The following is a 106,178-nucleotide window of genomic DNA, read 5'->3' as shown; positions in this document are numbered from 1 at the left end:
CAAAAGGAGCAACCCTACAACGAGGTGTATCAACTCCTAACTGCGTTGCTGTATCAATTTATAACTGCGCGCGACACGTGGTTACAGAGACGGAGTTCTGAATGGCGGGGGAAGTTCTGCCTGAAGTACTGGCTGTGCGACGTGTTGCCCGGATGCATTGCTAAGCTTGCCCAAAGAAGAGTTCGACCTACATTCGTGAAACGCACACGAGCCCCCACTATGGAGCAGTCAACTTTTGCCCTAGAGGACGTCCGGCGTGGCAGTAAGCGCGTGAGCAAAGTCGTTGACGGACGAACATTCAATGCGCCTTCCTCCGGTAGCCAACGCCGAGCCGGCGAGCGAGCGTGGCGAGCCGCTTGTCCAGTGTCCAGATCTGGGCGCCCGGGGTCATCAAGGTCGAGGCCAGCAGCGTCAGGTCGACGCCGCCACAACCCTGACCATACAGTTGCTCTCTTTCGATGAACTGCATGACCTCGCTCCATGTCGCCTGCTGGACATGCCGCAGCAGGCCGATGTCGTGAAGCGAGCGTGCCCGCGGCGCTGGCAGAGTACCGCAGGCCAGTTCAACGAGCACGAGCGGGTGGGTAAGCGCCTGATCGGTGGTGATCAGATCAACGAGAGTTTCGCTGCGTCGGCGGAAATGGTCTACCCACACAGACGTGTCGATCAGTACGTTGTTCACTCTCTGTCAGCCTTGGGGCGGCGCCGTGGGATGTCCGACATTTCAGGGACGGTTCCGCCGAGCGCGGCAAGGCGTTTAGCAGCCTGGACGCGGACGAAAGTCTGCATCGCCGACCGGAACAGGTCGGCCTTGTCCGTCCCCGGGTCGGCAAGTTCCAAAGCTTCCTGATAGAGCGCGTCGTCGATTGTAACGGTGGTTCGCATAGCATTGCTCCATTTTTGATGCGTTTATGCATCAATCCTAGCATCAATCCACACTTGATCAACCAGATTTGGTCAACCACGTTTCCTGCGGGCGCTCATAGGCCGGTGGCGTCTGTCGGCGCACGTTCGTGCAGCGCGCCGCGCTGGCAAACCGATAAGTCTGCGATGTGCGAGCTTCGAATTCAGGAAGGGGGCGTGCTCTCCGAGGGATACCGGCCCAACCACGGACGGCGCGTTGCTCACCGGTATCGGTGCTGGGCACGACTTCAGAAACGGGCGGCAGGCGGCAAGCTGGACAAGAGAGTGAGCTGGATGAGAAGCGCGACATGATTCAGGACCCGAGAGCGTGCTTGCTAGATACGCTTCACGGAACGATAAATAAGAAAAATCAACGTCAGGAATTATGCCGCTGGTGACTTTCAGCTCGGTATGACTTTGCATAGGGCGCCGGGGGAACCCGTGAGAAAGCCGTTGCGCAATCGATGCACTGAGAAACGCAATTCTGTTCTCCCAAGGAGATTTGCCCGACTCGATCCCATCCATTAAATTCGGAAAAACGCTTTACTGAGAGCAGTGTCGTGCGAATAGGGAGTTAAGGACAACAGACAGAAGGTGGAAACGACGATGAAAATCTGTTTGTCTCTGAAAGAAGTGGCCGAGGCGCTTTCCTTGTCGCCGGCGACTGTACAGAAGCTGGTTCGGGAGAAAAGCTTCCCTGAACCGCGGCTACTATCGGGCCGCAGAGTGGGATGGCTCGAACACGAGGTCCGGGAGTGGGCTGACGCTCGTCCGGTTTCTAACCTTCTGCCGCCGGAGAACACGGGCGCTGGAAAGCGGCAAATTCCCAAAGGCGAGCGGCCCGCTTCGTGAGCCATTCGCATTCTGGCATCGTAGCAGTAGACATCGTCGCGGCTCGGATCGGGACGATACGCAAACGCACCGATGCAAGACAAACCTGGAAAATGTAAGCGTTCCTGACGGCTGGTGGTGCTGAGGCCGACATGGGGCCGGCCAAAGTGCGATGTTGACGTCGAAATTGCAGCCGACCTCTACGAGATTGACCCCGGCGACAAGGGCGTTCAATCGCCATTCATCTGCCCAACCGGCAACACCGGCATGCGATTGTTTTTGATGCAGGGCGAAGCGCCCCGCATCGTGGGATGATGTTATTGCAGACATCCCCACCACTTTGGAATGCCTGCCCCGCACCTCCCAACGATCAGTTAAACCAGGAGCTCTGATGAAGCTTCGCGTCGGATATGAGCTGTCGTTCGAGTGTCCAGGACCGACGCCGATGATGCTGATGTTGAACACGCATTCTTCGCATGCGAAGGATATTCTTGTGGCGGACGTGCTTGTTACCGATCCGCCGGTGCCGATCAGGCAGTATCGCGATGGCTACGGCAACCTGTGCAGCCGGATCGTCGCGCCCGCCGGCCGGATTGGATTGAGCACGACGGCGCTGCTGAACGTGCCGGAGTCGATGGAAACGCGGCCTATCGACGGTCGGCGCGATCCGGTTGAACAGTTGCCCGACGAGACGCTGGTTTTCCTGCTGGGCAGCCGCTACTGCGAAACCGATCTGCTGGTCGATGTTGCGTGGAAAATCTTTGGGCAGTGTCCGCCGGGCCGCGAGACGGTTCTCGCAATCTGCGATTTCGTGCACCGGCATATCCGGTTTGACTACGGACACGCGCGAGCGACCAAAACCGCAGTCGATGTGTACCGCGAACGCACAGGCGTCTGCCGGGACTTTGCGCATCTCGGCGTCACGCTATGCCGTGCGATGAATATTCCGGCGCGCTACTGCACCGGCTATATCAGCGACATTGGCCTGCCGCCGGTAGAGGCGCCGATGGATTTCGCGGGCTGGTTTCAGGCCTACGTGGGAGGTAGCTGGCAGACGTTCGACCCTCGCAACAACGCACCGCGCATTGGGCGCATTCTGATGGCATATGGTCGTGATGCGGCCGATGTGGCCATCAGCAATGCGTTCGGGCCCGCCATGCTGAGACACTTCAAGGTGCATTGTCACCAGGAATAGGCGTGCAACGGCTGACCGCGGAGCCGACGGGCCGACGCCCCTACGGTCTGCCGCAATGACGCGTGCCGTCCGAATCCGAAGGGCGGCTTCGACTTTCTGGTGCTCGGGCCAGAGCCATCTTGCGTGCTCGCCGGCTGCAGGCGGCGGGCCACACCTCACGCTCACGCGGTAGCCATGCCGCCGTACCGGCTGTTGTTATTTCCGCCGGCAAACCCTTCGCCCTCCGGTGCACAACGACGTCGCGCCCATCGCCTCTGGCCCGCTTTTTATGCGTTGCGCCCTCCGGCAAACCCGCGTATAACCATCCCATTGGATGGTGTTCGGATGGAAAAATGAAAAAACAGTCTGCTGTCGTAACGCCGCGCCCGGCAGGCGGCGAGTCGGAAAAAATCACGATCAACCTCGGCCCCGTCGACCTCGGGCAGATCGATCTGCTCGTCGAGGAAGGCTTTTATTCGAACCGGACGGACCTGATCCGGACGGCAATCCGCAACCAGCTCGCGCAGCATGCGGGGGTCGTGCGGGAAACGGTTGCGCGTCGTTCGCTGGTGCTCGGGCTCCAGCGTTTTTCCAGACAAGATCTGGAGGCGATCCAGGCCGCGCACGAGCGTCTGAACATTCAGGTCCTTGGATTGGCCAGTATTGCTGCCGACGTTTCCCCGGAACTCGCGCTGGCGACTATCGAAAGCGTCGTCGTGCTGGGTGCCTTTCACGCTTCGCCTGCCGTCAAGGCGGCGCTCGCCGGCAGAATTCTCTAGCCGCCTGAGGCCGAAGCCAACATCAGAAAGTGGGAAATTAATGAAACTCAATGAAGGCTTTTTGAACTCGATGCACGATGCGATGACCCTGCTGCGTACACGCGGCGTTGCGGAAGCGACAGAAGCGATACAACGCGCGCTGCGAGGCGACATCGGCACACCGAATAACTCGGCACGACGAGAAAACGGCCCAGTGTCCGCGGATTTCGCTCCTGCAAACGTAAGTGAGACTGCGGCGCGTGGCGCACGAGAAGACTGCATTGACGTGGAAGACCGCGGATATTTCGGCACGCATGCGTATGCGAACGCCGCCGGTCGCCGTCAGTATCGGCTGTATGTGCCAGCGGGGGCCGTGGGCGAACCGTTGCCATTACTGGTGATGCTGCACGGATGCACGCAGGACGCCGACGACTTCGCAGCAGGCACACAAATGAATGCGCTTGCCGATCGGCATCGGTTTCTCGTTGCTTATCCGGTGCAACCGCCGCAGGCGAATCCGTCAAAGTGCTGGAACTGGTTCAAACCGGATGATCAGCAGCGCGATCGCGGGGAGCCGTCGTTGATTGCTGGCATCACGCGCGAAATCATCTCCACTCACAGCGTCGATCCCACGCGCGTGTATGTCGCGGGCATGTCTGCGGGGGGCGCAATGGCGGCGATCATGATCGCCGAATACCCCGAACTGTACGCCGCGGCCGGCGTTCATTCCGGTCTTCCGGCAGGGTGCGCGCACGATCTGCCCTCGGCGCTGGCGGCGATGAAAGGGGGCAAACGTCCGCGTGGGGCACGGCACGCGCCAGAAAATGAGCGCTTGTCGCCGAAACGGCCCGTCATCGTCTTTCACGGTGACGCCGATGCCACAGTCAACATCGCGAATGCGACCCGGCTTCTGCACGGCTTCGCTGCACGGCCTGACGACCCTAGCGAAGGGCACCGGACCTACCAGGGCCGGCGCGCCTGCACTGTCTGCCGACTGCATTCCGCCGATAGCATCGACGCAGAACTCTGGACCATTCATGGCGCCGGGCACGCATGGGCGGGTGGAAACGCAGGAGGCAGTTACACCGACCCTGCCGGGCCGGACGCAAGTGCCGAAATGCTTCGCTTCTTTCTTGACCATCCGCGACGCGGGTAAGCCGCGCTACTCGCAATCGGCAGTGCCGCAGCGACATGAAGGAGTCGAGCGCCTGGCTCGCTGACCGGCATCGAATACGCACTCGATGCCTGGCACTCCAATAACAAATTCACCAATCCTTATCGGCGATTCGCATTTCGGAATCGCGCATATTCATAGCTTGATTCGCTGGTTCTGTCTCGAAAGCTGCGCACCTATACTGCTGCGTCGAACCCACGTATACGGCGTGAATTCGTCAACGATGGTGGCGCGGCCTTCCGCCGTGGCCATCTCAAGATGTGTGCGGTAGCAAAAGGAAACCAGTCTATGCAGGCGTCTCAGGACACCATTAAACGCTCGAAACTCGAAAGTGCGCTTGCAGCGTTGCCTGCGCTCGCGCAGGCAATCGGAGAAGATGCGGCCGGGCGCGAACTGCGGCGCGAATTGCCGCTGGACCGCTTCGCGCTATTTCGTGCATCGGGGCTGGGTGTGCTGCGATTTCCAGTCGAGTGGGGCGGCCTTGGCGGATCGCTCGAAGATCTCTTTCATGTCGTGAGTACTTTGGCAGCTCACGAGTCGAACGTCGCGCACGCTCTACGGATTCACTACGATCAGACTGAGCAACTGTTGCTGTCGCCGCGTTCGTCGTTCAACGACACGCAGATCGAACGGGTAAGGCAAGGCGCGATTTTCGGCGGCGCATCGACGGAACTGGGCACATCGCGGCCCGGCGAAATTGTCACGAGGCTCGTGCGCGACGGCGAGCATTTCCGCGTGACCGGCAAGAAGTATTACTCGACCGGTACGGCGTTCGCGGACTATGCGCGTATCAACGTGCAGGATGAGAACGGCGAAAACGTATCGTTCATTGTGCCGGTATCGCGTGAAGGCCTTCAGGTCGTCGACGATTGGGATGGCATGGGACAGCGCATGACGGCGAGCGGCAGTCTTCTGCTCGACAATGTGCAGGTCTTTGCGCACGAGGTCTCCGCACGCGGTTACGGGACTCTCCCAGGTCGGCACGGTGGTGCGTTGCGCCAGTTGCATCTCGTTGCCGTCGCTGCGGGAATTGTGCGCAATATTCTCGCCGACGCGCGACGCTACGTCGTGCAGCATGGCCGTCCGGTGCTTCACAGTCCCGCTCCGTCTTCACGCGAAGATGGCTTCGTGCAGCAGGTGGTGGGCGACATTGCGGCGCACAGCCACTCGATCGACGCGCTCGTGCAGCAGAATGCACGCACGCTCGACCGCTCGGCGAATGCGATCCGCAACGGCGCGGCGAACGCCGAAGAACTGGTGCTAGAAGGCGCGCTTGCAACCGCGAAGACCCAGCTTGTCGTCAGCAAACTCGCGCTGCATACGGCCGAGCGGCTGTTCGAAATCGGTGGTGCGTCGGCGACTGCGCGCTCGCACAACTTCGATCGCCACTGGCGCAATCTACGCACCATATTCAGTCACAATCCGCTGCTTCACAAAGCGCGAGTGATCGGCGACTACGAATTGAACGGCGTGACAACGCATCTCACCGAAGGTCGCGTGTTCTAGCGCGGCCGTGCCTCGTTTTTATCCACTTGCCGTCACGGAGCACCATGAGCCGACGAGACTTGCTGCTATTGCTGGAACCGGGCTTCACCGACCCGAAGTACCCGGGCGAGCGCTTCATCTGTCCGGCGGGCGCGCCCATTGAAGGACTGCTCGCGAGCGATGCGCCGCGCAACGCGCGCCTCGACATTCGCAGGGTGGCGTTTGCGCGTCCGCGCGCTGAAGTGGTCGCAGCGCTCGACGCCGACCACCAGGGGCTGCCTGTGCTGATTTTCGGCGACGAACAACCCGCGCCTGCCGATGCACAGGTGCTGGGCGACAAGCGCTTCGTGACCGATACTCGCCGCATTCTGGACCTGCTCGCAGAACGTCACGGTTTTCCCAAGGTGCATTGAATACAACGGCGTTGAAATGCGGGCGCGGATGACCAGGTGGTCGCCGCGCCCGCCTTGCTTTGTGCGGTCGAAAAAAGGGGAAGCGTTAACGACAGAAGTCGCCGCGCAGATGAGCAAACTCCCGGAGGCGCGCCTGGTTCTATCGTCGGTGCCGTGCTTTGCTTATGCGCAACCGTTGGTTCTTTTGGCGCGGCAGCGGCTTTATCGTGTGCGTTGCTGCATGGCCGGCGATGGAATAGGCCCTCGAACCGGAGGCAGCGCATCGACAAAAAGGATCTGCATCAAATGGCGGGACTTAACCGACGCGAGTTTCTGATCTCGACGGCCGCAACGCTGTCAGCCGGCATGCCTGCATGGGCACTCGCGCAAAGCGGCAACGTCGCGCCGAGAAGGGGCGGCACGTTGAACATGCTGATCAACCCTGAGCCGCCGGTCCTCGTCTCGATCTTTCAGACGACCGGCCCCGCGCTCGTCGCCAGTTCGAAGGTACTCGAAGGCCTGCTGGCTTATGACTTCGATCTGCGACCGAAGCCGCAACTTGCGACTGCGTGGACAGTGAGTCGCGACGGTCTTCAATACAGCTTTACGTTGCGTCAGAACGTGAAATGGCACGACGGTCAGCCCTTTACGTCGGCAGACGTTGCGTTTTCAATCGAGCTGCTCAAGGCGGTGCACCCACGCGGTCGCAGCACCTTCGCCAATGTGACACGCGTCGTCACACCGGATGCCCGCACCGCGATCATCGAATTGTCGAAGCCCGCACCGTTCCTGCTGAAGGCGCTGTCCGCAGGCGAATCTCCCATCGTGCCCAGGCACCTGTATGCAAGCGGCGATCCGTTGACGAACCCGCACAACAGCGCGCCGATCGGCACAGGGCCGTTCCGCTTCAAGTCATGGACACGCGGCGCCAGCATCGTCTATGAACGCAATCCGGACTACTGGGACGCCGGCAAGCCGTATATCGACGCACTGGTGTTCAAGGTGATTCCGGACGCGGCGGCGCGCTCGGCGGCTTTCGAAACCGGCGCACTCGACCTGGGCGGCGAAAACCCCGTGCCGTTGACCGATCTGCCTCGCCTCTCGCAATTGCCGCAACTCGTCACCGAGACGCGCGGCTACCGGTTTCTCGAGCCATTGTCGGAGATCGACTTCAATCTCGATCATCCCATCCTCAGGGACCTCAAAGTTCGCCAGGCCATTGCCCATGCGATCAATCCGCAGGTCGTGCAGCGCACGATCGCGTATGGCTACGCGGACATCTCGCCGACGCCGATCACACCGGGATCGCCTTATCACGACGCAAAGCTCTCGCCCTATGCGTTCGACATTGCGAAGGCGGAGCAACTGCTCGACGCGGCGGGCTATCCGCGCAAGGACGGCGTGCGCTTCCGGCTGACGCACGACTTCCTGCCTTATGGCGATATGTATCGCCGTCAGGCTGACTACGTGAAGTCCGCATTGGCGCGCGTCGGTATCGATGTAACGGTGCGTTCTCAGGATCTTCCCGCGTTCCTGAAACGCGTTTATGCAGACCGTCAGTTCGATTTCACGAGTATCGGCGTGAATACGCTGTTCGATCCGAGCGTGGGTGTGCAGCGTCTGTACTGGTCGAAAAACATCCGCCCGGGCGTGCCGTTCTCCAATGCGCCGCATTACAGCAACGCTGAGGTGGACCGGCTGCTGGAAAGCGCGTCCGTCGAGACTGACGAAGGCAAGCGCGTCGCGCTCTATCAGGAGTTTCAGCAGATCGTGTATCGCGATCTGCCCATTCTGAACCTCGTGGCGCCGCGCATGATCACGCTGGCGAACCGGCGCGTGCGCAACCACACCGTTTCCGCGCAGGGCCTCGAGGGCAATCTTGCGGATGTCTTTCTCAGCGCGTGACAGGAGATCCAGCATGAGCCGGAGTGTGCGTTTCGGAGCGGTTGCGCGGCGGACAGCGTGGCAGGTGTTGCCGACCGTGATCGGCATCGTGATCTTCAACTTCTTCCTGCTGAAGCTGATGCCCGGCGACGCCGCCGATGTGCTCGCCGGCGAATCCGGCTCGGCGACGGCGGAGACGATGCAGGTACTGCGTGCGAAGTTTGGGCTCGACCAGCCGGTGCTGCATCAGTTGTGGTCGTATCTGACTCATCTTGCGCACTTCAGCCTCGGCTATTCGCCGCGCTACGACGCGCCTGTCATGCAGTTGATCCTGTCACGCCTGCCCAATACGTTGCTGCTGATGGGCGTGGCGTTGACGTTCGCGATCGCGGTCGGCGTCACGCTCGGCGCCGTCATGGCGCATTGGGTAGGCCGGTGGCCGGATCGTGTGCTGTCGGTGCTGGCATTACTGTTCTATTCGACGCCTGGATTCTGGATCGGGCTGCTCGCCATCGTGCTGTTTTCGGTGCACCTCGGCTGGCTGCCGAGCGGCGGGAATGTAACGCTCGGCGTCCAGTTGCATGGCTTTGCCTGGTTCGCCGATGCGGCAAAACACGTGTTGCTTCCTGCCGCGACGCTGTCGACGTTCTTCATTGCAATCTACGCGCGGCTCACGCGCGCGGCGATGCTCGAAGTGCAGCGCCAGGATTTCGTCCGCACCGCGCAGGCCAAGGGACTGCACCCGTGGCGTGTCACGGTGCGTCACGTGCTGCGCAATGCACTGATGCCGCTGACGACCATGGTCGGCATTCACTTCGGCACGTTGCTCGGTGGCGCGGCGGTCACTGAGACTGTGTTCAGTTGGCCAGGCCTTGGCCGTCTCGCCCTCGATGCGGTGATGGCGCGCGATTTCAGCGTGCTGCTCGGCGTATTGCTGCTGTCTTCGCTGCTGGTGATTATCGCTAACGTGCTGGTGGACCTGCTGCAGGCCTGGCTCGATCCGCGTATCGCCTAAGCAGTGTGCCTTTGAATCTGTTCGCTGTCGCTGAACCGTTATTCACCTGAGAGACGCAATGGCTTCCGAATCCTCCTCCAATGTTATTTCGACGACGCCGAAGCAGTCTGCCGGATCGTCTTCATGGCGGCGTCAACTGGCCGGTGCGCTGTTCGGCCAGCGCCGTGAGCGGATCGCTGCGGCCGGATTGTCACGGCGCAGCGGACGCGGCGTGCTGCGCACGCTCGCCGGCAATCCGTCGGCGTTGAGCGGTCTTGTCCTGCTCGCTGCCTTCATCGTGCTGGCGCTCGCCGCACCGCATCTGTTTCCCGGCGATCCGCTCGACATGGTCGCCGCGCCTTTCGAATGGCCGGGCAGCGATCCGCAATACTGGCTCGGCACCGATTCCCTTGGTCGCGACGTGGCGGCGGGCATTGCTCACGGTACGCGCGTGTCGCTTCTGATCGGAGCGTCGGCGGCTGGCATCGGGCTGCTCATCGGTACGCTGGTGGGCGCGGTGGGCGGCTTCTTCGGCGGTCTGGTCGACAACGTGCTGGTTCGTGTAACCGAGCTGTTCCAGACTATTCCTTCGTTCCTGCTGGTGATCGTGATCGTTGCGATTGGCCGGCCGAGTGTGGAGGTGATTGCGCTCGCTATCGGCGTCGCGTCGTGGCCTACTGTCGCGCGAATCGTGCGCGCCGAGTTTCGCACGCTGCGCGAGGCCGATTTCGTACTGGCGGCGCGCACTCAGGGCTTCGGCAACGCGCGCATCATATTCGGCGAGATTTTGCCCAATGCACTGCCGCCGGTGATCGTGACCGCTTCGGTGATGGTGGCGAGCGCGATCCTGATCGAGTCGTCGCTGTCGTTTCTCGGCATGGGCGATCCGAATGTCGTGAGCTGGGGCGCCATGATCGGCGCGGGGCGCGATTCGTTGCGAACGGCGTGGTATTTGACGGCGGTTCCGGGCACCGCGATCGTCGTCGCCGTGTTGGCGTTGAACCTCCTCGGGGACGGCCTGAACGACGCGTTGAATCCGCGTTTGCGGGAGCGTACCTGACCATGAACGCAAGGACGCAAGGCGTGAGCAAAGCCGACAATCTGCTCGAAGTGCGTGATTTGCGCGTCAGCTTCGGCGCGCACGAAGCGGTACGTGGAATCGGTTTTGAGGTTGCCCGGGGCGAGACGCTCGCGTTGGTGGGCGAGTCGGGTTGCGGCAAGTCGGCCACCGCGCTATCGCTGATGCGCCTCGTGCCCAGTCCGGGGCGTGTGAGCGGCAGCGTGCGGTTCGATGGCCGCGATCTGCTCGATCTGTCCGCCTCAGAGATACGCGCTGTGCGCGGCCAGCAGATCTCCATGATCTTTCAGGAGCCGATGACTTCGCTCAATCCGGTTCTGTCGATCGGCGCACAGATCGTCGAAACATTGCGTCAGCACGAGAACCTGTCTAAAACCGCGGCATGGAAGAGGGCCGTGGAGTTACTCGACCTTGTGCGCATTCCCGAGCCGCAACGGCGCGTGTTCGACTATCCGCACGAGCTTTCCGGCGGCCAACGGCAGCGCGTGATGATAGCAATGGCCGTGGCATGCCGGCCGCGCCTGCTGATTGCGGACGAACCGACTACCGCGCTCGACGTCACGATTCAGGCGCGCATTCTCGAACTGCTGGACGGCCTGAAACGCGAACTGTCCATGTCATTGCTGCTGATCACGCACGATCTGGGCGTGGTCGCACAACACGCCGATCGCGTCGCGGTCATGCTGGCGGGCCGGGTGGTGGAGCAGGCGGCCACTGTGCAACTCTTCGCGCGGCCCGAACATGCCTACACGCGCGGGCTGCTTGGCGCGTCGTTGAATCTCGTCGACGATCTGCACTATCGCGGCTGGAAATTGCCGGAAATCCGTCATGTTCGATCGGACGACGGCAGCGCAGCTTTTTCGGTGATCCCGCGCGCGCCGTACTCGAGCGAAGACGACGCGCGGCACGAAGCGGACAACGCCGCAAGCGTCGACGCGCCGTTGCTCTCGCTGCACGACGTCCGGATCGACTATCCGCAGCGTCATGGCAAGACGACGCTGCGTGCAGTGGACGGCGTGTCCCTCCAGATCGCACCCGGCGAAACGGTGGGTCTGGTCGGCGAGTCGGGTTGTGGAAAGTCGACGCTGTCGAAAGCCATTCTGCGGCTCGTTCCGGCCTCGGGCGGCCAGATCCGCTTACGGGGCACCGATCTCGTGCCGCTTCGCGAGCGCGAGTTGCGGCCTTTGCGCCGCCACGTGCAGATGGTGTTTCAGGACCCGTATGCGTCGCTCAATCCGCGGCGTACTGTCGGCGAAATCCTCGACACGGTTCTGGTGGTCAATGGTGTGAGCGATGCACGGCGACGCCGCACGCGCATTGCGGCAATACTCGACCGAGTGGGCTTGCCGGGCAGCGCGCAGCAGCGCTTTCCGCATGAGTTTTCCGGTGGCCAGCGGCAACGCATCGGCATTGCACGCGCGCTCGTGCTGGAGCCCGATCTTCTGATCTGCGACGAACCGGTGTCCGCGCTCGACGTATCGATTCAGGCGCAGATTCTGAACCTCCTCGTCGACCTGAAACGCGATCTCGGACTTGCGTATCTGTTCATCTCGCACGATCTGTCGGTGGTGCGCTATATCGCCGACCGGGTGCATGTGATGCAGGCCGGACGGATTGTCGAAAGCGGCGACCATCGCGAGATCTGGCGTGCGCCGCAGCATCCGTACACCCGCACGTTGCTCGACGCAGTACCGGGCCGCAAGTCCGAGGACGCTCGGGCCGCGTGAGGCGGGTGCCTCGAATCACTCGCGGCTGTGACGACTCCAACTGAACGAGTTCGATGCCGGCTTGACTGGCGATCGCGTCGTGCCCGGTCATGCCCACTCGAATCCGGTTGCCGTCTTACGTTGTGTCGCCATGACGAACGAGGCGCCCGAAGAACGGATGCCCCGGATCGTTGAAACCCGGCGTCGATGGATGGCCCGTGGTAACGAGCGAATCGACGAATGCTTCGTCTTCCGCGCTTAAGCGGTAGCCGAGCGCGGGTAAATAGTCCTGCCACTGCGCCTCGGTGCGCGGTCCGGCAATCGTCGAGCTGATGTAGCGGCTATTGAGCACCCACGCAAGCGCGAATTGACCCGCCGACAGTCCGCGCGCCTGCGCATGCTCACCGACTCGCCGGGCCAGTTCGATGGATTCGGGCCGCCACTCCGTCTGATGCAGACGCCTGTCGCTGCGGCCCGCGCGCGTGTCGGCGCGAGGGGCCGCGCCGGGTTCGTACTTACCGGTCAGCACGCCACGGGCGAGCGGACTGTACGAAATCACGCCGAGACCGTAGCGGTGCGCCGCCGTCAGCTGTTCTGCTTCGGCCTGGCGGTTGGCGATGTTGTAGAGCGGCTGACTCGCGACAGGCGCGTCGAGCCCGAGGGCCTGCGCCGTATGCGCGAATTCCGCGATCTTCCACGCCCGATGATTCGACAGCCCGTAGTAGCGCAGCTTGCCGGCGCGGATCAGATCGTTGAGCGCACGCACGGATTCTTCCACGGGCGTCCAATGATCCTCGCGATGCAGGTACAGCACGTCGATATAGTCGGTGCCGAGGCGCGTGAGGCTCGCTTCGACCGCGCGTTGGATGTGTTTGCGCGACGCGCCTCGGGCGTTCACGTCGCGTTCGTCGAGCGGGTTGGCGAATTTGGTGGCGAGCACCCAGCGCTCGCGCTGCGCGGCGATCGCGCGGCCCACTACGCGCTCCGATTCTCCCTTGCCGTAGACGTCCGCGGTGTCGATCGAATTGACGCCTTGCTCCAGCGCCTCGTCGATGATGCGCGCGGAGGTCGCTTCGTCGGTCGGGCCGCCGAACATCATCGTGCCGAGCGTGAGTGCGGAAACCTTGATGCCGCTGCGGCCGAGTTGTCTATATTCCATGTGAGTACAGTTCCGTCAGAGTGAGTGGGGATCGTTTCAACGTTGCAGCCAGACGTCGGCGAAGCTTGCCGAGACCCCGTCCGGGCCAGTCGTATGGTTGTGAACCGCGCGTGAATACACGGTGAGATATCGCGGAGCGACGAGATTCAGGTCGGGCAGGTCGCGCTCCAGAATCTGCTGGATCTGCGAGAACAGTTGCTTGCGCTTCGCCTCGTCCGTTTCTTCGGCCGCCTGTGCGAACAGTCGATCGATCTGCGGATTGCTGTAGTGCGAGCCGTTCGTGAACGGCACGCCGCGCCGGAAGTTGCCGGTCGTGTACAGGCGCGCGACGCCGACCACCGGATCGAACAGATTGCTCATGCCGTTGATCGAAAAATCGAAGTCGCGGTCGGTGTAGATCCGCTTCAGATACGCGGGCAGGTCCTGGCTGCGCACGGTGACCGCAATGCCGACTCTGGCGAGCGCCGACTTCACGTAGGCAGCGGTGCGAGCGGGCAACTCGCCGATCGGCAACGGATCGACCGTCAGCGCGAAGCGTGTGCCGTCCGCCTTGCGTGGAAAACCGGCTGCATCGAGGAGCGCGTTGGCGCGCTCCACGTCATACGGATACGGCGCGGGCGCGGGATCGTAGTAAGGACTCGACGGAATGATCGGGCTGGCAAGCGGCGTGGCGTAGCCGTAGAAAATCACTTTGCGGATCACTTCACGGTCGATTGCCGATGCAATTGCCTGGCGAACCCGCAGGTTCTTCACTACCGGATTGTCCAGGTTGAATTCGATGCGGGTGACGCCGGCCTGGAACTCGTAGCCGCGCGAGTCGAGTGCGAGCTTCGGGCTGTTCTTCAGCCGCGCGAGGTCGGACAGCGGCACCGGCGTGTCGCCGCTCAGATCGATCGAGCCGTCTTCGAAGGCGACGGTGCGCGCCGCAGGATCGGTAATGATCTTGACGACAATCTTGTCCAGGAACGGCTTGCCTTTGTCCCAGTAGTCGTCGTTGCGCGCGTATTCGATGTAGCTGCCGCGCACCCATTTGACGAAGCGGAATGGCCCCGTGCCGATCGGCGCGTTGTTGGCGGGATTCGTCAGCGGGTCGCTGCCTTCGTACAGATGCCTCGGCACGATCGGCGTCTCGGACGAAGAGAACGCCTTGATCAGATACGGCGCCGGCTTCGACAGCGTGATGACGACCGTGTACGGATCGGGCGTCGTAATGGCGGTCACATTCGCGAAGGTGGTCTTGGCGCGCGGATGCACCTGCCGCAGTGTCTGCAGCGAATAGGCGACGTCGGCGGATGTGAACGGCTGGCCGTCATGCCATTTCACGCCGTGCCGCAGATGGAACACATACTTGCGGCTGTCGTCGCTGATGTCCCATGAAGTTGCGAGCGACGGCTTCGGCTGCAACGAGAAGTCGTATTCGAGCAGTCCTTCGACGACTTTCGCGCTGACCTTCAGCACGTTGGTCGCGGTCGTGGCGAGATCCACCAGCGCGGTCGGCTCGGGCGTGACGACGAAGTTCAGGGTGCCGCCGCGCACAGGCGTCTGCGCGCTTGCGTATGAAGACGAGAGCGAGATCAGCAGGGCGGTGCCGAGTCCTAGCGCGCTGAGCAACAACGAGGTGCCGCGACGACGCGGCGCCGCCTGCGAGATGAGAGCAAGCATCTTACGGTTCGATAGAAAGAGGAGATGAATAGCAGCGCAATGGCAGCGGAGTGGCGACGCCTCAGACGGAAGCCGAAGCCGTTGCATCTCGTCGCGCCAGAGCACCACGCCAGCCCTTCTGTACGGCGATGCCAAATGGAGTCGGAGCGGGGCAGCGGGTGTACCAGAGTCGGCTCATGCGTCTCGCCATGAAGTAAAGAGAAAGTGGGGGATGGGTCCGGGATCAGTAGCGCAGACCGGCTTCGCGCAATAACGGCAACACGTGTGCGCCAAAGAATTCGAGGTCCGGCTGAAAATCGAAAAAGCTCAATTGCACGCCGTCGATACCGGCCCGGTGAAGCCGCACGATGTAATCGGCGATTTGCTGCGGCGAGCCGACTATCGAAATGTTGCCGCCCACCGCGCGCGCGTCTGCCTGATTGCGCTGTTCGGAATTGCCACGCCAGGCGTGCGCGTCGCTCTCGAAGCGATGGAAGCTGCCTTCGTCGCCATGCGCGGCGATCGCGTCGCGATAGGCCAGCGCTTCGGCAGCCGTTTCGCGGCAAATCACCATGGGATTGATCAGCGTGCGGATCTTGCGGCCATACTTCGCCGCAGTGGCCTTCACACGCGCCGTGTGCGCGGGCAAGGCGGCGAGCGCCGCTTCGATCTCCGAGCCCGCGGGACTCGTGATGAACACCACGTCGGAATAGCGGGCGGCGAACTCGATCCCCGCATCGGAGCCGGTCGCATTGACGAGCAACGGGCGGCCGTATTGCGGCTTCGGCGTGACGAACGCCTTGTCGAGCCTCCAGCTCGACAAAGGCGGCGCAAAGCTGAAGTTATCGGGCTGTGCCCATAGCTGTTGCACGGCGTCGAGGAACTCGCTCGCCAGCTCATAGCGGCGATCGTGCTCGATGCGATGCCAGCCGAACATCTCGTGTTCGATCGCCCGATGCCCGGTGACCACATTGATGCCCCAGCGTCCCTTCGAAATGTGATCGAGCGTCGCGCAAAACTTCGCGAAATGCAGCGGATGCCACGGCCCGTACAGCACATGGCTGGTTGCGACCAGGATGATTTTTTCGGTGCACGCGGTCATGGCCGCGAGCGACATGAAGGAGTCGAGCGCCTCGCCGTTGAACACGCCGCCGTAACCGCCTTTCGGGAGCCACTGCGAGAGTGCGAAGACGAGATCGAAACCGAGGCTCTCGGCTCTCTGCACCAGTGCGAGGTTGTAGTCGAAGTTCCAGTCGGTGGTGCGCGGCAGCGTCGACGCGCTCCAGCCGCCCGCCTGAATTGGCAGGAAGAGCCCGAGCAGCAGCGGCTGTTCGAGCGCGCGTGCAACGGGACTGGCAGGAAACTCGGCGGGCGAGCGCACCGTCACGAAAGACGTGGCGTCCGGCGCTTGTCCTAATGCTTGCGGTGCGGCGGCGAGAAGGGTGTCGGTCATGGCGATAATCGGTGTAGAGAACGTGGCGGTTCGGTTCGGCGTGGCGCGTGTCAGGTCTCGCTCTTCGGCCGGATGGCTGCGCGATCAACGGCGATGCAGCCTAAGCGCATGCCTGGGCGCAGCGCGTCAGGTTTTGCCGGTCGCGGGCGGCCGCACACCATTCGGATAGAAGTCGCCGATCGCCGCGCACTTCCAGCGCACCGGGTCATGCACCGTGTGGACCCGGTCGGTGTTGCGGATGAGCGCCAATGGCGCGAAAAAACCGGTCATGACGGATATATCCGATGCTGTGACAGACGAAGTTCAGGGTCGGGCGTCGCATTCGGGCAGGCGCACCGGAGCCGTCAAAACTTACCGGCAACTCAACACATCGGACAACGAACAATAATTTCTATCCTTATCTGCTCGCGCAATTGGGCAGCGCCGGAAATAACGCAAAAGCGTAAGCAAAGAAGAATCGCTTGGTTCGCTCATGTGGAGTGGCTGGCTATGCTGTGCAGCGTATTAGCCTTGTCCAGTCACCCATCATTTCAACCGCTCACACATGACGACGCTCAACGAGTATCTCGTGCAAAAGCGCGCTGCCTGGCTTGCGAAACGCGAAGCCGCGCGCAACGATCCGGATCTCAAGTCCAACCGGCTCAAGGCGCGAGAGTCGCACCCAATAGCGCCGCAGCACGCAGCCGCGCCAGCCCAATGAAACGACAACAAAACGACTACGAGAACAAGAAGAGGGCAACAATGAAACCGACACACAGTGCACGCGCGATCCGGCTTGTCGCGCTACTGGCGAGCGCATTCATCGGGATCGTGCCTGCGGGCGCGAGCGCCGCGCCCGACCACGGTGGAACGCTGACCTGGCTCGTGACGCCCGAGCCGGCTTCCATTGTTCCTCTCACTACGACGGCCGGGGGCAATGCGGAGATCGGCCCCAAGGTGGTGGAGGGCCTTCTGACGTATGACAGGAACCTCAACCCGAAGCCGCTGCTCGCCACTTCCTGGGTAGTCAGCACGGACGGACTGCAATACCGGTTCAATCTGCGTCGCGGTGTGAAGTGGCATGACGGCAAGCCCTTCACGTCCGCCGACGTTGCCTTTTCGATCCTGACGTTAAAGCAGGTGCATCCGCGGGGGCGAAGCACGTTTGCCAACGTGACCGACGTGAAAACGCCGGACCCTTACACCGCAATCATCGAGCTTTCCAGGCCCGCGCCGTTTCTGTTGACGGCGCTCGCGGGCACCGAGTCGCCGATCATTCCGAGGCACCTGTACGAGGGCACCGACATCGCGGCGAGCCCATACAACAGCGCCCCGGTCGGCACGGGTCCGTTTGTATTCAAGTCGTTCGTGCACGGCAGCAACATCGTGCTCGAACGCAACCCCGACTATTGGGACAAGCCGAAGCCTTACGTCGACAGGATCGTCGTGCGGTTTTTGCCGGATGGCGCGGCGCGCGCCGCGGCGTTGGAGTCGGGCGCCGCCAATCTCGGCGACCAGGCCATCCCGCTATCGGATGTGAAGCGCTTTAGCGCGCTGTCGAACTTCAATGTCGATACGACGAACTGGGCGTACAACAGCAATCATCAGCAGTTGATTTTCAACCTGGATACGCCCGTTCTGAAAGACAAGGCGGTCCGCAAGGCGATCTCGCAGGCGCTCGACGTCAATGCGCTGAACCGTGTGGTCTGGTATGGATATGGTCAGGTGTCGGCCGCCGCGATCGGTACGGCGAACGCGAAGTATCACAACGCCGACATTCACTACTTTCCGTACGACGTCGCGCAGGCGAACGCGGCCCTCGATGCAGCGGGTTATAAGCGCGGACCCGATGGCAAGCGCTTCCGCTTGCGGCTGCTGTACAACCCGTTCCAGGACCCGCGTGCGGCGGATTTCGTCCGGCAATCGCTGGCGCGAATCGGGATCGACGGCGAGATCGAAAGTTACGACTTCGCCACGTACGTGAAGCGGGCGTACACCGATCGCGCATTCGACATCACGCTCGAAGCGCTTTCGAACACCTTCGATCCGACCGTCGGAGTTCAGCGAGTGTTCTGGTCGAAGAACTTCAAGATCGGTCTGCCGTTCTCGAACGCCGCGCACTACTCCAATCCGGAAGTAGACCGATTGCTCGAGGCAGCCTCCGTCGCTACCGACGATGCCCAGCGCCGCCAGCTCTTCATGCAGTTTCAGCAGATCGTGCACGACGATATTCCGTCCATCGAGTTCGGTGCAAATCCGAACATCACGATTTCGTCCAGGAAAGTGAAGAACTACGCGCCGGGCGGCGAGGGCATACGCGGCAATTTCGCCGACCTGTATATCGAACGCTGAATCGCCTGGCTGCCGATCCGAACTGAACGCGCCGTGCATGCCGGTCTCGCGCATCCCGCCAACGTGCAACGCTGGCGCACGCGACCGGCAGCATCGTGCATTCGCCATCCGAAGCACACTTCGCACACACCATGAGCCAACGAAAAGGACAACTGCACCTCGGCGCGTTTCTCTATCCGACCGGGCATCACATCGCCGCGTGGCGTCATCCGGGCAGTCGCGCGGATGCGGGACGCGACTTTCGGCATTACGTCCGGCTTGCGCAAGCCGCCGAAGCAGCAAGGTTCGATCTGGTCTTCCTCGCGGACGGCTCGGGAACGCGAGGCGACAACGTCGACTTCCTGAGCCGCACAGCGCACAGCTACGTCGCGCAGTTCGAGCCGCTCACCTTGCTCTCGGCATTGGCTGCGGTCACCGAGCGAATCGGCCTTGTCGGCACGGCGTCGACGACCTTCAACGAGCCGTATCACATTGCCCGCAAATTTGCGTCGCTCGATCACATTAGCGGCGGGCGAGCGGGCTGGAACCTCGTCACGTCGTCGAATGCACACGAGGCGAAGAATTTTGGCTTCGACGAACATCTCGCTCACGCGCGCCGCTATGAGCGCGCGGTGGAATTTGCGGAAGTGGTCGAGGGGCTGTGGGACAGCTGGGATGAAGGCGCGTTCGTGCGAGACAAAGCAGCCGGGCGTTATTTCGATCCGGCAAAGCGTCATGTGCTCGATCATCGCGGCGAATTCTTCAACGTGCGCGGGCCGCTGAATGTCGAACGCTCGCCTCAGGGCAGGCCGGTCGTCGTGCAGGCGGGTTCCTCGGAAGCAGGCAAGGCGCTCGCAGCGCGTACCGCCGAAGTGATCTTCACCGCGCAGCAAACGCTGGACGACGCCGTTGCGTTCTACGCGGACGTGAAGGGCCGCCTCGCGCAGTACGGACGCGACCCGGACGATCTGAAGATCATGCCCGGCGTGATGCCGATTGTCGGCGCGACCGAGCAGGAAGCGCAGGACAAGTTCGCCGCGCTACAGGCGCTGATCGATCCGGCGGTCGGTCTTGCATTGGTGTCCGGGCTCACGGGCGGCTTCGATCTGTCGGGCTATCCGCTCGACGGGCCGATTCCCGAATTGCCTGAGACCAATGCAAGCAAGAGCCGGCAGTCGTTGACGCTGGAACTGGCGCGGCGCGAGAAATTGACGATCCGCGATTTGTATCTGCGCGTCGCGGGCGCACGCGGGCATTGGCAACTAATCGGTACCCCGAAGCATATCGCCGATGCGCTCGAGGAACGCTTCGTCAACTATGGTGCCGACGGCTTCAACGTAATGCCGGCGCTGTTGCCGGACGGCCTCGACGACTTCATCCGACTGGTATTGCCGGAATTGCGGCGCAGAGGCCTCTTCCGCACGGAATACGAAGGTGCGACGTTGCGCGAGAACCTGGGCCTGCGGCGGCCGGTGTCGCGGTATCAGCGCGAAGCTACCGTAGCTTGAGGCGTTAGATGAAGCGCGGCGCTACAACTAGCCCGCTCACGACGCTGGTTTGCCTGCAACGATGTTGGTTGCACGGTTTGCCGCGACAATATCGGCGTGGGTGGGATTCGGGCCGAGGCTGGCGAAAACCTCCGGCAGCCGGTCGCGTATCCTGGGCGCAATTCCAGGAGCGGCCGCAGCCAGCGCCTTGCGCATGGCATCCGCATCGTAGTCGCAGCAATACGCAGGAGTTGATGGCTGCTGGCGCCAGGATTCTGCGAGCGAACCCGCATCGACCGGATCGAAGCCCGTCTGATTCACCAGCTCCATCACGATTTCCCTGGAGCGCAGGTCATCCCCCGCCACGGCGACGGCGAGGCGGCCAGGCGTCCCCTCCGGCTGGCCCAACTCGGCGAGCGTGTAGGCCAGCACGTTGTTGAATGCCTTGATGACAGGGCGCCCGATCTGTCTGGATACCCACACGCTTTCGGGCATTCCTTCGTCGATTTCCGGAATGTGCGGGTCGCGCATGTCCGGGTAGTAGTTGCCGGTGTCGACGACGATCGCGTCAGCCGCTACGGAACCAAACAGATCCGCAGGAAGCGCCTGTATGGCGGGCAGCGGAATCGACAGGATGATGACTTCCGCGCCATCGACCGCGCCGCGAACATCCACGGCTTGCGCGCCGATCTCGTCGGCGAACTGTCGAACACCATCCACGCCGCGAGAGTTCGCGACGCGGACTTCATGGCCTGCCGCGCTCAACTTGCGGGCGAGAGACGCGCCAATGTTTCCTGTTCCGACGATCCCGATTTTCATAGCTGTATCCTCGATATTGCACGTGGCGCCCACTTTAGCTGGCTTATGTTGTAATGGTAAGTACCGACTAAAAAGTAAGTAGCGTACCGAGGTGTTTGTGTCTGAAGAGCGTGAATGGAACTGCGAAGATCCCAAGAAGCGGCTTAAATGGGCCGAGGCGACGACAGAGGCCCTCCGGGTTCTGGAGGGCAAGTGGAAGATCGTCATCATTTGCCAGTTGTTTGCCGCAAAAGGCCCGCTGCGATTCTCCGATCTGGAGAAGCTGATTGACGGCATCAACCAGAAAATGCTGATTCAGCCGCTCAAGCAGCTTGAGAAAGACGGCATCGTGCGGCGAACGGTGTATCCACAAGTGCCGCCGAAGGTAGAGTACGAACTTTGCGATATGGGATATGCGCTCGGGCCGTCGATGCAGGCGTTAATCGAGTGGGCCGAGATGAGGCGCAGACGTGCCGGAGGTGACGGCTACTGAGAAAGAGGCCGGCGGCGGCTCGACCGCGCGACGCGGCGTGCGGCTCGCTGATACCTCGGGCAAAGTGCAAGGACTACGAGTCGCCGTTCCCGACGCAACTGATCCCGTCGCCGTCGGTAACCTGGGTCGGCAAGCAAGGGGTCCAGGACCAGTCACATACCGTTCCGCTTACCTTCTACGACCTGTCGGCGCGCTCCGGCATGACCTGAACGACAATGGGCCGGCTCTTCCAGAACATGTTGTGGACTCGGGCCTGCAGATTGCGCAACGCATCCGGCGACGTGCCGCTGAAGCTGAGCACGATCGCGGGCCGCGCTCCCGTTCCGTGATAGCGGTGGATCCGATCGAATGGCGGAAAGCCGTATTTGATAAGGAAATCATTGATTTCGTCATCCGAAGTATTGTCTTCAACGTTTCCCATCCAGAGATCAGCCATAAAGTGCTCCCTTAGTGGAATCGATACGGCGGTCAGCCCATGATATTGACGCCGCCGTCGATATACAGCGTCTCTCCGGACAGGCGCCGGGCGTAGGGCGTCGCCAGAAAGGCGCAGGTAAACCCAACATCCATGATGTCGACCAGCTCGCCCAGCGGCGCGCGTTGCGCAGCTTCCGTAAGTAGCAGATCGAAGTCTTTCAGGCCCGACGCGGCTCTCGTCTTGAGCGGCCCCGGTGAAATGGCGTGAACGCGGATTCCCTTCGGGCCGAGTTCATATGCAAGGTAACGGGCGCAGGCTTCCAGTGCGGCCTTGACGGGTCCCATCATGTTGTACGAAGGCACTACCTTGTTTGCGCCGTGATAGCTCATGGTGAGCATGGTGCCGCCGTTTTTCATCAAAGGCGCGGCAAGGCGGGCCATGCGCACGAACGAGTGGCACGAAATGTCCATTGCACTCGCGAAGCCTTCGCTCGAACTGTCGATCAACTGTCCTTGCAGATCATTTTTGGGCGCCCACGCGATCGAATGGACGAGAATATCGAGGTTGCCCCATTCCCTGTCGATTCGTTCGAACACGGCCGCAAGCTCGGCCGCGCTCGAAGCCTCGAGCGGCTCGAAGATCGATGCACCGAGGGCCGTTGCAAGCGGCTCTACATAGGGCCTTGTTTTCTCGTTGGCATAGGTAATCGCGAGGTCCGCGCCCAGCTCGCGAAACGCTTTCGCACATCCGTACGCGATCGAATATTCGTTGGCAATGCCTGTGACCAGCGCTTTCGCGCCACTCAGGATCGGCTGCGGCGGGGCGGATGTCATGGAGGTATCCTTCGGGTCCGGTCGGGCGTACGTTCGCTCTATGAGGCGGCGGCATGGATCGCCGCGAGTGTGTGTTGCCCTATCATGAGTTCTTCATTGGTCGGGATGACCCAGACAGATACCTTGCTCGACGCTGCGCTGATGCAGGGGCCGCCCGACTCGTTTGCCGCAGGGTCGAGTTCCAGTCCGAGCCATGCGGCGTCGCGCACAATGCGCTCGCGAATCGCGCTGGCGTTTTCCCCCACGCCGGCTGTGAGAACGAGCGCGTCGATGCCGTGCATCGCGGCCGCTAGCGAGCCGAGTTCACGGGCGATCCTGTACGTGTAGATATCGACTGCGAAACGGGCGCGTGGCGCATCGCTCGCGAGCAGTGCGCGCATGTCACTCGAAATACCGGACACGCCAAGCAGTCCCGACTGCCGGTAGATCAGATCTTCGATGTCCTGCTTGTCCATCTTCAGTGCATCGATCAGATAGAGAATTACGCCTGGGTCCAGATTGCCGCAGCGTGTGCCCATCGGGAGGCCATCGACGGCGGTGAAGCCCATCGTGCTCGCGACGCTCTTGCCGCCCACCATCGCGCACATGCTGGCGCCGTTGCCGAGATGGGCTACGACGCATCGGCCTGCTGCCGCGGCCGGTGCGATCCGAGGCAGCACGCTCGCAATGTACTCATAGGAGAGGCCGTGAAAGCCATAACGGCGCACGCCTCTTTCCGTGATCGCCGAGGGTAGCGCGTAAGCCTGCGCGACCTCGGGTGTCAAGCGATGAAACGCCGTATCGAAGCAGGCTACCTGCGGGATATCGGGCCGAGTTCGCGCGATGATGCGTATCGGACTCAGGTTGTGCGGCTGATGCAGCGGTGCGAGCGGCACCAGCTTGTCCAGTTCGTCGAGAACGGCGGGCGTCACCGTCACCGGGCCCGAGTACATCTGACCGCCGTGTACGACACGATGGCCGACGGCGATCAGACGATATCCTCCGCCGTAGCTTCGCAGGAAGCCGCCGATATGCTCGATTGCGCCCTCGTGTCCGAGCGTTGGATCGGCGTCCCAGTCGCGGGTTGTCGTGTTGCCGTCGCTGTCTACGGCGATAAAGCGTGGCGCCGTGCCAAGGCCGTCGACCTGACCGCGCAGCACGAGATGCATCGTCGCACCGTCTACGCCGAAGGCGCGGAACTTGATGCTGGACGAACCGGCGTTCAGTACCAGAATGACATCCGGCATGGCGTTACCTCAACACCTTGTCGCTCGTGCGCCTGGCGTCTGCCACGAGGGCCGCCACTGCGCATGAGGCGAGGCGCGTCAGCAAGCTGTCGGCGCGGCTGGTTAGCACGATCGGCACACGGGCGCCCAGCACGATACCCGCCGCATCCGCACCAGCGAGAAACGACAGGCTCTTCGCGAGCATGTTGCCGGCTTCCAGGTCGGGCACCATCAGCACGTTGGCGCGGCCCGCCACCTGCGAATCGATCTGCTTGATCCGGGCCGCTTCGACACTGATCGCGTTGTCCAGTGCAAGCGGACCGTCTACCAACGCTCCCGTCACCTGACGTCGATCGACCATTTTGCAGAGCGCGGCGGCTTCGATCGTGGAAGGCAGTTTCGGATTCACGGTTTCCATCGCTGACAGAATCGCCACGCGTACTTGCTCGAATTGCAACGCGTGACCCAGGTCGATCGCGTTCTGCAAGATGTCCATCTTCACGTCGAGTGTGGGCGCGATATTGATCGCGGCGTCGGTGACGATCAGCGCCTGCTCGAGCAGCGGGACGTCCATGACAAAGCAGTGGCTGATACGCCGTTCGGTACGCAGCCCCGACTCGCGGCTCACCACCGCGCCCATCAGTTCGTCCGTATGCAGGCTGCCTTTCATCAGGGCTTCTGCCTTGCCTTCGCGCACGAGTTGCACTGCGGCGGCTGCCGCGGCGTGGCTGTGCGGGGCATCGACGAGCGCAAAGCCGGCGATCGCAACGCCGGCCAGCGCGGCTGCGGCTTCGATACGCTCGACCGGCCCCACGAGTATCGGCGCGATGAGCCCCAGCCGCGCCGCTTCGACAGCGCCCTCGAGCGAGCTCGCATCGCACGGATGCGCGACCGCCGTTTTCATCGGCGGCAAGCTTTTGCAGTGCTCGATGAGTCGTTGGTACTTGCTGTGCTTCGCTTCCATTGAGGCTCCATGCAAAACAGGACCGTGTGCATCAGGCTGGCGGACTATGGCCGCGCGAGCGCAGCAACGGAGCGGCCCGGCGTGGGCTTCGCCGTGAGTGCCTGGCGAATGCGATCGAACATGGCCCGCTGCGCTTCAGTCGGACCGGTGCTTTGTACGCGTTCGTCTTTCAACAATTCGTCTAGCAGCGTGATGAAACGCGCCCGATCTTTCCTGTCGGCGACAAGTACCGGCAACGTGGCAATCGCCTCATCCTGCTCGAAGCTGACGATGATTTCCTGCTCACCGCGAATTCGCCGCCACTGATCGGCAGGCAGATCCGGAAGATAGCTCGCGTACGCCTGAGCCAGTTCCTTGCGCGTGACGAGCCGCGAAAGCGGCAATGGCTCGCCTTTGCGCGAGAGCAGGGCGCCCGCGCGAGCGATTGCTTCCGTGTAGCCCCCTTCGCGGATCGACGCGAGCGCTTCCTTGACGAACGGCAAATCGCGAGGATCACTGTCGGGCCCGGTCCCGCTTTTGGCCCCGCTTTCTGCCGCAGGTTTAGCGTCAGCGAGATAGAGCGAGAACAGGTTGCCGTAGATCGTGAAGAATGTTGCCTCCGTACCTGCATCGCGCATCTCCCGATAGTAATCGAGCGATGCGCTGATCATTTGCGAGCCGCTTTGCTCGATCGCGCGCCACGGGTTGTCTGCTTCCGCGGGCTGGCGATGATTCTTCACCGCGCTCGCCGCGGACGGCAGCCACGCGAGCCAGGGATTAAGATCCGAGAACGCCCAGCGCTGCAAACGCAACGGATGAAATTCGCGAAACAGCCGCGCGGTCGTTTCGTTCGACATGGCCTGCACGATCGGCTGGGCGAACAGTTCGTACGCACGCTGGTTGAACTCGGAAAGTTGTGCGACGGCTTCGAACGGCTTTTCGTCCTCGCGCTCGAAGCGGTTGAAATGCGCCGCGATTTCTTCGAGCCGATGTTCTCGAAACTCGACCTCGTATTCGGTTTCGCCGTTTGCGTCTTTTCGTTCGGTGATCGACATTCCGTAGAGGCCGGGCGCAAAAGATTCGATGGCTTCCAGCACTGAGACGATCTGCGTGTGTTCCTTCTTTGCCACTTTGCCCGATACAAAGATGCCGAGATGGCCGATGTCCTGATGCATGAGTCCGACGATCACCTGGCCGCGGGCCTTGATCTCCTCGGTGCTGCCGTACAGATCCGCCACCCAGTTAAATGCCTGTTGCGGCGGCGTGATGTTATCGCCAAGCGACGCAAACAGAATGATCGGCGAGCGTATCTCGCGCAGATCGAATGCCTTGCCGCTTGATCCTCTCACATCGCCAGACCAGAGCTTGTTTCCGATGAACAGGTTGTGCGTGATCCACTCGATTTCCTCGCGGTTCATCAGATAGTAATCGCCCCACCAGCGTTCGAAGTCGAGAAAGCGGGGCGGTTCGGTATCGACGTTATGAAAGAGGTGATAGTACTTGTCCCACAGCGTATTCGCCGGATTAAGGCTCTCGAAGTTCTGCACCAGATGAGCGCCGTCGAATTTTCCGGCTCCGAGATCCGCGGCAAATGACGCAAGCCACGAGCCTCCGAGTATGCCGCCGGCGTAGCGCATCGGGTTATCGCCCTGGCCTTCGCTCCACGCACCGCTCCAGTAGGACATCGGCGCGCCATTGATGACGATCGGGCCGGTGTCGTCCGGGTCTGACGCCGCGATCATCATCGCGGCCCACCCGCCCTGGCAATTACCGACGAGCGCGGGTTTCGGGCTGTCGGGGTGTAGCGTGCGCAACCGCTTCACGAACTGCTGCTCGGCGGCGCACACGTCGAGCAATGTCTGGCCCGGTTCTGGATCGGGAAAGAAGATGAGAAAGTACACCGGATGTCCCCCGCGCAGCGCGACACCGGCTTGTGAGTCGTCCTTGAAGCCTCCAATGCCCGGGCCATGGCCGGCGCGCGGATCGATGATGAGGTAAGGGCGTTTGCGCGGGTCCACGATCACGCCTTCGGGAGGCTTGATTTTTAGCAGCGCGTAGTTGACGGGTCTTTCGAACTGGCGACCGTCGAGAACAGACTCGTAGTCGAAGGTGCAACACGGGTTTCGGATCCTGCCGGGCCCGCTCGCGATACGCAGTCCCGCGCTCACGCAGCGTATCGAGAAACATGACCGACCGCTGAATGATGTCGAGCCCGTAAGACCATGTGTCCCAAGGCGTTGGCGCACGCGTGGTCGGCGCGGCTGCAGTGTCGCGATCGACACCTGACGCGGTGCGCACGCGTTCTGTCAGATGCTCGTGTGCGACCGCGCTGCGTTTCGTCAAAATGCGGGCAACCTTTGCATTGATGTCCCGACTGCGTGAAAACTGCTTTGCTCCGTCCATGAGATGGACCTCGACATTGAAAAGCGGGACCAACGAGGCGCGACTTGCCAACGGTTTGAATGCTGAAGGCAGCGCCCGACTGTGGCAATTGGACCATGGTCCTACACGCGAACCGCTGGTTGCTGCCGGCCCGGCGGCGGGCAGGCGGCCGACGGCGTAATGGAGCAGGTTGGCTGCCCGCCAACATCGGCCTAAGGTCCTATTGCCTGTCGCCTGTCCGGCGTTTATCTCTATTGTGTAGAGCCGCTCGCCTGTTTGTTGGGGCCGAGGCTGCACGCACAGGAGACACCAGCATGAGCAGCGATCGAGCATCGGACTCCTCGTACCCAACCGCGCTCTCCAACGACGAACTAAGGCGGATCGACGCCTGGTGGCGCGCGTGCAATTACCTCTCGGTCGGCATGATTTACCTCAAGGACAACCCGCTTTTGCGCGAACCCCTCAAAGTCGATCATGTAAAGCACCGTCTGCTTGGGCACTGGGGCGCAAGTCCCGCGCTTTCGTTCGTCTGGGCGCATCTGAATCGCGTGATCAAGCGCGACGACCTGGACATGATTTTCATGGCCGGGCCTGGGCACGGCGCGCCTGGCGTACTCGGCCCAGCCTATCTCGAAGGCACCTATTCGGAGGTCTACCCGGACAAAAGCGAGGACGCCGAAGGTATGCAGAAGTTCTTCAAGCAGTTCTCGTTTCCGGGACATATCGGCTCGCATGTGACGCCCGAAACGCCCGGCTCTATTCATGAGGGCGGTGAACTCGGTTACAGCCTGTCGCACGCTTATGGCGCTGCGCTCGACAACCCCGATCTGATCGTGGCCTGCGTGGTCGGCGATGGTGAGGCCGAGACAGGTCCGCTTGCGACCGCGTGGCATTCGAACAAGTTCATCAATCCCGCGCGCGACGGCACCGTACTGCCAATTCTGAACCTGAACGGCTACAAGATCGCCAATCCGACGATCCTCTCGCGCATCAGCCACGGAGAACTCGCGGCGTTACTCGAAGGCTACGGCTATATGCCGTATTTCGTCGAAGGGTCCGACCCGTCGCAGATGCATCAGACAATGGCCGGCACGCTCGATACTGTGATCGCCGACATCCGCTCGATTCACGAAAGAGCGCGCGCGGATGGCAATGCCGAGCGTCCACGCTGGCCGATGATCGTGTTGCGCACGCCCAAGGGCTGGACGGGGCCGAAGGAAATTAACGGCCATAAGGTCGAGGGGTCATGGCGTTCGCACCAGGTGCCGTTCTCGGATGTAAGGGGAAACCCCGCGAACCTCGACCTGCTCGAAAGCTGGATGCGCGGCTACAGGCCCGGCGAATTGTTCGATGACTCCGGAAGGTTGCTTACGGAACTGCGCGAGCTTGCGCCGCAAGGCCCGCGCCGCATGAGCGCGAACCCGCATGCAAACGGCGGATTGTTGCGCCGCGATCTGAAGCTGCCCGACTTTCGCGACTACGCGGTCGAAGTTTCACGCGCCGGCAATGTGCTGCGCGAAAACACGCAGCCGCTCGGCCAGTTTCTGCGTGACACCATGCGTTGCAACATGGACACCTTCCGCGTCTTCGGCCCCGACGAGACTGCGTCGAACCGGCTTCAGTCGATTTACGAAGTCAGCAAGAAAGCGTGGATGGCAGACATGCTGCCCGAAGACGACGACGGCGGCGAACTGTCGCGCGATGGCCGCGTGATGGAGATGCTCTCGGAGCACACGCTGATGGGGTGGCTCGAAGGCTATCTGCTTTCCGGCCGCCACGGCTTCTTCCACACGTATGAAGCGTTCGCGCACGTGGTGGACTCGATGTTCAACCAGCACGCGAAATGGCTGGACGTATGCAAGAACCATGTGCCGTGGCGGGCTTCGGTGGCCTCTGAAAATATCCTGCTTTCGTCGACGGTATGGCGTCAGGATCACAACGGCTTCTCGCATCAGGACCCCGGCTTCATCGACCTCGTGACTAACAAGAGTCCCTCGGTCACACGGGTTTATTTGCCGCCGGACGCCAATACGCTGCTCGTCGTGGCGGATCAGTGCCTGCGCTCGACCGACTGCATCAATGTCATCGTCGCCGACAAGCAGAAGCACCTGCAATTCACGACTATCGACGAAGCGGTCGTGCATTGCGCGAAAGGCATGGGTCTTTGGCGGCGCGCGAGCAATGACGAAGACATGGAGCCCGACGCGGTGATGGCTTCATGCGGCGACGTTGCCACGCAGGAAGCGCTCGCAGCAACGGCCATTTTGCGTGAGCGTCTGCCCGAGTTGAAACTGCGCTTCGTGAATGTAGTCGATCTGTTCAAAATGCAGCCGGTGACAGAGCATCCGCACGGCTCGACGGAGCGCGAATTCGACAGCCTGTTTACCGTCGATAAGCCCGTGATATTCAATTTTCACGGCTACCCGTGGCTGATTCACAAGCTTGCGTATCGATTCCGCAATCACGAGAATCTGCACGTTCGCGGCTACACGGAGAAGGGCAACATCAATACGCCGCTCGAACTGGCGATACTCAACAAGGTCGACCGCTTCAATCTGGTGCTGGACGTGCTCGATCGTGTGCCGCGCCTGCAGGGCAGAACCGCACATCTAAGAGAAGACATGAGGAACGCGATCATCCTCAACATGAATTACGCGCATGAGCACGGTACGGATAATCCGGAGTTGTCGGAATGGGTGTGGCCGTATTGACCGTCCGGAGCATAGAACCTGCGTTGCGCGATCCAACGGGAGCCGGGGCCGATCCCGCCCCGGCGTGAAATGCGAGGGCCGAGACCATGAACGAGGTTTCCGTAGCGGAAGCGGCTTTGAATACGCAAGGCGCCACTCACGACGTGAGCGGCTACGCGTTCCAGAACGACGTAGTCAGGAATCTGATTTGCCGGGTAGGACGCTATCCGGACATTGCAAGCCCGCACGACTGGTACATGGCGCTTGCCTTCAGTGTGCGCGATCGGATGCTCGCGCGCTGGGCCGAGTCGACGAAAGTCTACGCCGCACAAAACGTCAAGGTCGCCTGTTACCTGTCCGCAGAGTTTTTGATCGGCCCACAGCTTGGCAATAACCTGCTCAATCTCGACATGGGAGACGAAGCGCGCGAGGCGATGCATGCGCTGGGGCAGGATGTCGACGCGCTGCTTGCGATCGAGGAAGAACCCGGACTTGGCAACGGCGGCCTCGGACGCCTTGCCGCGTGCTACATGGACTCGCTTTCCACGCTGGAAATACCGGCGATCGGTTATGGCATCCACTACGAGTTCGGCATCTTCGATCAGGTTATCCGCGACGGCTGGCAGGTGGAGGTGACAGACAAGTGGCTGCAGAACGGCAATCCCTGGGAAATCGTACGGCCGGATGTGAGTTACTACATCGGCTTCGGCGGATACACGCAACAGCAGACCGACGCTGAAGGCCGCCTCCGCGTGAACTGGATACCGGCGCGGCAAGTGAAGGGCGTTGCCTGCGACCTGCCGGTGCAGGGCTATCGTGTCGATACCTGCAATGTACTTCGGCTGTGGAAGAGCGAAGCGGTCGAGTCGTTCGACTTCCAGGATTTCAACGCCGGCGAATACTACGAGGCTGTGCAGGAGAAAGTGGTTTCTGAAACCTTGTCCAAGGTTCTCTATCCGAACGACGAGCCCGAGGCGGGCAAGCGTCTGCGGCTTGCGCAGCAGTATTTTTTTGTTTCGTGTTCGCTGCAGGATATGTTGCGGCTAGCGGCATTGAAGAACACATCGATCGAACACTTTCCTGACCTGTTTGCCGCGCAACTCAACGATACACATCCATCAATCGCCGTTGCCGAGTTGATGCGTCTGCTGCTGGACGTGCACGGACTTTCCTGGGATGCGGCGTGGGATATCACCCAGCGCACTCTTGCATACACCAATCACACGCTGTTGCCCGAGGCGCTTGAAACGTGGAGTCTGCCGCTCTTTCAGAGCCTGCTGCCGCGCCAGCTCGAAATCATTTATGAAATCAATCACCGTTTTCTCGATAGCGTGCGGTGTGCTTTTCCCGCCGACGACGCGCGCGCGACGCGCATGTCGCTGATCGACGAACGCGGCGACAAGAAGGTGCGCATGGCGCATCTCGCCACGGTGGGCGCGCATGCGGTCAACGGGGTCGCGGCATTGCACTCCGATCTTTTGCGCCAGACGGTGCTGCGTGATTTTGCGGAGATGTATCCACAACGCTTTCTCAACGTGACGAACGGCGTGACGCCGCGCCGCTTTCTCATGTTGAGCAATCCGGGGCTCGCGGGTCTTCTCGACAGGACTATCGGCGCGAAGTGGCGAGCCGACCTGACCGAGCTCGACGCGCTTGCCGCGCATGCCGACGATGACGGCTTTCACGAGGCGTGGCGTGCAATGCGCTTCGACAACAAGGCGGCGCTGGCGGCGCGTATCGCTGATGCAACAGGTATCGACGTCGACCCGAACGCGCTATTCGACGTCCAGGTCAAGCGCATCCACGAGTACAAACGCCAACACCTGAACGCGTTATACATAATCAGTCTGTATCGGAGGCTATGCCGCGATCCGGGGCTCGACATCGCGCCGCGCTGCTTCATCTTTGGCGGCAAGGCGGCGCCGGGCTACGCGATGGCCAAGCTGATGATCCGCCTGATTACGGGCATTGCCGAAGTCGTCAATGATGATCCGGTAATCGACGGTCGGCTGAAAGTCGTGTTCTATCCTGACTTCAACGTGAAAAACGGGCATTGGGTGTATCCCGCCGCGGACCTCTCGGAGCAGATTTCAACCGCGGGCAAGGAGGCATCCGGCACGGGCAACATGAAGTTCATGATGAACGGCGCGCTGACCATCGGCACACTCGATGGCGCGAATGTGGAGATCCGCGAAGAAGCGGGCGCCGACAACTTCTTCCTGTTCGGCTTGACCGCGCAACAGGTCGAAGAGGCCAAGCGCGACGGCTATCGTCCTTCCGACTATGTGAAGTCTAACGACGAACTGAGCGATGTGTTTTCGCAGATCGCGCAAGGGCGCTTCTCGCGGGGCGACCCGAATGTATTCAGGCCACTTGTCGACAGTCTGCTGCAATTCGACCCGTTCCTCGTGCTGGCCGATTTCGCGGATTACGTCGCGTGTCAGCAACGTGTGAGCGACGCGTGGCAGGACGCAAGGCGGTGGACGCGAATGTCGATTATGAATACGGCGCGATCGGGCAAGTTCTCGTCCGATCGTGCGATAGGTGAGTATTGCGAGCGCATATGGAACGCTCGTGCAGTGAGGATCGACCTTGAGCAGCGCTAACGTCGATAGCCAGCGTATTTATGTAGCGCGGCCCGGCTCACGATTTCCGCCTGGTGCGTCGGTCGTGCCGGGCGGCGTGAATTTCTGTATTTTCTGCCGGCATGCGACTCGCCTGGAATTGCTGCTTTACGCTTCGCCGGATAGCATCGCACCGTTCCAGATCGTCGGACTAACGCCCGAAACAAACCGCACATTCTATTTCTGGCATGTGTTGATAGAAGACCTTCCGGAGCAATGCTGCTACACGTGGCGTGCATACGGCCGTCATGGTGTTCCGCAACTGGATGACGAATCCAGCAGCCGTTTTGAGCTGCTCGATCCCGGCGCGCGCGCGGTCAGCGATCGGCGATGGCGCCGCCAGCCCGCTGCCGCTGTACGGGAGCGAGAGCATGCTTCGCTGCGAGCCATCGTCACCGAACCGCTGGGCGAACGCGAAGACGTGAGCGTGCGCACACTCGATGACGCGATCATCTACGAGCTGCATGTAGGCGGATTCACGCGCGATTCGTCGAGCGGCGTTCAACACCCCGGAACGTTCTCGGGGCTGATCGAGAAAATCCCCTATCTGAAGGATTTGGGCATCACGCACGTGGAGTTGCTGCCGGTGATGGCTTTCGATGAGCAGGACGTGCCTGCACCGGCTGCAGCGATCGGCCTCGTCAATTACTGGGGCTACAGCACGCATAGCTTCTACTCTCCGCATCCTGGCTATAGCGTCGAACCTGGGCGCGCGCCGCAGGAGTTCCGTGCGTTCATTGATGCGATGCACGCGGCCGGGATCCAGGTGCTGCTGGACGTGGTGTTCAATCACACGGCGGAAGCGGGCGCGAGCGGCCCGGTGATCAATTTCAAGGTGCTCGCCAACGAAGTCTTCTATCACGTCGATCCGGCGCAAGGAGGACGTTATCTCGACTACACCGGCTGCGGCAATACGGTCAACTGCAATCATCCGCTGGTGTCGGCGTTCATCCTGCGTTGTCTCGAGTACTGGGTTCGGGAATTCGGCGTGGACGGTTTTCGTTTTGACCTCGCGAGCGTATTCACGCGTGGCGAGGGCGGTGCATTGCTAGGTACGCCGCCGTTGCCGTGGGCAATGGAAGCTTCCCCGGTACTCGCGCGCGTGCCGCTGATCGCGGAGGCCTGGGACGCGGCGGGGCTGTATCACGTCGGCGCGTTTCCGGGCATGGCGTGGGCCGAGTGGAACGGGCGTTACCGTGACGTGATCCGGCGCTTCGTGCGCGGCGATCCTGGAATGATCGGCCAGATGTGCACGTGCCTCGCTGGGAGCGCTGATCTTTACCAGGCGGACGGCAGACTGCCAGTGAACAGCATCAACTTCGTCACCTGCCACGACGGCTTCACGCTGCGCGATCTCGTCAGCTACGACGCGAAGCGCAACGAGGCCAACGGCGACGACAACCGCGATGGCAGCAACGATAACCTCTCGTGGAATTGCGGCGAGGAAGGCGACACAAACGATCCGTCGATCGTCCGTCTGCGTTTGCGGCAGGGGCGCAACTTCATTGCGATCCTGCTGCTGAGCCAGGGTGTACCCATGCTTCTCGCCGGCGATGAAATCCTGCGTACCCAGCGCGGCAACAACAACGCTTACTGCCAGGACAACGAACTGTCGTGGACCGACTGGCGCTTCTCCGATGACTCCCTTGACATGCTGCGTTTCGTGCGCGAGATGATTGCGCTGCGCAAGCGTCACCCGAGCCTGCGTCGTCGCCGGTTCTTCACGGGCGGTACGGAGCATGGCCAAACGCATCCCGATGTGGCGTGGCACGGGGAACGGCTCGGAGCGCCCGCATGGGGAGACCCGCAGGCTCGCCTCGTCGCGTTCACGCTCGCGGCACAGGCGCTCGACGAGCCCATGTTGCACGTCATCTTCAACATGAACGCAGACGGGCGCGATGTTGAGCTTCCCGCGCTCGACGACGCGAGCTGGCGGCGGCTCGTCGATACGGCTGCGGAACTGCCGTCGAAAGTCGTTTCGAACATTGAAACGGCCCGCGTCGAGCGCGGTATCTGCCGCGTCGAATCGCGCAGTGTGGTCGTACTTGAATCGAGATGAATTGGTGCAGTGGTGCAAGACCGTCGGCGGCAAAGCGACTTCCATATCGATGTATTGCTGCATTGCCTTGTACAACCTGAGGGGGGCGTCATGGACGCAGTCAGAACCTTCGTCGAAGCTCAGCCGCTCTTTGCGCTGTTTTTGACGATCGCGGTTGGCTACCTGATCGGCGAAATCAATGTGAAAGGCGTGGCGCTGGGCTCCGGGGCAGTACTGTTCGTTGGACTGGCGCTTGGCGCGTTCGCGCCAAAAGCCACGCCGCCAGCGTTGCTGGGCACGCTGGGTCTGTTGATGTTTCTGTATGGCATCGGCATTCAGTACGGCGCACAGTTCTTTCGTGGACTGACGAGCCGCGAGGGCCTAAAGGCCAATCTCGCCGCATGTATCGGCGTCATTGCGTCAGGCCTCGCAGCGTGCGCGTTCATCCGCTTTGGCATTACGCTCGCCGACTCTCTCGGCATGTTCGCAGGGAGCGGCACGAGCACGGCGAGCCTTCAGGTTGCGATCGCATCGATGAACAGCAGCGATGCCGCCGTGGCCTATAGCGTTGCCTATCCGTTCGGCGTGGCCGGGCCGATTCTATTTATCTATGCGCTCAACGTGGCGCTCAAAGCCAGGATACGCAAGCCGCCCGCGAAGTTGCTCGAGACTGCGGAAATCGCGCTGCGCAATGAGCGTCTCTTTGGTCTGCGGTTGCCGGAACTTCTGACACGACTGCCTGCTGGCGTAGCCATCGCGGCCGTGCGGCGCGCGCATCGCAACCGGCTCCCCACCGACGATCTCATTCTGCGCGCCGACGACGTCCTTCTTGTCACGGCCACCGACGCGCGCCTGCTCGAGGAGGCGACGACGCTGTGCGGGGAGTTGCAGCCGGGACGCATCGCGAGTCACCGGGAAGACCTGGACTACATGCGCGTGTTCGCTTCGAATCCGTCGGTGGTCGGCATGCCGCTTGGCAGTCTGCGTTTCCCGGACGGTGTGAACTGCGCGGTTGCGCATGTGCGGCGCGGCGATACGGATCTGCTGTCCACGCCGGAGCTTGTTCTCGAAGCGGGTGATCGGGTCGGCCTGCTCGTGAACCGCGCGCATCAGGTGGCCGTGCGCGCATTCTTCGGCGATTCGATCAAGAGCACGGCCGATCTCAGTTTCATTTCCTTGGGCATAGGCGCGGCTGCGGGACTGCTGGTCGGCGCGATCCCGCTGCGCTTTCCGGGTCTCGGTGCGTTCAGTCTGGGTCTGGCGGCGTTGCTGCTGGTCGCGCTGTGCCTTGGCAAGGCGCGCCGCAACGGACCTTTCGTATGGACGATGCCGCTTTCCGCGAACCTTGTCCTTCGCAACCTCGGACTCACCATCTTCCTCGCGCAAGTGGGCATCGCTTGCGGACCCAAGTTCGTCACGACCGTCGGGACCGCGGGGCCGCTGCTGCTGCTTTATGGCGCGATAACTTTGCTCGTGCTCGTCGGCGTCACGGCGATATGCTGCCTGTGGGTTTTCAAGCTGTCTTTCGATACATCGGTGGGCGTGATTTGCGGTGCAACCGGCAACCCCGCGATTCTCGCCTTCGCGAACCGCGTTGCGCCGACGGATCAGCCCGACATCATGTACGCAATGATTTTCCCGTCGATGACCATCCTCAAGGTGCTTTTCGTGCAGCTTGCCATAGCGATTGCGGCCGCCTAGACAAAGCTGCGCCGCACGAGGACGGACGTTCAACCCGGACACTGAAGGAGTCGATCATGGAAGTAGCGGTATTTAGTTCGACGCGCTATGAACGCCGGTATCTCGACGGAGCGAATCGCAACGGTGCGCACAAGCTGCATTACTTCGACGTGTTGCTGGATACGGATACCGCCGGCCTCGCCGCCGGCTACGGCGCCGTCTGCATCTTCGTCAACGACAAGGCGGACGCGGAAGTACTCGGCGCGCTGCACAGGGGAGGGACGCGTCTGCTGGCTCTGCGCTGCACGGGCTTTAACAACGTCGATCTCGCCGCCGCCGCCGGGCTCGGCATGAAAGTGGTGCGCGTGGTGACGTATTCGCCGAACTCCGTGGCGGAACATGCCGTAGCGCTTCTGCTCGCAATCAACCGAAAGGTGCATCGTGCCTACAATCGCACGCGTGACTCGAATTTCTCGCTTGACGGGCTGACTGGCTTCGACCTTTGCGGCAAGACGGTTGCGGTGGTCGGCACCGGCAAGATCGGCTGCGTGTTCGCAAAGATCATGCTCGGCTTCGGCTGCAGGGTGATCGGTTTCGATCCGCAACCGTCGGCGGAATTTCAGGCGCTCGGCCTGAGCTATGCGAAGCCCGGCGAGATAGGGGAGCAGGCCGACGTTATTTCGCTGCATTGTCCGCTTACACCGGCGACACACCACGTGATCAACCCGCAGACGCTCGCACGCGCGAAGCGAGGCGCGATACTCATCAATACCAGCCGCGGGGGCCTGCTCGACACCGAGGCTGCCATCGACGCGTTGAAGACCGGGCAGCTCGGCGGCCTTGGAATAGACGTGTACGAACAGGAGAGCAATCTCTTCTTTCGCGATCTATCGAGCGAAATCATCACCGACGATGTCTTTCAGCGACTCGTGTCGTTCCCCAACGTAATTGTGACGGGGCATCAGGCCTATCTCACGCACGAGGCGTTGACGACCATTTGCGAAACCACGCTTGAAAGCGTCTCGGCATTCGAGAACAATCGGACTTTAGAGAACGAGGTGAAGATCCAGTAGCAGCGTGTGCTATTGACTACGCGAAGCGAGGCTAACGAGGTCGCGACGCATCGGACCAAGGTCCTATACCTGCCCGCGTGCGCGAGGCCTATCGTTCATGTGCGGTGTTGCCGCGTTACTCCGTCGCGTGGCGGATACGAATCGCAATCTCATCTGTTTCCAGGCGCAAATCTGGCGCACTTCAATAAGGGAACGCTCATGAACCGTCGCACTTTTTTTTCGGTTAGCGCAATCGCACTAGCCAGCTCGCTCGCCGCGTGTGGCACGACCTCGAATCCGACGGAAGCGGCCAATAAGCGCAATGAAATCGACGACGGCGTCGATGGCGCCCTCAAGAAGCTATACAGTTCGACGCCGGGTGCTCAGGCGCAGGCCGGCAACGCCAAGGGGATTCTTGTCTTTCCGTCCGTGTTCGCGGCAGGCGTGGTGGTCGGTGGCGAATACGGCGAAGGCGCGCTTCGCGAGCGAGGCACGTCCGTCGGGTATTACAAGACCAGTACCGCCTCATTTGGCTTGCAGATCGGCGCCCAGTCCAAGGCGGTGATACTCATGTTCATGACGCAGGATGCGCTCGACAAATTCCGCACCACCGACAAGGGCTGGACAGCCGGCGTGGATGGCTCCGTCGCGGTGGCCAAGACTGGCGCCAACGGTTCGCTCGACACTGCAACGACCAGTTCGCCGATCGTCGGTTTCGTGGTCACGAACTCCGGCTTGATGGCCAATCTCAGCTTTGAAGGCACGAAGGTCAGCAAGCTCGACATCTAGAAGCGGTGGCGGACCGGATGAATCTCCGCTGAATGTGGCGGTAACCAACCGGAAGCATCGCTCGTAAGACCCGCTAGACGCGATTCCGTACAATGGGCCTCTACGATCTTTGGACAGATCGCACTTGCCTGGTGCCCAGCGTAATGAGTCACGATACTGAACACATTCTCGCCGCCGCGCAGGCGAACTTGCAGGCCGGCCGGCTCGACGATGCGGCAAGCCTGCTTCACGGCATTCTGAAGACCGCTCCCGACCACGGCGAGGCGCTCGCAGGCCTTGGCTATATCGCCGCCCAGCAGGGCGATCATGCACGCGCCGCGGACTATCTGATCCAGGCATCGGAGCGTGCGTCACTCTCGTGGCATCAACTGAAGTTCGCCGCGCAGGTTTGTCGGCTGGCGCAGCGCCGCGATGCTGCTATAGCGCTGCTCGAACGCTGCCTGGCGCAGTGTCGCAACGATGCCGCCGCGTTGCATGGTGTGGCGGTGTCGCTGATAGAGCTTGGCGAATCGCAGCGGGCACTCGAGGTGTTCGTGCATCTTTGCAAGGTCCATCCGCAACTAGCCGAAGCACACTACAACCGGGGAACGCTGCTAGGCACGATGGGGCGCTATGACGACGAGCTCGATGCCTACCGGCAGGCCATCGCGCTCAAGCCGCGGTTCGTGCGCGCATACGTTAACCTCGGGGTCGCATTGCGAGATCTCCGGCGCTTTGATGAGGCGTTGCTTCAATTCAGGAAGGCGCTTTCGATCGATCCGAACGACGCCGGCGCACGCACGAATCGAGCACAGACCAATTTACTGCTGGGCGAATTCGAACACGGCTGGCGCGAGTATGAATGGCGCTGGCGCGATGGCACGGGCGACCACGGATTTCCGCAGCATTCGCTATGGACTGGCGCGCAACCGATAGGCGGCAAGACAGTGCTCGTTCATCATGAGCAAGGGTTCGGCGACACGCTGCAATTCGTACGCTTCGTGGATCAGCTAAGTGCGGCCGGCGCGCATGTCGTGCTGCGTGTCCAGGACGCGTTGTTACCGCTCCTCCGACATTATCCTGGCGCGGCGGAAGTTATCGGTGAGACCGACCAGGTAAAGCATTTTGACTATCACATTCCAACCATGAGTCTGCCGTTTGCGCTCAAGGTGGGGACACCCGGTCCCGCGCTATCCGGTCCCTATCTGCAGGCCGACGAAGAGCTTGTCCGTCAATGGGACGAGTTGTTGCCGGTCGCCAGGCGACGGCCGCGGATTGGGATTGTGTGGTCGGGAAGCCGTACGCATCTGAACGATCACAATCGATCGATTCCGCTTGAGCAACTAAAGCCGGTATTCGAAACCGACGCGGAATTCTTCGCGTTGCAACCGGATGTGCGCGATAGCGATCGCGCGTGCCTCGCACAACTTGAGCAAAGCGGGGCGCTACGCGATGTGTCAGGACGGCTAACCAGCTTTGCCGAAACCGCTGCGCTGATCGCCCGGCTCGACCTGGTAGTCAGCGCCGACACAGCCGTGGCGCACCTGGCCGGGGCGCTTGGAAAACCCGTCTGGATCGCTCTGCCGTTCATGCCGGACTGGAGATGGCAACTCGATAGGAACGATAGTCCGTGGTACGCAAACGCGCGGTTATTCCGGCAAACCACGAGAGGCGATTGGACGGGTGTTGTCGCTGCGCTTCGCGCAGAGATCGATGCATTGCCGGACGTCTAAACGGTGGCTTTCGTGCTGACATTCGAGAGTCAGCAGGACCCAAGCTATGCTCCACCGCCAGCCGTGCGAGAGGCGACCGCGATCAATATCCAGGCGGTGTCGGAACTTGTGTGTACACCACGCCGCCGCTGCCATACCCCGTCGCGAACCACGTCGCGCCGCACTTATAGTACGGCACCTCGTTAACGGCGATTGGTGCGACGTTGCACGGCGGCGCGACAGGCGCAGGCGCTGCGACGACCGCAGCGGTTGCGGGCGGCGGTGCGGTTGCGGCAGCGGTCGCACCAACCACCATTGCCCCGGCCACAAATCCGACTGCCGCAGAGCCGCCGTCCCAATCCGAGTTGGAGCAGTTGTTGCAATCGCCATGGTAGTTGTTCTGCACGTTGCTCACGGTGTTAGCCCGCGTGTTCTGCATCTCCTTAGCGGTGGATTGACGTGCACCCTGGTTCTGGCTCGACGCAGCCTGGCGCTGGGACTGGTTCTGGCTCGCGCTCTGCTGGCGGTTCGCCTGGTTCTGGCTGGAGGTTGCCTGCATCGAACTCGCTGAACTCTGACGCGCGCTCTGATTCGCACTTGATGTCGAGGTCGCTGTAGCCTGGCGAGAGGTCTGCCGTTGTTGGGCCGTTGCCTGCTGTCCGCCGGGAGATCGTGAACCGCCTTGCACAGCGGTCGAGCCGCCGGAAGAGAGGCCCCCAGCCGACGCTGCCCCGCCACGCGAAAAGCCACCTTCGCCGCCGCCGCCACGGGCGCCACCACCTCGCTCGCCTCGTGCATCGACCTGGTTGATCAGCGCCAACGTGAGCACTGCGGCGAACAACGCCGCAATGGCACGGTCCCACGGTCCTGTTTTCATTATTTGGCTCCCTTCTTCGCCGACGACTGGCGAGCCGTGTGCGACGCACGCGGAAGTCGCGCTGCGAACGCGACTTTCTGCAGGCCCTCGGGGACCTGTGCCGAGAAGGTCGCATCGTTAAGTTGGGGCGCGAGATTCCAGTCGATAAAATCCGCCCAGAACTGGGGCTGGCCTACAGCCTTCTTGTAAGTCAGTACGATCCGCTGCAGCAGGGGCTTGTCGCCATCGGCTACCCACACCTGAAAATCCACCGTGTCGGTACGCGCGGCCAGATGATGGGACGCAGTTCCGTAGATACTCGTCTTCTCGACATAGTCCACCGAACCTACCCTGGTTTGCAATTCTTCTGGCAACCGGTTCAACAGCAGCGCAGCGAGCGGCAGGCGCATGCCGAGATCCTTGACGAAATACACGATGCTCTGGTCCAGCGCACCTGGTTGCGGCGCAGTCGCATAGACTTTGCTGGCGAGATCGACCAGAACGATCTCTTTTCCAGTCAGGACAACTAGTGTTTTTGCGCCATCGCTGCGCTCGGTTTCTACTCGCATGCGATCCGGCCGGCTCAACGTAACGGTGCGGTATTCGCCGAATTCGATTTTTTGCCCAGACGGCTGCTCCGCGTCGTAGCCGCTGCGCACACCGACACGAAAGTTCTGCGTCCCGCCAAGGAACTGCGCCATTTTCATGAGAATCGCGCGAGCCTCGGCTTGCGAGGCGGTTTCAGGCTGAGCTCGCGCGGCACGCACCGGCGGTTCTTTTTGCCCGGAGGCAGGATAGGCGTGAGGAGCGCTGCTCAATAGCAGAACTAATAGCAAGCTCGCCCACGATGAGCGGCGCAATAAGTTAGTGATCAATTTATTAACTCCTCAGCTGGAACAGCCCTGAGAGCTGTCGGTCCGCCCATATAAAGAATAGTGGATTACAAAGTTTTTACCATGCAAGGATGCGCATCTTAGCCAGCTAACGCGCAGCCAGGGTCTGATCAGGTGTGGTCATGGTTGCTCGATTTCGAGCCACGTGAAGTGTATTTCCGCCGGGCGTCTAGGCGTCTTGCCGGTACCGAAGGATTGGCTTATGGATTTAAAGCCCATCGGACTACGAATGATTTGCGAAGGGATGGTCTCAAGCCACGCGGGCGTTGCTCTAAACGGGTGCTCGAACCTGAGCCGGCACCAACGACTAGCGCCCCACCATTGCATCGCCACAAGCAAGCGCACCGTCTATCTGCCACTCGCATTGCGCTCAGTCTCGTTGCGATAGCTCACCCTTCACAGGCAGTGAAAAGCACGAGAAAACTCGAAAGCCTTAGAACGATACATCTAATGACAGGTGCGGTGCAAGTTTGAAACAACGGCATCAAAAAAAGTTTGACGACCGATTTTGATTTGTTATTGTCCCTGTCCATTGAGCGCTTTGGTAACACGCAGCGCGCGGCCGTGAGATCCGTGAGTTTCTATCTCCACGCTTTTCCCGCCTGAGCAAAAGTCAGCGTTCCGGTATTCGGACGCCGCTTTCGCTCGCGCTCGAAAGTCGTGGCCGGGTTCGCGTCGTATGGGACACGTCGGACGAGACACTGTGCGGCGTCCATACACCAGACGAAGCCTGGCCAAAAAGGCATCAAACAAGATTTGTATATATCAAACAAATTTTGACTCTGCGTTTCTGGCTTGCTATGTTTCATCCCACCGAAGGCAAGGGCCGCCATGCGCATGCAGGCGTTCCTGGCTGCGCAACGAAGATAGTAGCCAGGTGTCCGCAAACCTTTCGATAGGCTGACGAACCCACCGGCAAGCCGCGGCGCGCGAACCGGGGGGCGAGTCCTGCTGACCGGAGGCGGGGAGAGGCAAACTTAGGCATCCGTACTAGTTACCGGCTGCGCAAGTGATACAGGCGATGCGAAAAAGTCGAATGCCCAACGCTTCGAATTTTTATCGAACCTGAAATGTTCCAGAAAGAAAATACCTTTCATTTTGTTATTTAGTTAGGCATCCATATTTAAAGCCATTGAATAGATGGCTGATCTCTGATTTAACAAAAGTGCACCTGATTAGATTTATCCGTTTTGGACGTATTTGCACACATGCGGGGCATATCCGGTAAAGCGTGGTGCGTGGGCGTTGTAAAAAAGGCGGAGAAGTCCATAAGACTTTTCTTTGCACAACAGGTGTGGTCTTACTGACAAGTGAGAAGGGGAAAATGAAACAAAGGGCATTGGCGTTGGCCATCAGAAAAATGCTTTGGGCAGAACTTGCGCTGTCAGCGGCGATTGCCGCACCCGCGTTTGCACAAAGCCAACCGGCCCCGACCGGTAGTACCGCAGCCGCGACGACGTCGGAAGCCGCGCCGGCCGCGACGGACACGGGTAACGTCACGAAGATGCAGCGCGTGGAAGTCACCGGTTCGCTGATTCGCACGTCGGACAAGGTCGGCAACACGGAAGTGCAGACCATCACGCCCAAGGAAATCGAGCAAAGCGGTTATACGACGGTGGCCGATTTCCTGCGCGGCACGTCGGCGAATTCGGGCAGCAGCTGGGGCCAAACGACCATGAACAGCTCGGCGCAAGGTGGCGGCGGCATCGCGCTGCGCGGCTTGAGTGAGAAGTACACACTGGTCCTGGTCGACGGCCAGCGCGTCGCGAATTACGGCAAGGCGGTCAACTTCACGGACACGTTCTTCGACGTCAATTCGATTCCGCTCAACATGGTGGATCACATCGATATCGTGAAGACCGGCGCCGTGTCTGTGTACGGCTCCGACGCGATTGCGGGCGTGGTCAACATCATCACGAAGAAGAACTTCCAGGGCCTGCAGATAGACGGCCAGCTCGGCAAGGCGCAGCATCCTGGCGATGCCCAGGGCAACTTCGGCGTGCTCGGCGGCTTCGGCGATCTGAACGCGGATCGCTTCAACGTGACCGCCGCGGCAAGCTACTACCGCGACAGCGGATCGTCGCTGGCGGACCGGTCGATGACGGCCAATCAGGACTTCAGCCAGTTCCCCGGCGGCCTGGCAGGCCCGCTCGGCCCCAATCAGCAGTCTTACTGGACAGCACCCGACGGCACCCAGACCGCGCTCAGCCCATGCCCGCCCGGCAGCGTCTCGGCAAACGGCGGCGCGACGTGCAAGAGCAACCCCGCCAGCGCGACATCGCTGGTGCCGTCCACCACGCGTCTGAATGCGAAGGTGCACGGCACGTTCAAAATTAACGACGACGTGCAGGCCTACGCGGACTTGTGGGTGAGCCGCAATGAAACGGTGCAGAACGAAGGCCCGGCCGTGCTTGCAAGCACGACCAACGCGTTCAATTCGGCGACCGGCTCCGCGTTGCCGCTGTCGCGAACCGTCCCGGGAAGCAATCCGTACAACCCGTTCGGCGCGCCGGCGCAAATCAATTACACGTTCCCGAATACGGTTTCAGCCGATACGGTGTCCACATTCTGGCGCGCGACGACCGGCGTGAAGGGCTCGTTCACCACACAGAAGTTCGGCGACTGGGACTGGTCCGCGGACTACGGCCATTCGCAAAGCACGGTCGACACGACGTACAGGAATGCCCTGAACGTGGCGGGTGTCGAGAACATCTTGCAGAACGGCGTTTATGATTTCTCGAATCCGTCGGCCACGCCTAACGGATTGAACGGCGTGTTCCAGAACGACTACGAGCAGGCCATCTCCAAACTCGATAGCGTGACGGCCAAAACCTCCACGGGCAATCTGTTCAACTTGCCGGGCGGGCCTGTGGGTGTCGGCTTCGGCACGGAGTTCCGTCATGAGAGCTCGCTGATCAATTCGCGCACGTACAGCGCGCTCGGCATCACCGCGCCGGCCAACGTGCAGACGGTCGACGGCGAGCGCAACGTGGCCGCGGTCTACTACCAGATTGACATCCCGATCATCCGCAACCTGACGTTCACGCAGGCCGGCCGTTACGACCACTACAGCGACTTTGGCGGCGCGTTTTCGCCGAGCTTCGCGCTGCGCTTTCAGCCGGTGCAGGCGCTCACGACATTCGCGTCGTACAGCCGTGGTTTCCGTGCGCCGACGCTCGTCGAAAATTCGCAGGCGACCTATCTCGCGCACCAGAATCTGGTGGACCCGAACGACCCGAGCGGCGTGCCGACCAAGCACTTCACGACCGAACAGGTGAACGGCAATCCGAACCTCGGACCCGAGCGGACCAAGAACTACAACATCGGCTTCCAGCTATCGCCGGACTCGTCGACGGATATCGGCGCGGCGTTCTACAAGATCCATATCGACGGAGTGATCGGCACCAACGACCCGAACGCGGTGATCAACGCGAACGATCCGTCGACGGTGATTCGCAATGCGGACGGCACGGTAGCGTACATCAAGGAACAGTTCGTCAATCTTGGCTCGCTCGACACCGACGGCTTCGACATGAACTTCCGCAAGTCGGTCGGCACGAAGTACGGCACCTTCACGCTCGCGGGCGACTGGGCCTATGTATGGCACTTCAAGCTCAATAGTCCGGGCGCGCCCACTCAGGATTTCGCCGGCAACAATCTCGCGCTGCTGCAACCGTTCGGTGCGAGCAATCCGCGCTGGAAGGGCAATACGAGCCTGAGTTGGGACTACCGCAAGTTCACGACGACGCTCACCTGGCAATACACCGGCCCGTACACCAACGCGGTGGCGGACGAGTTCGGCGACGGCGGCACCTTGTCTGTCGCTTCGTATAGCCAGTTCAACCTGATGGCCACGTATCGCGGCTTCAAGCACTGGACCATCTACGGCGGCATCAACAACATCTTCGATCGCAAGCCGCCGTTCGACGTGGAGTGGCAGGCCACGCCGGATATCACCGGCTACGACCAGTCGCTTTACACCAACATTGGCCGCTTCTTCCAGGTCGGCGCGACGTATCGCTTCTAGGCCGCGCGATGTCTGTTTTAGAAACGCAGTCTGTCTAGTCTGGTCGGTCGCCGCCTCGGCTCAGGTCTTCGGACCGAGGCGGCCCAACTTTGTTAAAGACGTAACCGGAGTTCTTCGTGCTCAATACCCTTATCAACTATTCGGTTCAATCGATGGGCCTGATTCCGCTTCTGGCCTTCATCTTCCTGCTGGGCATCTCGATCATCGTCGAGCGCTTCATGTTTTTCTCGCGAGCGGTCAAGGCGGGCAAGACGCTCGAACACGATCTGAAGATGGTCGAGCCGGCCAACCTGTCCGACGCGCAAAAAGTCGCCGAACATTACGGACAGACCGTGCAAGGGGAACTCGTCAAAAGCGCGCTGAAAGTGCGGGGCAAACCGGAAGCGGTGGTCGAGCGCGAACTCGAGGAAACCATCATGTTCCAGATGCCGCGGCTCGACCGCAACCTGTGGATTCTCGACACGGCGGTCACGCTCGGCCCGCTGCTCGGTCTGCTGGGCACGATCATCGGCATGGTGGAGTCGTTCAACGTGCTCGGCACGAGCGGCACCGCGAACCCCAACGGCGTGACGGGCGGCATCGGCCATGCGCTGACGGCCACCGCCTGCGGCCTGACCATCGCGATTGTCTGCGTGATCTTTCTGAACTACTTCAACAAGCGCATTCGCATGACGGTGAATCAGTTCGATCTGATCAAGTCGCTGCTCGTGTCGCGGTTCGCCGCCTGAATGCGCGCTTCCAAGGAGAAGGATCATGCGTAACCATCGCAGCCATTACCTGGGCGCGGAAGAGAAGGCGCGCATCGAGATCATTCCGATGATCGACATCATGATGTTCCTGCTGGTGTTCTTCATGCTGGCCACGCTGAAGATGATCCAGGGCGCGGGCATCAAACTCGACCTGCCGCAATCGAGCACGGCGGAGCAGTTGCAGCAGACGGTGAAGGTGTCCATCGGCGTCACCAAGACCGACGAAATCTATCTCGACGCAAAGCCGGTCACGCCGACAGAACTGACCGCGCACCTGCAAGGGCTCGTGCACGATTCGAAGAAGGTCGACGTGGCGATCGCGGGCGACGAAGGCACGAGCTACAAAAACATCGTCAAGGTCATGGATCTGGTGCGCGCGGCGGGCATCAGCTCCGTTGCACTGGCAACGAACCCGACGACATGAGCTCTCCGGTACTCGACATGAAAGACCCGCAAAGCCGTCTGAACGGCGCGCTATGGGCGTCGTCCAATCCGGCGCATCATGGCCGCATGTCCATGAAGACAGCGCTCGCGATCGCGCTCGTTGTCGAACTGCTGATCGTCGCGGGGCTCTCGCACGTGAGCTTCAAACAGGAGCCGCCGCCCGCGCGCGAAGTCATGCAGGTGACTATGGCGCCGCCACCGCCGCCGCCTCCGCCCGAGGTGAAGAAGCTCGAACCGCCGCCTGCGCCGACGCCGGTGAAGCCGCCGCCCAAACCGCAGCAGCCCAGGCCGTTGCCGGTGGCGAAGCCGCCGCCTGCGTTGCCGTCGGCGACGCCTAAGCCCGCCAACATCGCGCCCGCCGCGAATCCGAGCGCGAATGCGCCTGCCCTCGCCACCGCCAATGCGACGCCAGGTCCCGCTACGGCGCCCGCGGCTCCGCCCGCGCCGGTGGCGCCGCCCGCGTTGCATGGTGTGGTCGACGGACGCGGTCACTGTCAGGCGGTGCAGCCGCAGATTCCGCGCCGCGCGCTGCAGGACGGTATCTCGGCGACCGTGATCGCGCATCTGTCGATTAGCCCGGACGGCAGCGTGAGCGACGTCAAGATCGTGCGCGTGACGCCGCCGACCTCGGTATTCAACGACGCGGTCGTCACTGCGGCGAAGGCATATCGGTGCGAGAAGAATGCCGAGCCGTACGTCGGCGAAGTGGCGTTCTCGTTCAAGACCACGCCGGCCGACGACGAGTAACGCGGCATCAGCATTGAAGCAGCGGCGCGCGCGATGAGCATCATCATCGTCGCGCCGGTTCGATGTATCGCGCGCCGGCTCGCAAGCGGCGCGCGACCTCTGGCATTTGAAACAGATGACACCTGTGAAGTTTCGCTGGCCGCGCGCTGTCGGCCTGAGCCTTGCGTTCGGTGTGCTGTGCGCGGGCGCGCACGCGAAGCCCTCCATATCGCAATACGACGAGCCGAAATACGCCGCGAATTTCACGCATTTCGACTACGCCGATCCCACGGCGCGCACGGACGGCACACTGAATTTTCAGAACTACAACGAATTGCAAAGCTACGATTCGATGAATCCGTTCCTCGTGCGCGGCGCGCCCGCGCCGGACGTGCTGCATCTGATGTTCGACACGCTGATGCAGCGAAGCTGGGACGAACTCGCGTCGGAGTATCCGTTGATCGCGAACGATGTCGAAGTCGCGCCCGACCTCTCGTCCGCGACGTTTCACATCGACCCGGCCGCGCGCTTTTCGAACGGCGATCCGATCACGGCAGCCGATGTCAAATATTCGTTCGACACGTTGACGAGCCCGCGCGCCTCGCCGATGTTCAACGCGCAGTTCGCGGTGATCAGGCGCGCGGTGGTAATCGACCGCGCGACGGTGCGCTTCGACTTCCGGCACGCCGAACGCGACGCGCCGCTGATCGCCGGCGACTTGCCGGTGTTCTCGCCGAAATGGGGGATGCGCGCTGACGGCACGCGTCCGCCGTTCGATCAGATCGCGAACGAGCCGCCGATATCGAGCGGCCCGTATCTCGTCGAGTCGCGCAAGAACGACAAGGAAATCACCTACCGGCGCAACCCTGCCTACTGGGCGGCGGACCTGCCGTCGCGGCGCGGCATGTACCGCTTCGCGCACATCACGTTCAAGCTGTATCGAGACCATTACACGCAACTGGAGGCGTTCAAGGCGGGCGACGCCGACGCCATCGTCGAATACAGCGCGACGCAATGGGCGCGCAAGTACGTGGGCAAGAACTTCGCGAACGGCCTGCTGAAAAAAGGCAATTTCGCGGACGGCCCCGCGCAGATGCAGGGCATGCTGATGAATCTGCGCAAGCCGATGTTCCAGGACGTGCGCGTGCGCCACGCGCTGACGCTCGCGTTCGACTACGACTGGATGAACCGCATGATGTTTTACGGCCAGTACAGGCGCACGAAAAGCTATTTCGACGCGAGTCCGTTTGGCGCGACCGGCATGCCGGGACCGAAGGAACTCGCGCTGCTCGAACCGTTCCGCGCGAGTCTGCCGCCCGAAGTGTTCGGGTCCATGCTGCCGCCGCCCAACACGTTGCCGCCGAACTCGCTGCGCGGCAATCTGCGCGTCGCCCGCGATCTGCTTGCTCAAGCCGGCTGGCACTATCGCGACGGCGCGCTGCGCGATCAGCACGGCACGCCGATGACGATCGAAATCATCGACGATCAGCCGGGCATGGACCGTCTGATTCTGCCGTACATGCAGGCGCTCGCGAATCTCGGCATCGACGCGCATTTGCGCGAGATCGACAGTGCGTTGTATCAGAAGCGGATCGACAACTTCCAGTTCGATATGACCACGTACATCTATCCGCCGGTGACGATTCCGGGCGTGGAACTGGAACGGCGCTTCGGCAGCGCGGCGGCTTCGCAGGTGGGCTCGGAAAACTATTCTGGCATTCGCTCGCCCGCGGTCGATTCGCTGATTCGCGCGGCGCTCGCCGCAACCACGCTCGACGATCTGCAGGCGGCGACCCGCGCGCTGGACCGTGTGCTGATCAACTCGTATTACCTCGTGCCCGAGTACTACGCGCCGGGGGCGCGCATCGGCTACAAGACGACGCTCGGGTTCCCCGACGTCGTGCCGGCGTCGTATGGATACGAGGACTGGGTGATCAGCTACTGGTTCGCAAAGCGTCCAGACGGCGAGGCGGCTACGGCGACCGTCACATCCGCGGCTCACTAGCCGTTATCGAGGGATCGAGGAATCGAGGAGCAGCATGCTTGCCTACATTCTCAGACGATTGTTGTTGATGGTGCCGACGCTCCTTGGCGTCGTCACGCTCACGTTCGTCGTCACGCAGTTCGTGCCGGGTGGGCCGGTCGAGCAGGTGATGACGCAACTCCGCCACGGCGCCGGCCGTGGCGGAGAGGCGGGCGCGGGCGGCGGCGGATATCACGGCAGTCAGGGCGTCGACCCGCAGCAGATCGCGCAGATCAGGAAAGAGTTCGGCTTCGACAAGCCGCCGCTCGAACGCTATGGGCTGATGCTCGAACACTATGCGAGCTTCGATCTCGGACAGTCGTACTACCAGCATGCGCGAGTATGGGACGTGATCCGCTCGAAGCTGCCCGTGTCGATCACGCTCGGGCTATGGACGGTGCTTCTCACGTACATGGTCTCGGTGCCGCTCGGCATCGCCAAGGCCGTGCGCAACGGCTCGCGGTTCGACACGGCGACGAGCGTGCTCGTGCTCGCGGGCTATGCGATCCCCGGCTTCGTGCTCGGCGTTCTGCTGCTGATGCTGTTCGGCGGCGGCACTTTCTGGCAGGTGTTTCCGATGCGCGGACTCACATCGGACGACTTCGGCGAACTCAGCCTGTTCGGCAAGCTGCTCGACTATCTGTGGCATATCGTGCTGCCGGTCACGGCATCGGTGGTCGGCAATTTTGCAATCGTCACGATCCTCACGAAGAACACGTTCCTCGAGGAGATCGGCCGGCAGTACGTGCTAACCGCGCGCGCGAAGGGCGCCTCGGAGCGCGACGTGCTGTGGAAACACGTGCTGCGCAACGCCGCCATCCCGCTGTTGACCGGTTTGCCCGCGGCCTTCGTCGGCGCATTTCTGAACGGCAACCTGCTGATCGAAACATTGTTCTCGCTCGACGGCATGGGCCAGCTTTCCTACGACTCCGTGATTCGCCGCGATTATCCGGTCGTGCTGGGTTCGCTGTTCCTCTTCACGCTGATCGCTCTCGTAACCAAACTCATTGCTGACGTCTGCTATGTCCTCGTCGACCCGCGCATCCAGTTCAACCGGCTGGACCGATGATGTACCCGGCGCGACGCGCCGAGCCGTGACTTCTCCGTGGCGGCGGACATGGCTGCGCTTCAGGCGGCAGCGTCTGGGCTACTGGAGCCTCGTGATCTTCATGTCGCTGTTTGTCGTGAGCCTTCTGGGCGAAGTGCTGTCGAACGACCGGCCGCTCGTGGTGCGCTACGACGGCCATTACTATTTTCCGATCGTGAAGGACTATCCGGAGACGCTCTTCGGCGGCGACTTTCCGGCGCGCGCCAATTACCTCGATCCGTATATCCGCTCGCGGCTTCAGTCGAACGGCAACTTCGCGATCTATCCGCCGAACCATTTCCGCTACGACACCATCGACTATTTCGCCGCGCATCCGTATCCCGCGCCGCCCACCGCGTCGAACTGGCTAGGCACCGATCAATACGGACGCGACGTGCTTGCGCGTCTGCTATACGGCTTCAGGCTCTCGGTGCTGATGGCGCTCGCGCTGACGGTCTCGGGCGTGCTGATCGGCGTCGCAGCGGGCGCGATACAGGGCTTCTACGGCGGCCGCACCGATCTGATCGGCCAGCGCCTGATCGAGATCTGGAGCTCGATGCCCGACCTCTATCTGCTCATCATCTTCGCGTCGATCTTCGAGCCGACGCTGTGGCTGCTGTTCATTCTTCTGTCGATGTTCGGCTGGCTCGTGCTGTCCGATTATGTGCGCGCGGAATTCCTGCGCAACCGTTCGCTCGACTACGTGAAAGCCGCTCGCACGATGGGGCTGTCGAACTCGCAGATCATCTGGCGTCACGTGTTGCCGAACAGTCTCACGCCGGTTATCACGTTTCTGCCGTTCCGCATGAGCGCCGCGATCCTGTCGCTCACGAGTCTCGATTTCCTCGGGCTCGGTGTGCCGCCACCGACGCCGAGCCTCGGCGAGTTGTTGCAGGAGGGCAAGAACAATCTCGACGCATGGTGGATTTCGGTGTCGGCATTTGCCGCGCTGGTTGTCACGCTGCTGCTGCTGACGTTTATCGGCGACGCGTTGCGCAATGCGCTCGACACGCGTTCGCGCGGCTCGGCATTCGGTGGAGCGCCCCGATGAACCGCACTGCAAACGAGCGGCCCTTGCTCGAAATCGAGGGCTTTTCGGCGCGTTTCGGCGACAGGCTAGCGGTTCGCGATCTGAGCCTGTCTATCGCGCGCGGCGAGCGCGTCGCGCTGGTCGGCGAATCGGGTTCGGGCAAGAGCGTCACCGCGCTGTCCATCCTGCGGCTCGTCGATCATGCGGAACTCGGCGGGCGCATTCTGCTCGACGGCGACGACCTGTTGCGCAAGACCGAGCAGGAGATGCGCGGCGTGCGCGGCGCGGACGTGGCGATGGTGTTTCAGGAACCGATGACCGCGCTCAATCCGCTCTTCACGATCGGCAAGCAGATTGCCGAAAGCGTGCGTCTGCACGAGGGCGTGCGGCCCAACGCGGCGCGGGCACGCGGCATCGAACTGCTCAGACGCACGGGCATTCCCGAGCCCGAGCGGCGCATCGACAGTTTTCCGCATCAGTTGTCGGGCGGCCAGCGTCAGCGCGCGATGATCGCGATGGCGCTCGCATGCCGTCCGCGTCTGCTTCTCGCCGACGAGCCCACGACCGCGCTCGACGTGACCGTGCGCCAGCAGATCGTCGATCTGCTGATCGAGCTTCAGGAACAGGAAGCCGCCGAGCGCGGCATGGCCGTGCTGCTGATCACACACGATCTGAATCTCGTCAGACGCTTTGCGCAGCGCGTCGCGGTCATGGAGAAGGGCGTGCTCGTCGAAACCAATACGACGGAGGCACTGTTCGGCGATCCGCAGCATCCCTACACCAGACGCCTGCTCGACAGCGAGCCGCGCCGTTCGATTGCGCCGCTCGCCAAAGGCGCGCGCCGTCTGCTAGAAGTGCAAGGCTTGTGCGTCGACTACAGCACGCCCCCGAAGGGCTGGCGCTCGCTGGTCCGACGCTCGACATTTCGCGCGGTGCATGACGTCGATCTCAGCTTGCGGCGCGGTGAAACGCTCGGCATTGCCGGCGAATCGGGCTCGGGCAAGTCGACGCTTGCGGCGACCGTGCTGGGCTTGCAGCGCGCGGCCGCGGGTCATGTTCATATCGACGGCATGCCGCTGTCCACGCTGAGCTCCGCAAGTTCGCGGCGGGCCTTGTATTCGCGCATGCAGGTCGTCTTTCAGGACCCGTTCGGTTCGCTGTCGCCGCGCATGACGGTCGAGCAGATCGTCGGTGAGGGGCTCGCCGTGCATCGCCCGGAGATCGACGCGAAAGCGCGGCGCGCGCGAGTCGCCAGTCTGCTGGACGAAGTGGGGCTCCCCGCCGATGCCATGCCGCGCTACCCGCATGAATTTTCGGGCGGGCAGCGTCAGCGGATCGCCATCGCGCGCGCACTTGCAGTCGAGCCGGAACTGCTGGTGCTCGATGAACCGACGAGCGCGCTCGACGTGTCGATCCAGCAACAGGTGCTCGCGCTGCTGGTACATTTACAGAACACGCGCAAGCTGAGCTACCTTCTCATCACGCACGACCTGGCGGTTATGCGGGCCGTCGCGCATCGCGTGATTGTGATGAAGTCGGGGCGCGTCGTGGAGAGCGGCGACACGCTCGACGTGCTGCGCGCGCCGTCGCATCCCTACACGCGCTCGCTGCTGGCCTCGTCGCTGCTGTCGCCACTGCCTGAGCCCACGCCAAACCTACGGAGCCTGAATGATTGACGAACGCTGGGTGCAAGCCGCCCGTTCACTGACGAGCCGCGCCGGGTTCTGGTCGCTGCGCATTGTCGATGAGCGGATCGACGATCACGAAGTTCGCAACGACGTCGCGCAGCCGCTGCGCACCGTGCGCGATCGGGGTGCGATGCTGATCGCGTGGGTCGGGGCGGGGGCCGGTTATGCGGCGACGGCCAACCTGTCGGCGGCCGGCCTTCAGCATGCGCTCGATCTCGCAAGCGCGCGTGCCGAGGCGAGCGCGGCATTGTCGTTGATCGATCATCGCGAGGTGGCGCGGCCGTCGGTGAGCGGCGAATATCTGTCGCCGAATGCGCAGCACGCGCTGCCGGGCCGCGCGGAATGGATCGACCGCCTGAGCGCGGAATGCGCGGCCGCGAAGCTGGATTCGCGCATCGTCGAACGCGTGGCGGCGGTGCAGATCACGCATACCGATCAGTTCTATATGACCGGCGACGGCGTGCGGATCGATCAGCGCTTTCGCTTCGTGATGCCGCAACTCAGCGTGGCCGCGCATGCGGACGGCGACACGCAGGTTCGCACGCTCGGCGGCAATTACGGCACGCTTGCGCAGGGCGGCATGGACGTGCTGGCGCGTTTCGGCTTCGACGGCGCAGGTCCGCGCGTCGCCACGGAAGCATTGCAATTGCTGGCCGCGCCCAACTGCCCATCGGGCAAGCGCGATCTGCTGCTGATGCCCGACCAGATGATGTTGCAGATTCACGAGTCGATTGGGCATCCGCTGGAACTCGACCGCATTCTCGGCGACGAGCGCAACTTCGCGGGCTGGAGTTTCGTCAAGCCGGACATGTTCGGCTCGTATCGCTACGGCTCCGAACTGCTGAACGTGACCTTCGATCCTGAACTGCGCGAGGAAGCCGCGGCCTATGCATTCGACGACGACGGCACCGAAGCGCGCAAGGAATATCTGATCCGCAACGGCGTGCTGGAGCGGCCGCTCGGCGGCGCGCTGTCGCAGCAACGCGCGGGCATGCCGGGCGTCGCGAATTCGCGTGCGTCGAACTGGAACCGGCCGCCCATCGACCGCATGGCGAACCTGAATATCGAACCCGGCGACAGTTCGCTCGACGAGATGATCGGCAACATTGAACACGGCATTCTGATGCGAACGAACACCTCATGGTCGATCGACGACCATCGCAACAAGTTCCAGTTCGGCTGCGAATTCGGGCAGTTGATCGAGAACGGCAAGCTCACGCAGATCGTCAAGCAGCCGAACTATCGCGGCATCTCCGCGAATTTCTGGCGCAGCCTGAGCGCCGTGGGCAACGCCGACACGCGCGAGGTGTTTGGCACGCCGATGTGCGGCAAGGGCGAGCCGGCGCAGGTCATTCGCGTGGGGCATGCGTCGCCGGCTTGCGTGTTCAGCAACGTCGACGTGTTCGGAGGCGCATGATGAACCACTTCATGTCGACGCGCGCCGGGCAACTGGTCGACTGGCAGGGGCACTTCACGTCGCTTGCCGACGCTATCGAGCGCCTTCAGCAAGGCGGCGAAACCACGCTGAGCTCGTTCGCCGGCGAGCAGTCGGACTTCATCCGCTTCAACGCGGGCAAGGTGCGCCAGAGCGGCACCGTGTCGCAAGGCAAGCTGACTTTGCGGCTGATCGACGGCGCGCGCCAGGCGTATTCCACGTTGACGGTCTGCGGCGATCTCCAGCAGGACATCGACGAAGTGAGCGCCGCGCTGGCGATGTTGCGGCAAGCGCTGCGCGATGCCGCCGACGATCCGCATCTGCTCGTCGATACGTCCGCATGGCAGCGCACGACGCGGCGTTCGGGCAAATTGCCCGACCCGCACGGCTTGTCGCGCATCGTCGGAGAATGTGCGTGCGGCCTCGATTTCGTGGGCTTCTACGCGGGCGGCACGATCGTGCGCGGCTTTGCATCGACGCACGGCAGCCGCGGCTGGTACGAAGTGGACAACTTCAATTTTAGCTGGTCGCTGTACGACCCGAGCGGCCGCGCGATCAAAACCACTTATGCCGGCGACGACTGGAGCGATGCCGTTTTTGCGGCGAAAGTGGAGCAGGCCGCCGGGCGGCTCGCGGTGCTCGCTCGCGCACCGCGTGTGCTCGCGCCGGGCGCGTATCGCGCGTGGCTCGCGCCGGCCGCGCTCGCGGAGCTGCTTGGTGTAACGGCATGGCGCGGCTTCTCGGCGCGCGCGCAGGCCAGTTCGCGCAGCGAGTTGTACAAGCTGCACGTGGGCGAAGTCGCGCTGGACCCGCGCGTCTCGATAGCCGAGGAACTGGAGCTGGGCATCGCGCCGGCCTTCAACGAAGACGGTTATCTGCGTGAGCGGGTCGCGCTCATCGACGCAGGCCGCAGCGCCGGCACGCTGACGAACGCGAGAAGCGCCCGTGAATACGGCTTGACGCCGAACGGCGCGCTTGCTGAAGAAGCGCCAACGTCGCTTGCAATGCAGGCCGGCGGTCTCGCGGATCACGACGTTCTCGCCCGGATCGGCACGGGTCTCTATGTCGGCAACTTGTGGTACGTGAACTTTTCGGACCGCATGAATTGCCGCCTCACCGGCATGACGCGATTCGCGACGTTCTGGGTCGAGGACGGGCAGATCGTCGCGCCGCTCGACGCGATGCGTTTTGACGACAGCCTGTATCGGCTGCTCGGCAGCGAGCTCGAGGAGCTTGGCGCGCAAGCGGAATTGCTGCTTGCCGACGGTACTTGGGGCGAGCGGGCGACGGGCGGCATGCAATTGCCGGGCATTCTTACGCGTTCGTTCCAGTTGACGTTGTGAAGTCTCTGCCGCGATGAGCGGTCCGTACTTCGCGGCTTGCGCGTGGCGGGCGCGATATGGCAGAGCGCCGCCCCATCGCTGATTTCTGTTCGTTCCACTACGGTTCTGCCCGCGCGGAAACCGGCCCCGCCTGAGCCGCCGAACGGAGAACTGCCATTCGTCGCCGGCGGGCCGCGCGCTTCCTAATGTGCATTTGCGTCTTCAGGTCTGTGCTGCGGCATTGCCGCATCTCGCTCGGGATTGACTAATACCGCGATGGCAATGCCGCCGACCACGATCGCCAATCCAAACATCTGGTAAGCGAACGAGTAGCCCGCCAACGGATGAGAGGCGCGGTCGACGAGGACGCCCACCAACGTCGGCGTGATGAGCCCTGACAGATTCTGGACGGCAAGAAAAATTCCGAGCGTGCTGGCGAGCTGCTGAGGTGGAGTGATCTGCGACACGACGGCAGTCATCATCGGCAACGCTACGCTTGCGCAGCCATAACCGATAATCAGGAAGGCCACGACGACTATCGGCTTGCCGACGTACGGCACGGCTCCCAGCGTCAAGCCTCCGATAACAAGGAACACCGTCGTGATCGATACACGGGTAGCTCGTGTCGGGCGCTTCCTAGACGACAGTCGGTCCGCGACAAACGTTGAGCCGAACATGGTCACGAGTGATGCAATACTTGGCAGGCCGAACATCAGGCCAGACTCGAGTCGGGAAAAACCAAGTCCTTTTTCGAAGTAGGACGGGAACCAGGTGATTGAGGCCGAAACCAGGCCGTACACCATAAACGTTCCGATCAGTGCACCGAGGAACGAGCGCGTGAACAGGATCGAACGCAGCGGCACCCGTTGCGTTTGCTCCGGCGTGCGCAAACCAGCGTCAGTTGCGGCGGGCTTGCGCGCGCCTGCGCGGCGGCCGTAGGGACCTTCCTTGCCTACCGCCAGCCACACCAGGCACCAAATCAGGCCAACAAGCCCCATGGTGATGAAGCAGGCACGCCATCCCCAGGCGGCCAGCACGAGTGCCAGCAATGGTGCTACCGCAATTTTCGCGAACGACGCGCCCGCTGCAACCAGCGCGGAGGGAAAGCTCCGTTTGTCTGCTGGAAACCACTGAAACACGGCCGTATTGGCCATGGCTGTTGCTGGCCCCTCCGCGACCCCAAGTGCGATGCGGGTGATTACAAGCACGGCAAAGCTGCCCGTCACCAGCATAGGTAACTGGATGACGCTCCAGAGCGCGGCAAGCACAAGGAGGATCCAGCGGATCTGGATTTTGTCACCAAGGAAGCTCAGTGCAGCGCCGCTGACGCTGAACAGAAAGAAAAATGCGCTGCCGGCGAAGCCGATCTGCGTCGACGTGAATCCGAGCTCTTCCTTAAGCGCTTGCGCGACGATGCCAAAGATCGCCTTGTCTGCCCAGTTGATGGTCGCAAACACGACAATGAGCGCTGTAATGGACCACGCGCGGGCGGTTGAGCGATCTGTCGGCGAGTCGCTTGCGGACACGGGGACTGACGGTCCAGTGGAAAGCTTCATAACGGTGTCTCCTCCAGTTGGAAATACGGCGGACCGCTTTCGGCGGCGTCTTATTTATCTACGCTTTGTGGCAAAGGCCGGATGCCGCAGGGCATACCCGCACCGATAGGAATACTTAGGAAATAATCCGCGCGTTTTGTGGCGGATCAAAGTTTCAGTTGCTTTGTGAAAGATGCTGGTTTCTGTTTGGCAAAGAAAAGTTCGATCGCCGCGCGATGATCGCCGGCAGTCCCCGTCTCGCGTGTAATTACTCCGGGCTTCGCCGGTTCACCGTCGCTACCTGTCCCTCAACGTCTAGCGCTACGTTTCCCTGTTAAAGGTCACAGTCCGGAGAAACTCGCCCGGGCGCCGCTCGATGAACGAGCGACGGCCTTCGGCCGCGTCATCGGAGTCGAGCAATGCCACCAGGTCCGGAACCGGCTTTGCCGCCGCAGCTACTTCGCCCTCGCGAGCCGCCCGCATGGCGGAGCGCAGTGCCGTCTGGACGCCAAGCGGCGCCTGCGCTGCGATCGATTGAGCAATTGCAACCGCACGTTGCAACTGGCTCCAGGTCGGCACGACTTCCTGGACCAGACCGATCCGCATCGCCTCCCGGACATCAAATGCTTCCCCCGTCAGAATCCAGCGCGATCTCGATACCCAGTGTCAGACACCACCCCTGCAGCGCACATACGACCGGTTTGCTGCGAGGAGCGGTAAAGAAGCCGCGCCAGTCAACGCCAGCTTTTCGTAGATGATGTCCTCGTAGCTCATTCTCGTCTCCTCCGTGGAGGTTATAGTTGGTTGACACAGGTGCTTGATGCACCCGAATCCTTTCGGCGATTAGATGCGCGAATTTGTTCACCGTCAAGATTGTTTTTCCTGGCATCCGCCTGTATCGTTGGATATGTGCGGTCGGAGGGGGGGCAACGGGTTCGTCACGCGTTTGCGACGGGAAGTGAGCGGAGGTTGGCGCAGCTTGCGAGGTGACTCATGCTTCTTCACGACGGGCTGAAGGCGGCCGCTGCCCCAGTCGGCACGCCGCCAGGACATCGTGCGCAAGGATCACATGCGTAGGGCGAGAACTTTTCTTTAGATGACAATTCACCTATGAGCGCAAGCGCAGCCAGGGGCAATCTGGCGCCCCCTTTATCGAGGAAAACCAAATCGGCTTACCACCACGGCAACCTGAGACCGGCGTTGATCGAAGGCGCTCTCAAGCTGCTTGAAGAGCACGGCGCTGCTGAGCTCAGTCTTCGTATGCTGGCGCGGCAACTAGGGGTCTCGCAGGCCGCTCCTTACCACCACTTCGAGGACAAAAACGCGCTACTGGCGGCGCTTGCAGCAGACGGTTTCCGGCGCGCTGGAGGGGTGCTGAGGACCACGTCAATAAAACACCACTCGCTTGAGAGGCGCGTTCGCGGCCTCTCGGCGGGGTACGTGCGGTTCGCAAAAGAGACGCCAAACCTCTTCCGTCTGATGTACGGCACACAGGTTCAACGCAAGGAAAGTTACCGGGAACTTGTCGATGCCTCCAACGAGGCGTTCGCGGCGCTCGCCGCGCACGTGGAGCAGATGATCGCCGACTTCGACATCCGGCACGTCGATGCCAAAGACGCCACGGCAACCCTTTTGGCACTCAACCATGGGCTCGCAAACCTGATCGTCGATCAGCGCACTTCGCCGGTTCTGGCGGAAGTGCTGGGCCGCGAGCGACACATCATTGAACAGGCCGCGCGACTGTTCGTAACCGGCTTCCGGCCGGATTCCGCGGTTCAGGAACCCTAGCGGCAGGTCGCGCAGCGGACCCGAAACTGAAAGCATAAAGGCACGGTCTCGTCACGCTGCTGCACGAAGGGCGCAAGGTCGAGGGCCAATGACCCACAATCACGGCACGCTCCTCCTTTCCAGACATCGGTCGACGAAACTTAGGATTGCCTTCGACTGATAGTCCTTCGCCAACTGGCAAAGGTGATCGGCGAACGGACGATATCGCTCGTCAAGCCCGGCAACCTGCGTGGCGTGTTGCGCGATGGCACGCATGTCGCCGAGTCGCGCCAGGTGGTGCAGCGCTTCAAGTTCCCCTGGCGGCGGCATGATGAAGCTTTCCATCGACGGAGCGGCGGCTTGCGTCCGCGGGACTTCGTAGATCCACTCGATCGAAAGAAGCATCTGGATCTGCGACAGCAGCGCGCTGAAGTCGATTGGCTTTGGCAGAAAAGCGTTTGCACCGGCCGCCAGACTTTTCGCGGCGTCGCTCCCCGAGGCGCCGGCGGATACCGCAATGATGGGCCGATCGGCGAACTCGGAAATCGAGCGAAGGTGCCGCGTCGCTTCAAGTCCGTCCATCTCTGGCATGACCACATCCATCAGGATCAGCGCCGGCTGCAGCGCTTGCGCTTTTTCCAATGCATCGAATCCGTTGATGGCCCCGACCGCGTCGAATCCGAGCTGACTGAGCATATCGATCGCGACAGCACGGTTTACCGCCACGTCATCCACGACGAGAATGAGCTTGCGCGGTCCCTTGTAGCCGCTTACCGCCCGCTCGGGCGGGATGGCAGTCGACTGATGCGCCACTACCTGCACGTTCAACTCGAAGGAAAACGCGCTGCCCGCGCCGTGGCGGCTGTCGACGCGGATTTCGCCGCCCATCAGGCGCAAGAGCTGCCGGCTGATGGTGAGGCCCAGCCCGGTGCCTCCTATCTGGTGCCGGGCATCGCTTACCTGCTCGAACGGCCGGAAGATTGCCCCCAGACGCGCTTCGTGTATACCAATGCCCGTGTCCCGCACTTCGAAAGACAACCGCGCGGGCGGCATCCACCCGACGCGCAGGCGCACGCTGCCCGTCTCCGTGAATTTGATTGCGTTCGAGAGGAGATTAAGCAGCACCTGGCGCAGCCGTTTTTCATCGACTCGCACAGCCGCAGGAAGATTGGGCGCCAGCTCGCACGCGAAGGCCAAGCCCTTTTCCATTGCCTTGACCCGAATCGTCTCGGCGATGAAGTAGATAAACCCCTCGAGCGGAACGTCGGACAAAGTGAGCTCCGCCTTTCCGGCCTCCATCTTTGCCATGTCCAGAATGTCGTTGATGATCGCAAGCAGATGTTCGCCGCTGCGCTGGATCACCGTGATTCCATCGATGTGGCGTCGGTCCAGGTTCTTGTCGCGCTTCAGTATCTGCGCGTAGCCCAGAATTCCGTTCAAGGGCGTACGCAGTTCATGGCTCATGTGCGCGAGAAAGGCGCCCTTTGCCTGATTGGCCGCATCGGCGCGCTCCTTGGCGACGGCCAGTTCGGCCGTTCGCTCGCGGATCATGTCCTCGAGGTGTTCGCGATAGCGCCGCAATTCCTCTTCGGCTCGCCGTTGCCCGGTTATGTCGCGCGAAATGCCGAGCAGAAACTGCGGCTCGCCGCGCTCGTCGACGATGGGGATCTTCATCGTGTGCAGCAGACGCTGCCCGTGAACGGTTTCGACCGGCTCCTCGGGCACGTCGACCATCTGATGCGACTTCAGCACGTCACGATCCTTCAGCGCGAAAAATTCTGCCTCTTGCGCCGGAAACATGTCATGCACGGACTTGCCGATGATCTGTTCGCGCCCGTAGCCGAGCAATTGCTCGCCTGCCTTGTTGATGCGCACGAAGCGCAGCGTCGCCGCATCCTTTACGAAAATCGTGTCGGGGATGTTCTCGACAATGCTGTCCAGGAAGTGTTCGCTCGCTCGCGCAACCTGCTCGGCACGCTGTCGTTCGACGATCTCCGCCGTCTGGCCCGCGAGCGCGGCACTGAGTTCGGCCGTGCGCTCCGCAACGCGCGCCTCGAGTCCGGCGTTGAGTTCCTTGAGCGCATCCTCGGCCTGCCGACGCTGGCGCCGATCCTTCAGGAACTGCTCGACGGCGCGCGCCATGTCGGCAATCTCGTCGCCGCCGTGAACGGGAACGCCTGCCTGGACGCCGCCGACATCACCGTGACGCAGGAAGTGGCTGACCCGGCGCAGCCGCGCCACGACGTGACGACCGAGGAATGCATGGGCGATCAGCCAGGTAAGCAGCAGGCTCACCGCCACCTCGCCGGCTACCCACATGCGGGTGCGGTTTACGTCGTCGGCGAGGCCTTGAACGGCTTTCCGATAATCTCGCGTGAAATAGTCAGACTGATCGCGGGCTGCGGCCGCTAAGGCGTCGGCCTGGCGGCGAAGATCGTCGTCGAGGCTGGCCAATGACGCGCCAGGCCGAGGCACGGCCTGCGACATCGTGTCGGCGCCGAGCGCGGTCTCGCGCAACTGGGCCTCGATATTGACCGTGTTGCGAAAACGCTGGCTCGACCGATGCAGCGTCAGCGCGTCGACGCCCAGGTTGTCGCTGGTGGTCGCGGAGGCGAGGCGGTCGACCGCACGATCGAACGACACCAGTTGTTCGAGCACACGCCGATGCGTCTCGCGCACCGCGTCGACGGTATCGTCACGCGAGAGCTGTAGCGCGAGGCGCTCGATGATCAGGGTTTGCTGCGCCAGGTCTTGTGCATCCTCCTGACGAGCCAGCCGCTCTTCGGCCAACTGACGAATCGCGTGGGCAGAGCCGGCCAACGAGTACAGGGTCGTGGCGCCGACCGCGACGACGAGCGCCGCGAGGCAGGAAACCACGAAGGTGAATTGCGCGGTGAGCGAGCGGGGCAGAGGAGCTTTCACGGGCGTTGCCAGATGCGGCGATAGACGTCACGATAACCGTTGGCCGGGTCATAGATCAGACGATCGCCGCCGTCCGCGGCGACATTGTTCGCCGTCACGAGGTGCACGGGGAAGACGTAACCCGTCACCCCTGCACCGGCGAACAGCCGGTTCATTTCGTCTACCAACTGCCAGCCATGCAGATTCAGTGGTTCGGCCACGGTGCCGGTCTGGAAACTTCCCGTCCGGATCCGCAGGAAGGCGGACTCGCTGCCGTCGCCGGCCGACAGCATGGCCATCGCGGTGGTTGGAATCCCGGCCTGCGTCAGTACGGGCGCGGCGTAGTCGAAATAGATGTCGTTGACGGCCAGCGCATACGTCCAGCGCTCGCCAAAACGCGCGAGCAACGCGCGTGTCGTGCGCGGCATCAGGTCCTGGCTGCGCGAGATCGCCACGTCGCGCACTTCAAGCAGGGTACAGCCGCTGCACGCACGCACAACCGCGGCCATTTCGTCTGCCTTGCTTCGCGCAATCCGGAAATTGGAGTCGGTGAAGATGACGACTTGCGCTTGCCCGCCGGACTGCACGATGGCCGCGAGCGCAGTCACGCGCGCGACCTCGAGTGGATCGGTCGCCACGTTCATCGCCACGGGCGTGCCCGGCACCGGTCCGGCCTGGGCGGCGACATGCCAGCCGACGATAGGAATGTCGCGCTCGGCAAACGGCTGCAGGCCGGACAGCAGGGCGCGTGCGTCGCTGCCGACGATGATGAGACCGTCCGGGCCACTTGCCAGCGCGTTCGCAAGCATCTTTAGCCGCAGGTCGGGCGTGCCGCCCGAGTCGAATATTCTTACGTTCCAGCCGATGACCTTGGCCGCCTCGAGCACACCGTCGACCACGCCAATGATGCCGCCGTTGCGCAAATCCTCGGCAACGATGGCGACGCGTCTGCCGGCTTGGGCGCGCGGACCGCTCCGCGGCCCGTTCCAGGGTGCGGCGGGTTGCGCCGCGGCATCGACGACGCGCTCCGCTGCGGCCAGATAGTCCCTGGCCGCGACAGTGGTCCCCGGCGCTGGCACGAGCGGCATACCTTGCGCTGCGGCAACCGACAGCGCACACACGCATTCCAATGCCACCAGCAAGCGCCTCATGCTGTTCCCCAAGGGCTTCATCGCGGTCGATCAACCGCTGTTGAACACGTGCCCAGACGCCGCACCGCATCTGCCCTGCGGATACGATAGTACACCGCGATGACCGCGTCTTCTATCGTGCGGCTGCCGCTTGCAAAGGGTGATTTCGCAGCGAAAACGATTAACAAACCGGCAGGTTCAATCCAGTTTGCCCTGTTCGGCCAGCTCTACAAAAGTGTCGACCACATGGCGGACTTTCGGCCGTAGGTGAGCCACCTTCGGCCAGACGGCGTGCACGTCGATGAACTCACTCGAAACGTCTTCGAGAACTGACATCAACTTGCCAGACTCCAGATGAGGTCGCAGCAGAGACATTGGCAGCAAAAGCAGGCTGGGACGGCATCGGCCTGATTCATTCGGATATCTATGCAACGGCCGACAAGATCGGCTTCCCGGAAATGCGCCGAATCCTCGAAGCCAACGGCATGAAGCACGTCGAGTTCGAGTTCCTGGTCGACTGGTATCAAACCGGCGAGCGCCGCCGCACGTCGGATAGCATGCGGTACTACTACCTGAAGGCTGCGGAAGAACTTCGTGCGCGCATCGTGAAGGTCGGTCCAGGCATTGGCGAAGAAACCGCAAACATTCCGCTGATGGTCGATGAATTCGGCAAGCTGGCTGACGATGCCCAGAAGCGCGGTACGCAAGTGATGCTGGAAATCATGCCGTTCAGCAACGTACGCACGATTGAAACCGGCAAGGCCATCGTCGAAGGCGCGAACAGGAAGAACGCGGGTCTGCTGCTCGACATCTGGCACCTGAGCCGCGGCAATGTGGACTTCAAGGAAATCGCCACAATCAAGCCGGAATTTATCAAGGGCATCGAACTCGACGACGCGGACCGTTACGCAATCGAGCCGCTGTGGATGGACACCTGCCACAAACGCCGTCTGCCGGGTGAAGGCGTACTCGACGTGCAGGGCTTCATCAAGGCAGTCCAGGCGACGGGCTTTGACGGGCCGTGGGGCGTGGAAATATTGTCGGAAGTCGAGCGCAAGCTGCCGCTCGAGGAGATGGCCACACGTGCGTACAACGCGACGATTCGGCAGTTCGAAAATTAAGCACGACGCCTGAACCGGGTAGGCGAACGGCCGCCGCCAGACGCTTGCGGCCGCTTTTTTGGAGGCTTCGACGTGCCGGTCGCTCGTTCACGACGAGCGACCTTCTCTCCCAAAAGAGAACTGCTTCCCGCTCAGCAGTTCCTTTGTCCGCAGGGTGATAGCCGACAGGCCTCTGTACGATTCTCGGGCGCTCGCGGTGCTCAAAGCAACGCGGCCGCTCGTTCCACCTTAGCGGCCGCACTATTCGCCCCCCAACCTACATGCCGATGCTGGCGCCGCCGCTCGAACTCGTGCCTGTACTCGTTCCCGTGGCGGAACCCGAGGTCGATGCCGGATTCAGATCGATTCTTCCATAGACGCCGTCCGCTTCGTCATTGGGCCCCGCGGCGAAGAAGAGGGTAGTGGCAGGCTGATTGTCGAGCCCGTTGCCGAACGCGATGCCCCACAAACCCGGCTCGACGATCGCCTTGCCGTTCGAACTCCTGATGGCGCCCATCGACTGGCCGCTCGATGCGTTGAACGCGTTGATCGTGCCGTCGCCGAAATTGCCGATCAGCACAGCGCCGCTCAATGAGCCGAAATTGCCCGGCGCTTGCGCAATACCCCACGGCGCATTCAGCGCGCCGCCCGTTGCAAAGTGCTGCTTGAGATTGCCCGCCGTGTCGAATACGTCGACCATGCCGAGTCCTGCTCCCGCGACGTCGTCATGTTTGTCGGAATCCTGCTTCGCATAGGTGACGAACAGATTCGATCCGATCAACTGGATGCCGAACGGCGCGAAGCCGGCAGGAATGGATGGATCCGCAAAGGCGCCGGGCATGGCGACTTTGGCAAAGTTGGTGTCGAAGACGTCGATTTTGCTGTTATGGAAATCGGTGGCGTAGAGAAAGTTGTTGCCGTTGTTCGGCGCGAGAGCGAGGCCCTTGTACACGGCGCCGCCGGTGCCGTCGTCGTACATGACAAACGCATTCGTCGGCCCAACGGCGGGCGCCCATGCGGTGACGGTGCCGCCTTCTCCCACGAAGATAAACGCGGCGACGCCCGTCTTGCCGTTTCGCGTCACGTTGAAGCTTTGCGTGCCGTTGAATACGATGCCGGTCGGCGACGCTGTTCCATTCGTACCATTGGGGATCGTGACGACCAGCGATTGCGGCACGCCGTTGCCGTCATAGAGTGTCGCGAGGTTGGTTCCGTTGTCGGCGACCCAGACGAAGCCTTTCGGATTGAAGGTCACGCCCCAGGCATTCTTCAGATTGGGGTCCGTGTGCGCCGCCGACACGGCGCCGTCCGAGACGAGCGCCGTTGCGGTGAACGACGACTGCAAAGGCGGCCCGGAACTGTTCGAGCTGGAACTGCCGCCGCATGACGCGAGTGTCGCGATAGCCGCGCCGCAGGCTACGACGGTGAACGCTGCGAGTAGAGACTTCATGGCCGCACTCCTTGTTCCGTCCAAAGGTCACAACGCTGAATGAACGGGAAGGCGAACGGGTTTATTCCAGTGGTGGGAAATTATTTGCGCGTGATTTCCATGGCTGAATTGACTATCCGCTGCGGATCGATTGAGTCATAGAACAGAACAGCGCACACGCCATGTCCGGCCGCTCAGTCGCTGTGCAGCGTATCGATAATCGCCTGTGTGATGCCGGGCCGGCCATATGACGCGCGCTGGATCATGCCGACTGTGCGCAGCACCGGCGGATCTGAAATCGGCAGCACGCGCAGTAACGGATCGTTTTGCCAGTTGCCGCGATGCAGAAGCGGCAGCACTGCGACGCCGACATTTTCGCGCACCAGCGCGACGATCGTCTCGATCGAATTGAGTTCGAGGTATTCGTTGACCGTCACGCCGGCTGTTTGCAGCGCATGCTCGACGACGCGCCCGGTGCGCACGCGCCGGTCGAAGCGCAAAAAGGGATAGCTGCGCAGAATCCGCCGCGGATCGTTGTCGCCGATTTCGCGGCTGACCACCAGCATCAGCGGCTCCGTGTAGAGCGTCGCCCACTTCAGCGTGTCGGGCAGGGTGGTGTCGGCATGCGCGACGACTGCCGCGATATCGACCTCACCCGCCTCGACTGTCCGCGCCAGTTCGTCGGAGCGCGACGACAGCAGCCGCACATCCAGTTGCGGATGCGCGGCCTTCAAACGCGCGATGACCAGCGAGAGCGCGCCGATCACCGACACCACCGCGCCGATGGTGACCGGCCCGACCATCGAATCCGCCGGCGTCGCCTCCAGTTCGGCCAGCAGGTCGAAAATCTGCTCGACCTTCGGCCAGATATCTTGCCCGTCGCGGCTCAATGCGATCTGCCGGCCGCTGCGGTCGAATAGCTGGCGGCCGAGCGCCTGTTCGAGCCCGCGCATCTGCAGGCTGACCGCCGCCTGGGTCAGCGCGACGCTGTCGGCCGCTGCCGCAAATGATCCGGTGCGCGCGACTGCCCGAAAGGTCCTCAGCATGCGCAGCGTGGGCATCGTTCATCCTCAAGAAAAAGTTAAGTACGGGTAAGAAATATTAATATTTTCTGTCGTAAAGCGCACCACATAATCGCCGCGAGACAGCCTTGAACAGGACTAGCAGCACGATATGGAGTTTCCCAGCGTGACCGATGCCGCCCGCCGACCGGTTCTCGAGGTTCGCGGCTTTTCGTTGAAGTTTTCGCGCGACGCCGACGCGCCCAACCTCGTCGACGACGTGTCGTTCTCGGTCGGCACTGGCGAGACGCTATGCATCGTCGGCGAATCGGGCTGCGGCAAGAGCGTCACGTCGCTCGCACTGATGGGGCTCCTCGCGAGTCCGCCTGCGCAACGCGTCGCCGGCACTGCGCACTTCGAAGGCAAGGACCTGTTCGCGCTGTCCGAGCGCGAACTGGCCGATATTCGCGGCAACCGGCTGTCGATGATCTTTCAGGAGCCGATGACGTCGCTGAATCCGGCGTTCACGGTCGGCGAGCAGATCGGCGAAAGTATCCGCCGGCATCGCAATGTGGAGCGCCGGCAGGCGCGCGAAGAGGCGCTCCAGATGCTGCGGCTGGTGCGGATTCCGGCGCCGGAAACCCGGCTCGATGCGTACCCGCATCAGCTTTCCGGCGGCATGCGCCAACGCGTGATGATCGCGATGGCGCTCGCGAATCGCCCGCGCCTGTTGATCGCCGACGAGCCGACAACCGCGCTCGACGTGACCATCCAGGCGCAGGTGCTGGCGCTCGTGAAGAATCTGCAAGCCGAGACCGGCACCGCGATGGTGTTGATCACGCACGACCTCGGCGTCGTCGCGGAAGTCGCCGACCACGTGGCGGTGATGTACGCGGGACGCATCGTCGAATACGGCACCGTCGCCGATCTGTTCGACGACCCGCAACATCCGTACACGATCGGCCTGATGGGCGCGATTCCTTCGGTCGGCAAGCGGGAAGGCGCGCTTGCGACGATCCGCGGTTCGGTGCCGTCGCCTGAGTTGATGCCGCACGGCTGCCGCTTCGCGCCGCGCTGCCCGTTCGCCGAACAACGCTGCATTGACGCCGCGCCGCCTGACAAGGTGATCGCCGGCGTGCATCGCGTTGCGTGCTGGCTCGCTCCGGTCGAACAGGTCGCCGCGCCGGTATTGCGTGAGGAAATGGCATGACGACGCCCACTAAACCGACGCCGCACGCACAGCCGGCCTCGCAGCCGGCTTCTCATTCGCCGGCGCCGATCATCGAGGCGCGCTCGCTGACGAAGCATTTTGGCGGTACGCGGCAGCTCTTCATGCGCACGCCAACGGTCTATGCAGTCAACGAGGTGTCGTTCGCGGTCCAGGCGGGCGAGACCTTTGCGATCGTCGGCGAATCGGGCTGCGGCAAGTCCACGCTCGGCCGCCTGCTGCTTCGTCTGATCGATTCGACGGACGGCCGCGTCTTCTATCAAGGCAAGGACATCACGCATGAGCAAGGCGCGCCGCTGCGCCGGTTGCGCCGCGAAATGCAGATCATCTTTCAGGACCCGTTTGCGTCGCTGAATCCGGGCATGACGATCGGCAAGATCGTCGGCGAGCCGATCGCGCTGCACGGCCTCGCGCCCGACAGCGCCGGGCACCGCGAGCGCGTCGCTCAACTGCTGCGCACGGTCGGCCTGCAACCGGCCTACGCGAACCGTTACCCGCACGAATTTTCTGGCGGTCAGCGGCAACGGATCGGCATCGCGCGCGCATTGGCCGGTGAGCCGAAGCTGATCGTCGGCGACGAGCCGGTGTCGGCGCTCGACGTCTCGGTGCAAGCGCAGGTGATCAATCTTCTGGAGACGCTCAAGCAGGACCTCGGCCTCACGCTGATCATGGTTGCGCACGACCTTGCGGTGATCCGCCATATGAGCGACCGCGTCGCCGTGATGTATCTCGGCGAGATCGTCGAGCTGGCCGATGTCGATGCGCTGTTCGACGCGCCGCTGCATCCGTACACGCAAGCACTGCTGCGCGCGATTCCGGCGAGCAGCCCGCACGAGCGGCGTGCGAAGCCCGCGTTATCCGGCGATCTGCCGAGTCCGACCGCGCCGCCTTCCGGTTGCCGTTTCCATACGCGCTGTCCGCATGCGAAGCCGCATTGCGCTGAAGTGCGGCCAGTCAGCGAACGACTCGATGACGGACGGCAGGTCGCGTGCCACTTCTGGCGCGAGATCCAGAACGCCGGCAGCGGCGCACCGCTGGCCACGAGCGTCAGTCCGAAATTGATCGAGCGGCTCGCGATCTACCGTGAGCGCCAGACGGCGCAAGCTTCCGCGGGCGACTGAGCCGGTGGCCGCGATGAAATTCGAGCGAACAAGCGGGACGCGCGCCGCGCCGCCAGGTTCTTCACCACACCGTTTGATGAATCGGAATACAAAGGGAAAATGCTCATGCGAAGAATGTTGATTGCCGCGGCGCTCGCACTTGGCGCCGGCGCCGCGATGGCCCAGACCGGTCAGACAATACGGATCGGCTTGCAGGACGACATCGGTTCGCTCGACCCCGCACGCAGCGTGCAGCTCGTCGACCGGATCGTGTTTGCGTCGCTGTGCAACGCGCTCGTCGATATCACGCCCGACCAGAAGATCGTACCGATGCTGGCAACCTCGTGGACGACGAGCGCCGACGGCAAGACGCTGACATTCAAGCTGCGTAAAGGCGTGAAGTTCCAGAACGACGAGCCGTTCAACGCGGCCGCCGTCAAGGCCAACCTCGATCGCGACCGCACGCTGCAGACGAGCAACCGCAAGAGCGAACTGGCGTCGGTCGATCACGTCGACGTCATCGACGACTACACGGTTGCCATCGTGCTGAAGCAGCCCGACGCCGCGCTGCTCGCGACGCTGACCGACCGCGCCGGCATGATGCTCGCGCCGAAGACGCTCGCCGATCCGGCCGGCGTCGCCGCGCATCCGGTGTGTTCGGGGCCGTACAAGTTCGTTCAGCGCGTGCAGAACGATCGCGTCGTGCTCGAGAAATTCGCCGGCTATTGGGACGCCGACAAATATCCGATCCAGCGCGTCGTATTCCTGCCGATTCCGGACAGCACCGTGCGCCTCGCCAATCTGCGCTCGGGTTCGCTCGACATGCTGGAGCGCCTCGCGCCCTCCGATGTCGCGTCGGCGAAGAGCGACACTAACTTCAGGTTCGCGCCTGTCAGCGGCTTCGGCTACTACTACGTGACGTTCAATATCGGCAACGGCAAGCGCAGCAACGCGGTGCTCAAAGACAAGCGCGTGCGGCAGGCATTCGAGCTCGCGATCGACCGCGACGCGATCAACCAGGTGATCGGCGCGGGCATCTTCGCGCCGGCGAATCAGGCGGTGCCGAAGTCGAGCCCGTACTACAACGCGTCGCTGCCGATGTCGCATCGCGACATCGCGAAGGCGAAGGCGTTGCTGAAGGCGGCGGGCCACGAGCATGTCGACATCGAGTTCACTTATCCGAACAACACGGTGTCGAGCCAGATCGTGCAGATGATGCAGGCGATGGTCAGCGAAGCCGGCTTCAATCTCAAGCTGCGGCCGACCGACTACGCGACCGAACTCAATGCCGCCCACAGCGGCGACTTCGAGGCGATGTACCTCGGCTGGTCGGGCCGCGTCGATCCGGACGGCAATCTGCATCAGTTCAACACGTGCTCCGGCAACCTCAATTACGCGCATTACTGCAACCCCGAAGTCGACCGCCTGCTCGACGCCGCGCGCGTGAAGCTGACCACCGCGGAACGCAAAACCGACTACGAAGCGGCGTCGAAGCTGCTCGCCGACGACGATCCGATCGTCTATGTCTATAACCAGCCGTGGCCGTTCGAGCTGTCGAAGAAAGTGCAAGGCTTCACGCCGTATCCCGACGGCCTGGTCCGCCTGCGCGGCGTCAGTATCAAGGGCTGAGCGGTCATGCTGCGGATCATTGCAAATCGCATGCTGGTCGCCATTCCGACGCTGATTCTGGTGTCGATGCTGATCTTCGGCCTGCAGAAGCTGCTGCCGGGCGACCCCGTGACGGCGATGGCCGGGGAAGACCAGGACCCGCAGTTGATCGCGTCGCTGCGCGTCAAGTACCACCTCGACGAGCCGGTGCCGACGCAGTACGCGCTATGGGTACGTGACGTCGTACGTGGCGATCTCGGCGCGTCGCTGCGCACCGACGTGCCGGTGACGTCGCTGATCGCGCAGAAGCTGCCGGTCACACTGCAACTCGCGGCGATGGCGATGATCTTCGCGATCGGTATCGGCATTCCGGCGGGCGTCATCTCCGCCGCGAGCCGCGGCGGCGCGCTCGATTACGGAGCGAACGTGTTCGCGCTCTCCGGCATGTCGATCCCGAACTTCTGGCTCGGGATCATGCTGATCTTCATCGTGTCGGTGCGCTGGCATCTGTTGCCGTCGTCCGGCTATGTGTCGCCGACCGAAGACTTCTGGCTCAGCATCAAGACCATGCTGATGCCCGCGTTCGTGCTCGGCGCTTCGCTCGGCGCGCAATTGATGCGTCACACGCGCAGCGCGATGCTGAGCGTACTGCGCACCGACTATATCCGGACCGCGCGTGCGAAAGGGCTGCTGCGCGGCACCGTCGTCGTCAAGCACGCCTTTCGCAACGCGCTGGTTCCGATCGTCACCGTGCTCGCGCTGCTGTTCGGCGAACTGCTCGCGGGTGCGGTGCTGACCGAACAGGTTTTCACGATCCCCGGCTTCGGCAAGCTCATCGTGGACGCCGTGTTCAATCGCGACTATGCGGTCGTGCAGGGCGTGGTGCTCGTCACCGCGCTGTGCTTCATCGTCGTGAACCTGTGCGCCGACGTGTTGTACGTCCTCCTCAATCCCCGACTGAGACGCAGCTGATGGCTACTCCCGCCGCCCCCGTTCGTGCCTCGGCCGCTGCGTCGCAGACGACCGTACTGCCGCGCCGCGAGCGCCGCGGACTGGTGAAATTCATGCGCAATCGCGCCGCCGTGTTCGGCGCGGCGCTCGTGCTGCTGATCGTCTTCATGGCGGTCTTCGCGCCCTGGCTGTCGCATTACGACCCGGTGCAGGCCAGCTTCATGACCGTGCGGCAGGCGCCCTCGGCCGCGCACTGGTTCGGCACCGACGAACTCGGCCGCGACGTGCTGAGCCGTCTGCTGTGGGGCGCGCGTGCGTCGTTGCTGGCGGGCGTCGTGTCGGTCTGCATCGCGGTCGCGATCGGCGTGCCGCTCGGATTGCTGGCCGGCTATTTCGGCAAGCTCGTCGACGGCGTGATCTCGCGAATCGCCGATGCGTTGCTGTCGATTCCGTTCCTGATCCTCGCCATCGCGCTCGCCGCGTTCCTTGGACCGAGCCTGACCAACGCGATGGCCGCAATCGGCATCTCCGCGATGCCGCGCTTCGTCCGGCTGACGCGCGGCCAGGCGATCACCGTGAAGGCGGAGGACTACGTGGAAGGCGCGCGGGCAATCGGCCTCGGCCACGCACAGATCATTGTGCGGTACATTCTGCCTAACGTGCTGCCGCCGATCATCGTGCAGGCCAGCCTGACGATCGCGACCGCGATCATCGCCGAAGCGAGTCTGTCGTTCCTCGGGCTCGGCCAGTTGCCGCCGTCGCCGTCGTGGGGTTCGATGCTCAACACCGCGAAGGACTTTGTCAGCCAGGCGCCGTGGATGTCGATTTTCCCCGGCATCGCGATCTTCCTGGCCGTGCTTGGTTTCAACCTGCTTGGCGACGGTCTGCGCGATGCGCTCGATCCGCGCGAGTCGTGACCGGATTCCGTCACCGCTTTCATCGGCCGACTGGCCCTCTCATCACTTTCGTTTGAGTTTTCAATGACACGTTTCAATTGGCAAAACCCGTATCCGACACCGCGCTTGCCCGTGTTCGCGCGCAACATCGTTTCGACGTCTCATCCGCTTGCCGCGCAAGCCGGCTTGCGCATGTTGTGGAAAGGCGGCAATGCCATCGATGCGGCGATTGCCGCAGCGGCGGCGATCACGCTCGTCGAGCCGGTCTCCAACGGCCTCGGCAGCGACGCGTTCGCACTCGTCTGGGACGGCAAGAAGCTGCATGGCCTGAATGCGTCCGGCGTCTCGCCGGCGGCATGGAACGTCGATTACTTCAAGCGTAAGTACGGCGAGGAAAACGGTCTTGCGAAGCATCCGAAGCGCGGCTGGGATGCGGTCACCGTGCCGGGCGTCATCGCCGGCTGGGAGGCGTTGCATCAGAAGTTCGGCACGCTGCCGTTCGCCGACCTGATGGAGCCGGCGATCGAGATCGCCGAACGGGGTCACGCGGTGGCGAGCGTGGTTGCGTACAAGTGGGCGGCGGCCGTGCCTGAGCTCAAGGATCAGCCGGGTTTCGCCGACACGTTCATGCCGCGCGGCCGCGCGCCGGAAGTCAGCGAACTGGTGCGCTTTCCCGGCCACGCAAAGACGCTGCGCAAGCTGGCGGAGCAGGGGCCGCGCGCTTACTACGAAGGCGAGATCGCCGAACAGATCGCCGCGTTCTCGCGCCAGGGCGGCGGCGCGCTCACGATGGACGACTTGCGCAACTACCGTGTCGACTGGGTCCAGCCGATCAGCAAGGACTATCGCGGCCACACGGTGCACGAAATTCCGCCGAACGGGCAGGGCATTGCCGCGCTGATCGCGCTCGGCATTCTCGAACAGTTCGACCTGGGCTCGCTGCCGGTCGACGGCATCGAATCGCAGCATCTGCAGATCGAAGCCATGAAGCTCGCGTTCGCCGACGTCTACCAGTACGTCGCCGACCCGCGCTCGATGGAGGTCACGCCGGAACAGATGCTCGACGACGCGTATCTGAAGTCGCGCGCGAAGCTGATCGACCGCAAGCGTGCCACGCAATTCGACTTCGGCATGCCGAAGGCGGGCGGCACGATCTACATGTCGGTGGCGGACGAGCGCGGCATGATGGTCAGCTTCATCCAGTCGAACTACATGGGCTTCGGCTCGGGCATCGTGGTGCCGGACTCGGGCATTTCGCTGCAGAACCGCGGCTACGGGTTCTCAATGGATCCGAAGTCGGCGAACGTGGTCGAGGGCGGCAAGCGGCCGTTCCATACGATCATCCCCGCGTTCCTCACGCAGCAGGTGGACGGCACGCAGGAAGCGGTGATGAGCTTCGGCGTGATGGGCGGCGATATGCAGCCGCAAGGGCATCTGCAATCGATCGTGCGCATGCTCGACTACGGCCAGCAACCGCAGGCCGCCTGCGACGCGCCGCGCTGGAAGGTCAACCGCGACTTCTCGGTCGACGTCGAAGCGACGCTCGATGTGGACACGGTGCGCGCGCTCCAGGGGCTCGGCCATACGATCAAATCCGTCGACGATCCGTATATGGATTTCGGCTCCGGCCAGTACATCTGGAAGCTCGACCGCAACGATCCCGAACGCGGTTATGTCGCCGCGAGCGACACCCGGCGCGATGGACTGGCCGCCGGGTTCTGATCGGGGCGTTCCACCTACACCGCTTGCAACAGGGCACTGAGCGTGCGCGGCGCCGGAGCGAAGAACACCGCGCCGGTGTGCGCAGTCGAGAAATCGAGCAGGCGGTCGTGCATGCCCGGTGGATCGCCGAGGAACATGCGCTCCAGCATCTTTTGCGTCACCCAAAGATGCCTGGAGTAGCCGATGAAGTAGGTCCCATATTCGCCGTGGCCGGGGCGGCCGAAGGGCATGTTGTCACGCAGGATATCGTGCTCGGTGCCGTCGTCGTCCACAATCGTGGCGAGGGTCTTGTGCGACTTCTGGCCGCTCGCCGCGTCGGGCAATTCCACGTTGCTGACGATCTCCCGGCCGATGATCTGTTCCTGCTCATTCCTGGGAAGCCGAGCCCACGGCTGCATTTGATGCAGATACTTTTGCACTACCACGTAGCTGCCGCCGGCGAATTCCTGATCCTCACTGCCGACCAGCGTTGACGAGTCTATCTCGCGACCAGTCGGGTTGGCTGTGCCATCGACGAAACCAAGCAGGTCGCGCGAGTCGAAGTAGCGAAAGCCCGCAACCTCGTCGGCCAGCGTCACGCTATTGCCCAGTTGATCCATCAGCAGGCGCTCGAATTCAAAGCAGAGATCCTCGCGCTCGGCCCGGATATGGAAGAAGAGATCGCCGGGCGTGGCCGGTGCCGTGTGCGTTGGACCCTCGATCGGCGTGAAGGGGCGCAGCTCCTTCGGGCGCTTGCCTGTCTGAAAACGGTCCCACAGCGCCGACCCCAAGGCCGTGATGCACGACAGCCGGCCGTTGAGATCGCGAAAGCCGACCGTCTTGATCAGATCGTCGAGACCGTCCAGGACGCCGGCGACGACCTGTAGCGCCTCGCGACCCTCGGCGACCGTCAAGGTGAGAAACACCGCCGCACGCGACAGTGGCGCATCGATGCTTTGCGAATCGATTGGGACTCGGTCCCAACTGCTGTCAGTCATTTGCCTCTCCCAGATATCCGTTAGCGGGCAGTCGCGGCATGATCAAGGGGCGCCACTACGAGCACAAGATGAACCCTGGTTCGCCCGCCGACTTCCCTGAAGGATACACAGCGCCCCGCAATACCTGTGAGAGTGTAGGTCTTCATAAATACCGCTAGCCATGTCGACACGACTGCTAGCGGCTAAGCGCGCGAGAAACTCGACTCCGGGTGGGCCGCGATAAAAACCGGCAAGTCGGTAGTCGGCGGTCTCGCGGGAACCTCGAAGAACATTTCGCAGACCCACCCGCGATGATACGAAGCGTGATTCACGAGATGCATGAACATCGCGCCGCGCGACATCGTCGAACGCTCGCCCGAGATGAACGCGAACGTCAGCTCTTCAGCCAGCGACGCATCGCTTTGTGCATCGGCCCAACGTTCGAACCATGCGTTCACGTCCTGTTGCGCGCGACGCAAGTCGTTCAGCTCGGCGTGCAGGACCACGCTGCGCGTCGTGAAGCCGTGTTCCTTGCGCTCGATATGCGCCTTCCAGATCAGATCGACCACATAGTTATGATTCAGCGTACCGATCATCGTTTTGAACAACGTCTGCCGCGTCTTGACGACTTCCTCCGGCGCGAGGGCACCGGTGGCGTCGAAAAGCACCGTGTCGGCCCAGCTCTTATAGCGGGAAAGAATGCGGGCGGTTTGCGTATTGATCATGACTCGTTTCCTCGATTATTCACTTGCGTCGTTTAACACGTCGAGCGCCGCGCGGCACGCGCCGGCCAACTGTTCGCGCATCAGGTCCTGCACGTTCGGCGAGCGGTTCACAATGGCATCGCGAATCTTGACCGCCTGCCTGAACGACGCGAGCATGCGGCCGCCGCGCGCCATCGCAATGCGTCGCAGGCGCCGCACAGGTCCGATCAAAGCTGCGTGACTGTCCTGTAGCGTGCGGTTGTCGGCGATCGTCATCACGAGTGTGTAGAAGCGATCTAGCGCATCGACGTAACTCGCCGGATCGTCGGCATCGACGCTCGCTTGCATTGCTTCGATCACGTCGTCGAATTGCGCGGTGCCGAGCGCCGTGATGCGCTCCGACGCGAGTTGCACGGCAAGACATTCGAGCGCCGCGCGCACCGTGTAAATCTCCTCGACATCGCGCAGCGTCACGGCGCGCACGTACGCGCCGACGCGCGGCAGGACCGTCACCAGTCCCTCGCGTTCCAGTTGCGCGAACGCCTCGCGCATCGGCGTGCGGCTTACGTTCAACTGCTTCGCGACCTGCACTTCCGAAAGGCGGCTGCCCGGGGCGAGCACGCCCTCGACGATCGCCTCGCGCAACGCGGGCACCACCACACCCTCGCTCAATGAGTCGCTCGATGCATGCACCGTGCGCAGGCGCGAGTGATATTTGATCGCGATCTTGTCTAGCGAATGCGCGCCTGCATGAGGCTCTTTCGCGCGCTTGTGCGCGGCGGCGCCGGCAGTCTTGACCACTGTTTTGCTGGAAGGCATTGACACCTCGTCATCATGTGAATACGCTGTATACAGATTATACAACAGGAGATGTCATGGATCGCAGTCCATTGCCGCAGCCGGTTTTGATCGAGCGAGCGGGCGACGTGCTGAGCTTCACGCTGAATCGCCCGGACGCGGGTAACGAGATTTCCGGCCCGATGTTCGACGCGATGACGGCGACGTTGCGCAGCGAAGCCGCCGAGCCGACCGCGCGCGTGCTGCGCATCCGTGCGAGCGGCGACGTTTTCTGCACGGGACGCGAGCGCGCCGCGCGCGATGCGGTGTCGATCCGTTCGGAAGTCGCGCGGCTGATCGAGCTGAAGCGGCTCGTGCGCGGCACGTCGATGATTGCGATCGCGGAAGTGCAGGGCGATGCACACGGCTTCGGCTTCGGACTGGCGATTCTGTGCGACTTCACGCTGGTCTCGTCGCGCGCGACGCTCGCGTTTCCCGAGATGCGCAAGGGTTTGCCGCCTGCCGCGATCATGGCGTACGCGGGCCGCTACGCCTTGCCGAAGGCGCTCTTTCCGATGGTCCTGTTCGGCGACGCGTTGACGCCCGCGGCCGCGTTGCAGGCGGGGTTGATCACGAAGGTCTGCGAGCCCGCAATGCTGCGCAGCGACGCGGACGCGCTCACCGATCGCATTCTCGCGCTCGACGATGCGGGCGTGCGCCAGTGCAAGGCATTCTTCCTGGCGGCCGAGGAATGCACGACCGAACAGAATTTCCGCAGCGCGACCGACATGCTGACCGTCGCGAGCCTGCGGCTGATGCAGGGGCGCTGAGCGCAGGTTCTTTCATCGAACTTCATAGACGGCGAGCGCGAACTTTATCGCGGGACGGCTCGTGTTTGCGCAGACGCCGGCGGCAAGCACCTTGCCTGGGACAGCTTTGCATGGGACGGGAGTAAGTGCTTTGCATGGGACCCGAGTAAGTGCTGAAGCACTAACTCGGGCCGACAGCTAAAGCACTAACTCCCGTCGACAGCTTTGCATGGGACCGGACTAAGCGCTAAAGCGCCAAGTCCGGTCGACAGCTTTGCATGGGACGGGAGTAAGTGCTGAAGCACTAACTCCCGTCGACAGGAGACAGACAGACATGAACGTTAACGCAGGCCCGCGGCTCGACCGTTTGCCGATGTCGGGATTTCATCGGCGCATCATGTGGCTGATCGGCATCGGCATGTTCTTCGACGGCTTCGACATCTACGTCGCGTCGACGGTGCTCGGCGCCACGCTGAAAACCGGGTTCTCGACAATCGGCCAGAACGCGATTTTCGTGTCGCTGACTTTTCTCGGCATGATGCTCGGTTCGCTCGGCACCGGCTTTCTCGGCGACCGCTTCGGCCGCCGCTTCACGTATCAGGCGAATCTTGCAGTGTTCGGACTCGCCTCGCTCGGCGCGGCGCTCGCACCGAACATGAGCATGCTGATTGCGTGCCGCTTCGTGATGGGCTTGGGCCTCGGCGCGGAAAACGTCGTCGGCTATTCGACATTGACCGAATTCGTGCCGCCGCAAAAGCGCGGCAAGCTGCAAGGACTGATGGCTGTGTTCGTCGTGTCCGGGTTGCCGGTCGCGGGGCTCATCGGCCTCGCGCTGATTCCGGCGTTCGGCTGGCGCGCGATGTTTGTTCTGGGCGGCTTCGGCGCGCTGGGCGTCTGGTATGCGCGCAAGTCGCTGCCCGAGTCGCCGCGCTGGCTCGACTCGGTCGGCCGTCACGCGGAGGCGGACGCGATCCTGCGACGCATCGAAGACGAAGTCGCGCAAGCGCACGGCGGCCAACCGCTGCCGCCGCCAGCCGTTGCGAAAACGCCGAGCAAGGCTGCGGCTGCGCTGTCGTTCGGCTCGCTGTTCAGCGGCGCGATGCTGCAACGGATGATCGTCGGCTGCGTGACGCTCGTCGTCATCAATACGCTGCTGTACGGCTTCGTTACCTGGCTGCCGACGTTCTTCGTGCATCAGGGTTTCAGCATCGCGAAGTCGTTCGGCTTCGCGCTGGTCATGTCGCTCGGCGCGCCAATCGGCTCCGCAATCGGCGCATTGACGGCGGACTCGTGGGGCCGCAAGCCGACCATCATCGGCGCGTCGCTCGCGGCGATCGTGTTCGGCGCGATCTATCCGTTCGTCTCGAATCCGCTGCTGCTGCCCCTCGTCGGCCTGTTGCTGACCATTCCGATCTACGTGCTGGTCGCGCTGCTGTTCGCCATCTACATACCCGAACTCTTTCCGACCGAAGTCCGGCTGCGCGCATCGGGCGTCTGCAACACGCTGGGCCGCGGCGCGACGATCGTGACGCCGTTTATCGTCATCGCGCTGTACGCGCGGCACGGCATTGTCGGCGTACTCGCACTGATGATCGGCCTGCTCGCGATTCAGATCGTCGTCGTCGCGTGGCTCGGCGTCGAGCCGACCGGCCAGCGTCTCGAAGACCTGCAACCCGCCGACTCACAGACACCCGATGCGCTGCGCACCGATGCGCATGCATCGCCTCTGAAGTGAACCACCTGGAATCGATCTCTATGGACACAGTGAACCAGACCCATCTCGATGCACAGCTTTTCATCGACGGCGCATGGACGGACGCCGACACCGGCCGCACGCTCGATATCGTCAATCCCGCGACGGGGGAAGTGATTGGCGCGCTCGCGGCCGCGTCGGAGCAGGATGTGGACCGCGCGGTGCACGCGGGCCATCGCGCGTTCGAAAGCGGCGCGTGGCGCGACATGCCGATCCAGCAACGCGCGCGCGTGCTGAATCGTTTCGCCGATCTGTTCGAAGCGGATCTCGAACAGTTTTATCGGCTCGAAACGTTGAACAACGGCCGGCCGATCTCGGAGACACGCGCGCAGATTTCGCGTCTGCCGCAGTTCTACCGCTATTTCGCAGCGCTTGCGCTGACGCGCCGCAGCGACGTGATTCCGGTCGAAGGGCCGTACCTGTGCTACACGCAGCGCGTGCCGCTCGGCGTCGTCGCGTTGATGACGTCGTTCAATCATCCGCTGATGATTCTGTCGAAGAGTCTTGCGCCCGCGCTCGCGACCGGCAACAGCGTCGTCATCAAGGCGTCCGAGCAGACGCCGCTGACCACCGTGCGCCTCGTGCGTCTACTGGATGAAGCCGGCGTGCCGAAGGGCGTCGTGAACGTCGTGAACGGCGAAGGGCGCGAAGCGGGCGCGGCGCTTGCGCGGCATCCGCTGATCCGCAAGGTCGTTTTCACGGGCGGCACTGAAGTCGGCCGCTCGATTGGCGAAGCCGCGGCGCGCAGCTTCGCGTTGACGACGCTCGAACTCGGCGGCAAGGGCGCCGTGATCCTGTTCGACGATTTCGACATGGAGCGCGCGGTGAACGGCGCGGCGTTCGCGGCCTTCATCGGCGCGGGACAAACCTGCGTGTGCGGCGCGCGGATTCTGGTGCACAAGTCGATCCATGCGGAGTTTCTCGAACGCTTCCGCGCGAAAGCGGCGGCCATTCGCGTGGGCGATCCCGCCGATGTGAAGACGCAACTCGGGCCGGTGATTTCCGAGCGCTCGCGTCAGCGCATTCTGGCGATGCTGGAGCGTGCGAAGGCAGCGGGCGCGAAGGTGCTGACGGGCGGCGGCGTGCCGTCCAGCTTGAAGCAGGGCTTTTTTATCGAGCCGACTGTGCTGTATGACGTCGATCCGCGTTCGGAGATCGGTCAGGACGAGGTGTTCGGGCCGGTCACCGTCGTGATGCCGTTCGACGATGAGGCGGACGCGATCCGCATCGCCAACGACACGCAGTTCGGCCTCGCCGCTTCGGTGTGGACGCAGGACGTCGCGCGCGCGCATCGCGTGGCGAGCAAGCTCGAATTCGGCATGGTGTGGGTCAACGATCACCATCGGCTCGATCCGGCGTCGCCGTGGGGCGGTTTCAAGAACAGCGGCGTGGGGCGCGAGACGGGTGTCGAATCGTTCGATCAGTTCAGCGAGCCGCGCGCGGTGACGATCAATACAAGCGGCAAAACCATCGACTGGTATGCGGACGATGGCGAACCTAAGCGTCTTAACTGATTCTTCTGGAGTGACGCAAGGGGACTGACTTCGCTCACGGCTGTCGGGTTGGTCAGAGTGAGCTGCGTTTGGACATGCGTGGCATGAGGAAATGGATTGGCTTTGCCGCGCACGAAGGCGCGGCAAAGCAGCAAATTGCAATGGCGCGGCGCTAAGCCGAAAGATCCAACACCGACCACAGGCGCGACGCGAATCCGTGCAGGACGGCGGCGCTGCGCTCAACGCCGTTCATGATCGTTCAATCACCACTTCGAGGTATTCGCTCGGCAGCACGAGCGTCGCGTCGCCGGACCGGTTGCGGCTTTTTATCAATGTCATCAGATCGCCGAGAAGCGCCGCTTGCCGTTCGCCCTCGAGTGCGCCAAATGCCTTGTTCACCGGCCCATAAAACGTGCGGAAAACTTCCACGAAATGTTCGGGCGAGCGGTAACGGAACGTGAAGTGGCGGCTGTTCGCGACGATCTTCCGGGTTTTTCCTTCGAACAGTGTTTCCAGCCGCGCCTTCGTTCCCCACAGCGCCGGTGACGCCACGCCCGCAGGTGGCGGAATGTGCATGGCAATTGTCTTGAACACCTGACCGATGAAGCTATCCGGCGTCCAGTTCGCGAGGCCGATGCGGCCGCCCGGCTTGCACACACGAGCCAGTTCAGCCGCTGCCTTCGCCTGGTCCGGAGTGAACATCACACCGAACGTCGACATCACGATATCGAACGAGGCGTCCGCGTAGGGCAGCGCTTCCGCGTCCGCTTCCTGAAACTCGACGGATAGACCTTCTGCTTGTGCGCGGGCACGGCCGGCGTCCAGCAGTGAGGCGACGTAATCCGTGGAGGTGACATCGCACCAGCGGCGCGCGGCAGCCAACGTTGCATTGCCGTTGCCTGCTGCAACGTCGAGCACGCGCGAGCCGGCGCGCAGGTCAAGCGCTTCGCATAGAGCTTCTCCGACGATCTGCAGCGTCGTGCCGACGACAGCATAATTGCCGGTCGACCACGCGGCCTGTTGACGGATCTTGACGGCAGCGAAATCTGCGACGGGTAAAAAAGAAGAATCGACTGCGGACATAAACGACTCCTGAGAACCGGGGCAGCGATGAGTCAATACTCAGAGTTGCTGCCATTCAGATGACGCCGCGAACTTGCACTGTGAAAAAGCCCGCGCGACGATCGGGCGAATCAAACCAGAACCGCGAGATGCAATGGCTATTCGGCAACGCTGATGCCCGAGCCGCCCATTTCCCCCGGCAGATCTTTCTGCTTGGGCAGACCGTCTTTCATTCGAAGGCGCGACTCCGGGTAATGAACGTGCACACCGGGTTCATAGGGGAAGTCGGCGATAACTGCGGCGTAGACGTCGATCAGTTCGAGCCCGGGATGTTCGGTAAACAGATGGCCGCCGCATGACTTGCACCACTTGCGGTAGCTATGGGCTGTCTTGTTGTAAGTGCCAATATCATCGGCGCCGCGAGTAACGTGCAGCGCCTCGGGCTTCCACAGCGTGAACGCATTGACGGGCGCTCCCGACCAGCTTCGGCACGACTCACAATGGCAATAGCCCATACCCGCAGGCTCCCCGCTTACCGTGAATTGCACGGTGCCGCAAAAGCATTGACCGCGATAAGTCTCTGCGTTACTCATGTCGTTCTCCTGATGGTGGAAGGCGGCGCTCTACCGTTCGTTGTTGCGGATTCGCGTGAGTGCTAGTATCGGGACGCAAGCCATATCGGTGAATGACCGGTCGTCCAGATATTTTGCGCAGGACGCCGAAACTGATGGACGACGTCATGGATGCTCTTTCCGACGTACTTCGCCTCGTGCATCTGAGCGGAGCGGTGTATCTAAGCGCCGACTTCACTGCACCGTGGTGTGTTTTCGGCGAGGCGACGCGGGAGTTGTGCGTATCGTTTTTGCCGCGCGCGGAGCGCATCGTCTCCTATCACCTCATCACAGAAGGAAGCTGTCGGGCACGGCTCGTCGACGACCCGTCTTCCGCTATCTGCGTCGATGCCGGAGAACTTCTCGTCGTGCCGCAGGGCGAAGCGCATCTAATGGGCAGTTCGGTCGAACTCGAACCGGCGCCCTCTCATCAGATGCTGTCGCAGTATCTGGAAACCGCGCCGGGCGACGTGATCAGGTTGAGCTACGGCGGAGGCGGCGCGAAAACGCGGCTCATTTGCGGCTTCCTCGCCTGCGACGATACGCTGACCAATCCGGTGCTATCGGCATTGCCTCGTATGTTCAAGATCGACATGCGCAACGACGCGAGATCCGCGTGGCTGGAGTCGTCGTTGAAACTCGCGGCTCTGGAAGCAGCCGAATTGCGCGTAGGCAGCGCGATCGTGCTCGGACGTTTGTCCGAACTGCTTTTCGTGGAGGCGGTACGCCGTTGTGTCGATTCGCTGCCTGCGGACCGTAAAGGATGGCTGGCCGGCGTCGGCGATCGCTTCGTGGGACGATCGCTCGCGTTAATGCACGCGCAACCGGCGCATGGTTGGACAGTCGATGATCTTGCCCGCAAAGCGGGCCTCTCGCGTTCGGCGCTGGCACAGCGCTTTACTCAATTGCTCGGCCAGCCACCGATGCAATATCTGGCGCGCTGGCGTCTGCAAATTGCGGCACAGGCGTTACGTGACGGAGCGCAGTCGCTTACGGCTATTGCGGAGAGGGTGGGCTATGAGTCGGAGGCGGCGTTCAATCGCGCATTCAAGCGGGAATTCGGCTTGCCGCCCGCCAGTTGGCGACGCAGCCACTTGACGACGGACGGCCACGATTCGTTGTCCGACGCGCCCGATGCGCGTTTTCTCTCAGGCGAATGTTCGACCGAGGTCGGCTGCAAGACGGGCGTCAGTGGAATCTCGCCGCTATAAGCCGGTTACTGGCCACGCGGTTCATCATGCAGATCGGCAAGCTGTTCGCCGCCGTCAGAACTTATGCGTCATTCCGACGATAGCACCGCGCGCATAAGCGCCGGGCTCAACCGCGATGCCCGAATACTGCGTGCCGTCGAGCGTGTATTGCGCCTGATGGCGGTTCTGGATCAGCCCCGCAGCGGTGTACAGGATCGTCGACTTCGACAGATAGTATTCGTAGATCAGACCGACCTGCTGCGCGTTGTTGCCCTGGCCCGTGCGGTCGTGCGCATAACCGTACATCACTGAAAAGCGGTTGAACGGATTGAATAGATAGGTACCCGAAGCTTCGTAGATGTCGCGCTTCTCGCTGTGATCGCTCTGACGCTCCGTTTGATACGCCAGATAGAAGCGCGCGGCGCCGAGCCGATAAGACGCGGCCGCGCGGAAGATTTTTTGCACGGACGTTCCCGTCGCATTCGCCGACGACTCATAGCCGGCCCCCACATGAATCGGCCCGTGCACATAGCGCGCGACCACGTTATAGAAACGCAGCCCGTTGGACGGGCTCGTTGTCTGATCGCGCAGCGAGACCATGCCCTGGACCGTCAGCCCGCGGAAGTCCGGCAGAAAGTACGCGATTGCGTTGCTCGCGCGCACGGACGCGTCGGTAAAGTTGTTGATCGGCGATGCGAAGCTTTTGACCGCGGTCGGGTCTACTTCGCCGTTCAGAAACAAATATTCGGGTTTCTTCTGGCGCCCAAAGCGCAATTCGCCGAAACGCCCCGATACGCCGATCCACGCAAGCCGGTTGAACGACGCGGTCGGGTCGGTCGCCGCACCGGTCACGCCTGAGAAGCCCTGCTCGAGCTGGAAGTTGACGTGCACGCCGCCGCCAATGTCTTCGTGACCCATCAGCCCATACACGGTCGCGAAGAGTCCGCTCGATACCGCGCGTACCGCGCCTCCCGCACCGCCGTTCTGATATTCGATGCCGTTATCGACAACGCCATAAAGCGTCACCGACGACTGCGCATAAGCGCCGTTAAATGCACATGCCGATGCAACGGCCAATAGCGAATAGGCCAGCTTCTTCATTCTGTCTCCGGGACTGTTTCTTTTGGTGTGCCGCGAAAAGCGAGAACGCAGAATAGGGGATCGCCGCGCGTACGTCCCTGCACAAAATCCAGATTCACCGGCACTTTTCAAATGCCGATCGACGCTCGCGCGCTGACAAAAAAAGTGCCATTGAAAGTGACTTTTGTGTAGGGACGCGAGCATCTTCCTCAAATATGCTGGGTCCGTCGAAACGATGCGCCCGGCGCCGGTGTGTTCCGCCGGTGCCGGCGGCGAATACTCCCAAGGAGAGGAAGTTGACAAGGAAAGTCCCGCTCAAGATTGCAATTGCTGAGCACCCGCACACCTCGGCTATCCGTAACGGTTCCATTCCCATTGAAGGCGTGGACGCGGAATTCATCACGGTCAAGCCGCAGATCGGCGCGTTTCGCCGGATGGTCCGCGATGTCGAGTTCGATGTCTGCGAACTTGCGCCGACCACCTACATCATCGCCCGCGCTTATGGCGCGCCTTTTGTCGCGCTGCCGGTGTTCGTCGTGCGGCGCTTTCACCACGGCGGGCTGCTCGTGCGCCCGGACGCAGGCATCAAGACGCCTAAGGACCTCGAAGGCAAGAAGGTCGGCGTGCGCGCCTATTCGGTGACGACCGGCGTGTGGACGCGTCAGGTGCTGATCGACGAATTCGGGCTTGATTCGTCGAAAGTGACGTGGGTTGTCGACGACGAAGAGCACGTGACGCAACTGAAGTTGCCGCCGAATGTGGTTCACGCGCCGGCCAACAGTTCGCTATCCGAAATGATGGAGAAGGGCGAACTGGCGGCGGGCTTTGCGGCTGCCGCGGGCATCGGCCGCACCGGCGCGCCGACGGGCGGCTGGCAGGAAGTCGAGGCCGACTATCCCGACCTGCTGCCGAACGCGGCCGAGCTCGAAACGGAGTACTACGCGCGCACCGGCGTCTATCCGATGCACGGCACGATCGTCGTCAAGGATTCGGTGCTGGCCGAGCACCCGTGGATCGCGCGCTCGCTGTTCGATGCCTTCGCGCAGGCGAAGCGGGAATGGCTCGCGCGGCTCGATGCCGGCGAAGCCACGAGCGCGAGCGACAGGAAATACATCGAGTTGCGCAAGATCGTCGGACATGACCCGCTGCCTTACGGTCTCGCCGAAAACCTCAAGACGATTCAGGCGCTCGAAGCGACGGCGTTCAGGCAGGGCCTCACGCCGCGGCGCATGTCCATCGACGAGCTGTTCGTCGATCCGCTCGCACGCTGAGCGCACGCAAGTTAGAGAGAAAACATGATTATCGATTGCCACGGTCACTTCACGACCGTACCCGCATCATTTCGCAACTGGCGCGCAAAGCAGGTCGAATTCGCGAACGATCCCGCTAACGCGCCGTCGCGCGCCGACGCTTATGTCACCGACGACCAGATTCGCGAGGCCATCGGCAACGGGCAACTGAAACTGCAGCGCGAGCGCGGCAGCGACCTCACGCTGTTCTCGCCGATTGCCGGTCTGATGAGCCACCATCTGGGCAACGAGCGGACGAGCCTCGAATGGGCCGAAGTGTCGAACGACCTCGTGTATCGCGTGACGGAACTGTACCCCGACAATTTCGCGCCGGTGTGCCAGTTGCCGCAGTCGCCGGGCGCGGCGCCGGCCAACTCGGTTCCCGAGTTGCGCCGCTGCGTCGAGCAACTGGGCTTTGTTGGCTGCAATCTGAATCCCGATCCGAGCGGCGGCTACTGGACCGGCAACCCGATGAGCGACGGCGAATGGTATCCGCTCTATGAAGCGCTGGTCGATCTCGACGTGCCCGCGATGATCCACGTCGCCGCGTCGTGCAATCCGTGTTTTCACGGTACGGGCGCGCATTACCTGAACGCGGATACGTCTGTCTTCATGCAACTGCTTCAGTCGGATCTGTTCAAGGACTTCCCGACGCTGCGCCTCGTGATTCCGCACGGCGGCGGCGCGGTGCCCTACCACTGGGGACGTTATCGCGGCATGTCGCTGGAAATGCGCGAGCGTCCGCTGGAAGGGCTGCTCGAGAACATCTTCTTCGATTCGTGCGTGTATCACCAGCCGGGCGTCGAACTGCTGACCAAGGTCGTGCCGGCGGACAACGTGCTGTTCGGCTCGGAGATGATCGGCGCGGTGCGCGGCAAGGACCCGTCCACCGGCCAGTACTTCGACGACACGAAGCGCTATGTCGACGCCTGCCCGGCGCTCTCGGACGAAGACCGCTACAAGATCTTCGAAGGCAATGCGCGGCGCGTCTATCCGCGTCTCGACGCGCGCCTGAAGGCTCGCGGCAAGTGATGCCGGCGCGAGCCGCTGCAACTCAACACATCGCGCACCTGAGCACGCACATAAGCATGCACATAGACAGGCACACAGAAAAGCACAGAGACACTCATGACATTTTCAATCGTTGATATTCACCCGCACATCATTTCCGACGACGAAAGCCGCTACCCGCCGGCGCCGTTGTTCGGCAAGCGCTCGGACTGGTCGAAAGAGCGGCCCACGACGGTCGAGACGCTGATCGCGGCAATGGACGAAGCCGGCGTCGCGAGAGCCGCCGTGGTCCATTCGTCGACGACGTATGGCTTCGACAACAGCTACGTGGTGGACGGCTGCGCGAAATACGCGGAGCGTCTCGTGGCCGTCGGTTCCGTGGACGTATTGCAGGCCGATGCGCCGCAAGTCATTCGCGGCTGGGCAGAGCGCGGCCTCGCGGGCCTGCGCCTCTTCACGGGCGGCAGCACGAAGGACTTCGATCCAAGCGAACTCGACGACCCGCGCTCGTTTCCCGCGTGGGAACTGTGCGGCGAACTCGGGCTGCCGATGTGCATCCAGACCGGGCCGATCGGTTTGCCGCAAGTCACGGCGCTCGCGCGGCGCTTTCCGAACGTGCGGATCGTGCTCGACCATCTGGCGCGTCCCGAAGTCGCCGACGGTGCGCCGTATGCAAAAGCGCAGAGCCTCTTCGATCTGGCGGAGCTGCCGAACATCTACCTGAAGCTCACGCCGCGCATTTTCGGCGATGTGAAAAAGGACCAGGCGAGCGCCGAAACTTTTTTCCCGCGTGTCGTCGACGCATTCGGCGCGCAGCGGCTCGCGTGGGGTTCGAACTATCCGACCTCGCCGGGCACGCTCGCCGACATTCTCGCGACCGCGCAAGCCGGCCTCGCCTGCCTGAGCGAAGCGGATCGCGCGTGGATCTTCGGCGACACCGCACGGCGGCTGTATCCCGCCTTGGCCTGAGCAAGCCTCACACAAACCAACGAGAAAACAGAAGATGGAGACAAGCAGATCTGAACGACAGGCAGGCGTGAGCCGGTGGGCCGTGCTCGCACTCCTTGCGCTCGGCGTGTTGATTTCGTTCGTCGACCGCACCAGCATTTCGTCGACGCTCGCCGACGCGAACTTCATCCGGCACTTCGCGCTCACCAATGTGGATCGCGGCTGGATCAACGCGGCGTTCTTCTGGTCATACGGCGCGTTCCAGATTCCGATGGGCTGGGTCGCCGACCGCTACGGCGTGAAGTGGCCGTATGCGATCAGCTTCGCGTTGTGGTGCGTCGCCACCGCGATGATGGGCGCGGTCACGGCGCTCGCGAGCCTCGTCGTGATGCGTCTTGTCATCGGGATGGCCGAGGCGATTGTGATTCCGGCGAGCTACCGCTGGATTCGCAACAACTTCGACGAGAGCCAGAACGGTCTCGCGGTCGGGCTGCTGGCGATGGGCAACAAGTTCGGCCCGGCATTGGGCGCGCCGGTCGGCGCATGGTTCATCGTCCACTATTCGTGGCAGGTGATGTTCGTCGCCACGGGCCTCGTCGGGCTTATCTGGCTCGCGCCCTGGCTGCTGCTCGCGCGCAACGATCTGCCGGACAAGGCGCAACTCGCGGCGGCGAACCGGCGCGCGCGCATGGTGAGTCTCGGCAGCATCGTGTCGAGCCCGGTGGTGTGGGGCGGTTTGATCACCAACTTCTGCTACGGCTATTTCACGTTTTACTGCATGACGTGGATGCCCGCGTATCTGGTCGAGCAACGTCACCTGTCGCTGTCCAAGTCGGGGCTTTTCACTTTCTTCAGCTTTGCCGGCATCGCGATCGTCGCGGCGCTCGCGGGATGGGCGGCGGACCGGATCATCGCAAGAGGGCACAACGCGATTCTCGTGCGCAAGGTGTTCACCATCACCGGCTTTGTCGGCGGGTGCACGGTGCTGCTCGGCGCGTATGCGCAGACGCTCGACATGGCGCTCTTCTGGAATGTGCTGTCGCTCTCGCTGCTTGGCCTCGTGACGGCGAACAACCTGGTGCTGTCGCGGCTCTCCCTGATTCCGAAGCAGGCGATCGGACTCGTCACGGGCGTACAGCAGGTCGCGACGAGTCTCGCGGGCGGCGTGACGGCGAGCCTGTCCGGATGGCTGCTGCATGTGAGCGGAAGCTATGACCTGCCGATGATGGTGATCCTCGTCTTCCTCGCGATTGGAGCGCTCGCCACGGCGATTCTTTATCGCCCCGAATGGGCGCCGAAGGTCACGGAAATGCAGCCTGCGCTGCGCGAGGCGTAGCACGCACGCCGGCGCCGTCGAGACCAATGTTGAAACACTAATTCACTGAGAAACCTTACATGGCGAAGATTGTATTCGGGATGGCAGTGCCGCATAGCGGCATGCTGGGTCAGGCACCGGAGGACTGGCTAAAGAACGGTGAGCGCGACCGTAGCAATCCGGAGCTGTGGTATCGCAATCGGACCTGGACTTACGCGGAGCTGGAAGCGCATCGCGAAGCGGCGTTCGAGAAGTTCCTGACGCTCGAGGAGCGCACCGCGCGCGCCGCGCGCTGCCGCGCCGCGCTCGACGTCATGGCCGCCGCGTATCGCGACGCGAACATCGACGTCGCGATCATTCTCGGCAAGGATCAGAAAGAGATCTTTACGCACTGCTCGCCGTCCATCGCCATCTACAGCGGCGAGCAAGTGCATAACGGCCCGCCGCAGCGCTCCGTTTATGCACCGGACCACCACGTTACGCACCAGTGTCATCCAAAGCTGGCCAGTTATCTGATCGGGCACTTCCAGCGCGAAGGCTTCGATCTCACCGATCTGTTCGCGTGGCCCGACAACGTGTGGATGAAGCCATTGCCGGCGTATCCGGTCGTGCCGCATGCGTACAGCTTCGTCTATCACCAGATCATGGGCGACGAACCGCCGCCGCATGTGCCGATCATCATGAACTGCTTTTATCCGCCGACGCAGCCGTCCATGTCGCGCTGCATCGAGTTCGGAGCGGTACTGCGCGACGCGATCGACGCGTGGCCGGAGGATGTGCGAGTCGGCATCTTCGCATCCGGCGGTCTCTCGCATTTCGTCAACGACGAGGAATTCGACCGCCGCATCATGAAGATGCTCGCCGGCTACGACTACGAAGGTCTCGCCGCGGTGGACAACCGTTCGTATCAGTCGGGCACCTCCGAAATCAAGCTTTACGTCAGCGTGATGAAGGCCGTGCAGGAAACGCGCGCCAGCATGACGCTCGTCGACTATGTGCCGTGCTGGCGTACGCCGGCCGGCACCGGCGAAGGCATGGGCTTCATGTACTGGAAGGCCGACGAATGAGCCACGCCCAACTCAAGTTCATGCATCCACGCCTGCCCCTCTTCATCCTGAGATAAAGACCATGAGCGACACGCGACTCAACAGCATCATCCGCGCATTCGAATCCGGCAAGCCCGCTTTTGCCGCGTTCTCGAAGCTCGACAAGCAGACCGCCATCGAGATGAGCGATGCGCCGTACGACGGCATCGTCTTCGAAATGGAGCACAACCCGTACGACGTGACCGCGCTCGGCGACGCGTTGCAGTACATGCTCAGCCGCAAGCAGATCGCCGAGTCGGGCTCGGTAGCGCCGCGTGTGACGCCGATCGCGCGCATTCCCGCCAACGGCGCCGAAATGAATCAGGCGTTCGCGAAGCAGGTGCTCGACCGCGGCGCTTACGGCGTGATCTGGCCGCATGTGGCGACAGTCGAGCAGGCATACAACGCAGTCGCGTCGTGCCGGTATGCGCGGCCTAAAAGCGCGCCCTTGTATGAGCCGAAGGGCGTGCGCGGCGACGGCCCGGCCAACGCGGCGCGTTACTGGGGTTTGAGCATGGCCGATTACTACCGCAAGGCCGACGTGTGGCCGCTCGCGCCGCAAGGAGAAATTCTCGTCGGGCTGATGTGCGAGAGCACCGAGGCGATCGAAAACCTCGACGACATTCTGTCGAACGTGCCGGGCATCGGCTTCATTCTGATCGGCGAGGGCGACCTGAGCCAGGAGCTCGGCTATCCCCGCGACTATGAGCACCCGGTGGTGGTCGACGCGATGCGCAAGATCGTCGAAACGTGCCGCAAGCACAACGTGGTGGTCGGCAATCCGCACGTGAACGCGAAGAACCACAAACGCCTGCTCGAAGAGGGATATCGCTTTCTGATGTCGGCGCCGCTGCGCAGCTACGGTGTGGTCGGCATGGCGCGCGAGATGGCGGGGTATTGAACCGGATTCATTCAAGCACAGGAAAGAAGCGCAATGACAACGACGTTTACCGAGCGGTCCGCGGACGTGCCCACCTTACGCACGAATCTGGCCACTTATCCGGTCACGAAAGCGATGAAGGAAGGACGCGTCGCCTCGGACCTCGTCAAGCTCGACTACTGCGGGCCCACGCCGGCGCACAACGGCTTCAAGGCGATGGTGCGCGAGAACGCGTTCGACGCCGGCGAACTCGCGATCGTCACGTTCCTGCAGGCCAAGGCTTACGGCAAGCCCTATGTGTTGTTGCCGACGCCGATTTCGGGGCGCTTCCAGCATCACTGCGCGGGCTACAACATCGAGTTCGGCCAGCTCGATCCGAAGGACATAGAAGGCAGGAAAGTCGGCGTTCGCACTTATACGCAGACGACCGCGCTATGGATTCGCGGCATTTTGCGCCACGAATATGGCGTCGATCTCGACAAGGTCACGTGGATGACGCTCGGCGACGGCCATCTCGCCGAGTACCGCGATCCGAATAACTGCGAACGTTTGCCCGCCGGTTCGTCGATCCCGCAGATGATGCTGGACGGCGAACTCGCCGCCGCGCTGCTCGGCGAGGACATGCCCAAAGACGAACGCGTACGCACGCTGGTGCCTAACGCGCAGGCCGCGGCCAAAGACTGGTTCGCGCGCGAAGGCGTGGTGCCGATCAACCACATGTTCGTCGTGCACGAGGACATTTCGAAGAAGCGTCCGGACATTGTGCGCGAACTGTACCGGATGATCGTGGAGAGCCGCACGCAGACCGAAGGCGGTGTGCCCGCCGTGTTTCCGCCTATTGGACTCGAGGAGAACCGCAAGGGCATTCAGTTGGCAATCGACTGGGCGCTCGATCAGAAGATCATTCCGCATCGGCTTTCGGTGGATGAACTGTTCGACGACGTGACCGGCAGCCTCGGCTGAATCGTGCCCGGAAAGCAGGAGCGAACGGAGGTATCGAGGAAATAAAACCGCTTGATCATAAAACTCATGGAGGCATTCGCTGTGTATCTCACTTCGTCCTTAAAGAAGCTTCTCGCGTGCATCGCCATCGGGGCTGTCTCGGTTTCCGCTTCGGTTTCGGTTGCCGTTGCGGGCACCGCGGGCACGGCGCCGAAAGGAACCTTGTTCCTCAACCGCGTCGGCCCCGTCAGTTCAGAGTTGTACATATCGAATGCCGACGGTACTGGCGAACGCAAGCTGATTCCAAGTACCGGCTTCGACTATCACGCGTCCTTTTCGAAAGACGGCCAGTGGCTTGTGTTCACGTCCGAGCGCGACGGCGCTGGTCAATCGAACCTGTATCGCGTGAAAGTGGACGGCACCGGTCTCGAGCGGCTAACCGATCACATTGCGGTCGACGATGCGGCCGTCTTCTCGCCGACGGACCCGAACGTGATCGCGTTCGTCTCGTCGCGCCGCGGCAACGACGGCTTCGGCACGACCAACGTGTGGACGCTGAACCTATCGACGGGCGCATTGAACAACGTGACGGGCTCGCTCGGTTTCGATCCGACGCGCCCGCATGGTTACTTCAGGCCGTCATGGTCGCCGGACGGCAAATGGCTTGCGTTGTCTTCGGATACCGGCTCCGACTGGCGCGGCCACAATCTGCCGACCGGCTGGGAGCGTACGCAGGAAAGCAGTATCTATATCGTCCGGCCAGACGGTTCCGGCTGGAAGAAAATTGCCGGCGTTTCCGGCTATGACGAGGGTTCGCCGTCGTGGTCGCCGGATGGCAAGCGCGTGGTGTTCTATGAAACGCCGGTGGAATCGACATGGGGCGCGCACCGTCCCGAGTCGATCAACTCGGTGAACTCGCAACTGGTGTCTGTGGATATAACGAGCCTTTCACGAACGACGCTCACCTCCACGGCGGGCTTCAAGGTCTTTCCGCAATATCTGAATGCGGCCACCGTCGCGTATCACGTCAAGGGCGGCTCGACCGAAGGGCTTTATACAACGGCAGGTACTTTCCACTCGACAGCCAATACGGGTATCCGCTCGCCGCGTTATTCGCCCGACGGCACGAAGCTGGTCTACGAAAAAGTCGCGTTTAGTCCCGCACGCGCCAATGGCACGCCGCTCTTCAGTTTCGACCCCGCATGGAAGTACACGTATCTGGATGTATTCCCGCAATTGTCGAGGGATCGCGCGAAGCTCGTTTATACGGAGAAGGCAATTAATTCGTCGATTGCCGTTGCGAATCCCGATCTGTCCGGTTACACGCGCATTTACGATCCGGCCACGAGCGGCCTCGACCCCGCTGCCATCGCGCAGGGTCTCGCCGGCGCATTTCAACCGGCATGGTCGCCCGATCGGCAGTGGGTCGCTTTCGGTGTGGGCAACTGGTTTTTCACGCGCAGTACCGGCCCCGCGCAGATCATGCGTATCAGGGCCGATGGCAGCATGAACGGCCAGGCTGAAGCATTGACAGACGGCTCCATCAATTCGGGCTTTCCGAGCTACTCGCCGGACGGCAAGAAACTCGTGTACCGCGTGTGGAGCGACGCGGTTCAGGGGCTGCGCATTCTCGACCTGGCCACGCGCAGCACGACTGTGTTGACGAGCGGCGCCGACAATCTGCCGGGCTGGTCGCCGGACGGCAGCAGGATCGTGTTCACGCGCAAGCAGATCGACGCCACGAATCCAAACCGGTTCAACTACGACGTGTTCACGATCCGACCGGACGGCACGGGCCTCACACGGCTCACGACCGACGGCTCGAATCAGGGGCACGCCGTATGGACGTGGGACGGCCGCATCGCGTATAGCTCGGGTACGTATGGCTTTCGCGACGAACTCGCGCTCTACGACAACAGCTTCCAGCCCGACGGCCAGAACTGGGTGATGAATGCGGACGGCAGCAATCAGCGGCCGATCACGGATACGCTGTGGGAAGAAGCGATGCCGCTATACATTCCGACGCTGTGAGCATGGAGACGAATCAGTTGACGCACAGACGCGCGGGCGCAGAAAACCCTTGGGGCATCCTCGTGCTTCTCGCGCTAGGCCTGCTGATTTCTTTTGTCGATCGCACGAGCCTTTCCGCTGCGCTCGCGGACAAAAGCTTTGTCCGGCACTTTGCGCTGACGAGCATCGAGCGCGGCTGGCTCAATTCCGCCGTCTTCTGGTCTTATGGCCTGTTTCAGATGCCGATGGGCTGGCTCGTCGATCGCTATGGCGTGAAGTGGCCGTATTCCGTGTGCTTCGTGCTGTGGTGTCTGGCAGCCGCGGCTACCGGCATGGTGACGACATTGTCGGCGCTGATCGTGATGCGTCTGCTTATCGGCGTTGCGGAAGCGGTGGTGGTGCCGGCCACCTATCGCTACCTCGCGAACAACTTCGCGGAAACGCAGAAAGGCACTGCATTAGGCATCTTTTCGATTGGCGGCAAGATGGGGCCCGCACTCGGCGCACCTATCGCGGCGTGGATGATCGTCGGGTATTCCTGGCAACTGATGTTCATTGCAACAGGACTTGTCGGACTCATCTGGTTGCTGCCCTGGCTGCTGATGGTGCGAAACGATTACCCGTCGCGCGATGAACTCGCGGCGGCCATGCATCGGGCCGCTTCGGTGCCTCTCCGTAATCTGCTGGCGAGCCCTGTTGTATGGGGCGGGCTCGTCAACAATTTCTGCTACAGCTACTTCGCGTTCTACTGCATGACATGGATGCCTGCCTATCTGGTGGAACAGCGCGGGCTTTCGCTGGAGAAGTCGGGCGTTTATACGTTTTTTAGCTTTGCGGGGATCGCGGTCGTGGCGGCGCTCGCGGGGTTCGCCGCAGACCGCATGATCGCGCGCGGACACGACGCCGTGTTCGTGCGCAAATGCTTTATCGTGGCGGGTTTTATCGGCGGCACGACGGTTCTGCTCGGCGCCTATGCGCGGACGGCGGACATGGCGCTCTTCTGGAACGTAGCGTCGCTGTCGCTGCTGGGGCTCGTCACGGCGAACAATCTCGCGCTGTGCAAACTAACGTTGATTCCGACTCAGGCCGTCGGCTTGAACACCGGGCTACAGCAGGTCGCGACCAGCCTGGCGGGAGGTGTATCGGCGAGTCTTTCGGGCTGGCTTCTGCACGTTGGCGGAAGCTACGAACTGCCGATGATGGCGATTTTCATCTTCCTGTTAATGGGCGCGGCGAGCACCGTCATTCTGCTTCGCCGCGAATGGGCGCCAAAAATCAACGAGGTCGACGAGGCGCTTTCGCTCGAGCCAGTACTACCCAAAAAATGCCAGTGAAACTGACTTTTGTGTAGGGACGCGCCACCGCTCATTCAATACGCTTGATAGCGCACAGCGACCGTAGCGGCCGTAGCGACCCTGGCGGCCGGGATCAGCCTCGCACAAACAAACTATAAACAGGAGACGAAATGAAAAAGACCATCATGGGTTTATCCGTGATTGCATCGGCATGCGCTTTCAATTCTGCATACGCGCAGTCGTCGGTCATGCTGTACGGGGTTATCGACAACGGCATCGAATACCGGAATTCCGCTGCGGGAACGGTTCTTCGCGCGGTGTCCGGCGGACTGTTCGCAAGCCGGTATGGCTTGAAGGGCAGTGAAGACATAGGTGGCGGTCTGCACGTCAATTTCCAGTTGGAGCAGGGCTTCTCCGGCGTGACAGGCGCGGCTTCAAATTCGGCCGCCGCTTTTAACCGGCAGGCGTGGGTCGGTCTATCCGGCGCATTCGGCGAGACGCGCTTTGGCCTGCAAAACACGCCTCAGTACATCTTTATCAACCCCGAGCTCGACCCTGTGGCGGTCATGAGCATTGGCTCGCCAATGAATAACTTCAACAGCCTGACCGTGCGCGTGAACAACGCGATTTCTTATTTCACGCCGACGGTGTACGGCCTGAGCGCGCAGTTCATGGTGGCAATGCGCGATTCCACCACGAAGCCGACCAACGGATTCCAGTTCTATAACGCGGCGCTTCGCTACGAGAACGGACCTTTTCGCATCGCCGCAGGCTACGAGCAGGCGGCAAACGCCGCGGGAACGTCCACACTCAAACTGTTCAACGCGGGGGCGTCTGTCGCTGTAGGGGCCGCGCGGTTCTATCTGGCGTACCACACTGAACACCAGACCGATAACAGTATCAAACGCGATGTGTATGAGGCATCCGGTTCTTATGCATTCAGTCCGGCCGCGCAGTTTTCAGTCATGTACGGCTATGCGCATGACCGGACCGGGCAGGGCAATAATGCGCAGCAGGTCGGTCTGACGTACGCCTATTCACTGTCGAAACGCACGACGCTGTACGGCTCCGCAGGCTTTATCCAGAACCGCAATCAGGCGCGCTTCACGCTCAACGGCACCGGCTATACGGGCCTTGCCGTCGCGCCGGGTGCCGACACGCGCGGCGCGATTATCGGCATGGTGCATCGATTCTGATCGCCGCCGCGCTGCGCGTTCGGGTAAATAGCAGGGCGCGTGCTGTTCGAAGATATGCAAAAATCTACGGCGCTCTCGTGGGTTTTTTCCGCTGTTAGCGCTGCTGCAAACTCGCGCATGCGCACCGCAATTCGTGCCGCGTCCATCTTCTCACGCACTTCGCGGTTCCACTCGCCAAACGTCACGAGCAGCATGCGGTTATCCGCATCGCGTTGCCCGATGGCTCGCGAAACCGGAATGCTGATAGTGGGCGCGTGAATCAATAGGCGCGTGAATCCGTAGCGGCCAAGGAGACTTTATGACAAACAGTGCGTCGGCAAAGTATCAAACGCGGTCCGGTTCCAAGGCGAAGCTGACAACTGTTCCGAAGGTTCGTCTGTACGTTGAGCGCCCTGAAGAACGGGACTGGTTCGTGCACGTTGGACATGTCACCGAACGAGGCCGCTGGCGAACCGAGCCTCACGCACATCCGGCCTACGGGCAAGTGATATTCGTGCGCAATGGGCGCGGCGTGATGAATCTGGAAGGCAGCAGCGTGCCGTTCGAAGGGCCGTGCGCATTGCTGTTGCCGACCGAGTGCGTGCATGGTCTCGACTATGAAGTCGATGCCGACCGCTGGGTCGTCACGATCGAGGTCGCCTATCTGGCGCAGGTGAACGCCAGGTTTCACGAATTCATCGCACTGTGGGCTGCGCCGCGCGTGATTCCACTTGCCCATTCCGCAGAAGCGGGAATGGAGTTCTGCAGCTTGATCCACAGCCTGAAGGAAGAAGTGGAATCGGATGCGACCGGCCATGTGGTCGGCACCGAAGCGCTGCTCACCATGCTTTTGCTCAAGCTGGTTCGCGAGGCGCGCCTCGATGCGGCGCACGAAAGCTCGACTCGCAACGACATTCGGCTCGTCGAACGTTTTCGCAAGTTGATTGATGAACACTTCCGCGAGAATCTGCCGCTGCAGGCCTATGCATCGATGATGGCGGTGTCTCTCGTGCAACTGCGTGCAGCGTGCGCGTCGGCGACTGAGCAAAGCCCCACCAAGATGATCCACGCCCGCATCATTACGGAGGCGAAGCGCAATCTGATTTTCGGCGACATGTCGGTGGAGCAGATTGCTTTTGGCCTCGGTTTCGCCGATGCCGCGTATTTCACGCGCTTCTTTCGCAGGGAAGTCGGTCAGGCACCCAGCCAGTTTCGCGTGGCCGCGCGGCAGCAGCCTCATCGCAAGGCTTCGTCGCAGTAAGCGCCTGGACAACGCAGCGCGTGCAGCGAAAAATGCCGGCGAATCGTGCTTTTATGCAGGGACGTACCGCGGTGAATCGAATAGTCTGGAAGACATCTTCAGTTCACTCAGGTCTCCAGATTCGCCGCCTATGACCCAGCCTTTAACAAGAATCACGCGTACGCGATACGTTAAAACCGGCGCGCTCGCTGTACTGATGTCGCTCGCGGCGGCATTGAGTGCGTGCAGCAGTGCGGGCACATCGTCGCAAGACGCGCGCACGGAACTCGTCTACATCGGCACGCAGGACCGCCAGATTCACGCCATGCGCTTCGATACATCCACGGGCCGCCTCACGACGATCGGCAAGGTTGCCGAGGGGCCGCGCTCCACATGGGTCGCCGCGCATCCGGCTTTGCCGGTGCTCTACGCGGTCGACGACGACAACACGAAAGAAGGGCGCGTGATCGCCTACGCGGTGAATCGCTCGAACGGCGCGCTCGCCAGGATCAACGACGTTGCGACAAGAGGCAGCGGCACCACGAACCTGTACCTGGACATCCCGTCGATGACGTTGCTCGCTGCGAATTACGGTGGCGGTTCGGTATCGAGCATCGCGGTCAATGACGATGGAAGCCTGGGCGCGGTCGTCAGCACGGTTAAGGAGGTCGGTTCGGGCCCGAACCGCAGGCAGGCAAGCGCGCATGCGCATAGCGCGGCAGTCGATCCCTCGGGGCGGTATGCACTTGTTCCCGACCTCGGCGCCGATCGCGTGTTCGTTTACGGCTTTGACCGCGCGGCGCACGCGCTCGTGGCCGACGACGCCACTCCTCCGCGATCGTTCGCTGCGCCGCCGGGGAGCGGGCCGCGTCATATCGCATTCGGCGCGAACGGTCAGTTTGTCTATGTGATCAGCGAATTGTCCGCGCAGGTGCTGGTGTTTCGCTGGGACGCACCGCAAGGGCGCTTGACGTTGCGGCAGTTGTTGCCGATCAGCGGCGAAGACTTCAAAGGCACGCCGAGCGGAGCGGAAATCGCGGTCAGCGGCGACGGACGCTTCGTGTACGCCGAAAATCGCGCGGAGAATCTGCTCGCGGTCTATCGCGTCGATGCGGCCTCCGGCGAACTGTCGCCAGTTCAGCGCATTTCGTCGGGCGGTGAAAAACCGTGGGCATTCGCGATCGATTCGTCCGGAAAGTGGATGCTGGTCGCGAATCAGCGCAGCGGCACAGTGAACGTGCTCGCTATCGACAATGCTTCTGGCATGCTGTCGCAGACCGGGCAATCGGCGAGCGTGCCGTCTCCTGTGAGCATAGCGTTTGTAACGCGGTGAGCGGTACGACGTATTCGCGCAGTATGGCTAACTATTCCGGCTAACTACTCCGCGTCCATGAACTCAGACGATCTCGCCCTGTTCGCGCGCGTCGCGAAAACCGGCAGCATCTCGCGCACCGCGATGGAGCTGGGCGCGAATCAGTCGACCGTCAGCCGGCGTATCGGCATGCTCGAAGCGGAGCTCGGCGTGCGGCTCTTTCGCCGTAGCGGCCGCGGAGTCGGGCTCACCGCGCGTGGTGAACAACTCCTCGGTTACGCGCTCGCGATGGAAAAGACGCTCGACGAAGCTCGCGTCGCGATGCAGGACAGCGCCGCGCGCGGGCCGGCCACGCTCACCGTTGCCGCGCAGCCGACCATCGCGCGCATGATGTTCGGCAGTCTCGGCCATCGTCTGAAGGCGCGCTATCCGGCCACGCGAGTGCGTTTCGTCGAAGGACTCGCGACTCATCTTCTCGGCTTGCTGAACGACGGCGAGATCGACCTAGCGATCATGTATGTGCCCGAGCATCCGGGCACGAACCAGTTCGACGCGCTGCTGTCGGAGCAGGTGTGCCTCGTGACGCCCGCCGCATCGCCGGTGCCCGACGGGCCGTTTGCAGTCAGCGGGCTCGCCGGCGTTCCGTTGATTCTGCCGAGTACGCATCACGGACTGCGCGTGCTCGTGGAATCGCTTGCGGCGCGGCACGGCTTTGCGCCTATGATCGCGCTCGAATGCGATGGCTCGATATCCATCACGAAGCGCCTCGTGATCGAACGATGCGGCGCGACTGTGCTGCCCGCAGCCGCCGTCGTCGACGAAGTGGCATCGGGCACGGTGAAATGTTTTCCGCTGACGGACCCCGTCGTGCAGCGGGAAGTCGCCATCGCGTGGCCGCAAAACCGCGTGATGCCGGAAGGCGTATGGAACGTCGCGCAGATGATCCGCGATCTTGCCGCGGATCTCGTCAGCGACGGCACGTGGCCGAATACGACGTTGCACGCGGCCACGCTCATGCACTCAGACGGCTAACCGGCGTGAACTGCCGCGGATCGGTGCGCAGTTCGATCAGCGCCGCGACGCCGGCCTGTTGCGCGCGCTCGAACGCAGCGGGGAAATCCTCGGTACGTTCGACGCGCTCCGCGTGTGCGCCGAACGCTTTGGCTAGCGCGACGAAATCCGGATTCGCGAGCTGGGTCGCCGAGACGCGGCCCGGATACTCGCGTTCCTGTTGCATGCGAATCGTGCCGAGCATCCCGTTGTTGACGACGATGACGATAAGCGGCGCGCCGAACTGTACGGCGGTGGCGAGCTCCTGCGGGTACATCATGAAACAGCCGTCGCCGGCGAAGCAGACCACGCTGCGTTGCGGATCGCGCAGCTTGGCGGCAATGGCGGCGGGAAAGCCGTAGCCCATTGCGCCGTTCGTGGGAGCGAGCTCGGTCGCGGGCATCCTGTAGCGGTAGTACCGGTGCACCCAGACCGTATAGTTGCCCGCGCCGTTCGAAATGACGGCGTCGTCGGGCAGCACTTCGTTCAGGTGCCCGACCACTTGCGCGAGATCCACGCCCACAATTTCCGGCGATGGTGCGGGCGGCGTCGAATGAGCCACGTAGTCGGCGCGTGCGTCCTTCGTCCATTGCGCCCACGCATGCGAGCTGACCGGCGCGACGCTATCCAGCGCGAGCGCGAACTCGCGCAGGCCGGCGTTGATCGGCAAGCGCGCCTGGTAGACGCGGCCGAGTTCCTGCGGATCGGGATGCACATGAATCATCGTCTGCGCGGGCGTCGGGCTTTCGAACAACGTATAGCCCGACGAGGTCGTCTCCGCGAGCCGGGAGCCGACGACGATCAACAGGTCGGCGGTGCGCGCGCGTTCGGCGAGCTTCGACGATACGCCGAGGCCGAGCTGGCCGACATAGTGCGGATCGCGATTATCGAAGAGATCCTGGCGGCGGAACGAGGCGGCGACGGGTAGATCGTTCGCCACGATGAAGCGCCTCAACGCCGCGGTCGCTTCGGCATCCCAACCGGTGCCGCCGACGATCGCGAGCGGCCGCGACGCGCGTTCGAGTAGCGCGCGCAGTTCACTCAGCGCGTGCGCCGTGGGCGCCGCCTCGACGACACGTGCCGCGGGGGCATCGGCTACGGTTGCCGATCCGAACAGCACGTCTTCGGGCAGCGCGATCACCACTGGACCGGGGCGCCCCGACATCGCGATGCTGAATGCCTTCGCGAGAATCTCGGGAATGCGTTCGGTGCTGTCGATTTCCGTGACCCACTTGGCAATCCCGCCGAACATCTGGCGGTAGTCGACTTCCTGGAATGCGCCGCGGCCCATGAAGTCCCGTTCCACCTGGCCGATGAACAGGATCATCGGCGTGGAGTCTTCACTGGCCGTGTGCACGCCGTTGCTCGCGTGCGTGGCGCCGGGGCCGCGCGTGACGAAGCAGATGCCGGGGCGGCCGGTGATCTTGCCGTATGCATCGGCCATGTTCGACGCTGCGCCTTCATGGCGCGTCGTGATCACGCGGATGCCATGCGCGTCGTGCAGCGCGTCGAGCACCGGCAGATAGCTTTCGCCGGGAACGCAATAGACGGTATCGACGCCGTTGCGCGCGAGCGCATCGACGAGAATGCGTCCGCCGTTGCGCGGTTGTGCAATGGCATTTGCATTTGCATTGTCAGACATGGATTGGGGTTCCTCGTTGCCGGTTCGCGGGACAAACGCGGCTTCAATGTGAGCGTTGCGTCACGGCATTATGCGGTTGCCGTTTGCGCTGCACATTGCGAGGGATGCATAGCAGTTATGAGTTTGGCGGCTGGTGAGTGCCTGGTCGATTAAGACGGCAACGCCACGTCTTCAACCAGCCCGGCTTTTACAGCGCGAATCCTGCGATCGACGAAATAACCGCCGCCTTCCGTGTAGTGCAGATAGAGACGCCCGCACAGTTTGCATTCCCATACCGCGCACCGGTTGTACGGAAAGTACCTTGGTGCAATAGGCGCATCGACGGACCAGTAGGTCGTTTTGCCGGGGAGATACTCGCTGAAGGTCGGCTCCGCATAGTCTTCAGTAGAAAGCGTACCGATTTCCGCGAACTGCGTTTCGTCGAGGGACAGCGGTTGCGATTGCCAGCCGTCGAGCGGCGTCTTCATGCACGGGCAGGGCGCGCTTGCGCGCGCTTCCGCGGCGCGCGCGAGTTCAAGAAGCATTGCAGCGTTCAGATATTGCGCCATGAGGCTCACATTCAGGTGTTCATCATCCTGTCGCGTTGCGGGGCCACCCACGAGCGGTCGAAATTGCCTTCCGCAATCGACCTCAAGGCCGCCGTTTCTTTCGCATGTTGCCGGCGCGCGCCTTCGATAACGGCGTCGACATCGGCGGGCGCGATTGCGAGCAGGCCGTCTTCATCGCCGACAATGATATCGCCTGGACGGACCACCATGCCGCCTACCGTGACAGGCACATTGATTTCGCCAGGGCCGTTCTTGTACGGACCACGATGCGTGACGCCGCGCGCATACACCGGAAAATCGCGCTGACGCAACGCGCCGACATCGCGGATTGCACCGTCGATCACGAGTCCTTCCACGCCGAGGCTTTGCGCGAAGCTTGCCATGATCTCGCCCATCAGCGCCTGCGTGAGGTCGCCCGCGCCGTCGATCACCAGCACGTCGCCGGGCCGGCAAAAATCGAACGCGCGATGAATCGCGAGGTTATCGCCGGGCCGCGTATGCACGGTCACCGCCGTGCCCGCGAGAGGCTTCGGCCGATGATACGGCCGCAGTCCGATCATGCCGCTCGCTCGCGCCATGTTGTCGCTGAGCAGCGAGACCGCGAGCTCGCGCAATGCGTCGAGCGTCGCGGGCCGAGCCTGCGGTGCGGACTCAAATTCCCGCCATCCTATTGGGTTCATGCAATCGCTCCTTGCGCCGCGAATTGTCGATCGAGTTGACGCGAAAGCCGCGGGTACACCGCTCGCGCATTGTCTTCGTAGATACGTTGCCGGTCTGCGTCGCTGAGCCAACCGATTGCATCGATGTAGCGGCGCGTATCGTCGTAATAGTGGCCGGTTTCCGGATCAATGCCTTGCACCGCGCCTATCGTTTCCGACGCGAAGAGAATGTTCTCGACCGGAATGACTTTCGCGAGCAGTTCCGCGCCCGGCTGGTGATACACGCACGTATCGAAGAACACGTTGTTCAGCAGATAGTCGCGCAGCAGCGGACGCTTCATGTCCTGCGCGAGACCGCGGTAACGTCCCCAGTGATAGGGCACGGCGCCGCCGCCGTGCGGAATGACGAAGCGCAAGGTGGGAAAGTCGGCGAACAGATCGCCGGTGAGCAACTGCATGAACACGGACGTGTCGCCGTTGATGTAATGCGCGCCCGTCGCGTGGAAATTCGGATTGCACGATGACGACACGTGGATCATCGCGGGCACGTCCAGTTCCACCATCGCTTCGTAAAGCGGATACCACGAACGATCCGTGAGCGGCAGTCCGGACCAGTGTCCGCCGGATGGATCGGGATTCAGATTGCAGCCGATAAAGCCGAGTTCTTCGACACAGCGCTGCAATTCGTCGATACAGTTCGCGGGCGGCACGCCCGGCGCTTGCGGCAACTGGCATACGCCCACGAAATTGCGCGGAAACAGCGAACACACGCGATGCACGAGGTCGTTGCATTCGCGCGACCAGTGCGCGTTCGCTTCGGCGGTGGCCAGATGGTGACCCATGCCTGCGGCGCGTGGCGAAAAAATCGTGACGTCCGTTCCGCGCTCGCGTTGAATGCGCAGTTGGCCCGTTTCGATGCTTTCGCGGATTTCGTCGTCGCTAATGTTGGGGCGTGCCGGTGGCATGTGACCGTCCTTTAGCGCGGCGATCTGCTGGACGCGCCATGCTTCATGCTGCGGCGGCGAGGTCGTGTAATGCCCGTGACAATCGATGATCATGTCTGCAAGTACCTTCGTTCTGGTTGTCGCAAGATTGGTTGGTCATGCACGCGGCGCGGCATCGCCGGCGGTGAGCGAGGCGGTTTCGTCGTCGGATGCAGTGACTCGCATCACGAGCGCGATGATCGTCGATACAAGAAGGAACGCGGCAATGGTCAGCAGCGCAAGCTTGAAGTTGCCGGTCGCGCTGCGCACGAGTCCGATGCTCCACGGTCCGACCAGCCCGCCGAATTGCGCGATGGTGTTGATGAGCGCGATCGTCGCGGCGCCCGCGGCTCCCGTTCTGAACGATGACGCCAGGCTCCAGAACAGCGGATTGCCCGCGTAGATGAACAGGCCCGTGATGCACAGCAGCACATAGGCGATGACAGGATTGGGCGCATACGCGCTGCCGGCGATGGCAAGTGCACTCATGCCATAGACGAAAGCGAGGTGTTTCTTGCGATCGCCGGTGCGGTCGGAACTGCGGCTAATCAGGAAAGTCCCGAGTACGCCGAGCAATGGCGGCGCGGCGGACAGAAAACCGACTTCGAGATTAGTTAGATGTCCAAGGCTTTTGACGATCTGCGGCAGCCACAGGAACAATCCATAAATGCCTACCAGCGCGCAGCCGAACAGGCATGCAAGACTCCACACGCGGATGTCGGCCGCCACGCGCAACAGCGGAAAATGCGTGTTGCCTCCCAAGGCCTCGCGCTCGGCGGCGAGCGTGGATTCGAGCCAGCGTTTTTCATCGGCGGAAAGCCAGGCGGCGTCGGCGGGGCGCTCGGTCATGATGCGCAGTGTGAGAAGACCGAGCAGCATCGCCGGCACGCCTTCCAGAATGAACATCCACTGCCAGCCGTGCAGGCCGAGAATACCGTCCGCGTAAGTCATCAGCGCCGTGGAAATGGGACCGCCCAGCACCGCCGAAAAAGAACCGGCAATGATGTAGCCGCCCACCGCGCGCGCCCGGTAACGTACAGGAAACCATTTCGTCAGATAGACCGCGACGCCCGGCAGGAAGCCCGCTTCCATCACGCCGAGCAGAAAACGCAGCACGTAGAAGCTCGTGTCGTTGAAGACGAACGCGGTGACCGCGGCCACAGCGCCCCATGTCAGAAGAATGCGCGCGATCCAGCGGCGTGCGCCGACGCGATGCAACAGCAGGTTGCTCGGCACTTCGAGCAGCATGTAGCCGACAAAGAAAATGCTGCCGGCAAATCCGAACACAGCGGGGCTGAAGCCGAGCTGCTTGTTCATATCCAGCGCGGCGAATCCGATGTTGATCCGGTCCAGATAGTTGAAAAACATCATGGCGAAAAGCAGGGGCATCAGGCGCCCATAGACCTTTCGCATGGTGGCGGCTTCGTCGATCGGATTCATCCTGTCTCCTACCTTGCGGCGACGGCGAAGTTGCCGTCCCTGCGTTCTTGTCATGTGTGCAATCAATGATAAGAACGCGACGGTGATGAGTCCAAGACGGGTTGCTTATGCTTCTATAGGTTTTTGCTTAGAAACGCTAACACAATGAAGGTTGAAGTTGCCGCCAACAGATGAGGCAGGTGGCGATCTTCATGAACGCTTCGTGG

Annotated in this window: 86 protein-coding genes and 1 pseudogene; 55 read left to right on the top strand and 32 right to left on the bottom strand. The window is 62.2% G+C overall.

Going from position 1 to position 106,178, the window contains the following annotated elements:
• Positions 1-298: 298 nt before the first annotated feature.
• Both AB6809_RS30950 and AB6809_RS30945 read right to left on the bottom strand, forming a co-directional pair.
• Positions 299-682 carry a type II toxin-antitoxin system VapC family toxin gene (locus AB6809_RS30950; protein ID WP_371027949.1) on the bottom strand — a complete coding sequence of 128 codons (384 nt, stop codon included), beginning with the start codon at positions 680-682 and terminating at the stop codon, positions 299-301.
• Positions 679-885 (bottom strand): type II toxin-antitoxin system VapB family antitoxin, encoded by a 207-nt coding sequence (locus AB6809_RS30945; RefSeq protein ID WP_107707985.1) that lies wholly within the window; start codon positions 883-885, stop codon positions 679-681. The genes AB6809_RS30950 and AB6809_RS30945 overlap by 4 nt, the downstream gene beginning before the upstream one ends.
• 624 nt (positions 886-1,509) lie before the next feature.
• Here AB6809_RS30945 and AB6809_RS30940 point away from each other — a divergent pair.
• From AB6809_RS30940 to AB6809_RS30895, 10 genes are all read left to right on the top strand, one after another.
• Positions 1,510-1,755 carry an AlpA family transcriptional regulator gene (locus AB6809_RS30940; protein ID WP_107707983.1) on the top strand — a complete coding sequence of 82 codons (246 nt, stop codon included), beginning with the start codon at positions 1,510-1,512 and terminating at the stop codon, positions 1,753-1,755.
• A gap of 370 nt (positions 1,756-2,125) precedes the next feature.
• Positions 2,126-2,929, top strand: coding sequence for a transglutaminase family protein (locus AB6809_RS30935; RefSeq protein WP_006051639.1), 804 nt, complete (start codon positions 2,126-2,128; stop codon positions 2,927-2,929).
• Positions 2,930-3,261: 332 nt separating this feature from the next.
• Complete coding sequence (locus AB6809_RS30930) at positions 3,262-3,687, top strand: CopG family transcriptional regulator (protein WP_371027948.1); 426 nt, start codon at positions 3,262-3,264, stop codon at positions 3,685-3,687.
• A 40-nt stretch (positions 3,688-3,727) separates the two neighbouring features.
• Positions 3,728-4,822, top strand: a complete 1,095-nt coding sequence (locus AB6809_RS30925) for a PHB depolymerase family esterase (RefSeq protein ID WP_371027947.1) — start codon at positions 3,728-3,730, stop codon at positions 4,820-4,822.
• Positions 4,823-5,128: 306 nt separating this feature from the next.
• Positions 5,129-6,346, top strand: a complete 1,218-nt coding sequence (locus tag AB6809_RS30920) for an acyl-CoA dehydrogenase family protein (protein WP_371027946.1) — start codon at positions 5,129-5,131, stop codon at positions 6,344-6,346.
• Positions 6,347-6,390: 44 nt separating this feature from the next.
• Complete coding sequence (locus AB6809_RS30915) at positions 6,391-6,738, top strand: DUF3088 domain-containing protein (RefSeq protein WP_006051635.1); 348 nt, start codon at positions 6,391-6,393, stop codon at positions 6,736-6,738.
• Between the two features lie 285 nt (positions 6,739-7,023).
• Positions 7,024-8,622 carry an ABC transporter substrate-binding protein gene (locus AB6809_RS30910; protein ID WP_307259231.1) on the top strand — a complete coding sequence of 533 codons (1,599 nt, stop codon included), beginning with the start codon at positions 7,024-7,026 and terminating at the stop codon, positions 8,620-8,622.
• A gap of 13 nt (positions 8,623-8,635) precedes the next feature.
• Positions 8,636-9,616 carry an ABC transporter permease gene (locus AB6809_RS30905; protein ID WP_006051633.1) on the top strand — a complete coding sequence of 327 codons (981 nt, stop codon included), beginning with the start codon at positions 8,636-8,638 and terminating at the stop codon, positions 9,614-9,616.
• A 58-nt stretch (positions 9,617-9,674) separates the two neighbouring features.
• Entirely contained in the window at positions 9,675-10,655 is a 981-nt protein-coding gene (locus tag AB6809_RS30900) for an ABC transporter permease (protein WP_371027945.1), read from the top strand.
• 2 nt (positions 10,656-10,657) lie between these two features.
• The gene (locus AB6809_RS30895; protein WP_371027944.1) at positions 10,658-12,400 is read left to right on the top strand and encodes an ABC transporter ATP-binding protein; all 1,743 of its coding nucleotides are present in this window, start codon (positions 10,658-10,660) and stop codon (positions 12,398-12,400) included.
• A gap of 115 nt (positions 12,401-12,515) precedes the next feature.
• Here AB6809_RS30895 and AB6809_RS30890 read toward each other — a convergent pair whose 3' ends face one another.
• The 4 genes from AB6809_RS30890 to AB6809_RS30875 form a co-directional block, all read right to left on the bottom strand.
• A complete protein-coding gene (locus tag AB6809_RS30890) occupies positions 12,516-13,538 on the bottom strand; it encodes an aldo/keto reductase (RefSeq protein WP_310032074.1) in 1,023 nt (340 codons plus the stop codon).
• Positions 13,539-13,574: 36 nt separating this feature from the next.
• Positions 13,575-15,200: an ABC transporter substrate-binding protein gene (locus AB6809_RS30885; RefSeq protein ID WP_371027943.1), complete on the bottom strand. Its 1,626-nt coding sequence runs from the start codon at positions 15,198-15,200 to the stop codon at positions 13,575-13,577.
• A gap of 223 nt (positions 15,201-15,423) precedes the next feature.
• Positions 15,424-16,632 (bottom strand): LLM class flavin-dependent oxidoreductase, encoded by a 1,209-nt coding sequence (locus tag AB6809_RS30880; RefSeq protein WP_310032071.1) that lies wholly within the window; start codon positions 16,630-16,632, stop codon positions 15,424-15,426.
• 126 nt (positions 16,633-16,758) lie between these two features.
• A complete protein-coding gene (locus AB6809_RS30875) occupies positions 16,759-16,902 on the bottom strand; it encodes a hypothetical protein (RefSeq protein ID WP_310032070.1) in 144 nt (47 codons plus the stop codon).
• A 471-nt stretch (positions 16,903-17,373) separates the two neighbouring features.
• On the opposite strand from AB6809_RS30875, the gene AB6809_RS30870 reads away from it, so the two are divergent.
• Entirely contained in the window at positions 17,374-18,963 is a 1,590-nt protein-coding gene (locus AB6809_RS30870) for an ABC transporter substrate-binding protein (RefSeq protein ID WP_371027942.1), read from the top strand.
• 131 nt (positions 18,964-19,094) lie between these two features.
• Positions 19,095-20,450 carry an LLM class flavin-dependent oxidoreductase gene (locus AB6809_RS30865; RefSeq protein ID WP_371027941.1) on the top strand — a complete coding sequence of 452 codons (1,356 nt, stop codon included), beginning with the start codon at positions 19,095-19,097 and terminating at the stop codon, positions 20,448-20,450.
• Positions 20,451-20,486: 36 nt separating this feature from the next.
• Here the strand turns inward: AB6809_RS30865 and AB6809_RS30860 are convergent, their stop codons facing one another.
• Positions 20,487-21,248, bottom strand: a complete 762-nt coding sequence (locus AB6809_RS30860; RefSeq protein ID WP_371027940.1) for an NADPH-dependent F420 reductase — start codon at positions 21,246-21,248, stop codon at positions 20,487-20,489.
• Between the two features lie 97 nt (positions 21,249-21,345).
• Between AB6809_RS30860 and AB6809_RS30855 the strand changes: the two genes are divergently transcribed.
• Positions 21,346-21,720, top strand: a complete 375-nt coding sequence (locus tag AB6809_RS30855; RefSeq protein WP_371027939.1) for a winged helix-turn-helix transcriptional regulator — start codon at positions 21,346-21,348, stop codon at positions 21,718-21,720.
• Positions 21,721-21,895: 175 nt separating this feature from the next.
• Here the strand turns inward: AB6809_RS30855 and AB6809_RS30850 are convergent, their stop codons facing one another.
• The 5 genes and pseudogenes from AB6809_RS30850 to AB6809_RS30830 form a co-directional block, all read right to left on the bottom strand.
• Positions 21,896-22,156 carry a hypothetical protein gene (locus AB6809_RS30850; protein ID WP_006051621.1) on the bottom strand — a complete coding sequence of 87 codons (261 nt, stop codon included), beginning with the start codon at positions 22,154-22,156 and terminating at the stop codon, positions 21,896-21,898.
• Between the two features lie 32 nt (positions 22,157-22,188).
• Entirely contained in the window at positions 22,189-22,971 is a 783-nt protein-coding gene (gene fabI / locus AB6809_RS30845; protein ID WP_371027938.1) for an enoyl-ACP reductase FabI, read from the bottom strand.
• A 38-nt stretch (positions 22,972-23,009) separates the two neighbouring features.
• Positions 23,010-24,197 carry an acetate/propionate family kinase gene (locus tag AB6809_RS30840; RefSeq protein ID WP_029968791.1) on the bottom strand — a complete coding sequence of 396 codons (1,188 nt, stop codon included), beginning with the start codon at positions 24,195-24,197 and terminating at the stop codon, positions 23,010-23,012.
• 4 nt (positions 24,198-24,201) lie between these two features.
• Complete coding sequence (locus AB6809_RS30835) at positions 24,202-25,140, bottom strand: phosphate acetyltransferase (RefSeq protein WP_006051618.1); 939 nt, start codon at positions 25,138-25,140, stop codon at positions 24,202-24,204.
• A 44-nt stretch (positions 25,141-25,184) separates the two neighbouring features.
• Positions 25,185-27,522: pseudogene (locus tag AB6809_RS30830) on the bottom strand (DUF3141 domain-containing protein).
• A gap of 293 nt (positions 27,523-27,815) precedes the next feature.
• Here AB6809_RS30830 and AB6809_RS30825 point away from each other — a divergent pair.
• From AB6809_RS30825 to AB6809_RS30795, 7 genes are all read left to right on the top strand, one after another.
• Positions 27,816-30,212: a phosphoketolase gene (locus tag AB6809_RS30825; protein WP_029968795.1), complete on the top strand. Its 2,397-nt coding sequence runs from the start codon at positions 27,816-27,818 to the stop codon at positions 30,210-30,212.
• 86 nt (positions 30,213-30,298) lie between these two features.
• A complete protein-coding gene (locus AB6809_RS30820) occupies positions 30,299-32,797 on the top strand; it encodes a glycogen/starch/alpha-glucan phosphorylase (protein WP_371027937.1) in 2,499 nt (832 codons plus the stop codon).
• The gene (locus tag AB6809_RS30815) at positions 32,784-34,874 is read left to right on the top strand and encodes an isoamylase (protein WP_310032053.1); all 2,091 of its coding nucleotides are present in this window, start codon (positions 32,784-32,786) and stop codon (positions 34,872-34,874) included. The genes AB6809_RS30820 and AB6809_RS30815 overlap by 14 nt, the downstream gene beginning before the upstream one ends.
• Before the next feature lie 90 nt (positions 34,875-34,964).
• A complete protein-coding gene (locus tag AB6809_RS30810) occupies positions 34,965-36,554 on the top strand; it encodes a TrkA C-terminal domain-containing protein (protein ID WP_310032051.1) in 1,590 nt (529 codons plus the stop codon).
• Between the two features lie 56 nt (positions 36,555-36,610).
• A complete protein-coding gene (locus tag AB6809_RS30805; RefSeq protein ID WP_006051612.1) occupies positions 36,611-37,606 on the top strand; it encodes a 2-hydroxyacid dehydrogenase in 996 nt (331 codons plus the stop codon).
• A 198-nt stretch (positions 37,607-37,804) separates the two neighbouring features.
• Positions 37,805-38,374: a YSC84-related protein gene (locus tag AB6809_RS30800; RefSeq protein WP_006051611.1), complete on the top strand. Its 570-nt coding sequence runs from the start codon at positions 37,805-37,807 to the stop codon at positions 38,372-38,374.
• A gap of 92 nt (positions 38,375-38,466) precedes the next feature.
• Entirely contained in the window at positions 38,467-40,086 is a 1,620-nt protein-coding gene (locus tag AB6809_RS30795; protein WP_310032048.1) for a tetratricopeptide repeat protein, read from the top strand.
• Between the two features lie 82 nt (positions 40,087-40,168).
• Here the strand turns inward: AB6809_RS30795 and AB6809_RS30790 are convergent, their stop codons facing one another.
• The gene (locus AB6809_RS30790; RefSeq protein WP_371027936.1) at positions 40,169-40,624 is read right to left on the bottom strand and encodes a hypothetical protein; all 456 of its coding nucleotides are present in this window, start codon (positions 40,622-40,624) and stop codon (positions 40,169-40,171) included.
• Between the two features lie 317 nt (positions 40,625-40,941).
• Positions 40,942-41,796, bottom strand: a complete 855-nt coding sequence (locus tag AB6809_RS30785) for a DUF2092 domain-containing protein (RefSeq protein WP_371027935.1) — start codon at positions 41,794-41,796, stop codon at positions 40,942-40,944.
• A 1,342-nt stretch (positions 41,797-43,138) separates the two neighbouring features.
• On the opposite strand from AB6809_RS30785, the gene AB6809_RS30780 reads away from it, so the two are divergent.
• From AB6809_RS30780 to AB6809_RS30735, 10 genes are all read left to right on the top strand, one after another.
• A complete protein-coding gene (locus tag AB6809_RS30780) occupies positions 43,139-45,841 on the top strand; it encodes a TonB-dependent receptor plug domain-containing protein (RefSeq protein WP_371027934.1) in 2,703 nt (900 codons plus the stop codon).
• A gap of 116 nt (positions 45,842-45,957) precedes the next feature.
• Entirely contained in the window at positions 45,958-46,569 is a 612-nt protein-coding gene (locus AB6809_RS30775; RefSeq protein WP_006051606.1) for a MotA/TolQ/ExbB proton channel family protein, read from the top strand.
• Between the two features lie 25 nt (positions 46,570-46,594).
• Positions 46,595-47,014, top strand: coding sequence for a biopolymer transporter ExbD (locus tag AB6809_RS30770; protein WP_006051605.1), 420 nt, complete (start codon positions 46,595-46,597; stop codon positions 47,012-47,014).
• Positions 47,011-47,781, top strand: coding sequence for a TonB family protein (locus AB6809_RS30765; RefSeq protein ID WP_371027933.1), 771 nt, complete (start codon positions 47,011-47,013; stop codon positions 47,779-47,781). Before AB6809_RS30770 ends, AB6809_RS30765 begins: the two co-directional genes overlap by 4 nt.
• Before the next feature lie 115 nt (positions 47,782-47,896).
• The gene (locus tag AB6809_RS30760) at positions 47,897-49,765 is read left to right on the top strand and encodes an extracellular solute-binding protein (protein ID WP_371027932.1); all 1,869 of its coding nucleotides are present in this window, start codon (positions 47,897-47,899) and stop codon (positions 49,763-49,765) included.
• A 34-nt stretch (positions 49,766-49,799) separates the two neighbouring features.
• Positions 49,800-50,852 carry a microcin C ABC transporter permease YejB gene (locus AB6809_RS30755; protein ID WP_371027931.1) on the top strand — a complete coding sequence of 351 codons (1,053 nt, stop codon included), beginning with the start codon at positions 49,800-49,802 and terminating at the stop codon, positions 50,850-50,852.
• Entirely contained in the window at positions 50,806-51,921 is a 1,116-nt protein-coding gene (locus tag AB6809_RS30750) for an ABC transporter permease (RefSeq protein ID WP_029968817.1), read from the top strand. The genes AB6809_RS30755 and AB6809_RS30750 overlap by 47 nt, the downstream gene beginning before the upstream one ends.
• Complete coding sequence (locus AB6809_RS30745) at positions 51,918-53,576, top strand: ABC transporter ATP-binding protein (protein ID WP_371027930.1); 1,659 nt, start codon at positions 51,918-51,920, stop codon at positions 53,574-53,576. Before AB6809_RS30750 ends, AB6809_RS30745 begins: the two co-directional genes overlap by 4 nt.
• On the top strand, positions 53,569-55,005 hold the full coding sequence (locus AB6809_RS30740) for a TldD/PmbA family protein (RefSeq protein ID WP_371027929.1): 1,437 nt from the start codon (positions 53,569-53,571) through the stop codon (positions 55,003-55,005). The genes AB6809_RS30745 and AB6809_RS30740 overlap by 8 nt, the downstream gene beginning before the upstream one ends.
• Entirely contained in the window at positions 55,005-56,366 is a 1,362-nt protein-coding gene (locus tag AB6809_RS30735; protein WP_371027951.1) for a metallopeptidase TldD-related protein, read from the top strand. The genes AB6809_RS30740 and AB6809_RS30735 overlap by 1 nt, the downstream gene beginning before the upstream one ends.
• A 182-nt stretch (positions 56,367-56,548) precedes the next feature.
• Here AB6809_RS30735 and AB6809_RS30730 read toward each other — a convergent pair whose 3' ends face one another.
• Positions 56,549-57,901 (bottom strand): MFS transporter, encoded by a 1,353-nt coding sequence (locus AB6809_RS30730; RefSeq protein WP_371027928.1) that lies wholly within the window; start codon positions 57,899-57,901, stop codon positions 56,549-56,551.
• Between the two features lie 300 nt (positions 57,902-58,201).
• Entirely contained in the window at positions 58,202-58,519 is a 318-nt protein-coding gene (locus tag AB6809_RS30725) for an enoyl-CoA hydratase-related protein (RefSeq protein ID WP_371027950.1), read from the bottom strand.
• A 561-nt stretch (positions 58,520-59,080) separates the two neighbouring features.
• On the opposite strand from AB6809_RS30725, the gene AB6809_RS30720 reads away from it, so the two are divergent.
• Positions 59,081-59,668: a TetR/AcrR family transcriptional regulator gene (locus tag AB6809_RS30720; RefSeq protein WP_371027927.1), complete on the top strand. Its 588-nt coding sequence runs from the start codon at positions 59,081-59,083 to the stop codon at positions 59,666-59,668.
• 99 nt (positions 59,669-59,767) lie between these two features.
• Here AB6809_RS30720 and AB6809_RS30715 read toward each other — a convergent pair whose 3' ends face one another.
• The 3 genes from AB6809_RS30715 to AB6809_RS30705 form a co-directional block, all read right to left on the bottom strand.
• Positions 59,768-62,569 carry an ATP-binding protein gene (locus AB6809_RS30715; protein WP_371027926.1) on the bottom strand — a complete coding sequence of 934 codons (2,802 nt, stop codon included), beginning with the start codon at positions 62,567-62,569 and terminating at the stop codon, positions 59,768-59,770.
• The gene (locus AB6809_RS30710) at positions 62,566-63,699 is read right to left on the bottom strand and encodes a substrate-binding domain-containing protein (protein ID WP_114157435.1); all 1,134 of its coding nucleotides are present in this window, start codon (positions 63,697-63,699) and stop codon (positions 62,566-62,568) included. Before AB6809_RS30710 ends, AB6809_RS30715 begins: the two co-directional genes overlap by 4 nt.
• A 177-nt stretch (positions 63,700-63,876) precedes the next feature.
• Positions 63,877-64,014 carry a hypothetical protein gene (locus AB6809_RS30705; RefSeq protein ID WP_371027925.1) on the bottom strand — a complete coding sequence of 46 codons (138 nt, stop codon included), beginning with the start codon at positions 64,012-64,014 and terminating at the stop codon, positions 63,877-63,879.
• 38 nt (positions 64,015-64,052) lie between these two features.
• Between AB6809_RS30705 and AB6809_RS30700 the strand changes: the two genes are divergently transcribed.
• The gene (locus tag AB6809_RS30700) at positions 64,053-64,799 is read left to right on the top strand and encodes a sugar phosphate isomerase/epimerase family protein (RefSeq protein ID WP_371027924.1); all 747 of its coding nucleotides are present in this window, start codon (positions 64,053-64,055) and stop codon (positions 64,797-64,799) included.
• Positions 64,800-65,055: 256 nt separating this feature from the next.
• Here AB6809_RS30700 and AB6809_RS30695 read toward each other — a convergent pair whose 3' ends face one another.
• Positions 65,056-66,228, bottom strand: a complete 1,173-nt coding sequence (locus AB6809_RS30695; RefSeq protein ID WP_371027923.1) for a TIGR03118 family protein — start codon at positions 66,226-66,228, stop codon at positions 65,056-65,058.
• A 173-nt stretch (positions 66,229-66,401) separates the two neighbouring features.
• Positions 66,402-67,268, bottom strand: a complete 867-nt coding sequence (locus AB6809_RS30690; RefSeq protein WP_371027922.1) for a LysR substrate-binding domain-containing protein — start codon at positions 67,266-67,268, stop codon at positions 66,402-66,404.
• A gap of 127 nt (positions 67,269-67,395) precedes the next feature.
• On the opposite strand from AB6809_RS30690, the gene AB6809_RS30685 reads away from it, so the two are divergent.
• From AB6809_RS30685 to ggt, 6 genes are all read left to right on the top strand, one after another.
• The gene (locus AB6809_RS30685) at positions 67,396-68,418 is read left to right on the top strand and encodes an ABC transporter ATP-binding protein (protein WP_371027921.1); all 1,023 of its coding nucleotides are present in this window, start codon (positions 67,396-67,398) and stop codon (positions 68,416-68,418) included.
• Positions 68,415-69,557 carry an ABC transporter ATP-binding protein gene (locus tag AB6809_RS30680; protein WP_371027920.1) on the top strand — a complete coding sequence of 381 codons (1,143 nt, stop codon included), beginning with the start codon at positions 68,415-68,417 and terminating at the stop codon, positions 69,555-69,557. The genes AB6809_RS30685 and AB6809_RS30680 overlap by 4 nt, the downstream gene beginning before the upstream one ends.
• Positions 69,558-69,662: 105 nt before the next feature.
• Positions 69,663-71,165 carry an ABC transporter substrate-binding protein gene (locus tag AB6809_RS30675; RefSeq protein WP_029968858.1) on the top strand — a complete coding sequence of 501 codons (1,503 nt, stop codon included), beginning with the start codon at positions 69,663-69,665 and terminating at the stop codon, positions 71,163-71,165.
• Between the two features lie 6 nt (positions 71,166-71,171).
• Positions 71,172-72,116: an ABC transporter permease gene (locus AB6809_RS30670; RefSeq protein WP_107707936.1), complete on the top strand. Its 945-nt coding sequence runs from the start codon at positions 71,172-71,174 to the stop codon at positions 72,114-72,116.
• On the top strand, positions 72,116-73,012 hold the full coding sequence (locus tag AB6809_RS30665) for an ABC transporter permease (protein ID WP_371027919.1): 897 nt from the start codon (positions 72,116-72,118) through the stop codon (positions 73,010-73,012). The genes AB6809_RS30670 and AB6809_RS30665 overlap by 1 nt, the downstream gene beginning before the upstream one ends.
• 63 nt (positions 73,013-73,075) lie before the next feature.
• Positions 73,076-74,713 carry a gamma-glutamyltransferase gene (gene ggt, locus AB6809_RS30660; protein WP_371027918.1) on the top strand — a complete coding sequence of 546 codons (1,638 nt, stop codon included), beginning with the start codon at positions 73,076-73,078 and terminating at the stop codon, positions 74,711-74,713.
• Between the two features lie 14 nt (positions 74,714-74,727).
• Here ggt and AB6809_RS30655 read toward each other — a convergent pair whose 3' ends face one another.
• From AB6809_RS30655 to AB6809_RS30645, 3 genes are all read right to left on the bottom strand, one after another.
• Positions 74,728-75,690: a Dyp-type peroxidase gene (locus AB6809_RS30655; RefSeq protein WP_371027917.1), complete on the bottom strand. Its 963-nt coding sequence runs from the start codon at positions 75,688-75,690 to the stop codon at positions 74,728-74,730.
• A 182-nt stretch (positions 75,691-75,872) separates the two neighbouring features.
• Entirely contained in the window at positions 75,873-76,394 is a 522-nt protein-coding gene (locus AB6809_RS30650; protein ID WP_053860497.1) for a DinB family protein, read from the bottom strand.
• Positions 76,395-76,409: 15 nt separating this feature from the next.
• Positions 76,410-77,192 (bottom strand): GntR family transcriptional regulator, encoded by a 783-nt coding sequence (locus AB6809_RS30645; protein WP_371027916.1) that lies wholly within the window; start codon positions 77,190-77,192, stop codon positions 76,410-76,412.
• 56 nt (positions 77,193-77,248) lie between these two features.
• On the opposite strand from AB6809_RS30645, the gene AB6809_RS30640 reads away from it, so the two are divergent.
• From AB6809_RS30640 to AB6809_RS30630, 3 genes are all read left to right on the top strand, one after another.
• Positions 77,249-77,980, top strand: coding sequence for an enoyl-CoA hydratase/isomerase family protein (locus tag AB6809_RS30640; RefSeq protein WP_053860499.1), 732 nt, complete (start codon positions 77,249-77,251; stop codon positions 77,978-77,980).
• Between the two features lie 313 nt (positions 77,981-78,293).
• Complete coding sequence (locus AB6809_RS30635; RefSeq protein WP_371027915.1) at positions 78,294-79,694, top strand: MFS transporter; 1,401 nt, start codon at positions 78,294-78,296, stop codon at positions 79,692-79,694.
• Positions 79,695-79,714: 20 nt separating this feature from the next.
• Positions 79,715-81,226 carry an aldehyde dehydrogenase gene (locus AB6809_RS30630; RefSeq protein WP_006050440.1) on the top strand — a complete coding sequence of 504 codons (1,512 nt, stop codon included), beginning with the start codon at positions 79,715-79,717 and terminating at the stop codon, positions 81,224-81,226.
• Positions 81,227-81,454: 228 nt separating this feature from the next.
• Here the strand turns inward: AB6809_RS30630 and AB6809_RS30625 are convergent, their stop codons facing one another.
• Both AB6809_RS30625 and AB6809_RS30620 read right to left on the bottom strand, forming a co-directional pair.
• Entirely contained in the window at positions 81,455-82,288 is an 834-nt protein-coding gene (locus AB6809_RS30625) for a class I SAM-dependent methyltransferase (RefSeq protein ID WP_006050439.1), read from the bottom strand.
• A gap of 137 nt (positions 82,289-82,425) precedes the next feature.
• Complete coding sequence (locus AB6809_RS30620) at positions 82,426-82,860, bottom strand: GFA family protein (RefSeq protein ID WP_006050438.1); 435 nt, start codon at positions 82,858-82,860, stop codon at positions 82,426-82,428.
• A 146-nt stretch (positions 82,861-83,006) separates the two neighbouring features.
• Here AB6809_RS30620 and AB6809_RS30615 point away from each other — a divergent pair, with 146 nt between their 5' ends.
• Positions 83,007-84,089, top strand: a complete 1,083-nt coding sequence (locus AB6809_RS30615; protein ID WP_371027914.1) for an AraC family transcriptional regulator — start codon at positions 83,007-83,009, stop codon at positions 84,087-84,089.
• Between the two features lie 54 nt (positions 84,090-84,143).
• On the opposite strand, the gene AB6809_RS30610 is transcribed toward AB6809_RS30615, so the two are convergent.
• Positions 84,144-85,169, bottom strand: coding sequence for a porin (locus AB6809_RS30610; RefSeq protein ID WP_006050436.1), 1,026 nt, complete (start codon positions 85,167-85,169; stop codon positions 84,144-84,146).
• Positions 85,170-85,444: 275 nt separating this feature from the next.
• On the opposite strand from AB6809_RS30610, the gene AB6809_RS30605 reads away from it, so the two are divergent.
• The 13 genes from AB6809_RS30605 to AB6809_RS30545 all read left to right on the top strand — a co-directional run bounded on the left by AB6809_RS30605 (position 85,445) and on the right by AB6809_RS30545 (position 100,682).
• Entirely contained in the window at positions 85,445-86,419 is a 975-nt protein-coding gene (locus AB6809_RS30605; RefSeq protein ID WP_371027913.1) for an ABC transporter substrate-binding protein, read from the top strand.
• Positions 86,420-86,443: 24 nt separating this feature from the next.
• A complete protein-coding gene (locus AB6809_RS30600) occupies positions 86,444-87,469 on the top strand; it encodes an amidohydrolase family protein (protein ID WP_371027912.1) in 1,026 nt (341 codons plus the stop codon).
• 96 nt (positions 87,470-87,565) lie between these two features.
• A complete protein-coding gene (locus AB6809_RS30595) occupies positions 87,566-88,417 on the top strand; it encodes an amidohydrolase (RefSeq protein ID WP_053860504.1) in 852 nt (283 codons plus the stop codon).
• A 34-nt stretch (positions 88,418-88,451) separates the two neighbouring features.
• Entirely contained in the window at positions 88,452-89,732 is a 1,281-nt protein-coding gene (locus AB6809_RS30590; RefSeq protein ID WP_006050432.1) for an MFS transporter, read from the top strand.
• Between the two features lie 59 nt (positions 89,733-89,791).
• Positions 89,792-90,778, top strand: coding sequence for a protocatechuate 3,4-dioxygenase (locus AB6809_RS30585; RefSeq protein ID WP_371027911.1), 987 nt, complete (start codon positions 89,792-89,794; stop codon positions 90,776-90,778).
• Positions 90,779-90,839: 61 nt separating this feature from the next.
• The gene (locus AB6809_RS30580; protein WP_006050430.1) at positions 90,840-91,697 is read left to right on the top strand and encodes an HpcH/HpaI aldolase/citrate lyase family protein; all 858 of its coding nucleotides are present in this window, start codon (positions 90,840-90,842) and stop codon (positions 91,695-91,697) included.
• A gap of 33 nt (positions 91,698-91,730) precedes the next feature.
• Entirely contained in the window at positions 91,731-92,639 is a 909-nt protein-coding gene (locus AB6809_RS30575) for a phosphate ABC transporter substrate-binding protein (protein WP_371027910.1), read from the top strand.
• A gap of 51 nt (positions 92,640-92,690) precedes the next feature.
• Positions 92,691-94,649: a TolB family protein gene (locus AB6809_RS30570; RefSeq protein WP_371027909.1), complete on the top strand. Its 1,959-nt coding sequence runs from the start codon at positions 92,691-92,693 to the stop codon at positions 94,647-94,649.
• A gap of 2 nt (positions 94,650-94,651) precedes the next feature.
• Positions 94,652-95,962, top strand: a complete 1,311-nt coding sequence (locus AB6809_RS30565; RefSeq protein ID WP_371027908.1) for an MFS transporter — start codon at positions 94,652-94,654, stop codon at positions 95,960-95,962.
• A gap of 131 nt (positions 95,963-96,093) precedes the next feature.
• Positions 96,094-97,119 carry a porin gene (locus AB6809_RS30560; protein ID WP_371027907.1) on the top strand — a complete coding sequence of 342 codons (1,026 nt, stop codon included), beginning with the start codon at positions 96,094-96,096 and terminating at the stop codon, positions 97,117-97,119.
• A gap of 298 nt (positions 97,120-97,417) precedes the next feature.
• Positions 97,418-98,359, top strand: a complete 942-nt coding sequence (locus AB6809_RS30555) for a helix-turn-helix domain-containing protein (RefSeq protein WP_371027906.1) — start codon at positions 97,418-97,420, stop codon at positions 98,357-98,359.
• 130 nt (positions 98,360-98,489) lie between these two features.
• Positions 98,490-99,671, top strand: a complete 1,182-nt coding sequence (locus tag AB6809_RS30550; protein WP_371027905.1) for a lactonase family protein — start codon at positions 98,490-98,492, stop codon at positions 99,669-99,671.
• A 57-nt stretch (positions 99,672-99,728) separates the two neighbouring features.
• Positions 99,729-100,682 carry a LysR family transcriptional regulator gene (locus tag AB6809_RS30545; protein WP_371027904.1) on the top strand — a complete coding sequence of 318 codons (954 nt, stop codon included), beginning with the start codon at positions 99,729-99,731 and terminating at the stop codon, positions 100,680-100,682.
• On the opposite strand, the gene AB6809_RS30540 is transcribed toward AB6809_RS30545, so the two are convergent.
• The 5 genes from AB6809_RS30540 to AB6809_RS30520 all read right to left on the bottom strand — a co-directional run bounded on the left by AB6809_RS30540 (position 100,663) and on the right by AB6809_RS30520 (position 105,972).
• Positions 100,663-102,342: a thiamine pyrophosphate-binding protein gene (locus AB6809_RS30540; RefSeq protein ID WP_371027903.1), complete on the bottom strand. Its 1,680-nt coding sequence runs from the start codon at positions 102,340-102,342 to the stop codon at positions 100,663-100,665. The genes AB6809_RS30545 and AB6809_RS30540 overlap by 20 nt on opposite strands.
• A gap of 149 nt (positions 102,343-102,491) precedes the next feature.
• Complete coding sequence (locus AB6809_RS30535; RefSeq protein ID WP_371027902.1) at positions 102,492-102,890, bottom strand: hypothetical protein; 399 nt, start codon at positions 102,888-102,890, stop codon at positions 102,492-102,494.
• A gap of 11 nt (positions 102,891-102,901) precedes the next feature.
• Complete coding sequence (locus tag AB6809_RS30530; RefSeq protein ID WP_371027901.1) at positions 102,902-103,570, bottom strand: RraA family protein; 669 nt, start codon at positions 103,568-103,570, stop codon at positions 102,902-102,904.
• Positions 103,567-104,607: an amidohydrolase family protein gene (locus AB6809_RS30525; protein WP_371027900.1), complete on the bottom strand. Its 1,041-nt coding sequence runs from the start codon at positions 104,605-104,607 to the stop codon at positions 103,567-103,569. The genes AB6809_RS30530 and AB6809_RS30525 overlap by 4 nt, the downstream gene beginning before the upstream one ends.
• Before the next feature lie 42 nt (positions 104,608-104,649).
• Positions 104,650-105,972, bottom strand: a complete 1,323-nt coding sequence (locus AB6809_RS30520; RefSeq protein ID WP_029968896.1) for an MFS transporter — start codon at positions 105,970-105,972, stop codon at positions 104,650-104,652.
• Positions 105,973-106,178: the final 206 nt, after the last annotated feature.

Source organism: Paraburkholderia sp. RCC_158 (assembly GCF_041355255.1).
GTDB classification, from domain to species: domain Bacteria; phylum Pseudomonadota; class Gammaproteobacteria; order Burkholderiales; family Burkholderiaceae; genus Paraburkholderia; species Paraburkholderia graminis.
The sequence above is the reverse complement of the archived record's forward strand: the minus strand, read 5'-3'. Positions and strand labels throughout refer to the sequence as shown.

Coding starts and splice junctions, on each gene's coding strand:
- AB6809_RS30610 (WP_006050436.1), bottom strand. CDS start 85,169: ATGAAGAAGCTGGCCTATTCGCTATTGGCCGTTGCATCGGCATGTGCA.
- AB6809_RS30910 (WP_307259231.1), top strand. CDS start 7,024: ATGGCGGGACTTAACCGACGCGAGTTTCTGATCTCGACGGCCGCAACG.
- AB6809_RS30545 (WP_371027904.1), top strand. CDS start 99,729: ATGAACTCAGACGATCTCGCCCTGTTCGCGCGCGTCGCGAAAACCGGC.
- AB6809_RS30805 (WP_006051612.1), top strand. CDS start 36,611: ATGGAAGTAGCGGTATTTAGTTCGACGCGCTATGAACGCCGGTATCTC.
- AB6809_RS30800 (WP_006051611.1), top strand. CDS start 37,805: ATGAACCGTCGCACTTTTTTTTCGGTTAGCGCAATCGCACTAGCCAGC.
- AB6809_RS30665 (WP_371027919.1), top strand. CDS start 72,116: ATGGCTACTCCCGCCGCCCCCGTTCGTGCCTCGGCCGCTGCGTCGCAG.
- AB6809_RS30620 (WP_006050438.1), bottom strand. CDS start 82,860: ATGAGTAACGCAGAGACTTATCGCGGTCAATGCTTTTGCGGCACCGTG.
- AB6809_RS30560 (WP_371027907.1), top strand. CDS start 96,094: ATGAAAAAGACCATCATGGGTTTATCCGTGATTGCATCGGCATGCGCT.
- AB6809_RS30540 (WP_371027903.1), bottom strand. CDS start 102,342: ATGTCTGACAATGCAAATGCAAATGCCATTGCACAACCGCGCAACGGC.
- AB6809_RS30520 (WP_029968896.1), bottom strand. CDS start 105,972: ATGAATCCGATCGACGAAGCCGCCACCATGCGAAAGGTCTATGGGCGC.
- AB6809_RS30530 (WP_371027901.1), bottom strand. CDS start 103,570: ATGAACCCAATAGGATGGCGGGAATTTGAGTCCGCACCGCAGGCTCGG.
- AB6809_RS30635 (WP_371027915.1), top strand. CDS start 78,294: ATGAACGTTAACGCAGGCCCGCGGCTCGACCGTTTGCCGATGTCGGGA.
- AB6809_RS30585 (WP_371027911.1), top strand. CDS start 89,792: ATGGCGAAGATTGTATTCGGGATGGCAGTGCCGCATAGCGGCATGCTG.
- AB6809_RS30920 (WP_371027946.1), top strand. CDS start 5,129: ATGCAGGCGTCTCAGGACACCATTAAACGCTCGAAACTCGAAAGTGCG.
- AB6809_RS30600 (WP_371027912.1), top strand. CDS start 86,444: ATGATTATCGATTGCCACGGTCACTTCACGACCGTACCCGCATCATTT.
- AB6809_RS30865 (WP_371027941.1), top strand. CDS start 19,095: ATGAGCCAACGAAAAGGACAACTGCACCTCGGCGCGTTTCTCTATCCG.
- AB6809_RS30890 (WP_310032074.1), bottom strand. CDS start 13,538: ATGGAATATAGACAACTCGGCCGCAGCGGCATCAAGGTTTCCGCACTC.
- AB6809_RS30945 (WP_107707985.1), bottom strand. CDS start 885: ATGCGAACCACCGTTACAATCGACGACGCGCTCTATCAGGAAGCTTTG.
- AB6809_RS30640 (WP_053860499.1), top strand. CDS start 77,249: ATGGATCGCAGTCCATTGCCGCAGCCGGTTTTGATCGAGCGAGCGGGC.
- AB6809_RS30730 (WP_371027928.1), bottom strand. CDS start 57,901: ATGAAGCTTTCCACTGGACCGTCAGTCCCCGTGTCCGCAAGCGACTCG.
- AB6809_RS30935 (WP_006051639.1), top strand. CDS start 2,126: ATGAAGCTTCGCGTCGGATATGAGCTGTCGTTCGAGTGTCCAGGACCG.
- AB6809_RS30790 (WP_371027936.1), bottom strand. CDS start 40,624: ATGCAGGCAACCTCCAGCCAGAACCAGGCGAACCGCCAGCAGAGCGCG.
- AB6809_RS30650 (WP_053860497.1), bottom strand. CDS start 76,394: ATGATCAATACGCAAACCGCCCGCATTCTTTCCCGCTATAAGAGCTGG.
- AB6809_RS30870 (WP_371027942.1), top strand. CDS start 17,374: ATGAAACCGACACACAGTGCACGCGCGATCCGGCTTGTCGCGCTACTG.
- ggt (WP_371027918.1), top strand. CDS start 73,076: ATGACACGTTTCAATTGGCAAAACCCGTATCCGACACCGCGCTTGCCC.
- AB6809_RS30755 (WP_371027931.1), top strand. CDS start 49,800: ATGCTTGCCTACATTCTCAGACGATTGTTGTTGATGGTGCCGACGCTC.
- AB6809_RS30625 (WP_006050439.1), bottom strand. CDS start 82,288: ATGTCCGCAGTCGATTCTTCTTTTTTACCCGTCGCAGATTTCGCTGCC.
- AB6809_RS30680 (WP_371027920.1), top strand. CDS start 68,415: ATGACGACGCCCACTAAACCGACGCCGCACGCACAGCCGGCCTCGCAG.
- AB6809_RS30820 (WP_371027937.1), top strand. CDS start 30,299: ATGAACGAGGTTTCCGTAGCGGAAGCGGCTTTGAATACGCAAGGCGCC.
- fabI (WP_371027938.1), bottom strand. CDS start 22,971: ATGACATCCGCCCCGCCGCAGCCGATCCTGAGTGGCGCGAAAGCGCTG.
- AB6809_RS30860 (WP_371027940.1), bottom strand. CDS start 21,248: ATGAAAATCGGGATCGTCGGAACAGGAAACATTGGCGCGTCTCTCGCC.
- AB6809_RS30645 (WP_371027916.1), bottom strand. CDS start 77,192: ATGCCTTCCAGCAAAACAGTGGTCAAGACTGCCGGCGCCGCCGCGCAC.
- AB6809_RS30535 (WP_371027902.1), bottom strand. CDS start 102,890: ATGGCGCAATATCTGAACGCTGCAATGCTTCTTGAACTCGCGCGCGCC.
- AB6809_RS30675 (WP_029968858.1), top strand. CDS start 69,663: ATGCGAAGAATGTTGATTGCCGCGGCGCTCGCACTTGGCGCCGGCGCC.
- AB6809_RS30630 (WP_006050440.1), top strand. CDS start 79,715: ATGGACACAGTGAACCAGACCCATCTCGATGCACAGCTTTTCATCGAC.
- AB6809_RS30575 (WP_371027910.1), top strand. CDS start 91,731: ATGACAACGACGTTTACCGAGCGGTCCGCGGACGTGCCCACCTTACGC.
- AB6809_RS30550 (WP_371027905.1), top strand. CDS start 98,490: ATGACCCAGCCTTTAACAAGAATCACGCGTACGCGATACGTTAAAACC.
- AB6809_RS30595 (WP_053860504.1), top strand. CDS start 87,566: ATGACATTTTCAATCGTTGATATTCACCCGCACATCATTTCCGACGAC.
- AB6809_RS30915 (WP_006051635.1), top strand. CDS start 6,391: ATGAGCCGACGAGACTTGCTGCTATTGCTGGAACCGGGCTTCACCGAC.
- AB6809_RS30875 (WP_310032070.1), bottom strand. CDS start 16,902: ATGACCGGTTTTTTCGCGCCATTGGCGCTCATCCGCAACACCGACCGG.
- AB6809_RS30590 (WP_006050432.1), top strand. CDS start 88,452: ATGGAGACAAGCAGATCTGAACGACAGGCAGGCGTGAGCCGGTGGGCC.
- AB6809_RS30690 (WP_371027922.1), bottom strand. CDS start 67,268: ATGCCCACGCTGCGCATGCTGAGGACCTTTCGGGCAGTCGCGCGCACC.
- AB6809_RS30905 (WP_006051633.1), top strand. CDS start 8,636: ATGAGCCGGAGTGTGCGTTTCGGAGCGGTTGCGCGGCGGACAGCGTGG.
- AB6809_RS30710 (WP_114157435.1), bottom strand. CDS start 63,699: ATGAGGCGCTTGCTGGTGGCATTGGAATGCGTGTGTGCGCTGTCGGTT.
- AB6809_RS30885 (WP_371027943.1), bottom strand. CDS start 15,200: ATGCTTGCTCTCATCTCGCAGGCGGCGCCGCGTCGTCGCGGCACCTCG.
- AB6809_RS30740 (WP_371027929.1), top strand. CDS start 53,569: ATGATTGACGAACGCTGGGTGCAAGCCGCCCGTTCACTGACGAGCCGC.
- AB6809_RS30745 (WP_371027930.1), top strand. CDS start 51,918: ATGAACCGCACTGCAAACGAGCGGCCCTTGCTCGAAATCGAGGGCTTT.
- AB6809_RS30840 (WP_029968791.1), bottom strand. CDS start 24,197: ATGCCGGATGTCATTCTGGTACTGAACGCCGGTTCGTCCAGCATCAAG.
- AB6809_RS30925 (WP_371027947.1), top strand. CDS start 3,728: ATGAAACTCAATGAAGGCTTTTTGAACTCGATGCACGATGCGATGACC.
- AB6809_RS30615 (WP_371027914.1), top strand. CDS start 83,007: ATGGATGCTCTTTCCGACGTACTTCGCCTCGTGCATCTGAGCGGAGCG.
- AB6809_RS30780 (WP_371027934.1), top strand. CDS start 43,139: ATGAAACAAAGGGCATTGGCGTTGGCCATCAGAAAAATGCTTTGGGCA.
- AB6809_RS30895 (WP_371027944.1), top strand. CDS start 10,658: ATGAACGCAAGGACGCAAGGCGTGAGCAAAGCCGACAATCTGCTCGAA.
- AB6809_RS30810 (WP_310032051.1), top strand. CDS start 34,965: ATGGACGCAGTCAGAACCTTCGTCGAAGCTCAGCCGCTCTTTGCGCTG.
- AB6809_RS30825 (WP_029968795.1), top strand. CDS start 27,816: ATGAGCAGCGATCGAGCATCGGACTCCTCGTACCCAACCGCGCTCTCC.
- AB6809_RS30705 (WP_371027925.1), bottom strand. CDS start 64,014: ATGTCAGTTCTCGAAGACGTTTCGAGTGAGTTCATCGACGTGCACGCC.
- AB6809_RS30735 (WP_371027951.1), top strand. CDS start 55,005: ATGAACCACTTCATGTCGACGCGCGCCGGGCAACTGGTCGACTGGCAG.
- AB6809_RS30750 (WP_029968817.1), top strand. CDS start 50,806: ATGTCCTCGTCGACCCGCGCATCCAGTTCAACCGGCTGGACCGATGAT.
- AB6809_RS30930 (WP_371027948.1), top strand. CDS start 3,262: ATGAAAAAACAGTCTGCTGTCGTAACGCCGCGCCCGGCAGGCGGCGAG.
- AB6809_RS30565 (WP_371027908.1), top strand. CDS start 94,652: ATGGAGACGAATCAGTTGACGCACAGACGCGCGGGCGCAGAAAACCCT.
- AB6809_RS30525 (WP_371027900.1), bottom strand. CDS start 104,607: ATGATCATCGATTGTCACGGGCATTACACGACCTCGCCGCCGCAGCAT.
- AB6809_RS30940 (WP_107707983.1), top strand. CDS start 1,510: ATGAAAATCTGTTTGTCTCTGAAAGAAGTGGCCGAGGCGCTTTCCTTG.
- AB6809_RS30850 (WP_006051621.1), bottom strand. CDS start 22,156: ATGGCTGATCTCTGGATGGGAAACGTTGAAGACAATACTTCGGATGAC.
- AB6809_RS30900 (WP_371027945.1), top strand. CDS start 9,675: ATGGCTTCCGAATCCTCCTCCAATGTTATTTCGACGACGCCGAAGCAG.
- AB6809_RS30655 (WP_371027917.1), bottom strand. CDS start 75,690: ATGACTGACAGCAGTTGGGACCGAGTCCCAATCGATTCGCAAAGCATC.
- AB6809_RS30765 (WP_371027933.1), top strand. CDS start 47,011: ATGAGCTCTCCGGTACTCGACATGAAAGACCCGCAAAGCCGTCTGAAC.
- AB6809_RS30695 (WP_371027923.1), bottom strand. CDS start 66,228: ATGAAGTCTCTACTCGCAGCGTTCACCGTCGTAGCCTGCGGCGCGGCT.
- AB6809_RS30770 (WP_006051605.1), top strand. CDS start 46,595: ATGCGTAACCATCGCAGCCATTACCTGGGCGCGGAAGAGAAGGCGCGC.
- AB6809_RS30760 (WP_371027932.1), top strand. CDS start 47,897: ATGACACCTGTGAAGTTTCGCTGGCCGCGCGCTGTCGGCCTGAGCCTT.
- AB6809_RS30555 (WP_371027906.1), top strand. CDS start 97,418: ATGACAAACAGTGCGTCGGCAAAGTATCAAACGCGGTCCGGTTCCAAG.
- AB6809_RS30670 (WP_107707936.1), top strand. CDS start 71,172: ATGCTGCGGATCATTGCAAATCGCATGCTGGTCGCCATTCCGACGCTG.
- AB6809_RS30580 (WP_006050430.1), top strand. CDS start 90,840: ATGAGCGACACGCGACTCAACAGCATCATCCGCGCATTCGAATCCGGC.
- AB6809_RS30795 (WP_310032048.1), top strand. CDS start 38,467: ATGGGCCTCTACGATCTTTGGACAGATCGCACTTGCCTGGTGCCCAGC.
- AB6809_RS30880 (WP_310032071.1), bottom strand. CDS start 16,632: ATGACCGACACCCTTCTCGCCGCCGCACCGCAAGCATTAGGACAAGCG.
- AB6809_RS30835 (WP_006051618.1), bottom strand. CDS start 25,140: ATGGAAGCGAAGCACAGCAAGTACCAACGACTCATCGAGCACTGCAAA.